Origin of the sequence: Plantibacter flavus (genome assembly GCF_900177615.1) — a bacterium.
Lineage (GTDB): Bacteria > Actinomycetota > Actinomycetes > Actinomycetales > Microbacteriaceae > Plantibacter > Plantibacter flavus.
In genome coordinates this window covers 68,825-183,206 of record NZ_FXAP01000001.1, presented here as the reverse complement: position 1 = coordinate 183,206, position 114,382 = coordinate 68,825, and the positions used below count along the sequence as shown (strand labels likewise).

The following is a 114,382-nucleotide window of genomic DNA, read 5'->3' as shown; positions in this document are numbered from 1 at the left end:
ATCGCCCTCGGGTCGCCGCCGACGGCCGCCCGGTCGATCTGCGGCCCGCCCGGGTACGGCAGGCCCAGGATGCGCGCGACCTTGTCGAAGGCCTCGCCCGCCGCGTCGTCGATGGTCTCGCCGAGCAGTTCGACGTCGGACACGAGGTCCCGCACGAGGAGCAGCGAGGTGTGCCCGCCGGACACGAGCAGGGCGATCGTCGGGTACTCGATCGTCCCGTCTTCGGAGTCGAGGACGTCCGCGCCGACGTGACCGACGAGGTGGTTCACGGCGTACAGCGGTTTGCCGAGGGACACGGCGAGCGCCTTCGCTGCGCCGACCCCGACCATGAGCGCACCGGACAGGCCGGGGCCACTCGTCACCGCGACGGCGTCGAGGTCGGCCAGGGCGATGCCGGCCTCGGCGAGCGCCGCCGTGAGTGTCGGCTCGAGGGCCTCGAGGTGGGCACGTGCGGCGACCTCCGGGACGACGCCGCCGTACCGTGCGTGTTCGTCCATGCTCGAGGCGATGGTGTTCGCCAGCAGGTGGTGTCCGCGGACGATGCCGATCCCGGTCTCGTCGCAGCTCGTCTCGATGCCGAGGACGAGCGGTTCTGCACGGTTCACGCGATGCTCCCGGGGTGCTGGTCGGTCTGGTCGAGCGGGGACTGGCCGTGGGCGGGCATGGGCGGCCTCGGCTGGACCGTGAGTCGCATGACGATGGCGTCGACGTCGTCCGGCTGGTAGTACCCGGGGCGGACGCCGAGTTCCTCGAAGCCGAGGCTCCGGTACAGCGCGATCGCCACGGGGTTGTCGGCCCTGACCTCGAGGAAGACCTGGGCGACGTCCTGCTGCCGGGCCTGCTCGATGAGCGCCTGCATGAGGAGTCGTCCGAGCCCTCGTCCTCTGGCGTGCCCGGCGACGGCGATGGTCTGGATGTCGGCGTCGTCGGACCGGGAAGGCGCGAAGAGACCGCCGTAGCCCGCGAGTGTCGCGTCGTCGGCGTCGACCTCCGTCGCGACGAGGTAGTACCCGTGCGGCGACGACAGTTCGGCGCGCATCATGTCCGCCGACCAGGCGTCGTTCACGAAGACGGTGTGCTCGAGCTCCATGATCGCGTCGAGGTCGGCGACACCGGCGCGGCGCAGCGACCAGCTCACGCCGTCACCCGCTTGGCGCCCGCTGACATCGTGACGTCGGGCGAGCGGAGGTACAACGGCTCCTCCCCCGCGAACGCGCCATCGGTGGCGAGGAGTGCGGCGGCGACCTGTCCCAATGCCCCGGCGGGGACGACCAGCGCGTCGAGGCGCACGGATTCGGAGGTCGGCAGCTCGTCGGGTTTCGCGAGGGCCGGCCCCAGCACGCGGACCGGGAGGCCGGCTGCGTCGAGTCCGGCGTAGCTCGTCCAGTAGCGTTCGCGACGGCGGGCGTCGGTGACCACGAGGAGCGTGACGTCGGGTGCGGCGGAACCGGAACGGTAGGCGTCGAGCGCGATCGCGTCGTGGCTCACCACGGGGTGCACCGGGAGGCCTACACCGATCCCGAAGCTGCGGGCCGCGGCGATCCCGATCCGGAGTCCGGTGAACGGCCCTGGTCCCATACCCGCGACCAGCCCAGTGAGCGCGGCGACCTCGATCCCGGCGTCGTCGAGGGATCCGGCGATGAGTGTGCCGATGACCTCGGCGTGCCGCATCGGGTCGTCGGAGGACCGTTCGGCCAACACCTCGCCACCCAGGGTGACGACGGCGACGCTCGAACCCGCGGATGTATCGATCGCCAACAGCACGTCGTCCAGCCTACCCGGCGTCGATGGCGGGGTGCCGCGAGAGCGTGAGGGTCCGGCGCTCGATCGGCTCCTCGCCGGCATCGTCGGTCGCGGGCTCGTCGCCGGCTCCGGTCGGACGTTCGATGACGAGCTCGAACCAGGTGGGGACCACGCCGTCGAGTAATCCGGCTCCCCACTCCACGACGACGACGGATCGGGCGAAGTCGATGTCGAGGTCGTCGAGTTCGAGCGCCGAGCCGAGCCGGTAGGCGTCCACGTGGACGAGCGGCGGACCGCCGACGAGGCTCGGGTGCGTCCTGGCGAGCACGAACGTGGGGCTGGTGACGGGGCCTCGGACGCCGAGTCCCTCGCCGATCCCTCGCGTGAGGGTCGTCTTGCCCGCTCCGAGTGGCCCGGTCAGGACCAGGAGCTGCCCCGCACGAAGTTCCGTGCCGAGTCGGACGCCGTACGCGTGCATCTCCTCGGGCGTCGCCACCTCGACGGTGCCCGGGGTGAGGACGGGATCGGTCATGACCGCTCCCTGGTCGTCCGGACCACACGCGGCCCGATGCGGGTGACGAGTTCGTAGTTGATGGTGCCGGCAGCCTCCGCCCACTCCTCGACGCGCGGCGCACCGGACGCCGGATCGCCGAAGAGCACGGCGTCGTCGCCCACGGCGACCGCGTCGTCGCCGACGTCGACGACGAACTGGTCCATCGCGATCCGCCCGCACACCCGGTAGCGGCGTCCGTTGATCACGACCGGACCGGCGTTCGAGGCGCTCCGCGGCACACCGTCGGCGTATCCGAGCGGGATGAGGGCGAGCGTCGTCGCCGTACTGGTCCGGTAGCTGTAGTCGTAGGACACCCCGACTCCCGGTTCGACCCGACGCACGGCGGCGACCGTCGCCCGGAGGGTCATGACGGGCCGGAGGCCGAAGGCGTCGGCCGAGCGGCCGGCGTCCTCGGTGGGCTCGAAGGGCGAGAGGCCGTACACGGCGAGTCCGAGGCGGACGGCATCGTAGCGGAGGGTCGGCTCGCCGAGCGCCGCCGCCGAAGCGGCGAGGTGCAGACTCCGCGGGGCGAGACCGGCTTCCGTGGCGAGGGCGACACCGCGCTCGAAGCGGACGGCAGCGGCCCGGTCGTCGCCGGTCGAGGTGTTCGAGACGTGCGAGAACAGCCCGTCGACCCGGACGAGCCCCGCGGCCTCGGCGGCTGCGGCGGCCTGGAAGAGCTCCGGCCAGTCGGCTTCGGCCGCACCGTTCCGGCTGAGGCCGGTCTCGAGTTTGAACTGGACGACCGGCACGACGGACGGCCGATCCCGAGCGGCCTCGATCACGCGGTCGAGCTGCGCCACCGACGACAGGCCAAGGTCGAGCCCGGCGTCGAGCGCCGAGCCGAACGCCGCCTGCGGGCCGTGCAGCCAGGCGAGGATCGGTGCCGTGACCCCGGCAGCGCGCAGCGCGACACCCTCCGCGATGTCGGCGACACCCAGTCGATCGGCCCCGGCTTCGACCGCCGCGCGGGCGATCGCCTCGGCACCATGCCCGTAGGCGTCGGCCTTGACGACGACGATGAGTTCACCGACGCCGGTCAGCTCGCGCAGACGACGGACGTTGTGGCGCAGGGCGTCGAGGTCGATGATCGCCTCGCGGGTCGGTCGCTCGTCGTGCTCGGACACGGGCGTCATCCCTCCCGCTCCGCGACGACGAACGCGACGGCGACCCCGGCGTCGTGCGTCATGGTCAGGTGCATGCTCGTGATCCCCCGCTCGGCCACGACACCCGCCGTGACGCCGGACAGCGCGAAGTCGGGCTTCCCCTCCGGGCCGTTCACGATCGCCATCTCCTGCCACCGGATGCCGTCTGAGGAACCCAGCGCTTTGATGAGCGCCTCCTTGGCAGCGAACCGTCCGGCGAGGGACCGCAGCGGGAGGTCGCGTTCCGACGGGACGAAGAGCCTGGCCAGCAGGTTCGGGGTGCGCGTGATCGCCCGTTCGAACCGTGCGAGGTCGACCAGGTCCACCCCGATGCCGATGATCATCCCCCTACTCTACGGCCGTCGTGTGCGACCCGGAGGCCCGCTCGACGGGCCACCTCGGACCCCGCGGACCGCCCTACTCGACCGTGACGGACTTCGCGAGATTGCGCGGCTGGTCGACGTCGAGGCCCTTCGCCGTCGCGAGCTCCATCGCGAAGATGTGCAGCGGGATGACGGCGAGCAGGGGCTCGAACAGCGGACCGGCGAGCGGGATCGGGATGACCTCGTCGGCCGAGGGCAGGACGGCAGCGTCGCCCTGCTCCGCGATCGCGATGACCCGGGCACCACGTGCGCGGATCTCCTCGATGGTCGAGATGACCTTCGGGTGCAGGATCGCCGAACCACGTGGGCTCGGGACGACGACGAAGACGGGCTGGCCCGGCTCGATCAGGGCGATCGGGCCGTGCTTGAGCTCACCGCCGGCGAAGCCTTCGGCGTGGATGTACGCGAGCTCCTTGAGCTTCAGCGCGCCCTCGAGCGCGATCGGGTAGCCGACGTGGCGACCGAGGAAGAGCACCGCGCGGGAGTCGGCCATCCAGTGGGCGAGCTGCGCGATCTTCTCGGAGGCCCCGAGGATGCTGGCGATCTTGTCGGGCACGGCCTGCAGCTCCTCCACCTGCGACGCCAGGAACTCCGGAGTCTGGGTGCCGCGGACCCGCGCGAGGTGCAGCCCGAACAGGTACAGCGCCGTGATCTGAGCGGTGAACGCCTTCGTGGAGGCGACCGCGACCTCGGGCCCCGCGTGGGTGTACACCACGGCGTCCGACTCGCGCGCGATCGTGGCGCCCTGGGTGTTGCAGATCGACAGCGTCTTCGCGCCGGACTCGCTCGCGAAACGCACCGCCATGAGCGTGTCCATGGTCTCGCCCGACTGGCTCACCGAGATGACGAGCGTGCGCGCGTCGATAACCGGGTCGCGGTAGCGGAACTCGTGGCTCAGCTCGACGGTGACCGGGATCCCGGCCCAGCGCTCGATCGCGTAGGTGCCGACCGTGCCGGCATAGGCGGCGGTGCCGCAGGCGATGATCACGATGCGGTTGATGTCGACGAAGAGCTCGTCGAGACCGGCGAGTTCGGGGATGACGACCTGGCCGCCCTCGACCCGCCCGCGGATCGTGTTCGCGACCGCGTCGGGCTCCTCGCTGATCTCCTTCGCCATGAAGCTCGACCAGCCGCCCTTGTCGGCCGCTGAAGCGTCCCACTGGATCTCGAACGGCTCGGTCACGACGTGGTTGCCGGAGAAGTCGGTGACCGTCACGTCGTCGGGCGTGATGACGACCATCTGGTCCTGACCGATCGCGACCGCGCGCTGGGTGTACTGCACGAACGCGGCGACGTCCGACCCGAGGAAGTTCTCGCCGTCGCCGAGCCCGATGACGAGCGGCGAGTTCCGACGCGCACCGATGACGACGCCGGGCAGGTCCTGGTGCATGGCGAGCAGGGTGAAGGCACCGTCCAAGCGGGCGACGACGCGACGGAAGGCTTCGGTGAGGTCGCCGGTGGAACGGTACTCGCGGCCGATGAGCACGGCGGCGATCTCGGTGTCGGTGTCGCTCTCGAAGGTGAAGCCGTCAGCGATGAGCTCCGCACGCAGTTCGGCGAAGTTCTCGATGATGCCGTTGTGGATGAGCGCGAGGCGTCCTTCGTCACCGAGGTGCGGGTGCGCGTTGCGGTCCGTCGGTCCGCCGTGGGTCGCCCAACGGGTGTGACCGATACCGGTCGAGCCCGGAGCGATGGGGTTCGCGGCGAGGTCCTCGGTGAGGACGGCCAGCTTCCCGGCACGCTTCCGGGTGTTCAGCGAACCCGTCGCGTCGAGCACGGCGATCCCTGCGGAGTCGTACCCCCGGTACTCGAGCCGCTTGAGTCCGCCCATGAGGACGTCCACCGTCTTGTCGTTTCCGACGTACCCTACGATTCCACACATGTAGAGCAGCATAATCGCGCGATTTTGCGAGGATCCTGCACCAACCTCGAGGCACCGGAACTCAGCCTGGGAGCAGGACGGTCCTGCCGAGATCCACCGGTTCCCGGGCCCTTCCCCTGCCGCTGCTCAGAGCTTGCGGAGCAGCACCGAGGACACCGTGTGATCGGAGTCCTTCCGCAGCACGAGCTTGGCGCGTGAGCGGGTCGGGCGGATGTTGTCGATGAGGTTCGGTTCGTTGATCGAGCGCCAGAACCCGCGCGCCTGATCGGCCGCCTCCTCGTCGGAGAGCTCGGCGAACACGTTGAAGAAGGAGTTCGGGTTCGAGAACGCGCCCCGCTTGAGCGCCATGAAGCGGTCGACGTACCAGGACTCGATGTCGCGCGTCCGTGCGTCGACGTAGATGCTGAAGTCGAACAGGTCGCTGATCGCGAGTCCGCTGGCCGTCGCAGCCGGTTGCAGCACGTTCAAGCCCTCGACGATCAGGACGTCGGGGCGCCGGACGACGACCTGCGCCGTCGGGATGATGTCGTAGCGCAGGTGCGAGTAGAACGGTGCCCGCACCTCGGCGGCACCGCTCTTCACCGCGGTGATGAACCGCAGGAGCGCCCGGCGGTCGTACGACTCGGGGAAGCCCTTGCGATCCATGATGCCGCGCCGCTGGAGTTCCTCGTTCGGGTAGAGGAAGCCGTCGGTCGTCACGAGCTCGACGTGCGGGGTGTCCGGCCAGCGCGACAGCAGTTCGCGCAGCAGCCGCGCGATCGTCGACTTGCCGACGGCCACGGAACCCGCCACGCCGATCACGAACGGCGTCCGGAGCGCCTGGTCGCCGAGGAACCGGCTCGTCGCGCGCCCGAGGTCCTGGGTGCCCTTCGCGTAGAGGCTCAGCAGCCGGCTGAGCGGCACGTAGACCTCCTCGACCTCCCGCATGTCGAGACGGTCGCCGAGGCCACGGATCTGCACGACCTCGGTCTCGCTGAGCGGTGTGGCCGTCTCCGGAGCGAGTCGCGCCCATTCGGCACGGTCGATCTCCACGTATGGCGTCGGCTGCCCGGAGGCACCGCCCGTCGTCGTCGAAGTCATGCGATCACTCTTCCACAGCTGAGGTGCCGACCCGCCGCCGGACGACTCAGATGGCGAGTCGCTCGCGGACGACGTCGGCGAGGCGGTGCGCCAGGCGATCGGCGGTCGGCTGGTCGGCCGCCTCGACCATGACGCGGACGAGCTGCTCGGTGCCGGACGGCCGCAACAGCACGCGTCCGTCGTCTCCGAGCTCGACTTCGGCAGCCCGTACGGCAGCGTCGACGACCTCGTCGCCGACGAGGCGCGTGCGGTCGACACCCGTGACGTTGACGAGGATCTGCGGGTACACCTGCATCACGGCAGCGAGCTCCGCGAGCGTCTTCCCGGTGCGCGCCATCTCGGCCACGATGTGCAGACCGGTGAGGATGCCGTCGCCGGTGGTCGCGTAATCGGCCATGATGACGTGGCCCGACTGCTCACCACCGAGCGAATAGGCGTTCGCGTTCATCGCCTCGAGGACGTATCGGTCGCCGACCCCGGTCTGGACGACGTTGATGCCGTGCTCGCGCATCGCGACGTGCAGGCCGAGGTTGCTCATCACCGTGGCGACGAGCGTGTCGTCCTTGAGCTTGCCGCGCTCCTGCATCGAGACCGCGAGGATGGCCATGATCTGATCGCCGTCGACGACCTTGCCCGCAGCGTCGACCGCGAGGCAACGATCGGCGTCGCCGTCGTGTGCAATGCCGAGGTCGGCACCGTGTTCGAGTACCGCCTTGGACAGGAGGTCGAGGTGCGTGGAGCCGACGCCGTCGTTGATGTTCATGCCGTCGGGGTCGTTGCCGATGATCGTGACCTTGGCCCCGGCGTCGCGGAAGGTCTCCGGCGACACACCCGCTGCCGCGCCGTGCGCGCAGTCGAGGACGACATGGATGCCGTCCAGGCGGTTCGGGAGGCTGCCGAGCAGGTGGAGGACGTAGCGGTCCTCGGCGTCGGCGAAGCGGATGATCCGGCCGACGTCTGCGCCGGTCGGGCTGAGCTTGGGGCGGTCGAGGTATTCCTCGATCCGGCGTTCCACCGCGTCGGGCAGTTTCGTGCCGCCGCGGGCGAAGATCTTGATGCCGTTGTCGGGCGCGGGGTTGTGCGAGGCGGAGATCATCACACCGAAGTCGGCGTCGATGTCGGCGATGAGGAACGCCGTCGCGGGCGTGGGCAGCACGCCCGCCTCGAGCACGTCGACGCCCGAGGACGCCAGGCCCGCCGCGACGGCGGCGGACAGGAACTCGCCGGAGATACGTGGGTCGCGTGCAAGCACGGCGACCGGGCGCTTCCCGGCGGCACGGCGGGCCTCAGCACTACGGCCTTGCCCAAGCACCACTGCGGTGGCTTGGGCAAGGCCGAGAGCGAGGTCTGCCGTCAGGTCGGCGTTCGCGAGTCCGCGTACGCCGTCGGTACCAAACAGCTGAGGCATCGAGCTTCGCTTGTCTTGAGAGCGCTTAGCGCTTCGAGAACTGCGGAGCCTTACGGGCCTTCTTGAGTCCGGCCTTCTTGCGCTCCTTGACGCGAGCGTCGCGGGAGAGGAAGCCGGCCTTCTTCAGGGTGGCGCGGTTGTTCTCCTCGTCGATCTGGTTCAGCGAGCGAGCGATGCCGAGGCGCAGCGCGCCGGCCTGGCCCGAGGGGCCACCACCGGAGATGCGTGCGATGACGTCGTAGCCGCCGGCCAGGTCGAGGACGGTGAACGGGTCGTTGATGAGCTGCTGGTGCAGCTTGTTCGGGAAGTAGTCCTCGAGCGTGCGGCCGTTGACCGTGATGGTGCCGCTGCCGGGGACGAGACGCACGCGGGCGATGGCCTGCTTGCGACGGCCGACGGCTGCGCCGGGGACGCTCAGCACGGCGCGAGGCGCGGTGACTGCTGCTTCAGGAGCCGACTCGGTGGAGTAGCTCTGCGGGGTCTCTTCGATGGAATCTGCGATGTTCGCCACTGTGTAATCCTTTTTTCTTGTCCGGTGCTTACTGGGCGACCTGGTCGAGCGTGAACGGCTTGGGCTGCTGAGCGGCGTGCGGGTGCTCGCTGCCCGTGTAGACCTTGAGCTTCTTCAGCTGGTCGCGGCCGAGCGTGTTCTTCGGCAGCATGCCGCGGATCGCCTTCTCGACGGCGCGGATCGGGTTCTTCTCGAGGAGCTCGGCGTAGGTGACGGCCGAGAGCCCGCCCGGGTAACCGGAGTGGCGGTAGGCCTTCTTCTGCAGGAGCTTGGCGCCGGTGAGGGCCACCTTGTCGGCGTTGATGATGATGACGAAGTCGCCACCGTCCATGTGGGGGGAGAAGGTCGCCTTGTGCTTGCCGCGCAGGAGCGCTGCAGCGTGGCTGGCCAGGCGGCCGAGGACCACGTCGGTGGCGTCGATGACGACCCAGTCGTGCGTGATCTCACTGGCCTTCGGGGAATACGTGCGCGTCACAATAGTGCTGCTTTCTGGTCGGAGTTGGTCGTTCGTGAATCCCGCTCCTGTTGGGTGTTCCGAACGGAACGCCCGAGGTGGAGGGCTCAACTTCGGGTACCGCGCCGCAGAAGGCGCAGGCACCAACGGGAGAGTCTACGCGACGACGTCCCGGCGGTCAATTCCCACCGGGAACCTCACTCGGCGCTCGCTTCCACGTGCTCGTGGCTCCGCCGCTGTCGGGTCTCGGCGGCCCGCGCGTGCAGCAGCCCCGGCTCGGGGTACCCGACCTCGACGAGGGTGAGCCCGCGCGCCGGCATCACCCGGAAGTCGATCTCACGCCGCCCGCCGTCGCGGAGCCGGACGACCTCGTCGAGCGACATGCGCCCCTCCCCCACGGCGACGCAGGCGCCGACGAGCGCCCGCACCATGCTGTGGCAGAACGCGTCGGCGGTGAGGCTCGCCACGAGCACGCCCGCTTCGTCTCGCTCCCAGCTGAAGGACTGCAGGGTTCGGATGGTCGTCGCGCGTGGTCTCGGTTTGCAGTACGCCTGGAAGTCGTGGAGCCCGACGAGCGAGGTGGCCGCCCGGTGGAGCAGCTCGACGTCGAGCGACGCCGTCGTCCAGCTCGTCGTCCGCCGGAGGATCGGGTCCTTGCGGACGTCGGCGTCCGCGAGGCGGTAGCGGTAGTGACGCCAGACAGCCGAGAAGCGCGCGTCGAAGCCCTCCGACGCCGGTTCCGCCGTGTGGATCACGACGTCGCGGTCCATCCCGAGCACGCCGTTCAGTCGACGCACGAGGAGGGAACTCGCGGTCTCGTTCCGCGGCGTCCCGTCGTGGAACTCGGCGTGGCGCCCCTGTAATCGCGTGATCTTCGCGAGCTGCGGCTCGGTGAGGTCGAGGTGCGCCACCTGACCGGCCGCGTGCACCCCGGCATCCGTCCGTCCGGCCACCACGAACCGCGGCACCGGCGGGACGGCCTTGCCGAGCACGCGATACAGCGCCTCCTCCAGGACCCCCTCGACTGTCCGGAGCCCCGGCTGCTTCGCCCATCCGGCGAAGTCCGTGCCGTCGTACGCGATGGCGAGCCGGAACCGCTGGGTCGGGAGGACGTCCGCTGCCGCGACCTGCTCAGCGCTCACGGACGTACGCCAGATCACGCGTCGTCGCGACGAAGCCCTGTCGTTCGTACAGCCCGAGTGCACCCGTGGGACTGGCCGTGTCGACCTCCAGGGTCGCCCGCTCGAGGCCGGCTGCCTGGATCCGACGAAGCGCGGTGGCAAGCAGAGCCGGTGCGAGTCGTCGGCCACGCCAGTCGCGCACGGTCCCGACGAGGGCGATGTACGCGCTGGTGAACCCCTGCGCGGACCAGCTGTCCTCGTCCACCTCGGCCAGTGTGAAGCCGACGACCCGTCCGTCGTCGTCGATCGCGACCACCGAGAGGTCGTCGCGGAAGTGGGATCCGCCGACGAACTGCGCCCACATCGCCGGGACCGTCTCCAGGCTGCCCCAGTGATCCCGGAACGAGTCGTTCCGAGCCTCCCTCGTGCGTTCGGCCATGTCCGGGTGGTACGCCTCGAGTCGGACACCGTCGGGCTCGTCGATCTCGTCGACGGGCGCGGAGAGCTCGCGTTCCATGATCGTGAAGTACCGCGCCACGGCGAAGCCGAACCGCTCCAACAGGCGCGCCGCGCCCGGGTTCCGTTCGTCGACGTAGGCACGGGAGGAAGCTGGAGCACCCGTCTCGACGGAGGCCAGCTGCTGCTCGGACCGTTCCAGCGACCACGTGAGCAGCGCGCGGCCGATCCCCCGTTCGCGCCATGCGGGATGCACGCCGCCGAAGACGTACGAGTACACGGACACGTCTCGTGAGGGCGACAGGATCACCATCGCGTAGGCGACCGGCGTGCCGTCGGCGGCGATCGCCAGCAGGCTGTCCGCAGCCATGTCGATCCACGCGTGGTCGAACTGGTCCGCGATCTCGTCGCGGCTCGTCACCCGGTGGGGGTTGTCGAACGGATCCATGGCGCGGCACAGCGCCACGATGTCATCGATGTCCGCGCGGACCGCCGGACGCCACTGGTCGACGTCGGGGTGCTGCGGCAGGGCCGGCTGGCCGACCGGAACGGCGGGAGTGGTACTCATGTCTCCAGCCTAGGACACCGTCGCAGCGCCGCCAGGAACGACGGAACCCCGCCCTCCAGGTGGAGAGCGGGGTTGCGTTCGTATGTCGCTGAACCTACTTGGCGTCCTTGGCGGGAGCCTCGTCGGTGGTCTCGCCGGCGTCGACGGACTCGCCGTCGGTCTCGGTCGCCTCGACGGCTTCCGTCGCCTCGGCGTCGGCCGAGGTCTCGGCGGGGGTCTCCTCGGCCGGAGCCTCGTCGACCGGCGCTGCGGCGTGCTTCGCGGACTGCTTGGCCGGCTTCGCCTTCGGCGTGACGGGCTCGAGGACGAGCTCGATCACGGCCATCGGAGCGTTGTCGCCCTTGCGGTAACCGGTCTTGATGATGCGCGTGTAGCCACCCTGACGGTCGGCGACGAGGGGCGCGATCTCCGTGAAGAGCTCGTGGACGACGCTCTTGTCGGTGATGGTCGCGAGCACCCGACGGCGGGCGTGCAGGTCGCCGCGCTTCGCGAAGGTGATCAGGCGCTCAGCGAGCGGACGCAGGCGCTTCGCCTTGGTCTCGGTGGTCTGGATGCGCTTGTGGGTGAACAGCGCAGCAGCGAGGTTGGCGAGCAGGAGACGCTCGTGGGCAGGTCCGCCTCCGAGGCGGGGTCCCTTGGTGGGAGTAGGCATTCTTGTCTCTCTTCAGGTTGGAAAGTCGTCAGGTGGATCGCGTGCTAGGAGACGGTCTCGTCGTCGTAGCCGCTGTAGAAGTGGGCGCCGTCGAACCCGGGAACCGAGTCCTTCAGGGAGAGGCCCATTTCGGTGAGCTTGTCGCGAACTTCATCCACCGACTTCTGTCCGAAGTTGCGGATGTTCATGAGCTGCGTCTCCGACAGCGCGACGAGCTCGCTGACGTTGTTGATGCCCTCGCGCTTGAGGCAGTTGTACGAGCGCACGGAGAGGTCGAGGTCCTCGATCGGGATCGAGAGCTCGCCCGGCAGCACGGCGTCGACCGGCGCGGGGCCGATCTCGATGCCCTCTGCGGCGGTGTTGAGCTCGCGAGCCAGGCCGAACAGCTCGGTCAGCGTGCGACCGGCCGACGCGATGGCGTCGCGCGGCGTGATCGCCGGCTTCGACTCGACGTCGACGACCAGGCGGTCGAAGTCGGTGCGCTCACCGGCACGAGTCGCCTCGACGCGGTAGGTCACCTTGAGGACGGGCGAGTAGATCGAGTCGACGGGGATCTGACCGGCTTCGCTGAACTCGTTGCGGTTCTGCGTGGCCGACACGTAGCCGCGGCCACGCTCGATCGTGAGCTCGAGCTCGAACTTCGCCTTGTCGTTGAGGGTCGCGATGACGAGGTCCGGGTTGTGGACCTCGACGCCGGCCGGAGCCGAGATGTCGGCTGCGGTGACCTGGCCTGCGCCGGTCTTGCGGAGGTACGCCGTGATCGGCTCGTCGTGCTCGCTGGAGACGACGAGACCCTTGATGTTCAGGATGATCTCGGTGACGTCTTCCTTGACACCGGGGATCGTGCTGAACTCGTGCAGCACGCCGTCGATGCGGATGCTGGTGACGGCTGCACCCGGGATGGACGACAGCAGGGTGCGACGGAGCGAGTTCCCGAGGGTGTACCCGAAGCCTGGCTCGAGCGGCTCGATGATGAACCGGCTGCGGAACTCCGAGATGGATTCTTCGGTGAGCGTAGGGCGCTGTGCGATGAGCACTATGGATTCCTTTCGGCTAAGTGTCCGCTATATGACACTTGCGTTGGCGAGGTAGTGAATGGTGTTCGCTGGCCCTGGTCACCAGGACCATGCCGTGATCCGTCCGCGGCGATCAGACGATCGCTGCGGACGGATCACGGCCGGTGAACCGAAGGAATTAGACGCGGCGACGCTTCGGGGGGCGGCAGCCGTTGTGTGCCTGAGGCGTGACGTCGTTGATCGAGCCGACCTCGAGGCCTGCGGCCTGGAGGGAACGGATCGCGGTCTCGCGGCCGGAGCCGGGTCCCTTGACGAAGACGTCGACCTTCTTCATGCCGTGCTCCTGCGCCTGACGCGCAGCCGACTCGGCGGCGAGCTGTGCGGCGAACGGGGTCGACTTACGCGAACCCTTGAAGCCGACGCCGCCGGACGAAGCCCAGCTGATGACCGCGCCCGAGGGGTCGGTGATCGAGACGATCGTGTTGTTGAACGTCGACTTGATGTGGGCCTGGCCCACGGCGATGTTCTTCTTTTCCTTCTTACGCGGCTTCCGAACGGCCGACTTTGGTGCTGCCATGAATATCTCCTGAGTCCTATGACGAGGCGACTAGGCGGGGCCTAGCGAGCCTTCTTCTTGCCGGCGACGGTGCGCTTCGGGCCCTTGCGGGTGCGCGCGTTGGTCTTGGTGCGCTGGCCGCGGACCGGAAGTCCACGACGGTGACGGATGCCCTGGTAGGACCCGATCTCCACCTTGCGGCGGATGTCGGCGGCGACCTCACGGCGGAGGTCACCCTCGACCTTGAAGGTGCCCTCGATGTAATCGCGCAGGGCGATCAGCTGGTCATCGGTGAGATCCTTCACGCGGATGTCTCCGCTGATGCCGGTGTCGGCGAGGGTCTTGAGTGACCGCGTGCGGCCAACACCGTAGATGTACGTCAGTGCAACTTCCACGCGCTTGTCGCGTGGGATGTCTACGCCGGCGAGACGTGCCATGGTGGCTTCTCCTAGGAGTTGTGGAGGTGTGGAGCAGTTCCGGTGCTCGGGCCTCCGACCCGAGGTGTCACCCGCGGCGCATGATGTGCTGCGGGATCTGGAACTGCCGTTAGAGGGGTGGTGCTGTGGTGCTCAGGGCTGCGTGCTGCAGATCCTCTGAGATCAACCCTGGCGCTGCTTGTGGCGCGGGTTCTCGCAGATGACCATGACGCGGCCGTTGCGACGGATGACCTTGCACTTGTCGCAGATCTTCTTGACGCTGGGCTTGACCTTCATAGTTCTCTCTTTTCGCTGTCATCGTGCCGGGCCCACCACCGGATGGTGGCGGCGCGTCCGGCCGTTACTTACAGCGCGACCTACTTGTAGCGGTAGACGATCCGACCACGGGTCAGGTCGTAGGGGGTCAGTTCCACGATCACGCGGTCCTCTGGGAGGATGCGGATGTAGTGCTGACGCATTTTGCCCGAAATGTGGGCAAGTACCTTGTGTCCGTTGGTCAGCTCAACGCGGAACATCGCGTTGGGCAGAGCCTCGACCACTTGGCCCTCGATCTCGATGACGCCGTCTTTTTTGGCCATAGCCTCACTGTCGCTCAGGTTGAGTCGCACTGGTCGTGCGGATGGATTGCGGTGCGGATGTCGGCTCGCCGAAGGCATGCAGAAAGCACCAAAGATCGATTCTATGCTATGTTTCCGGGTTTCGCCAACTCAACGCCGGCCAGGGCCCGTCAGTCTGTGCGGGAGAGCAGCGCGTCGTTGATCCGCGCCGTGAGACCGGCGTCCATCGGCAGCGGACGTCCGTCCACGGCACGCACCGGCGCGGCCAGTCGGACGCTGGAGAGCAACCACGCCGCTTCCGCGTCGAGCACGTCCTCCGGCGTCAGCATCCGGTACTCGTGTGGGAGCCCCTGCTCCTCGAGATGGGCCCAGAGCGCGAGCTGGGTGGTGCCGGGCAGGATGCCACTCGACGGAGGCGGTGTCACGAAGGTCCCGTCGATCCGTACGACCACGGTGGAGGTGGGGCCCTCGAGGACGAAGCCGTCGCTGCTGACGAAGAGCACGTCGTCCGCTCCACGTCGGTGCGCCTCACGGAGCGCGGCCATGTTGACCGCGTACGACAGCGTCTTGGCGCCGGCGAGCAGCCACGGCGAACGCTCCTGCACATCACTCGGGAGGCCTCGGTCGAGCAGGACGACCTCGATGCCGTTCTCGCGCTCGGGGAAGCCGTCAGCCGGCGTCGCCGAGATCCACGCGGTCGGGCGTCCGCCACTCCCCCGCGTCACGACGAGTCGGACGGCGCTCTGATCGACGTCGGGGAGTTCCGCGATCGCGCGCGCGATGGCGAGCCGCCACTGTGCGTGGTTCGGCGCGGGCAGATCGAGGATCGCCGCCGACTCGGTCAGCCGATCGAGGTGCGCCTCGACCGACTGCGGGTGCCGGCCGACGACACCGATCGTCTCGAAGATCCCGTCCCCCCGCGCTGGGCCGAGGTCGAAGACGCTCAAGACGCCGGACCCGTCGCCGGCCGGCGTGATCCTGGCCGCGAGGTCGACGTCGTCGATGACGGCGTCTGCGGGGAGGACATCGAGAAGGAACACGATCGGCACGCTCATGCCGAGCAACTCTACCGGGACGGACGAGGTCCGGACGGCGACCGGGCGGCCGCTCGGTCAGGCGGGACGGACGGGGGTGACGCCGAACGCGGCGAGGGCCTCGGCGCCGCCGTCGTGAGCGGTCAGGACCCAGATGCCGTCGCGGTGCACGGCGACGCTGTGCTCCCAGTGCGCAGCCGAACCACCGTCGAGCGTGGCGACGGTCCATTCGTCATCGCGGACGAAGGTGTCAGGGCTCCCGGCGACCACCATCGGTTCGATGGCCACCACGAGTCCGGGCTTCACTTCGGGGCCACGCTGGCGGACCCGGTAGTTGAACACCGGTGGCGCCTCGTGCATCGTGCGTCCGATACCGTGCCCGACGTAGTCGGTGAGGATCCCGTAGGGCTTCCCCTCGGGTGAGTGGTCCTCGACGTACTCCTCGATCGCGGCACCGACCTGGTTGAGGTGTCGGGCGGTCGCGAGCTCGGCGATCCCGGCCCACAGCGAACCCTCCGTCACCGCCGAGAGGCGCTCGCGCTCGGTGACAAGCTCCGGGCGCGTGAGATCGGTCAGCACGATGGTCATCGCGGAGTCGCCGTTCCAGCCGTCGATCTCGGCGCCGCTGTCGATCGACACGATGTCGCCGGCCTGCAGCACGCGAGACCCGGGGATGCCGTGGACCACGTCCTCGTTGACCGAGGTGCAGACCGTGTGGCGATAGCCGGGGACGAGCTTGAAGTTGGAGTGCCCGCCGGCCGCGACGATGGCCGCCTCGGCAGCCGCGTCGAGCTGCAGCGTCGTCACGCCAGGCGCGACGAGCGCGCGAACCGCATCGAGCGAGGCCGCTGTGGCCAGCCCCGGCGCGATCATGGCGCGGATCTGGTCAGGGGTCTTGTAGATCGACTTCCGGAACACCGTGGCGGACGTGTCGGTGCGTCAGACGGCCGGGACGATGATGCCGCGGGCGGCGAGGGCCGCGTCGATCCTGGCGGTGACCTCGGCGACCTCACCGAGACCGTCGACGGCCACGACGAGTCCACGAGCGGTGAAGACCTCGATCAGCGGGGCGGTCTCCTGCGCGTAGAGCTCCAGCCGGTGACGGATGACCTCTTCCGTGTCGTCGGGACGACCTTCGGCTTCAGCACGCTTCAGCAGCCGCACCACGACCTCTTCGGTGTCGGCCTCCAACAGCACGACGGCGTCCAGACTCGCTCCGCTCTCGGCGAGCAGCGCGTCCAGCGCGACGACCTGGTCGGTCGTCCGCGGGTACCCGTCGAGGAGGAATCCGTCGATCGCATCAGGCTCGTGCAGACGGCCCCGGACGATCTCGTTCGTGACCGAGTCGGGAACGTACCCGCCCCCACGCACGAGCTCCTGGACCTGCTTGCCGAGCGGCGTGCCGCCCTTGATGTGGGCGCGGAAGATGTCACCCGTCGAGATCGCGGGGATGCCGAAGCGCTCCGAGAGGAAGGCCGCCTGCGTGCCCTTGCCGGATCCCGGAGGACCGACGATGAGCAGACGGGGCTTGCCGGCCGCCGCGCTCAACGCAGGAGCCCTTCGTAGTGGCGCTGCTGGAGCTGCGAGTCGATCTGCTTGACCGTCTCGAGTCCGACACCCACGATGATGAGGATCGACGCCCCACCGAACGGGAAGTTCGCGTTCGCACCCACGAGCGCCAGCGCGATGAGCGGCAGGAGGGCGATCAACCCCAGGTAGATCGATCCGGGCAGGGTCACGCGGGTCAGGACGTAGTCGAGGTATTCGGCCGTCGGGCGTCCGGCACGGATGCCGGGGATGAACCCGCCGTACTTCTTCATGTTGTCGGCGACCTCTTCGGGGTTGAAGGTGATCGCGACGTAGAAGTAGGTGAAGCCGACGATGAGCAGGAAGTACATGAGCATGTACAGCGGGTGGTCACCCTTGGTGAGGTACTGCTGGATCCACAGGACCCAGGGCGCCGGGGTGCCGGTCGTCGGCTGGTTGAACTGCGCGATGAGGGCCGGCAGGTACAGGATCGACGACGCGAAGATGACGGGCACCACACCGGCCATGTTGACCTTGATGGGGATGTAGGTGTTGTTGCCGCCGTACGTCCGGCGTCCGACCATCCGCTTCGCGTACTGCACCGGGATGCGACGTTGCGACTGCTCGACGAAGACGACCAGTCCGACGATCACTAGGCCGACGGCGAGCACGAGGAGGAAGACCTCCGGGCCCTTCGCGGTCCAGATGGCGGCCAGCGAGCCCGGGAACGTGGCTGCGATCGAGGTGAAGATGAGGAGCGACATGCCGTTGCCGACGCCGCGCTCGGTGACGAGCTCGGCCATCCACATGACGAGGCCGGTGCCGGCGGTCATGGTGACGACCATGAGGAGCATGCCGTACCAGGTGCCGCCCTGGGCGGTGATGAGGTCGGCGCAGACGCCGCCCTGGTTGCCGAACAGTGCACCGCTCTTGGCGACCGTGATGAGCGTCGTCGACTGGAGGATGCCGAGGAAGATCGTGAGGTACCGCGTGTACTGCGTCAGCTTGCCCTGGCCGGACTGGCCTTCCTTGTGCAGGGTCTCGAAGTGCGGGATGACCACGCGGAGGAGCTGGACGATGATCGACGCGGTGATGTAGGGCATGATGCCCAGCGCGAAGATGGAGAGTTGGAGGAGCGCGCCACCACTGAAGAGGTTGACGAGCTCGTAGAGGCCTGATGCGCCGGCGGCCTGCTGGTTCGCGAGGCACTGCTGCACGTTCGGGAAGTTCACGAACGGAGCGGGGATGAAGGACCCCAGCCGGTAGATGGCGATGATCCCGAGCGTGAACCCGATCTTGCGACGAAGATCCGGGGTCCGGAAGATCCGGCCGATGGCGCTGAACAAAAGGGGCCTCCTGTGAGATGTTGCGGGGTCGGCCCGGGTGACCGGCATGATGCCGGCCACCCGAGTGAGCTCCTGTGCGGAGCCGGCCGAGGGCTACTTGACGCTGCCCCCGGCTGCCACGATCTTCTGCTCAGCTGAGCCGGAGACCTTGTCAACCGCGACATTCAGCTTAACCGAGATGTCACCGTTTCCGAGAACCTTGACCTTCTCGTTCTTCCGGACGGCACCCTTGGCCACGAGGTCCACCGTGGTGACGTCGCCACCCTTCGGGTACAGCTCGGCGAGCTTCTCCAGGTTCACGACCTGGTACTCGACGCGGAAGGGGTTTTTGAAGCCACGGAGCTTCGGGGTGCGCATGTGCAGCGGCATCTGCCCACCCTCGAAGCCGACCTTGACGTTGTAACGCGCCTTCGTACCCTTGGTACCGCGACCCGCGGTCTTACCCTTGGACGCCTCACCACGGCCGACGCGCATCCGGGACTTCTTGGCCCCGGCGGCCGGACGCAGGTGGTGCACCTTCAGGACCTGCTCGCGCTTCTCAGCGGGCTCGTCCTTCGCGGGCTTCTTGGCTGCGGCGGCCTTGGGGGCCGCCTTCGCCTTGGGCTCGGCCTTCGCGGCAGCCGTCTTCGGAGCTGCCTTCGCAGCGGCCTTGGGGGCCTTCTCCTCAGTGGTTTCGTTCTTCTCAGCCATTAGTCGATCTCCTCAACCTGTACGAGGTGAGCAACAGTGTTCACGTAGCCGCGGTTCTGCGCGTTGTCCGGGCGGACGACGACAGCACCGATGCGACGGAGACCCAGGCTGCGAAGCGTGTCGCGCTGGTTCTGCTTCTCACTAATTCTGCCCTTGATCTGGGTGATCCTCAGCTGGGCCATCAGGCACCTACCTTCGCAGCAGCGGCCGCCTGAACGGCCTCTGCCTCTGCACGGAGCAGGCGGGCCGGAGCGACCTGGTCGAACTCGAGACCACGACGGGCTGCGACGGCACGAGGTTCCTCGAGCTGCTTCAGCGCCGTGACGGTCGCGTGGACGATGTTGATCGTGTTGGACGAACCGAGCGACTTGCTCAGCACGTCGTGGATGCCGGCGCACTCGAGGACGGCGCGGACGGGACCACCGGCGATGACACCGGTACCAGCTGCGGCGGGGCGCAGGAGCACCACACCGGCTGCTGCCTCACCCTGGGTGGGGTGCGGGATGGTCGAGCCGACGCGCGGGACGCGGAAGAAGTTCTTCTTCGCCTCTTCGACGCCCTTCGCGATCGCGAGCGGGACTTCGCGAGCCTTGCCGTAGCCGACGCCGACCATGCCGTTGCCGTCACCGACGACCACGAGGGCGGTGAAGCTGAAGCGACGACCACCCTTCACGACCTTCGAGACACGGTTGATGGTCACGACGCGCTCCAGGAACTGGCTCTTGTCGCTGTCGCGGCTACCGCGGTCGCGGTTGGGGTTGCGCTCGCGGCCTCCGCGGCGCGCCTCGCGCGGCTCACGGTCACCGGTGGGCGCCGTCGATGCCGCGGTCTCGACCGGGGCCTCGGCCACGGTCGCCACAGGCTCTTGCTGCTGCTTGTTGTCTTCGCTCACAGGTTCAATCCGCCCTCTCGAGCACCATCGGCAATTGCTGCCACGCGACCTGCGTAGCGGTTGCCTCCACGGTCAAATACGACATCGTCGATGCCGGCTGCCTTGGCACGCTCGGCGATGAGTTCGCCGACCTTGCGCGACTTGGCGGTCTTGTCGCCGTCGAACGTCCGGAGGGTGTCCTCCATGGTCGAGGCGGAGACGAGGGTGTGACCCTTCGTGTCATCGACAACCTGCACGAACACGTGACGGGCTGAACGGTTGACGACGAGGCGCGGACGGACCGCGGTACCCTCGACCTTCTTGCGCAGACGCGTGTGGCGACGGCCACGTGCGGCAGTCTTCGTTGGACGAGCCATGGTTACTTACCAGCCTTTCCGGCCTTGCGACGCACGATCTCGCCGGCGTAGCGCACACCCTTGCCCTTGTACGGCTCGGGCTTGCGGATCTTACGGATGTTGGCGGCGACCTCGCCGACGGCCTGCTTGTCGATACCGGCGACCGTGAGCTTGTTGTTGCCCTCGACGGTCAGCGTGATGCCGACCGGCGGCTCGACGGTGACGGGGTGCGAGAAGCCGAGCGCGAACTCGACGGCGCTGCCCTTCTGAGCGACGCGGTAACCGGTACCGACGACCTCGAGGCCCTTGGTGTAGCCCTGGGTGACGCCGATGATCTGGTTCGCGATGAGCGTGCGGGTCAGGCCGTGGAGCGAGCGCGAGTTGCGCTCGTCGTCGGGACGCGTGACGAGCAGCTGTGCGTCTTCGAGCTTGACCTCGATGGGACTCGCGACGGTGAGCTGGAGCTCACCCTTCGGGCCCTTGACGGTGACGTTCTGACCGGCGACGTCGATGGTGACGCCTGCCGGGATGTCGATGGGGAGTCTTCCAATACGAGACATGACTGGCTACCACACGTAGGCGAGGACTTCCCCACCCACGCCCTTCTTCTCGGCCTGGCGGTCCGTGAGGAGGCCGCTGGAGGTGGACAGGATGACGACGCCGAGGCCGCCGAGGACCTTGGGGATCTCGTTCGACTTCGCGTAGACGCGGAGGCCGGGCTTCGAGACGCGCTTGATGCCGGCGATGGAGCGCTCGCGGTTCGGGCCGAACTTGAGGCTCAGCGAGAGCGTCTGTCCGACGGCCGCGTCAGCGACCTCCCAGCCGGAGATGTAGCCCTCGGACTTGAGGATCTCGGCGATGTTCACCTTGAGCTTGGAGTGCGGCATCGACACGGTGTCGTGGTGCGCCGAGTTCGCATTGCGCAGTCTGGTCAGCATGTCTGCGACCGGATCTGTCATGGTCATATCGAGTGTTTCCTTTGTTCACCAGGTTTCGACATCCTGTGCAAGGGTGCCGACCTGTGGTGGTTGAACCGTTCTGGGCAGGAGTGCCCCGAACGGGCGGAAGCCCGGTCCTCGACATACACCGAGGACCGGGCAGAAGCTCAGCCTACTTGGACTCAGCCGCCTTGAACGGGAAGCCGAGCGCCTTGAGCAGCGCGCGACCCTCGTCGTCGTTCTTGGCCGTGGTCACGACGGTGATGTCGAAGCCGCGGACACGATCGATCTTGTCCTGGTCGATCTCGTGGAACATGGACTGCTCCTGGAGACCGAAGGTGTAGTTGCCGTTGCCGTCGAACTGCTTGTCCGAGAGACCGCGGAAGTCGCGGATACGCGGAAGAGCGAGGCTCAGCAGGCGGTCGAGGAACTCCCAAGCGCGGTCGCCACGAAGCGTGACGTGGGCGCCGATGGGCTGGCCCTCGCGCAGCTTGAACTGCGCGATGGACTTGCGTGCCTTGGTGACCTGCGGCTTCTGGCCGGTGATCTTGGTGAGGTCCGAAACAGCGCCGTCGATGACCTTGCTGTCGCGAGCGGCCTCGCCCACACCGGTGTTGACGACGACCTTCACGAGTCCGGGCACCTGGTGCACGTTCGTGAAGCCGAAGTCCTTCTGCAGCTGCGGAAGGATCTCAGCGCGGTACTTCTGCTTGAGACGGGGCTGGATTTTGCCAGTCGCCACTTCTGTGTCGGTCATTACAGGTCCTTACCTGACTTCTTGGCGTAACGAACGCGGACCGTCTTGGTGACGCCGTCCTTCGTGACTTCCTCGTTGCGGTGGCCGACCTTGGTCGGGCCCTTGGTCTCCGGGTCGACGAGCGCGACGTTGGAGATGTGGATCGAAGCCTCGACGGTCTCGATGCCGCCGGTCTTCGTTCCACGCTGGGTCTGGCCGACACGGGAGTGCTTCGTGACGTAGTTGACGCCCTCCACGATCACCCGGTTCTTGTCCGCCAGGACCTCGATGACGCGACCCTGCTTGCCGCGGTAACCACCGCGGTCCTGCTTCGGGCCGGAGACGACCTGAACCAGGTCGCCCTTCTTGATCTTTGCCATGACTTAGATAACCTCCGGCGCCAACGAGACGATCTTCATGAACTTCTTGTCACGAAGCTCGCGACCGACCGGTCCGAAGATGCGGGTACCACGGGGGTCCCCGTCAGCCTTCAGGATGACAGCGGCGTTCTCGTCGAACTTGATGTACGAACCGTCGGAACGACGGGTCTGCTTGCGGGTGCGGACGATGACCGCCTTGACGACGTCGCCCTTCTTGACGTTGCCACCGGGGATCGCGTCCTTGACGGTCGCGACGATGGTGTCACCGAGGCCCGCGTAGCGGCGGCCGGAGCCACCGAGCACGCGAATGGTCAGGAGCTCCTTGGCGCCGGTGTTGTCGGCGACCTTGACTCGTGATTCTTGCTGAAGCATTGTTCGCTTTCCTCTCAGTAAGCCGCGAGGCCTACTTGGCCTTCTCGAGAATCTCGACCAGACGCCAGCGCTTGGTGGCGCTGGTGGGGCGGGTCTCGCTGATCAGGACGAGGTCGCCGATGCCGGCGGAGTTCGCCTCGTCGTGAGCCTTGACCTTGGAGGTGCGGCGGATGACCTTGCCGTAGAGCGGGTGCTTCACGCGGTCCTCGACCTCGACGACGATGGTCTTCTCCATCTTGTCGCTGGTCACCAGACCACGGCGGGTCTTGCGGTAGCCACGAGCAGCGGCGTCCTTGACGTCGTGCTCGGCCGACTCGTGACCCTCGGGGGCCTTGTCAGTAGCGGTAGCCATGTCTAGGCCTCCTTCGTGGTCTCGGCGTCGGCTGCAGCGGTGTCCTCAGACTTCGGTGCGGCCTTGGCCTTCTTGGTCTTCTTCTCAGCCTTGGCCTCGACGACCTCGACGGTCGGCGTGGCCCGGATGCCGAGCTCGCGCTCACGGATGACCGTGTAGATGCGAGCGATGTCGCGCTTCACGGCGCGCAGGCGGCCGTGGTTCTCGAGCTGCCCCGTGGCCGACTGGAAGCGCAGGTTGAACAGCTCTTCCTTGGCCTTGCGGAGCTCCTCGAGGAGGCGCTGGTCTTCAAAGGTGTCGAGCTCGACGGGGGTGAGCTCCTTGGATCCGATCGCCATTATGCGTCGCCCTCCTCGCGCTTGATGATGCGTGCCTTGAGGGGCAGCTTGTGGATTGCACGGGTCAGCGCCTCGCGGGCCAGGGTCTCATCGACTCCGGCGACCTCGAACAGCACACGACCCGGCTTGACGTTCGCGACCCACCACTCGGGCGAACCCTTACCGGAACCCATGCGGGTTTCGGCGGGCTTCTTGGTCAGCGGACGGTCGGGGTAGATGTTGATCCACACCTTTCCGCCGCGCTTGATGTGACGCGTCATGGCGATACGAGCGGACTCGATCTGACGGTTGGTCACGTAAGCGGGCGTCAGGGCCTGGATACCGTACTCACCGAACGACACCTTGGTGCCACCGGTCGCCTGGCCGGAACGGCCGGGGTGGTGCTGCTTCCGGTGCTTGACTTTGCGTGGGATCAACATGGTTATGCCTCAACTCCTGCGGCGGCGGGCGCCTCAGCAGCTGCCTTGGGGGCGCTGCTCGGACCGGCGTTCCGACGGGGGCGGTCGCCACCGTCGCGACGTTCCGGACGCGTCGACTTCTGGTTGGCCTGCTCGCGAGCAAGCTCCTTGTTGGTGATGTCGCCCTTGTAGATCCAGACCTTCACGCCGATGCGGCCGAACGTGGTCTTCGCCTCGTAGAAGCCGTAGTCGATGTTCGCGCGGAGCGTGTGCAGCGGCACACGGCCTTCGCGGTAGAACTCGGAACGGCTCATCTCGGCGCCGCCGAGGCGGCCGGACACCTGGATGCGGACACCCTTGACGGTGGACGTGCGCTGAGCGCCCTGCAGGCCCTTACGCATCGCGCGGCGGAAGGCCACACGTGCGGAGAGCTGCTCGGCGATGCCCTGCGCGACGAGCTGAGCGTCGGCCTCGGGGTTCTTGACCTCGAGGATGTTCAGCTGGATCTGCTTCTTCGTGAGCTTCTCGAGGTCGGCGCGGATGCGCTCGGCCTCGGCGCCACGGCGACCGATCACGATGCCCGGACGGGCGGTGTGGATGTCGACGCGGACGCGGTCACGGGTGCGCTCGATCTCGATGCGGCTGACACCAGCGCGGTCGAGCGAGGTCGCCAGCAGACGGCGGATCTTGACGTCTTCCGCGACGAAGTCGCTGTAACGCTGACCCTTCTTCGTGCTGTCGGAGAACCAACGCGACACGTGGTCGGTCGTGATTCCCAGACGGAAGCCGTATGGATTGACTTTCTGACCCATTACTTGCTCACCTTCTTGGCCTTGGCAGCGCCGGCAGTCTCATCAGGCGTCGAGAGCTCGACGGTGATGTGGCTGGTGCGCTTGAGGATGCGGAACGCGCGGCCCTGTGCGCGGGGACGGAAACGCTTGAGGGTTGCACCCTCATCGACGTACGCCTTCGCGATGTACAGGTCCTGCTCGTCAAGGAACACGTTGTCCTTGTCGGCCGTGACGCGAGCGTTCGCGATGGCCGAGGCAACGAGCTTGTAGATGGGCTCGCTGGCGCTCTGTGGTGCGAACTTCAGGATGGCCAAGGCCTCCTGAGCCTGCTTGCCACGGATGAGCGCGACGACACGACGGGCCTTCTGGGGGGTGACGCGGATGTGTCGCACGCGGGCGATCGACTCCACCATTTCTCTTCCTCCTTCACGTCACCGCGTTAGCGGCGACGGCCCTTCTTGTCGTCCTTCACGTGTCCACGGAAGGTGCGGGTGGGCGCGAACTCGCCGAGCTTGTGCCCGACCATCGTCTCGGTGACGAACACCGGGATGTGCTTGCGACCGTCGTGGACGGCGATGGTGTGACCCAGCATCGCCGGGATGATCATCGATCGACGCGACCAGGTCTTGATCACGTTCTTGTTGTTGGCCTCGTTCGCCGTGACGACCTTGCGGAGCAGGTGGTCGTCGACGAAGGGGCCCTTCTTGAGACTGCGTGGCATCTTCTCTTACTCCTACTTACGCTTCTTGCCGGCGGTACGACGACGAACGATGAGCTTGTCGCTTTCCTTGTTGGGGTGGCGCGTGCGGCCTTCCTTCTGGCCCCACGGGCTGACCGGGTGACGTCCACCGGAGGTCTTGCCCTCACCACCACCGTGCGGGTGGTCGATCGGGTTCATCGCGACACCACGGACGGTCGGGCGGACGCCCAGCCAGCGCTTACGGCCGGCCTTACCCCAGTTGATGTTCGACTGCTCGGCGTTGCCGACCTCACCGATGGTGGCGCGGCAGCGCAGGTCGACGTTGCGGATCTCGCCGGACGGCAGACGGAGCTGCGCGTACGGGCCGTCCTTCGCGACGAGACGCACCGATGCACCCGCGGAGCGGGCCATCTTCGCGCCGCCGCCGGGACGGAGCTCGATCGCGTGGATGACCGTACCGGTGGGGATGTTCTTCAGCGGCAGGTTGTTACCGGGCTTGATGTCCGCGCCGGCACCCGACTCGACCACGTCGCCCTGGCTGAGCTTGTTCGGAGCGAGAATGTAGCGCTTGGTGCCGTCCACGAAGTGGAGCAGCGCGATACGCGCGGTGCGGTTGGGGTCGTACTCGATGTGAGCGACCTTGGCGTTGACGCCGTCCTTGTCGTTGCGACGGAAGTCGATCAGACGGTACTGGCGCTTGTGGCCACCACCGATGTGACGCGTCGTGATGCGGCCCTGGTTGTTGCGACCACCGGTCTTCGACAACGGACGAAGCAGCGACTTCTCCGGCGTGGTGCGGGTGATCTCCGCGAAGTCCGCGACAGACGAACCGCGACGACCAGGAGTCGTGGGCTTGTACTTACGAATAGCCATTTCTTATTCCTCTTCGTTCCCGGCCGTCTTAGCCAACAGCCGTGAAGATGTCGATGGAACCCGACTTGAGCGACACGATGGCGCGCTTGGTGTCCTTGCGCTTGCCGGTGCCGAACTTGGTGCGACGGGTCTTGCCCTGACGGGTGAGGGTGTTGATCGAAGCGACCTCGACACCGAAGATCTTCTCGATGGCGAGCTTGATCTCGGTCTTGTTCGAGCGCGGGTCGACGAGGAAGGTGTACTTGCCCTCGTCGATCAGGCTGTAGCTCTTCTCGGAGACGACCGGCGCGAAGATGACGTCGCGGGGGTCCTTGTTGATCGCGGTCATGCCGAGACCTCCTCGGTTGCGGCCGTGTTGCCGGTCTTGCTGGCGACGAATGCCTCGAAGGCGGCCTTGGTGAAGACGATGTCGTCGGAGACGAGCACGTCGTATGCGTTCAGCTGGTCGTACGACAGCACGTGCACGTTCTGCAGGTTGCGGACGCTGCGGAGGCTGACCTCGTCGTCGCGCTGGAGGACGATCAGGACGTGCTTCGAGGAAGCGACGTTCGTCAGGTACTCGGACACGGCCTTCGTCGACGGCTTCTCACCGATCGAGAGGGAGTCGACGACGTGCAGGCGGCTGCCGCGTGCGCGGTCGGAGATGGCGCCGAGGAGAGCCGCGGCGATCATCTTCTTGGGGGTGCGCTGTGCGTAGTTGCGGGGCACTGGACCGTGGACGATGCCACCGCCGGTCATCTGAGGTGCACGGATGGAGCCCTGACGAGCGTTACCCGTACCCTTCTGCTTGAACGGCTTGCGGCCGGCACCGGACACTTCGCCGCGGCGCTTGGTCTTGTGCGTCCCCTGGCGGGCGGCAGCGAGCTGCGCGACGACCACCTGGTGGATGAGCGGGATGTTGGTCTGAACGTCGAACACCTCGGCAGGAAGGTCGACGGTGCCGGCCTTCTTGAGCTTGGTGTCGAGCACGTCGAGAGTAGCGATAGCCATGGAACTACGCTCCCTTCACTGCGGTGCGGACGAATACGATGCGGCCACGAGCGCCGGGAACGGCACCCTTGACGAGCAGCAGGCCCTTCTCGGCGTCGATGGCGTGAACCCGGAGGTTCAGCACGGTGACGCGCTCGCCACCCATACGACCGGCCATGCGCATGCCCTTGAAGACACGGCTCGGGGTCGAGGAGGCGCCGATGGAGCCCGGCTTGCGGTGGTTGCGGTGAGCACCGTGAGATGCGCCCGTTCCCTTGAAGTTGTGACGCTTCATGACACCGGCGAAACCCTTACCCTTCGAAGTGCCGACGACGTCGACCTTCTGGCCGGCCTCGAAGACACCGTCGACGGTGAGCTCCTGGCCGAGCGAGTACTCGGATGCGTCGGCGGTGCGGACCTCGGTGAGGTGACGACGCGGCGTCACGCCGGCCTTGTCGAAGTGACCCGCGTCAGGCTTGCTGACCTTGCGGGGATCGATCTGGCCGTACGCGATCTGCACGGCGTCGTAGCCGTCGACCTCGGGGGTGCGAACCTGCGTGACCACGTTGGGCGTGATCTCGATGACGGTGACGGGAACGAGCTTGTTGTTCTCGTCCCACACCTGGGTCATGCCGAGCTTGGTGCCGAGCAGACCCTTGCTGGTCTTCGTGTTAGACATGTCTTCCTTCCGTCTCTACCGAGCTCAGAGCTTGATCTCGATGTTGACGTCCGCCGGCAGGTCGAGACGCATGAGCGAGTCGACGGCCTTCGGGGTCGGGTCGATGATGTCGATCAGACGCTTGTGGGTGCGCATTTCGAAGTGCTCCCGGCTGTCCTTGTACTTGTGCGGCGAACGGATCACGCAGACCACGTTCTTCTCCGTCGGAAGCGGCACGGGGCCGACGACGGTTGCGCCTGCACGGGTGACCGTGTCGACGATCTTGCGCGCCGAAGTATCGATGACCTCGTGGTCATACGACTTCAGTCGGATGCGGATCTTCTGTCCCGCCATGTGTGACTCACTCTCTGTCTCGCGTCGTGCGGATCGCTCCGTATTGGACGCATATCGTGCGCTTTGCAACGTTCGGTTGCTCCGCGCCATTGGCACTACTGGTGTCGCACCACTGTTCTGCTGTCAACGACCACTCGTGTCTTGCGACCCTCGTGGTCATCCACCGGCTTCCACCCCGACTCGTGGTCGGCGCTGGGCGCAGCACTGCTACGACCTGGATTGCGATGAAGTGATTGGTGTTCTGCTACCCGCGGCCTAGGCTCGATCCCTGTCGCGTTGCCGCGTCTGGGAGCTCCTATGCACTACCTGGCAGTGATCCGCCGGAGCGCGCACAGGCACGCTCGTCCGAAATACTGAACTGGACTAGTTTGCCACGGATCCACCATGCGTGCAACCCGGGCGTGTCGCGGGCGGCGGATGGTCAGGATCCGCCCAGTCTCGGGCGTCGCGAGCACCGCTGCGCCGCCGCTCAGCAGGACTCGACGACGTCGTCGACCTCGACGGGACGCACCCCCGGGGTGCCCGCGAACCGCACCGCGTCGACCGTCGCACCGGACACGTCCGCGTCGACGTCGAGCGTCACCGTCGCCCCCGGCGCGATCGTCACCACCATGTAGGCCACGGGGCGTCCGTCGTCCGATCCGGCCGTGTACGGGACCTCGGCGCCGTCCACACGGACCGAGCGGATGTCGGCACCGTCGGGCGCGTAGGCCATGACCCGCAGGCGCATCCAACCACGTGGGAGCCCCTCACGCTCGTGGAACCCCGCGATGTAGTCGAACGCCTCCGTGTCGAGCTCCGACTCCGTGTCGATCGTGTTGGAGAGTTCCGACGTGACCATCACCGTGCGGGTCCCGTCGACGTCGCACGACCCTGCACGGACACGGACCTGCTGTCGGAGGTAGTACTCGAGCTTGGAACCGACGGCGTCGGAGAGGTACAGCCCGAACGGGACCGACCGAGGCGAACGCTCGGGCAGCGCGCCGCCGACCCCGGCGAGCACCAGCGCTCGCTCCTCGACGCGGTCGGGGCTCCACGCGAGGAGACGCCGCTCGTCGACCGCCTGGACCCAGCCGTCGATCGCCCGGGGCACCACCAGGGACCCCGCCTGCAGCTGCGAGGTGAGCGCCTGCACGACGGCGGTGAAGGTCGCGTCCTGCGCCCGGTTCGCCTCGTCGCTCAGCCCGGGATGGTCTCGGTACACGCCGTTCAGCAGCGTGTCGACGACCGTGTCGCTCGACACCTCCGTACCGTCGGCGAGCACGACCGGACCGGTCGCTCGAAGCAGGTAGGACAAGGCGACGGGGTCCACGGCGAGCACCAGGTCCGGGGTGACGCCCTGACTCTCCTGCCACAGCAGCGAGGCTGCCCGCGCTCCATAGGGGAAGTCCGGCCGCGCGGTCACCTCGTGGATCGAGGTGCCCGCGGAGGCGTAGCCCTCGGTCCGGTACAGCGCGTCGGCATCGGCCGGCAGGGGCACCACCGGATCGGTGTGCGACACGAAGTCCGCGCCGCCGAGGGTCCTGGTCACGCTGAGCCCGCCCTCCTCGACGTGCACGAGCACCGAAGCTCCTGCGATGCCACCGAGGGCTCGGCTCTCCGCCGAATTCTGGAACAGGACGACCACGTCTCGCGACCCCTCCTCCCCCAGGAACCCCGGCAGCGCCCGAAGCACCGGTGCGAGCCGCGCGGCGAGCGATGAGGCCTCGCGCATCGGTCCGTCGAGTCCGCCCAGCGCCGACGCCACCTGCGGCAGAAGCACCGAACGGTCGAGGCGGTCGAGGCGTGCCACCTGCTCCTCGAGTCGCTCGAGCGCACGCGCCGAGGTCCGGGCGAGCCTCCCCACCCGCTCCGTGTCCAGTCGCCCGTCGACCGCCAATCCATCGACGGACAGGGCGAGGACCGGCTCGACGACCTCGTCGACGACCACGTGGGCCGCCTCGACGGCCGCGCGCACCGCCTCGAAGTTCGCCCCGGAGACGGGCACGCGTTCCGCGAGCCACCAGTCGGGCCGCCGCGTCGACGCCAGGGCCCGCTCGACCGCATCTCCTGCACGCTCCACGGCGGCAGGGTCGATCGCGTCGGTGTCGACGCCGTCGACGCCCGCCCGGATCGTCTCGAGCTCCGGCAGGACCGATGCGAGCTCGTCCCGGACGGACATGGCCTCCACCGCCGCCGACACGGTGGCGCCAGCGATGCCGAGCACGGCGGACAGGGCGACGACGCTCGGGATCAGGACACGTGGGCACGACAGACGACGCGGACGGATGGACGAACGGGACACGGTCACCTCGGGCGGCTCGATGCAGAGTGGGTCGCCCGATATCTTACATATGTGCCGCCAGGGTGCCGACCGGCTCACGGCGCGCACGACGAAGGGCCCGGAGCGAAATGCTCCGGGCCCTTCGTGTGGAACCGTGTCGACCTTGAGGTCGATCAGGGGTTCGCGTCAGCGGATGCTTACGCGAGCACCTTGGTGACGGTGCCGGCGCCGACGGTGCGGCCACCCTCGCGGATGGCGTAGCCGAGGCCGACCTCCATGGCGATGGGCTGGATCAGCTCAACGGTCATGTCGGTGGTGTCGCCGGGCATGACCATCTCGGTGCCCTCGGGCAGCGTGATGACGCCGGTGACGTCGGTGGTGCGGAAGTAGAACTGCGGACGGTAGTTCGCGTAGAACGGGTTGTGACGCCCACCCTCATCCTTGGACAGGATGTACGCGGTGCCCTCGAAGTTCGTGTGCGGCGTGACCGAACCCGGCTTCACGACGACCTGGCCGCGCTCGACGTCTTCACGCTTCGTGCCACGGAGCAGGAGACCACAGTTCTCGCCGGCCCACGCCTCGTCGAGCTGCTTGTGGAACATCTCGATACCCGTGACGATCGTCTTCTGCGTCGGGCGGATGCCGACGATCTCGACCTCGGAGTTGATCGCGAGCGTGCCACGCTCGGCGCGGCCCGTGACGACGGTTCCACGACCGGTGATCGTGAAGACGTCCTCGATCGGCATGAGGAAGGGCTTGTCCTTGTCGCGCACGGGGTCGGGGACGTTGGCGTCCACGGCGTCCATGAGGTCGAGGATGCTCTGCACCCACTTCTCGTCGCCCTCGAGCGCCTTGAGGCCCGAGACGCGGACGACCGGTGCGTCCTCAGCGAAGCCCTGCGAGGCGAGGAGCTCGGAGACCTCGAGCTCGACGAGCTCCAGGATCTCCTCGTCGTCGACCATGTCGGACTTGTTCAGCGCGACGAGCAGGTAGGGGACGCCGACCTGCTTGGCGAGCAGCACGTGCTCACGCGTCTGAGCCATCGGGCCGTCAGTGGCGGCGACGACCAGGATCGCGCCGTCCATCTGCGCAGCACCGGTGATCATGTTCTTGATGTAGTCGGCGTGACCGGGGGCGTCGACGTGCGCGTAGTGGCGCTTCGGGGTCTCGTACTCGACGTGCGAGATGTTGATCGTGATACCACGCTGACGCTCTTCCGGCGCGGAGTCGATCGACGCGAAGTCGCGCTGCACGTTGGTCGCGGACGGGAACTTGTCCGCCAGGACCTTCGAGATCGCCGCGGTGAGCGTGGTCTTGCCGTGGTCGACGTGACCGATCGTACCGATGTTGACGTGCGGCTTGGTCCGCTCGAACTTGGCCTTTGCCACTGTGAGTCCTCCTCAGGACGTTGTGCGGGACGCCGGGCACCATTCGATGCCCGACGCACTGCAGGGATGTGTATTCATGTTACGCGATCCGCCCGGGTGTTCGCACACCCGGCCGGACCGCGGTGAAGAGAGAGTGAGTGACTACTCGCCCTTGTTCTTCTGGATGATCTCGTCGGCGACAGCCTTCGGGACCTCCGCGTAGCTCTCGAACGTCATCGAGTACACGGCACGACCAGAGGTCTTCGACCGGAGGTCGCCGATGTAACCGAACATCTCGGAGAGCGGCACGTTGGCACGGATGACCTTGACGCCGGTGGCGTCGTCCATGGACTGGATCTGTCCACGGCGCGAGTTGAGGTCTCCGATGACGTCGCCCATGTACTCCTCAGGAGTACGCACCTCGACCGCCATGAGCGGCTCGAGGAGGACGGGGTTGGCACGCGAGTAGGCCTCCTTGAGACCCATCGAGCCAGCGATCTTGAACGCCATCTCCGAGGAGTCGACGTCGTGCGCCGCACCATCGGTGATGATCGCCTTGACACCCACGACCGGGTAGCCGGCGAGGCCACCGACCTGCAGGGCGTCCTGGAAACCGGCGTCGATCGACGGGATGTACTCGCGCGGGATGCGACCACCGGTCACGGCGTTCACGAACTCGTAGGTCGTCTCCGGAGTGACGTCCATCGGCTCCAGATCGAACTGGATCTTCGCGAACTGACCCGAACCACCGGTCTGCTTCTTGTGCGTGTAGCCGTACTTCTCGACCTTGCGCTTGATGGTCTCGCGGTACGCGACCTGCGGCTTGCCGACGTTTGCCTCGACGTTGAACTCGCGCTTCATGCGGTCGACGAGGATGTCGAGGTGGAGCTCGCCCATGCCCTTGATGACCGTCTGGCCGGTCTCGGTGTTCTGCTCGGTGCGGAACGTCGGGTCCTCTTCGGCCAGCTTCTGGATCGCGGTGCCCAGCTTCTCCTGGTCGGCCTTGGTCTTCGGCTCGATCGCGACCTCGATGACGGGCTCCGGGAAGCTCATCGACTCGAGGACGACCTGGTTCTGCGGGTCGGAGAGGGTGTCACCGGTGGTGGTGTCCTTCAGGCCGATGACCGCGTAGATGTGACCGGCGGTGACGAAGTCGACCGGGTTCTCCTTGTTGGCGTGCATCTGGAAGATCTTCCCGATGCGCTCCTTCTTGCCCTTGGTCGAGTTGATGATCTGCGCACCGGAGTCGAGACGACCCGAGTAGACGCGGACGTACGTGAGGCGACCGAAGAACGGGTGCACCGCGACCTTGAACGCGAGCGCGGTGAAGGGCTCGGTCGAGTCGGGGTGACGCTCCACGACCTTCTCCTCGTCGCGCGCGTCGTGGGCCTCGATGGCCGGGACGTCGAGCGGGGAGGGGAGGTAGTCGATGACGGCGTCGAGCATCGGCTGGACGCCGCGGTTCTTGAACGCGGAGCCACAGAGGACCGGGTACATGGTGCTCGTGATGGTGAGGTGACGGATCGCGGCCTTGATCTCCGCGACGGTCAGCTCTTCGCCACCGAAGTACTTCTCCATGAGTGCGTCGTCGGTCTCGGCGACGGCCTCGAGGAGCGCGGTGCGGTACTCGGCCGCCTTCTCCTTGAGGTCTTCCGGGATCTCCTCGATGGCGTACTTGGCGCCCATCTCGACGTCACCCTTGGCGTCTCCGCGCCAGGTGAGTGCACGCATCTCGACGAGGTCGACGACGCCCTCGAAGTTGGACTCGGCACCGATCGGCAGCTGGATGACCAGTGGCTTCGCGCCGAGGCGGCTGATGATCGTGTCGACGGTGAAGTAGAAGTCGGCGCCGAGCTTGTCCATCTTGTTGACGAAGCAGATGCGCGGGACGTCGTACTTGTCGGCCTGACGCCAGACGGTCTCGGACTGGGGCTCGACGCCCTCCTTGCCGTCGAACACCGCGACCGCGCCGTCGAGGACGCGGAGCGAACGCTCGACCTCGACCGTGAAGTCGACGTGGCCGGGGGTGTCGATGATGTTGATCTGGTTCTTGTTCCAGAAACAGGTCGTCGCGGCGGACGTGATGGTGATGCCGCGCTCCTGCTCCTGCGCCATCCAGTCCATCGTCGACGCACCGTCGTGGGTCTCGCCGATCTTGTGGTTGACGCCCGTGTAGAACAGGATGCGCTCGGTGGTGGTGGTCTTGCCGGCATCGATGTGGGCCATGATGCCGATGTTGCGGACCTTGTTCAGGTCGGTGAGCACGTCTTGTGCCACGGGGTCCTCCGGGGATAGGTAGGGGTGAGCTGATTCACTCGGTGACGCGAGGGCGGGCGGATCGCCCGCCCTCGCATCGGGCGGCGACTACCAGCGGTAGTGCGCGAACGCCTTGTTCGACTCGGCCATCTTGTGCGTGTCTTCACGACGCTTGACGGCTGCACCGAGACCGTTCGATGCGTCGAGGATCTCGTTCTGGAGACGCTCGGTCATCGTCTTCTCGCGGCGGCCCTTCGCGTAGCTCACGAGCCAGCGCAGGGCGAGGGTGTTGGCGCGGTGAGGCTTGACCTCGACCGGCACCTGGTAGGTGGAACCACCGACGCGGCGCGAACGCACCTCGAGGGTCGGGCGGACGTTGTCGAGCGCCTTCTTGAGCGTGACGACGGCATCGCCCTGGTTCTTGGCGGTGACGCCTTCGAGTGCGTCGTAGACGATGCGCTCAGCGAGGCCCTTCTTGCCGTCCAGCAGGATCTTGTTGACGAGCTGGCTGACGATGGGGGCGCCGTAGACGGGATCGGCGACGACGGGACGCTTCGGAGCTGGACCCTTGCGAGGCATTACTTCTTCTCCATCTTCGCGCCGTAGCGGCTGCGAGCCTGCTTGCGGTTCTTGACGGCCTGCGTGTCGAGGGCGCCACGGACGATCTTGTAACGGACACCCGGGAGGTCCTTCACACGACCACCACGGACCAGGACCAGCGAGTGCTCCTGGAGGTTGTGGCCCTCACCGGGGATGTACGCGGTGACCTCGGTGCCGTTGCGCAGCTTCACGCGGGCGACCTTGCGCATCGCCGAGTTCGGCTTCTTCGGGGTGGTGGTGTACACGCGGGTGCACACGCCGGCCTGCTGGGGGTTGCTCTTCAGGGCGGGCGCCTTGGTCTTGACGACCTTGGGGCTGCGGCCCTTCCGAACCAACTGCTGAATGGTTGGCACTACTTGCTCCTTGATGATGACTGCACGGTGACAGTGGTACTGCAGCATTCGTGGACCGGTCTCCCGGATCACGAGGTCGTATGGACCCACCGGCGCCGCGCGAGTGCGCGTCGCTTTCATGGTGGGTATGCCGTGGGGGCGATCTTGCAACCGGGACCAGCCCGGCGGGGATCAACCCGATGGTGCAAGACTGCTGTCCACTCCCCCGAGCCAGGCTCCGGAGAACGTGGACAGCACGAGAGCGCACGACAGCGCGCACACCCAACCAACACTAGCCCGCCGACAGCCTGTGGTCAAACGATGACGGCCCCTGGGAGCATCGCTCCCAGAGGCCGTTCAGCTCGGCGTCTAAGGCGACGGGACGAAGGTCGCGCCCTCGTCGGTGAAGCCCTCGATCGTGCCGCCGACGACGAAGTCGACGGGGTTGATGCTGTAGCCCGGGCCGGTCTGGCCGGTGGCCGGGTCGGTCAGCGTGCAGGTCATCGACATGCGTCCGACGGTCTCGGAGTCGACGGTCCAGCCACCGCCCGAGAAGTCGCCGACCGTGAAGGTCGGGCGCGTGTCGAACTTCCAGGTCACGCCGGAGGGGGTGAAGCCGGTGTCGTTGCGGATCTCGAAGGGGCACCCCTCAGGGGCGAGCTCCGTCGCCGCACCGCAGCCGTCGATGTACGCGTTGACGGCCTCCTCGACGGCGGTCGTCCCGGCGTCGGTGAGGGCGACGGCGAGCGTCGCCGGTTCCGCAGCCTGACCGAAGCCCACGGCCGTCGTGGTCGTCGCCTCGGCGGTGTACCAGTCGCTCTCGCTGAGGGCGACGTCGTAGGTACCCGGCAGGGCGCGCAGCTGGTACGACCCCTCGGCGATCGGTTCGACGTCGGTGAGGTCGACGCCCCCGACCGTCGCGACCGCGTCCTCAGGGGCGACCACGTCGACCTGGACCGTGCTGAGTTCGGGAGCCTCGAGCTTCCACTTGTCGAAGAGCACGGCGTCCTTGCCGACCTTGGTGAGCGTGAACTCCTGGTCGACGCTCTCGCCACCCTGGGTGAGACGGGCCTGGACGGTCGCGGTGTTCCCGCTGGTCGTCGTCTTCCCGATCGTGTAACCGGAGACCTTGCCGGACGCCGCCTTGTACGCGTCGTCGGTGAGCAGCACGTCGGCCGCCGACACCTCGGTGCCGGAGAGCTTGAGCGCCTGCTCGGCGTCGCCCGACTTGAGGGCGTCGAGATAGCTCTTGACCGTCACCTCCGGGGCGTGGAGGGCGTTGCCGACGCTGACGCCGACGATGCCACCCACGATGATGAGGAGGAGGGCGCTGCCACCGGCGATGATGCCGGTGAGCCCCTTCTTCGAGAGCTTCTTCTTGGGCGGCTGCTGCCCTCCGCCGGACCCGCCCGCGCCCTGCGCGTACGGCGCCTGGCCGTACTGCTCGGTGGGCTGCTGGCCGTACTGCCCCGTGGGCTGCTGGCCGTACTGACCGGTGCCCTGCTGACCGAACTGCTCGGTCGGCTGCTGGCCGTACTGCGCGGTCTGACCGTATTGACCGGTCTGCTGACTGAACTGACCCGTCTGCTGGCTGTCCTGCCCGGGCGACTGCTCACCGTACTGGCCGGACTGCTGCCCGTACTGCCCTGACGGTTGGGTCGGCGACTGCCCGTATGGCGACTGCTGTCCGTACTGCCCCGTCTGCTGCTGGCCTGAGCCCGACTGCTGCGGACCGTTTCCCTGCCATCCCTGCTGCGGGTCGGGTTGAGCGGGCGGTCGCTGCCACTGGGGCTGCTGCGGGTTCTGATCTCCGGGATCGGTCATGGTGTTGCGCCCCCAATGAGCATGGATCGTGCTGATGACAAGTGCTCGAAAGTATAGTGACGGGTGTCGGACAGCACGATGGGGAGATCTCCCCTCCTGCGTTCGGGTGAGCCCCGACGGCTACCAGGGCGAGCTGGGCGAATCCAGCTCGAGCGCGAGGTCGTCGAGGAGCGCGGTGACCTGCGGTTCGACGTACCGCTCGACGGCGTCGTGGATGGCGAGGCGATGCCCGACCAGGAGTTCGCAGATGCGGCGCCCGGTCTCGTTCGCGCACTGGTCGGCGAGGGCGATCTCGGTACGCAGCGCCTCCTTCGCGTCGTCCGACAACGGCGGCGGTGGCGGGACGGTCCTCGCCTGGGATTCGCCGAGCTCCGCGAGGGTGAAGAGGTAGGGCTGCTCGGGATCCGGGTCGGGGTCGAGCTGCAGCCCGTCGAACTCCGGGTCGAGTCCCTCCCCCGGGCGGTAGGAGCGCTGCGCCTCGCGCAGGTCCGCCGCGCGCAGTTCGGCGCGGAGGACGGGGAGGTTCCGCTCGGTGTACTCGGCCACGGCATGGTCGACGAGGGCCTTCATCCGGGTGGCGAGGCCGTGCTGCACCTGGTGCGGGACGTCGTCGACGAGGCCGGCCGCTCGCAGGATCGGCGACCCGATGCACCGGCGGCAGATCCGGGTGCGTCCGCGGTGGGCGGCGGGGTGCCAGCGCGGCAACCACCGGAGCCAGGCGTCGACGGCCTGGCTCACGCTGGTCTCGAGCGAGCGCTCCATACTCACCGAGGGTAGTGCCTCGGCGGCCGCATCGGCCTCAGCGACCTCCGGCGGCGCGCTGGTCGCGTGCTGCTCGACGCGCGAGCGCACCGGACGGCTGCAGCCGGCTCACGAGACTGCGCTTCGCGCGGTAGCGGAACCGGCTCCGCTGGCGGGCGAACCAGCCGAGCGCTCCCTGTGCCCGTGACGCCTCGGCCTCCGACCGCTGCCACAGCTCGTCGGCCGTCGTGTAATCCACGTCACGACCGGAGAAGACGACATCGTCGGTCGTCCCCGCGAGCGCGGTGAGCGTGGTCGCGCCCTCCGGTTCCTGGGCACCGAGCATGGACGCCGTGGTCGACCGCGTGGCGGCCGGAGGCACCGTGTACCCGAGCTCGGCGTAGCGGTCGATCAGCTCGTCCCACGCACCGGCGGCGCTGCGGTCACCACTGCCCGCGCGGCGACGCCTCGTCCGCCGACGCTTCGCGCCGGAGATGGCGAGGAGCGGGATGACGTACAACGACACCGGGACACCCACGATCAGCGCGAGCCACCACACCCACTCCGGGATCACGAGTCCGTCGTTCTTGTCCTTGTCGTCGCCGTCGTCGATCGAGGCCTCGGTCAGGAGGCTGTCGTCGAGGTTGTCACTGCGCGGAGGCTGACGCACCTGCGGCTGCGGCTCGGTCTTGGGCTTCGGATCCTGGTCCTGCGGGATCTCGGTCTCATCGGGGGTCGGCGAGAACGCGACCCAGCCATAGCCCTCGAAGGGCACCTCGACCCACGCCGTCACGTCGTCCCCGACGACCTGCACGGAAGTCTGACCCTCGGTCACCTCGGGCGCGAAGCCCATGACGACCCGCGCGGGGTAGCCGAGCGAGCGGGCCATGAGGGCGAACGCCGAGGCGTACTGCTCCTCGTCGCCGACCATCGGTGTGCGGGTGAACAGCTCCGACATCCGGTCGGCGCCGTGGCCTGCCCGCGACGGAGAGCTGTCCGAGGCGAGCCCGTGGCTGAGGAACCCGGTCGTGCGGAGCGTCTGCTCGATCGCGCGCAGCTGCCCCATCGGCGTCGTCTCGGTGCCGACGAACTCCGAGGCCTTCGCGACGACGATGTCGGGGATGTTCGTGACGGGCGGCAGCTCGACCGCGGCCGTCGGGGTCGTGGCGAGGGTCGTCTCGCTCGGGACCGCTTGCGTCGTGGTCTGCTCCTCGTACCCGTCGCCCGCCCCGAGGCCGGAGGTGATCACGGCCGCCCCGCTCTCGGCGTTGTAGCGGATGTCCTCGGATCGATCCGCGGCCTTGCCGTCGAGGGTGAGCGCGCTCGGGTACCCGACACCGGGCACCCAGATGTCGTCGTAACCGGTGATGTCGATCGACACCCTTCGGTCGGTACCAGGCGTCATGAGCTGCGGTCCGGGAAGGTGGTCGCCGACGAGCTCGAAGGCACCCGAGCCGTCGGTCGCCGTGGACGGCCCTGAGACGGTCCACAGCCGCCCGTCGTAGCTGTCCATGGCCGCGAGGCGGATCCGATCCCCCGGCTTGAGCCCGGTGGCGGTGAAGAGCTTCGTCTCGGCGAGGTCCTTCGTGTACTCGCGGAACCCGGCGAGCGGGCTGGGGTACTTCAGCGGGTCGAACGGCGGCGTGACGACCTCGCGGAGGACGAACCGGGAGTCCGTGGGCGGCGAGGCGACCACGGCCGCGCCGCCACCGACGACGACCGCGACGGCGGCGAGCACGACCGTGCCGATGATCTTCTTGCGACGGAGGACGGCGGTGGTCGACGCTGCAGCGTTCTCACCACGGCCGGCACCCGGCCGCCACCCGAGCCACAGGAGGGCGATCAGCGCGAACGCGATCCCGCGGACGGCCGCCAGGAAGGGCGTCTGCGTGCCGAGCAGGACACCGAGCGCGTACAGCACGGTCGGGCCGACGAGCAGGATGGCGCAGCGCACGGCGACCTGCGGACGGCGCGGCAGCCATCGGACGGCGAGCACGGCGGAGACGACCCCGACGAGCATCCCCGCGACGTAGGGCAGGGTCATGATGTAGGCGGGCGCGCTCAGCGGGGTCTGCAGGGTGACGAAGTCCTTCCACCCGAACACCGCCCCGATACTGATGCCACCGAGAGTCCGCAGGTTCGGGAGGACCGCGAACGTCGCGACCGACGGCATCGCCAGGGCACTGCCGAAGACGGAGAAGACGAGGACGGTCGAGAGGCCGGTCAGGAGGGCGTTCAGCCGGAGGGCGTGGGAGGCGACACCGACCGCCATGCCGAGCGCGAGACCGCCGAGGCCGGCGAGGAGGAACCCGGTGCCACTGAGCGCCGCACCGAAGCCGAGCAGGCCGAGGGCCGCGAGGACGAAGACGACCGCGAGGTCGATCCAGGAGCGGCCGGGCAACGGCCACGGCGCGACGAAGGTCGGGACGATGCCCTGGACGTCGACGTCCGCGGCCGAGCCGGCGGGAACGCGTCCAGGACGCACGGTCGTGCGCTCGTCGACCCCGCTCACAGGGCCCTCGACATGACCTTGGCGAGGTCGCTCAGGGCCCCGACCGTCATGACGTTCATCCCGGCGACGTCCTTGATGCCGGCCCGTGCACCGCGTTCGACGCGGATGCCGAACACGTTGACGTCGGGACCGAAGAGGCGCTGGATGCCCCGGTACTCCTGCGCCTCGAGTCGCGAACCGGCGACGATGATGACGACGCTCGGCGCGGGAAGACGCTTCGTGGTCTCCCGGGCGAAGGTGCGCGGGGTGTCGAAGGTGCCCTCGGCGAGCTGCAGCCGGCAGCTGTCGTCGAGGAAGGAGGTCACGGTGTGGGTCCGCAATGCGAGCCGATCGGTCACGACGCTGATCGGGACCTGGTCGAGGATCACCTGGGTCGCGATCGACGCGGTGAGCGACACCGCCAACTCGAACTCGTCCTCGTCGTCGGCGTAGTAGCGGGAGTCGGTCGTCATCACCATGGTGAGCTGCGACCGCCGCGTCTCCTCGAACTGCCGCACCATGAGCTGGCCCGTCTTCGCGGAGGACTTCCAGTGGATGTAGCGGCGGTCGTCGCCGGGGACGTACCCGCGGAGCGCGTGGAAGGAGATGTCGTTGTTCGTGATGGTCTTCGTGACGAGGCCCTCCAGGTCGCGGATGAGACCGGCGGCCGTCGGGTGGAGGCGCGTGGTCTCGGGATGCACGAAGAGCTCGACCGGTTCCGTCCAGCGCACCTCGCGGCGCAACAGACCGAGCTGGTCGCCACGGACCGACACGGCGGGACCGGCCGGGATGACGGCTCGCCGGTTCGTCGGGACGGCGAACAGTTCCTCGTGCTCGCCGTCCTTCGGGATCGCCGGGATCGCGAACTCCGCGAGGCCGTAGCCCACGGGCACCTCGAGGCGCGTGGGCGTCGTGGCGCGGTTACCCGGGTTGGCGATGAGGACCTGCCCGATCGCGCGCTCCCCGACGGTGACCCGGCTGGGGTTCAAGTGGATGGAGATGCGGAAGGTCGACCGCCCGAAGAGGTAGGCGACGGAGGCCAGCAACGCGGCCAACGGCACGAAGCCGAGGAAGACGAGCTCCGCCCACCCCAGGATGAAGCCGGCGACCGTCGCGATGACGCCGATCGTCAGGACGACCCACCCGAGGCCGCTGACCACGGCGAGCACGGGCTGCGCTGCCGTCCAGGCGACCCGGGCCCACGGCACGACGACGGCACCGATGCCGTCGACGAGACCGCGGACTGCGTTCGGCCGTCGAGCCGGGATCGGTGCACCGTCGGTGTGCGCATCGGGGCCGTCGGTGCCCGCCTCGACAGGCGCGCCGACCGACGCCGTGCGGACCGGGTCGGTTCCGTCCGGCGCGGTGGCGGCGCGCTGCTCGAGGGTCTCGCTCATGCGGCGCGGTAGGCCGGCGGAGCGATACTGACGAGGACCCGGGCGACGACGTCCTGCGCGGTCACGCCGGCGAAGTCGGACTCGGGGTCGATGATGATGCGGTGCGCGAGGACGGCCTGCGCGAGGTCGTTGACGTCGTCGGGGGTGACGTAGGTGCGGCCCTGCGAGATCGCCCAGGTCTTGACGGCACGCACGAGCGCCAAGGCACCACGCATGCTCACGCCGAGCGCGACGTCCTGGTCGTCCCGCGTCGCCGCGACGACGTCGGCGACGTACTCGAGGATGCTGCCGTCGACGTGCACCTCGGTCGCGAGCTGCGCCATGGTGATGACCGCACTGGACGCGATGATCGGCTGCACCTTCGTCGCACGCGCTCGGTTGGACGCGTCGAGGAGCAGGTTCACCGAGGTCTGGCGGTCCGGGTAGCCGAGCGTCGTCTTGATGAGGAAGCGGTCGAGCTGCGCCTCGGGCAGCTTGTACGTGCCGGCCTGCTCGATCGGGTTCTGCGTCGCGATGACCATGAAGGGCTGGCCGGCCTCGTAGCTCGTGCCGTCGATCGTGACGATGCCCTCCTCCATGACCTCGAGGAGTGCCGACTGCGTCTTCGGCGAAGCACGGTTGATCTCGTCCGCGAGCACGATGGAGGCGAAGATCGGTCCCTTGTGGAACTCGAAGATCCCCTTGCCCTGGTCGTAGATCGTCACACCGGTGACGTCGGACGGCAGGAGGTCGGGCGTGAACTGGATCCGCGAGCTCGTGCCGTCGAGCGTGTTCGCGAGGGCCTTGGCGAGCACGGTCTTGCCGGTGCCCGGGTAGTCCTCGAGGAGCACGTGGCCCTCCGAGAGCATGGCCGTGACGACGAGCTTGATGACGTGCTCCTTGCCGAGGATGGCCTGCTCGACGTTGCCGACGAGCTTGCCGAACGCGTCGGCGAACCAGGTGGCCTGTTCCTGCGTGACAGTCATAGGGGTGTTGGGTGCTTTCTCATGGGGTGGATTTCGGAACGGTGGTCACCAGTCGGTGCCGTTGGTCTGCGCGACGTCCCAGCTCTTGCCATCGGACAGACGCGTGAACTTCACGTACAGGGAGAAGTTGGTCTTGCCGTAGAGGCGAGTGAACTGCGCGCTCCCGCTCGCACCGATGTTCTGGCCGTCGAGCGTGCTGACGACGGATCCGTTCTCGTAGAGGTCGAGACGGTAGCTACCTGGTTCGAAGTCGTTCCAGTTCACGACGACCCGGTAACACCCGGGACGTCCATCGCTCGGGCAGGTGACCGGACCGGCACCGCGGCTGATGGAGCCGGTCGGATTCTTCGGCGGCGGGTCGTTCACCGTGACCTGGACCGGCCCGGCCTCGGGACCGGTACCGCCCGGCCCAGTCGCGGAGACGTAGAGCTGGTAGGTGCCGGACGGGACCTGGCCCTGCATCACCTTGGTGCCCGTGGATTCGCCGGAGTACACCGCACTCGAGCCCTTCATCACCCGCCATGTGTACGAATCGACGCGGCCGCCGGTGTCCGCCGGGGCCGACCACCGCATCGTCAGCGTCGACGGAGCATCACCGGACGAGTCGATCGAGGGGTTCTGCGGCGCGCTCGGCACGCCGTAGGCGGTCGCGGTCTTCGTCTCGGAGTTCGCACTGTTGCCGACCGAGTTGGTGGCATAGGCGCTGAACGTGTAGGACTGACCGTTCGTGACGTCGAAGGAGCAGTCGTTGCCCGGAACGCATTGCCGGTCGGTGCCTCCGCTCCAACTCACCGAGTGCGACTGGATCGGCGCGCCATTGCTCGCCGGTGAACCGCCGACCACGACGACGATCTTGCCGCTCTTCGCGCTCTTGACCGCGATGGTCGGCGGATCGGGGACGTCCTTCACGACGACCGTGATGCGGCCCTGGACCTTCCGGTTCGGGTCGTTCGTCGCGTCCTGGACCGTGTAGATGACGCTCACGGTCCCGCTCTTCGACGAACCGGGGGTGACCGTCACCGTGCCACCGGAGAAGGTCGCCGTCGCTCCACCGGCCGGCGCGCTCTCCACGGTGGCGTCGACGATCTTGAGCGGGGTGTCGGGGAACGGGTTGTAGTCGTTGGTGAGCACACTGATCGACTCGGCCTTGTTCTTCCGGCCCTCTTCGACGCGGTCGTCGATCGCCCGTGGGAGTGGGCGGGTCGAGGACACGACCTGCACCTGCACCGATCCGGGGATCGAGTACTCCTTGTAGGTCACCGTGAAGTTCAACGTCGCCGACGTCCCCGGCTGCGTGCCCTGCGGCGCGGAGACCGACAACTGCGAGCCGGACAAGGAGCCCTGGATACCGGCTGTGGTTCCGGTGAGCCCCTGGTACGACAACGCAGCCAGGATCTTCGGGTTCGGATGGTCGCTCGAGGCGCGGAGGTCGACGACGATCGCCGCTTCACCCGCCTCGACAGGGATCGTCACCGGCGTGAACGTCGGTGGCACGTCCTCGAGGTCCGGATCGCCCACCGTGATCGGCAGCGTGAGCAGCTTGCTCTCACGGCCGTCCGTCGCCTCGAAGCTCACCGAGGCCGGGCCGCGGTAGTCCTTCGCCGGAGTGAAGGTGATCGTGGCGTCGTCGACGTAGCTCGAGGTGCCGTTGCCACGGAAGTTGACGACGCTGCCCTCGGAGGCGATCGTGACGGGCTTGCCTGACGGCGCCTCGGTGATGTCCGAGAGCTTCCAGGTGCGGGTCTCGTTGACCTTCACGATCTGCTCGGGCAGCGGACTCTTCATCCGCGGTGGCTCGCCGTCGGTCGCCGCCGGCACGATGATGAACGCGGCACCACTCAGCGTCGTGACCGGGTCCGTCAGCCGGTAGGCGATCGCCTGGCGCCGGTCGGTGAGGGTCACCCGGATGGTGCCACCGTCGCGGACCTCACCGGAGGCGGCGTTCACACCTTCGAGGCTCGGCTGGAGATCGTCGATCAGACCGCCGGGGTTCTGCGCGCCGTCGAGCACGTCGATGTCGATCGTCTTCTTGCCGACGATGTCGGCGTCCTCCAGCACGTGGTCGTCGGCCTCGGGGAACTGCGGCTTCGCGTCCTTCGTGACTTTGACCTGGATGTAGGCGCTGTCGATACCGCCCTTGCCGTTGGTGATCTGGTATCGGACGGTGAAGAACGCCTCCTCCTCCGGCACTTCGATGACGACGCGGCTCTTGCTGACTTCGGCGGTGAGGCCGTCGTCCACCGAGAGCAGCTTCGGTGCGAGCTTGAGCGTGTACCCGTTCGGGTCGGAGTCGTTCGAGAGCACCGGGACGGAAGCGACCTTGCCCGGCAGGACCTCGATGTAGTCGTCGACCGCGTTCGGTTGGCCGTCGACCTCGGGGCGCCCGATGACCCCGATCTTGATGGTGCCGACCGCGACCGCCCCGTAGGTGTCCTTGACCCGGTACTGGAAGGTGTCGGTGCCGGAGGAGTCCGGAGCCGCCTCGTAGACGAACCAGGTACTCCCCTGCTCGATGACGCGACCGAGCAGCGGTGCCGAGGCGATGTCGTCGACGACGACGGAGTCGCCGTTCGGGTCCAGGCCGTCGAGCGGGACGTCCACGCGGACCGTCGCGCCGGCGAACACGCGCGACGTCAGCAGCTGCGGTACGGGCGGCTGGTTGTTCTTCTTGTCCTCACCGACCACGTTGAAGGTGACCGTCGCGGTGTCCGCCTCGCCGAAGGTGTCGTACACGCGGTACGTGGTCGTATAGGTGCCGGGTTCTGACGGAGCCTGGAAACGGACCTCGTCGTCGTCGACGAAGGCGAGTCCAGCAGTCGGCACGTCGACCAGCTCACGGTCGACGAGCATGACGGCGGCGTCGGGGTGGTAGTCGTTCTCGAGCACCGCGACGTTCGCGATGTCGCCCGCACGGACGACGACCGCGTCGTCGGTCGCAACCGGCGCCTGATGCTTCGGGAGCGGTGGCACGGGGACGACCGTCACGGCCGCCGTCGCCGACGAAGTGCCGTCGGACACGACGTAGGTGAACTGCAACTGCCGTTCGATCGGCGCCGAGGATGAGACGCGGATGACCGCACTGTCGAGGACCTCGACCGACAACGAGGTCGACTCGTCGGGGATGGAGACGGACTGCACGGCGAGCACCTGCCCGCCCGGCGACTCGTCGTTGGCGAGCACCGGGATGGTGATCGTCTCGTTCGGACGCAGGTAGCCCTCGTCCTTGACGGCGACCGGTGGCAGCACGTCGGTGGGCTTCTCGAGGACGTCGACGCGGATGAGTCCGATGCTCGAGGCGATGCCGGCACCGAGCGTGTACTTCAGGTAGTAGGTACCCGGCTCGTTCGAGGACACGGTGACGGACTGCTTCTCAAGGCTCGGCGAGGAGACGAGCCCGCCCTGCAACGCCTCGACACCGATGAGGCCGAGGGGCGCACCGCTCGGCGACTGGTCGTTCGCGAGCGGGAGGACCTGCGCGGACTCGCCGACGAAGGTCGAGACGAAGTCCGGGGTACCGATCGGGCTCAAGGCACCGGCGGGCTGCACGTCGACCTTGAGTGTCCCCTCAGCCGATGTGACCCCGTCGGACACGACGAACTTGACGTCGCGGGGGCCCATCTCAGGCGACGCGTGCGTGAACGTGACGAAGCCGTCCGGGGTGAACCGGACGAGGTCGCCGGACGCCGGCGACGCCGACTGCAGGAAGATGTCGTCGCCGTCGGGATCACGCCAGTCGGCGAGCACGTTGTACGTGACCGTCTGGCCGGCTTCGACCGACACGGCGGCCTCGCGATGGGACGTCGGCGGCTCGTTGACCTCGGGCGGCTTGATGGCGATGCTCACGACCGCATCGGCCACACCGCCCGGGCGGCCGTCGCTGACCGAGTAGCGGAACGACGTCGTCCCGGCGACGAAGCCTTCCGCCGGGGTGAACTGGAGCGCCCGGCCGCCGTCGATGTACTCCAGCTTGCCCGTCTCGGCCGCGACGTCGGTCGTGTTCTGGATCGTCAGGACATCGCCGTCAGGGTCGGAATCGTTGTCGAGCAGCGGCAGGACCGTCGCGCGGCCGGGACGGACACCGAACGCGTCGTCGCGGGCGATGGGCGGACGGTTCTGCTCGGTGCGCTCTGCCAGCGTGTCCTCGAAGGACTGCTCCGATGCCTTCTCATCGCCGTCCTCACCGTCCTCCTCCTGCGGAGGCGTCACCTCGTCCCAGTTGTCGACGAGGCGCATGTTCGCCTGCACGAGCCAGGAGTTGCCGGTCTGGATGTTGTTCAGGGCGATCACCGAGCGGTTCACCCGGAAGACGAGCTGCTGCCCGATGGTCTCCGGGTTGATGTCCTCGATGACGGGCTTCTTGTCGGCGCACTCCGCGGCGTACCGACTGGAGGAGGCCCAGGCTCCGTGCATGCAACCGTCGAGGTTGACCGGGGCAGTGACCTCCGCCGCACTCGTCGCAGCGGTGACGACGTCGGCGTCGAGCACCTCCGGGTCGCCGCCGCCGAGTGGGACGCGGACGAGCGAGTCACCGGTCGCGATGACGGCGGCGTCGTCCGATGCCGACGGCTCCTGGATCTTCAGCGGCTTGCCCGGCAGCTCGACGACGGAGCCGTCCTGCTTCACGAGGTCGCCGGACTTCACATCGAGGATGACCGCCTGCTCACCGGCCGCACTCAACTGGTAGTCGTCGAGCTTCGGGAGCTTCGACTCGGTCTTCGTGCCGTCGGGCAGGATGCGGTAGAGGATCCCCTTGGCAGGCGCGACCGCGAGGATGGTGCCGGTCGAGGTGACGACTGCCTGGCCGGCCTTGCCGATGGAGACGATCGGCTTGGTCTCCGTGGGGTCGAAGCGGAGCTCCCCCGCAGCATCGACGGACCAGAGCTTGCCGGTCTCCCCCGCGACGACCGAGAGTCGGTCGCCGCCGTAGTGCACCGTCGCGCCGGTCGGCAACGAGACGCGCTGGATGAGGCTCGTGAAGGCCGGGTCGATGCGTTCGAGCGAGGACAGCGCCTTGTCCTGGAGGAAGACGTCGTCGCCGTCCTGCAGCACGTCGGCGTTGTTGGAGGCTGTGGACACCGCTCCGTCGAGTTCGGAGATCTGATCGTTGAGCCGCCCCGCGAGGAGCGACTCGCCGTTGGTCACCCAGACGTCGCGGGACTCGAGGTCCACCTCAGTGACCGGGAAGCCCTGGTGGATGAGCGCGGCGGTCACCGGTACGGCGACGAGGACCGACAGGGCCGTGATGGACGCCGCGGTCTTGCGCTTGCGCAGCCAGGCGCTCCAGTTGCTCACGATCCCCCAGGTGATGTTCGGTCAAGCCGCGGTCGACTTCCCGCGCTGCAAACGCGGAGTCACTCTAACAAACAAGTGCCGTGTGGAAAACGGTTGCGGGGGTCAACCGTGAGTCGGCTGTCCCCCGCCGACATCCGCCTGATCGGCATGGTCGAGGAGCGGGAGGTCGCTGGTGTCCACGAGCCGGGTCGAGACCGCGTACTCGACCAGCCGCGCACGACGGCCGGTCGCGAGTTTCCCCGGCCCGCCGCGCAGCCCCTGGACGCCGAACTTGTCGAGCTTGTCGCAGACGTTGTCGAGCTTGCGGTTGAAGGTGGTCTGGCTCCAGCCGAGGCGGGCGGCAGCGGCGGCGGACGCCGGGATCTCGCCGCGGCCGGGCGACGCCTGGCGCAGGACGTCCTCGGCCAGCGCGACGATGAGGAGGCGCTGGCTGCTCGTCAGGTGGATCGGCCCGACCGTCGTGGTCCCGGCGGTGGTCGTCGAGAGCTGCGACGGACTGAAGTACTCGAGGTCCGAGGTGATCGTGAAGTCGTAGGTCGTCGTCCCGGCACTGAACAGCACCTGCAGCTCGGGGAACACGATCGGAAGCCGCGCACCGGGCGCGAGCCAGGCCTGCACGTTGCCGGTCGTGTCCGTCACCGTCGCGGAGAGGGTGTTCCCGATGTTCGTGAGCCACCACAGTCCGGCGTCGAAGGTCACGCTGAGGAAGGTGCGGTGCAGGAAAGGGTTCTCGTCGACGACGAGGTCGCCCTCGCGCCCGATCAGGAACGGCTTGCGTGCGTCGACGGCGTACTCCTCGCCGCAGAACTCGACGCGCACCGCCGCCTTCGTCGTCGTCGCCGTGTCCGTCGCCTCGTCCGTGGTCATCGTCTGGTCCCCCTGTGGTCGGTCATCGTCCCGCTCCCGCTACTGCTGCGAGCACATCTCGAGTGGATCGGGTGAGGTGACGCCGCCTCGGACGATCACCACCTCGATGCACAGCTGCGCGCCCGGAGCGCTCGGCTTCAGGTCGACCGCGTAGGTCGAGGTCGGAACCTTCGGCGAGTTCTTGCCACTGCTCGTCACCTGGTAGATGTACGTGTCGCCGTCCTGCGGGTCCGGGTTGTCCCAGATGAACGTGACGACGCTGCCGTCCTCGCTGATGTTCACCCCGAACGCCTTCGGTGAAGGTACGTCGCTCAGTTGGATCGGCGCCCCGGTCGCGGCGGCCGTCGGCTTCGGGTCGGCGGCCGCTCCCTGCCAGATGATCCCGGCCGCGATCCCGCCGACCGCGAGGACCGCGACGCCACCCGCGACGAGGAGGCGGGTCAGTCGGCGACGTCCGGCTCGTCCGGCCTCATCGGCATCGGGGTCCTCCGTGGGAACCGCAGCCGCGGTCTCGAGGCGGTCGCGCCGGATCGTCTCGGAGGGCACTGCTGCAGCTCCGACGGCGATCGGGGCCGACGGCTGGATCGGTTGGACGAGCGGACCGGCCGAGCGCACGACCGTCTCGTCTCCGATCGACGGCTGCACACTCGGCACGCCGGGTCGTGGCTGGGCTTCGACCGTCGGGACCTGCCGGACCCGCGTCTCGTCCGACGCGCTGCTGGACGTGTCCGGTCGGGGAGCATGCGACTGCGGCTGTACGAGGTTCGGGATGTCGATGGGCGTCGGCGCGTAGGCGAGCTCCATCTCGACCCGCTGCAGCGCCCGCGCGAAGTCGACGGCGCTCTCGAAGCGGTTTGCACGGTCCTTCGCGAGGCCCTTCTGCAGCGTCGCGACGAGGGACGCCGGTGCGTCGTCGCGCCCGAGCGGGGTGACGGTCCCGCGCTCGATCCGGCTGATGAGATCGGCCGCGCCGTTCGACTGCCCGGGGATCTCGAACGGCGTCCGCCCGGCGAGCAGGGTGTAGACCGTCGCGGCCAGGGAGAACACGTCGGACCGGACGTCGGGGTGCGGCTCGTCCTCGAACATCTCGGGCGGCGACCAGGGGATGGAGAGACCCACCGTCTGGGTACCCGAGGCGCCCGTCGAGCCGACGTCGCCCGGCCGCCCGGGGCCGGCCGTCGACGGCACCTCGAGTTCGACGGCCTGCGAGATGCCGAAGTCGGTCAGCGCCGGCCAGCCGTACGCGTTCGTGAGCACGTTGGCCGGCTTGATGTCGCGGTGGAGGATGCCGGCCGCGTGGGCGGTCGCCACCGCACTGGCCAGGCGGACGCCCGTCCGTAGCGCGTCGGCGACGGCGAACCGCCGCAGCTTCGCCTGCTCGGCGAGGCTCGGCCCCGCGCAGTACTCCATCGCGAGGTACGGCCGGCCGTCCGGGGCGACGTCCGCCGTGTAGATCGTGACGATGTACGGGTGCGCGGACAGCTGCGCCATGAGGTTCGCCTCGGCGACGAAGGCCTCGCGGGTCTGCTCGCTGAGGTGCTCGGCGAGGAGGACCTTGACGGCGACCTGACGCCTCGGCAACTGCTGCTCGTACAGGAAGACGTCGGAGAACCCGCCGGCTCCGAGCTGTCGTTCGAACCGCAGCCCGGGGATGGCCGGCGGTTGCGAGGGTGAACGGCGCACGTCAGCCCTCTCGGACGCGCAGCGCGACGCCGCCGCCGAGGTCGATGACGGTCCCGACGATCACCGGTGTCGGCTCCCCCGGTCGGAGGGACTGCGGCGCCTGACCGGGCAGGACGACCTGCGTGCCGTTCCGCGAGTGGAGGTCGGTGACGACGACCGTGCCGCCCTCGACCGCGACGCGCACGTGGCTCCGCGAGATGTCGTCTCCCGTGAGCGTGACGAGCGTCGGGACGACTGACGCCGGGACCTGCGAGACGCTCGGCGCCCGGCCGAGCACGACGGGCGAGGCGAGCGACTGGCGAGTGCCGCCGGGGAGTTCGAGGTACGTGAGCGGCGTGGCCGACGGGGTGCTCGACCGAGCAGGCGGGGTCTCGGCCGCGCGACGCGCACGCAGTGCGGCGAGATCCTCGGCGAGGATCGTGTGGCCGTCGTGGTCGCCGAGGTCCGATGGTCCGGCTGCTGCGGGTTCCGGCGCGGCGGCTGCGGTGGCGGCCGCCTGCTGGTGGGCCGACGCCTCGGCCGCCGCGCGTTCGGCGTCGCCGGCCTCGTCGACCGCCGCTGCACCGACCGGACGGAGCACGGTCTGGCCGAACAGGAAGTCGTAGCCCTCGTCGACGGGCTCCTCCGGGGTCGACGGGGTCTCGTCCGGGTCGTCCTCGTCGTGGAAGAACTGGGTGTCGGAGACGGACGGCACGACGTGGAGTGGCTGAACGGGCTCGACGTGCGCCACCGGGGTCGCCTCATCGCCGGCCGTCCCGTCGTCCGCGTCGTCCGAGGTCGCCGCGGATGCAGCGGGCTCGGCGGGGGCCGGGACGGGCGGGGCCGCGAGCTGCTCCGCCGCGGTCGGCGCGCTCGTGGACTCGGACGGCCGGCGCTCGTCGCTGGTCGGAGTGGCGAGGGAAGCCGTGGCCTCCTCGTCGAGGGTCGCCGTGATGGAGGTCGTCCAGACGGCTCCCGACCCGAGCGGGAGGCGCACGCCGGACGGGTTCGGCTGGTCGCTCCGGAGCGTGACGCTCACCGCGTCCGCGTGGTGTTCCTCGACCCAGGTGGTCGCGCGGGCGCCCAGGACCGTCTCGGTCCCGGCGGCGCTCGTCACGACGGCGGCCGCGAGCCCGCGAACGATGACCGTCGCGCCCGATTCGTCCCAGACGGCCGCGGCGAACGCGGGCGTGTTCGAGAGACCGCCGGCCGCGAGGCGGTCGACGATCAGCGACAGCGACGCGTCGCCCGGGAGGTCTGCGGCGAATGCGGCAGCGGCGGTGTCGTCGCCCTGGGCGTCGACCAGCACCAGTCTGCCGGGCCCCGCCACAGCGAGCCAACGGCGGACCTCGGCCGGTTCCATTTCGTACGAGTACACGGCCACTCCTCTAGCCTCGCGGCATCGTCTCTTCAAGATACCCGAGACCACCCGCGTCATCGTAGCCGGGGCCGCTGGACATCAGCGAGGTCGACACGACGTCGACGACGAGCGCGGTCACGTTGTCCCGTCCACCGGCGGCCAGCGCGAGCTCCACGAGGCGGTCTGCGGCTCCTTCGAAGCCCTGCGACAGGACTTCGGCGATCCGCTCGTCGGACAGCTCGCCGGTGAGCCCGTCCGAACACAGCAGGAAGCGCTGCCGCCCGGCGACGGGGAGGAGCCAGACGTCCGGGTCGATGCCGGCCTCGACGCCGATCGCCTTCGTCACGATGTTGCGGTCGGGGTGTTCGCGCGCCTCCGCCTCCGTGATGGAACCGGCGTCGACGAGTTCCTGGACGGCCGAGTGGTCGACGGTGATCCGACGGAGTGCGCCGTCGGCCCAGGTGTAGACGCGGGAGTCCCCCACGTTGAACACCATCCAGTGGAGGTCGGTCTGCGGCGACAGCGCCACGAGCGCGAGGCCCGCGACGGTCGTGCCGATGACCCCGTTCGGTGTGGGGATGCTGCGGATGACCGCGTTGGCGGCGACGATCGTGGTCACGACCGCCTCGGTCGTCGTCGGCATGCCGATCGGGATGCCGCGTTCGAGCGCCGCCGCGACCTCACGGCTCGCGACCTCGCCGCGTTCATGCCCGCCCATGCCGTCCGCGACCACGAAGGCGGGCGCGCCGGCGTAGAACGCGTCCTCGTTCAGGCGTCGGACCAGCCCGGTGTCGGTCCGGCCCTCGCTGCGCAGGATGTGCGTCGACCGCGCGGTCTCGATCGTCGTCATCCCGTGCCTCCGAACGTCGCGGGCAGTTCGGGGACTGCTCCCGGCCAGCTACCGTAGCGCGACTCGAGGTCGGCGAGCTTCAGCGAGACCGACTGTCCCGAGTACGGGATGGCCGAGACACCGATCTGTGCGAGAGCCGCTGTGACGGCGGCCTGGTCACGACCCGCACCGGTGACGCCCAACGTCACGTAGCGTTCCGGAGACTCCTCACCCTGAGACCAGACCTGTCCGAGAACGAAGTCGAGGAGGGCCGCGTCTCGTGTCTCGCCGTCTCCCGCCGCGATCTCCGCGGTGAACGCCTCGTCGAGTTCCACGTTGACCGAGAGGTACCCCCCTGGATCCGTCGTTCGCTCGCGCGATGCGAGCAGCCACACCGTCGATGGCTTGGATCGCCTCCACCGACTCGTCTACGGACCGGACCGGACCGGACGGGGACGGATCGCCGGCCGGTGGGCGCTGAGCGCTCGGGATGAACGTGCACCCGGCGAGGAGTCCGCTCAGGAGCACCGATGCGATGAGCGACGCCATCGTCCTGCGTCTCACTGGCGAGTCCCCCGGTAGTCGACGACGGTCTGATCGCCGCTGAAGAACGGGTCCGCTGAATCGACGAAGGCGTCGACACTCGGGTCGCCAGCGCTCGCGACATGATCGGCGAACTCCTCGTACCGATGCGAATTGTGCGAGAACGCGATTCCCGGACCGTCCTCCTCGAGCTCCTGCGTCGCCGGGTCGATCAGCCGTGGTGCGTCGCCCTGCACCGTCGTCCAATTGGCCCTGTCCGGATTCTCCCGTCCGTCCAACCGTGCCACGGGGTCCTCTTCGAACTCGAGTGACAGCACCTGGACGTCATCGGGGATGTCGTATCGCGCGACCGGCGAGCCGGCGGTGGCGACATGGGTGATGTTGAAGGGTACCGACGGGTCCGAGGCGATCAGCCCGGCCGTGATCCCGCCCAGACTGAACCCTTCCAGCATGACCGGATCGGTCGATGAGATGCCGGCGGCGCGCATGGCGTCGAGCACCGCGGAGGCCAAGGCGGTCTGCTCCCCCTGCATGGCGACGACGTCGGAGGTGGAGTCGTTCGCGGCGGGCCCCGCGTCGGGATTCCACACCTGGGTACTGGGGATCTGCACGATGTACGACTTCGGCGGGCCAGCGCTCTCCACGATCCGGATGTCGCTGAAGTCGTCGCCGCCGATCCGATCGATTTCGCTCGAACCGTTCATGAGATCGCCGAGCCCCCGCACATCCGTGTCCGGGACGGCATGAGGCTTCGGCTTCCCGTCCGCACCGAGCTCGAGAGCGGCGGTGCCGTCCTCGAAGAGGCCGAACCGGCCGCCACCGGTGGCGATGGCGTCGATCGCCTGCTCATAGGTGAGCGGCGGCCAGCCCTGGCCGGTGACGACCGACATGAGTCCGTTGAAGCCGGGCAACAGCCCGGGGAGGAAGGTGAGGCCGGCCAGCAGGCCTGGGGCGCCATCCGTGAGGATGTCCTCGATCCACGCGTTGTCGCCCAACCATTCGTTGGCGGCCTGAGCCGCGACCGGCGCGAGTTCCTGCAGCCTCGACAGTGCGTCGGCGTAGGTCGCCGCCGTCCGGTCCACGACCTCTTGCGGCGAGTAGGCGGAGACCGAGTTCGTCGCGAACAGCCCCGCGACGCCGGCCGGCGAAAGCAGCAGCCACGGGTTGTCGCCGATCTGGTCCAGCGTCTGCTGGGTGCCCTCGACCAGCGAGTCGACACCCTCGACCACGATGTTGACGCCAGCCACGGTGAGCATCCACGCCCCTCCCACCACGGCGACGCCCGCCGCTGCGACGAGGCCGACCGGCACCGCGAGGACGCCGATGACGAAGGCGACCCCGTTGTGGAGGGCGACGGTCGCGGCGGCGATCAGCTGGTCGGCGGTCTCGTACGCGACGACGGCGCCCTCGAGGAAGACGGCGGAGACGCCGGTCTCGGTCGCGACGAGGAGGAGGGAACCGGAGGCGAGGACGATGGCGCCTTCCGCGGCCGCCCCCGTCACCGGCGACAGGATCATGGATTCGAGCAGGTCGCCGTCGACCGCCTTCGCAGCGGCCGAGCCCGAGCGTCCGATCAACTCGGTCGACAGCGTGGACAGCTGTTGCGCCTGCAGCCGCATGTCGTCGAGCTTCGCGCCGACGCCGCCAGCACCGCCGGAGACCGTGATCCCGCTCACGCTCGTGCTCCCTGGATCGTCGCGGCGATCGCCAACACCTCGGCGACGATGTCCGCGCGACGGACGGCCCGGAGCGAGACCCGGGTCCCCTCGGCGACGGTGGACGGGTCCATACCCGCCGCTTCGAGGTCCGGGGTGTCGACCGACACCGCGACCCAGCCGTCGGCACCACGGAGCCAGGTGTCCGTCCAACGTCGCACGGGCTCCCTGCTCCGTGAGAGTGCGTCGAGCCGGAAGCCGCCGTCGATCCGCTGGGCGACGCCGCCGAGGAGCACTGCGGCCTGTGGGCTGTGGAGCTGTTCGACGACCGCGCCGACGACGTCCGGTCGGTCCTGGCGGAGCGCGAGGACGAGCGCCTCGGCGTCCGCGAGCGGAAGGACGACCACGTCGGTAGAACGACCCCGCGTGTCGGGGACGTCGTGGAGCGCGGAGAGGGGTCGTAGGAGTTGCTGCGCCAGGCCGGCGGTGTCGAAGGCGCGGATCTCGACCGCGTCCTCGTCGCGCGCGGCCGTGCCGTGCTCGGCGACGGACGCGTCCGAGTGGTCGACCCGCTGCGTCCGCAACAGCGCCAGGGCGTGCGCGCCGATCACGGAGACGGACTGGATCGCCGTGCGATCGAGGGACCAGCAGGAGGCGTCGACGGCCGCCGTCGCGAACTGTGGCATCGACAGGAATGCGGCGAAATCGGGATCGACGTCAGCGGTGAGGTCGTCCGGGAGGCTGTCGTCCCCGCGGGCGAGGAGTCGCCGCTCCCGGAGCCGCGCGACGGCTCGCTGCTCGCGCTCTCGGGATTCGGCGGGCGACACGTCCGAACCCCATTCGGTGTGGAAGGCGGGTGGCAGCACGATGTGCGGGGTGCGGTGCTCCAGGACGTGGAGTTCGTCCGCGGTCAGCAGGAAGGCTGCGGCGGCCGGAGCCGGGCGGGTACGGGTCATGGGCATCAGTGGGTCCATCCTCGGCTGCGGTACAGGTCTGCCAGGTCCAGCCAGCTGCGGTCACCGGGTGTCGGAAGCGATGGCGTGGAGGCGACGATGTCCTTGGCCTGGTGCACGAGGAAGTCCGGGACCTCCTGGCCGAAGAACTCGAACACCTTCGCGGCGCCGTCCTTGACGGTCTCGACCGCGCCGGAGACGAGGTTCACCGCGTCGTTCCAGCGGTCCCCCACCCAGCGCGCGGCGTCCTCGATGAGCTGCTTGACGTGTTCGACGGCGGTCGCGTGCGCGTCGAGGTTGTCGGCCGCGTCGTCGAGCTGCGTCGCCGAGTTCTCGAGCGAGACCGCCCGGGTGCCGAGCTGCTCGACGAAGGTCTCCGCCGCGGTTGAGGTCCACGCGAGCTCGGCCGCCGAGCGGAGGTCTCCGGCGCGGCTACGGACCTCGGTCGCGAGGGTTCGTAGCTCCGTCGCGCGGAGGCGGATCTGTCGGGTGTCGCCGTACACTGCTCGCTCCTCGTCGGGTGGTGCTGCGTCGCTGTCGCCGTGGGTCACCTTCGCCGGAAAACCCGCGCGCCCTCACCGACACGTGGTCGGGAGGGCGCGCAGAGCGAAGCCGACGGTGGTGACTACTGGCCGGCGCCGGCAGCGAGCGCTGCGTCGGTCTGCTCGAGCGTGGTCACGGCGTTGTTGAGGTAGCCCGACAGCTTGTCGAGGTGCTGGATCGTGACCGTCGCGCTCTGCGTGAAGGCCGTGTAGGTCTCGTTGAACGTGCCGGACGCGGTGTCGGTCTGGAACCCGGAGGAAACGAGGTTGTTGATGAGGGTCTGGAGGCGGTTGAGCGTGGTCTCGACCTCGCCCTTACCCGTCGTCAGGTTGACGGCGGCCTGCTTGATCTCGCTGTAGTTGACGTTGATGTTGGCCATGAGTCTTGCTCCTTCGTTGTGGTCACCGGCACCGTCGGTGCCTTCATCATGTAACCACAACGCCTCGCGGGAGCACATGGGGAGCACTCCCCATGTGGTGGTCCCCGCTCAGGGACGTCACCACTCAGGCGACGGGGGACTCGGGCGCGATCGGCAGCTGCACGCGCGACAGCGCACCGCGGTTCGCGTAGATCCCGCGCCCCTGCGGGAAGTCCTTGCGCGCGAGCCTGGGGAAGGTCGTCCGGAGGACGAGGTCGCCCTCCATCTGCTCCGGCTGCAACAGGATGCCCCGCCTGGCGCTCTTGATCTCGCCCATGAGCGGCCAGGACGACGACCAGCCCGACACCTCGTTCTCGGCGATCACGAGATGGTCGCTGCGCTTGATGGCCTTGATGAGCTCCACCAGCGGCGGGTCGGCGATGCCGTTGAGGTAGTCCGACAGCGTCTCGATGACGACGACCGTCCGGCCGGTGACCGTCTCCGCCGCGATCGCCGCGGACAGCGCCTTCGCCTGCTCGGCGATCGTCTCGGGGGTGACGGCAGACTCGTCGAAGCGCAGCTCCCGCAGCAGCTCCGAGCGCTTGGAGCCGAAGTAGACGAAGCGTGTCGCCGGATCGAAGCGACGCATGGCGCCGACGAGGGACGCGACGGCGTTCGTCCGACCGCTGCCGGGCGGGCCTCCGACGAGGAACGCGCCACTGGGATCGAACCCGATCGGTGCGAGGTCGGCGTCGCCGATGCCGAGCACAGGGCGGTCGCCGACGCGCTCGGGCAGCTCGCGGGCCTCGATCTCCTTCGGCAGCGCGCCGATCGGCGGGGCCGTGATCGTGGCTCCCGCGCGCGACATCGCCTCCGCGAGCCGGACCGTCGCGACCGACTGGTCCGAGAGCACCGGCGAACCACCGAGGATCGCGACCTGGACCTCGAGGCCGTCGACGATCGCCCGGCCGGCGGGCGACTCGGGGCCGAGGATGTCCTTCGGCACGCCGAGGAGCTGGTAGCCGGTCTCGTCCGCGAGGCGCAGCACCACGCGCCGCTGCACACCGGAACTGATGTTCGTCGGGACGGAGCCCGGGCGGTCGGCCGAGAACGCGATGTTCACGCCGAGCTGCCGGCCGTCGGTGATGAGCTGCTGGAACAGCGTGTACCAGGAGGACAGGCCGAGCGTCGTCTCGTACTCCTGCCGGAAGGACTGGAAGCCGTCGACGAGCAACAGGATGCGGCGCTCGTCGTTGCGACCCGAGACGCGGCGGTAGTCGGTGATGGAGGACGCGTTCGCCTCGGCGTACCGGACGCTGCGCTCGTCGATGATCTCCTTGATCCGGCGGAGCAGTCGGATGACCCGCTCCTGGTCGTCGCCGGGGATGATCGAGCCGACGTGGGGCAAGGCCTCCAGCATGCGGAGGCTGCCCGCGCCGAAGTCGAGGCCGTACACCTCGACCGGACCGCCGCGCGGCGTGATGCCCGCCGCCGTGGCGAGGGTCCGGAGGACGGTGCTCTTGCCCGAGCCGCCGGTGCCGAACACGGCGATGTGGCCGTCGACGTCCGGCCGGAAGTAGACCGGGCGCTGCTCCTGCGAGTCCGGGAGGTCGGCGACGCCGATGAGCAGCTCGGCGTCGGACCGCTGACGGAGCTTGCTGAGGTCGTAGACCGGTGCGAGCTCGTCGAGCCAGGGCCGTCGCGGCGCCGGGATGGATGCGCGGTCGGCTGCGGCGATGATGCTCGCGACGAGCCGCTGCTGGTCGGTGGGGCCGAGGTCGCGCTCCTCCTCGGCGTCGGCCGCGCGGGGCTCCTCCCAGCGCGTCTCACCGCCGAACCGCAACTCGCGGACCTCGATGTCCGAGCGCTTGGGCTCGTCGCTCGTCCAGCCGCCCGCATAGCCGGACTGGAAGATGCTCAGGCGGCCCGGGCCGGTCTTCGCGATGCCGCGCCCGGGCACACCCGGGTCGAAGTGCGCCGCATCCTTCACGCCGACCACGTCCTGGCTGTCGGACTCGTCTGCCATACGCAGCGCGACGCGGAGGTTGGTGTTGGCACGCAGGTTGTCCTTGATGACGCCGGCGGGTCGTTGGGTCGCCATGATGAGGTGGATCCCGAGGGAACGACCGCGCTGGGCGATGTCGACGACGCCGTCGACGAACTCCGGGACCTCGCCGACGAGCGCCGCGAACTCGTCGATGACGAGGACGAGGGCGGGCGGCGAGTCGGGGTCGCCGCGCTTCTCGAGCTCGAGGAGGTCTTTGGCCTTCTTCCGGTTGAGCAGGTGCTCGCGGAAGTGCAGCTCGGCCCGGAGGCTCGTGAGCGCCCGGCGGACGAGGTGCGGGCTGAGGTCGGTGACGAGTCCGACGCAGTGCGGGAGCGTCACGCAGTCCGCGAAGGCCGAGCCACCCTTGTAGTCGACGAAGAGGAACGAGACGCGGTCGGGGCTGTACTCCGCCGCCATGCCGAGCACCCAGGCCTGCAGGAACTCGCTCTTACCGGCACCCGTCGTCCCGCCGACGAGGGCGTGCGGACCCTGGGCGCGGAGATCGAGGTGCATGGCGTCGACACCACCCGACCCGACGGTCGCGCGCAGCTGGCCCGCCCGGCGGGGCTTCGGCGGGAGCCCTGGCGTGCGGTCGTGGATCGAGGAGTTCTGCCGCCACCGGTCGACCACCGCGTCGCTCGAGGTCGTGAGCTCCGGGCCGAGCAGCGTCACCATGGACACCGAGCGCGGGAGGTCGCTCGAGTCCTCGACGAGGGCACCGGCGTCGATCACGGACGCCATGCGTCGCGCGTAGTCGAGGGCCGTCACCGGGTCGACGAACTCCGGGCGGGCGTCGTCGACGGAGTAACCGAGGCGGACCATGCCGACCGTCGCCGGTGCGTCGACGCCCGCCCCGGCCTCCGGCACCTGCAGGAAGGTGCGGCAGGCGGCGGGGAGGGAGACGACGTCGTCGGCGATCCAGATCGGGAAGACCCCCGCGTCCGCCGCGATCTCGGCGAGCTGGACGAGGCGTGCACGGTCGACGCCGACGTCGTCGGAGATGAGCAGGACGATCGCGGGGATCGGAGACTTCGTGCCGGTGTCGTTGGAGCTCTTCGTCCCGATGTCGGCGCCGCGCTCCTGCGCCGCCTGCTTCTCGGAGATGGCGCCGCGTCGGGCATCGCCGGCCCGCGCCGCTTTCAGGCGGGTCTGGACGAGTTCCTCGATCGCGGCAAGCAGCAGGTTGCCGCTCGACACGCTGTCGGCGAGGTGGCCGACGTCGAGCGGACTGTTCGGGGAGGACGCGTGCGGGAGCCACTTGACCCACGAGAGAGCGTTCGACCACGCGGGCGAGACGATCGCCGAGACGACGACCTCGGCCGGCGAGTGGAGGGCGGTGAGCTGGACGAGGATGCCGTTCACCGCGCCCCCGGCGGTCTGCGGCGAACCGGCGATGCCGAGCGCGCCGGCGTCGTAGAGGTTGTCGATGATGGGGACGTCGGCGACCGTCGCGTACTGGTCTTTCAGCTTCTCGAGCCGCTCCTGGAACTCCGGCAGGAAGCTGTCGCGCGCCTTCGCCGAGACCTCGTTCCGCGACGGCATCGTGCCGACCCCGAGTCGGAGGTTCAGGAAGGACCAGTGTTCGGGTCGCCTCGTCCACAGCAGCGGACCTCTCGTGAGCGCGTGCTTGAGCGCCTCCGAGGTGGACGGTGCCTCGCGCATGCGGACGTCGTGCTCGATCTCCCGCTCGGCCGCGAGCTGCTTCCCGAGGGACTCGAGCCGCTCGTCGAAGATCTTGATCTGCTGCTTGAGCTTGCGCTTGTTGCGCCCGCGACCGGTGAAGTAGTTGCCGATGAGCATGAGCGGCGTCATGGCGATGAAGATCAGCGACAGCGGATTCCGAGTGAAGAAGTACATCGCCCCGCCGAGGAGCATCGGCGTGAGCATGCCGAGGAGCGGGAAGGGCTGGTTCTCACGCTCCGTCGGCGGCTCGGGGGCGGGGAAGGTCTCCCCCGCGTAGCGCTGCTCGACACGCGGCGAGCGGTTGAAGTACACCGGGCCGGCCTTCGGGACGACGCCCGCGCGGCCGACGGTCCCGGCGAAGCCGATCTCGACCTCGGTGTCACCGATGAGGACCCGCTCCGGTTCGACGACCTTGAGTCGCGGCACGATGCCGCCGTCGACGACGATGCCGTTGGCCGCGCCGAGGTCGACGAGTTCGATCTCGCCACCGACCTCGAGGCGTGCGTGCCGCTTCGAGACGAGCGGGTCGTCGAGGACGATGTCGCAGCTCGCCTCGCGACCGATGGTCCAGCTTCCTGCGGGAAGGGTGAACTCGCGTCCGGCGTCGTCGCCGGAGAGGACCCGCACGACGGCGACGGCAGGTGCCTGGCCGGTGCGCGCCGCGGAGTAGTAGACGCCCGCGTCGGCGAGCTCGATGACGGCTCCCGAACCGACCCACGCCTCGCCGATGGGGGCCTCCGGCGGGAGCGGGAGGGTCTCGGTCGAGCCCGGCAGGCGAGCGTGCAGCGTGAAGTCGGCGTTCGCGGAATCGGGCCCCTGCGGGTCGACGCGCGCGATCGTCGACGCGACCTCGGCGATGCTCGCCGCCGCGTCCGTCGTCACGACGATGTCGGCGGACGACCCCGACGGCCTGGTCAACGTCAGCTTGATGCGCATGCAGGATCCCCTTGGAAGTGCGGGCCGCTCGACGCGACCTCGATCAGCCTAGCGACGGCTGTCGACTATCCAGCGGAGGGTGCGGCCGTACTCTGCTCATCGGTCAACGGCTTCTGCAGGTCGGCAGGATCCGTGACAGCCGAAACGACCGGCTCAGGACTGAAGAAGCCTCGAGCGGGCGAGGCCGACGAGCAGTCGTCCTGCGGCGCGACGATGACCGCATCGACCTTCAACCGCCCGTCGACGTCGACCACCCGGAACTCCCTGCCGCTCATGGATCCCGTCACCGGCGTCGTCGAAGGATGCGCTCCGTCGGCCGAGGTCCAGTCGTCGAAAGCGCACCCACGTACCCTCGATCCGTCGCCGTCAGCGGTCACGGACGTCACCTCGAACGGCAGCGGGCCGGGAGACAACTCGGTCGCCTCGCCGTCCTGCAGGCGCTGCTCTGCAGCGCTCCACAGCTCGGTCCGCACCTCGTAACCGACGGTGTCGACGAGTTCGGGCAGACGGAAGTCGTTGCGGTTCGCGGCGACGGCCATGGCGACAAGGGCGTCCCGGGTGGCCTTGACCGCCGCGTCCGCTTCATACGGCCCTGACGGCTCGCCATCCGGCCAGGAGACCTCCGGGTACGGCTGTTCTGCTGGAGCCGGATTCGGCGTGCAACCGGCGAGCGCCACAACGGACACGACGACGGGAACGATGATCGCGAGACGTCCGATCCGGGCGCGACCATGAGCTCGTGCGGTCATCAGTGCTCCGAATCGTTGTCGCTCTGGGCGTTGGCCGAGCCGTCGCGATACGCTCTCGCCAACGAGTCGAAGGTGGATCCACCGCGATCCTCGTCGAGGGCGTCGAGCAGTTCGTCGTTCCAGTCGTCGAACCAGGTCTGCAGGTCGGTGGCGTTCAGCCCGCTCGGATCCGGCACTGCTGCCAGCGGACCGCCCGGGGTGTCGTGCTCGAGCTCCCAGACGAGTTGAGCCGTCTGCAGGCGGACTGCGTCCAGGCTCGCGTCCTGCTGGCCCTCGAGGTCTTCCAGCAGCGCCGCGTGGTTCGTCGCGAACCCGCCGTCGAGCGTGTCGCCACCCCATCCGATCAGCTCGCCGAGCGCGTAGCTCTGCCCGGCATCGATCACCGCGCCGGCGGCGCCCCCGACCACCCCTCCGAGGCCGGGGATCGGGATGAGCCCGACGGCCGTCTCGAGACTGTCGATCGCATCCATGATCGCCTGATCCTCGCGTCCCGCTTCGCCCAGTTGTTCGCCGGAACCCGCGCCGTCGACCATACCCTGGAGAACGGCGATCCGCTCAGCCAGACCGTGGACCGAGGTGTCCTCGACATTCGCCGCCGCGCCGACCAGGGCATCCTGATACTGCGATACGACGGATTCCAGGGCCGAATGGCCATAGGGATCTGAGGCGGCGGCTCCCAGGACCTTGGCCAGGACGTCCTGCGACACGTTCGCGTAGACACCCTCCTGGTCGCTGATGCCGAAGAAGCTCACGGTCTGCGTCGGACCGTCTTGGCTGGTCTCCGAATAGAGCGGTGCCTCGACGAGGCCGGGCATCTGCGGAGCGAGCGCCCGGACGATCTCGACCGAAGCGTAGCTGCTGACGTTCTCCCCCTCGAAGGACTCGTTGCCGGCGAGCTCTTCCATGATCTTCGTCGAAAGGGTCGCGGCATCGACCCATGCGGGGCCGGTGGTGTCGACCGGCTGACCCGTCGTCGCGCCCGGGCCGCCCGTGGCGTACTGCGTCCCCGCCCACAGGCCCGCTGGTCCGGCGAACTCGTCGTACTGCGACCAGTCCCGGTCTCCGTACCAGTATTCGACCCGGTTCTGTCCGAGAGAGCCCTCGCCGGTGACGTCGTCTCCGGAAGCGTCGGTCAACCAGTCGAGCGCCTCGTCCGGGTACTGTCCGAGGGTCTCGAGTACACGACCGGCCAAGTCGATGACACGAAGCCCGGGGACACCGGTCTGCTCCTCCTCGAGCAGCGCCAGCGTCGTGCCTCCCGGGAGCGGGGAGCCGTCCTGCCAGATGTGGTAGTTCCCGCGCTCCTCCTGGTCGATCATGTCGGCGAGCGCGAGCGTGGTGGTGACGCCGATCGGGGCGTTCGCCGGATCACCGAACAGGAAGCCGATCGCCGCGGGGTCGCCGCCGACCGTCGTGCTGGCATTCGCCATCATCTCTTCGGCGAAGCTCTGCCCCGTCAGCGGGGACCATCGCTCCGAGCCGACCGACAGGCCGCCACGCACGCTCTGCGCCAATGCGAGTGCCGCGGCGGCAGGGATGCTTCCGTCCACCACGCCACGGCCGAGCTCGTCGATGAGGCTGACGACGTTCTCGCCGCCCATGGCGAGGTTCATCTGGGCCATGACCTGCGGGTTCTTGCCGTACAGGTCGTAGAGCGTCTGCAGGTTCGAGACGTCGGCCTCGGAGTAGTCGCCGGAGGCGATCTGGTTCCCGAGCTCCGCCATGGCCTGCGCGACGGCCGTCGGCGTCAGCGAGCCGGAGTCGGTGATGCCGATGGCGGCGAGCGCCTGGCGCTGCGCCTCCCACGCGGTCGCGTTCGGAGGGGTCAACGCGAGGACCAGGGTGCTGTCGGCCAGGGTGCGCTCGTCGGCCAACCCTTCGAGCGCATTGCGGGCCAGCGTGAGGTCTCCCATCGCCGCCTGCTCCTGCAGCTGTCGGTGCTGCGCCTGCTCCGGAGTCGGGCCACCTGCGGGGTCCGCGTATTGGCGGTTGATGACCTGGTTCGACTCGAACATGGTCTGCTTCACCGACGTCGCGCGTGTGGCGATTCCGGACACGGTCTCGGAGTACGCGCCGATGGCCGTCCGAGCTGCGCTCAGGGCGGTGGTGACCGCGTCGATCGTGGCGACCGGAGTGTCGAGCGAGGCCGTCCAGGTGACCGGTGCGTCTCCGCTCCAGACCTCCGCGGTCATGCCCGCCTGCGAATTGGTCGTGACCGTGCGAGCCTCGCCGAGCGTCGTCTCCACCGTCTGCAGGCCGGTCGCGGCCGTTCCGAGCGATCCGGCGTCGAACAGTCCCGGGTCTTCCCTCGTCCAGTTACCCATCAGTTGGCCCCTTCATCGAGCAATGCCTCGGTCTCCTGCCACGTGGCAGCGGCGTCCCTGGCGATCTGCGCAGCGTTCGTGATCTGACCCGACGCAAGCATCGTCTGCACCGTCGCCCACATGGCGAAGCTCTCGGCGGCGCCGGAGACGCTCGAGCTGGAGCTGCCGCTCAGGTCGACGGCCACCTCGGTCGGAAGGCTGTATCCGCTCGTCTCCAGTCCGGATGCGATCGTCCGAATGGCTTCGACGTCGACGAAGAGCTGATCCCCGGCCATAGTTCCCCTTGGGTCGTCACTGAATCGGCGACCGTCTGACAGTCACCGACAGCGGGTTTCGCCCCGCCGGCCACCAGCGTATCCGAGAGCCCGGACCGCGACGATGGGGAGCACTCCCCATGCCGCGCAGCCCCGTCAGCCGACGACGACCCGGATCGGGAACTCGCCGATCCCGATCGTCGATCCGGCTTCCGCGACGTAGGCCTCGCCCGGCTGACAGACGGTGACCGCGCCGGACGCGTCCGTGATCGTCGTGCCGTTCGTGGAGTGCAGGTCGGTCACGCGGAGCGACCGCCGACCGGGCACGACGACCGTGTGCGTCTTCGAGACGGACATGCGCGGGTCGACGAGCGAGCGCAACTCGGCGTCGGGCTGTTCCGGCCGTGCCGAGGGGTTGCGTCCGAGCAGGAGCGGCCCGCGGAGCGGGATGCGCTCGCCGTCGGGGAGCTCCAGGGCGAAGTCCCCCGCCCGCAGCGACGCCGAGACGACGGTGGCACCGAGATCCGCTCCAGGGGTCGGGACCACCGTGTCCGCTGCCGGCCGGACCGGCCCCGACACGTTCGGCTCCGGCGCCCACTGGGACACCTGCGCACCGGCGAACAGTCCCGGTGGAACGGTGATCTGCAGCTCCGGCGGGACCGAGGACGTCGATGCGGCCGGAGCGCGCGTCTGAGCGGGTGCGACCGGCGGCTCGCGGAACTGCGGCTCGGGAGCGGGTGGCTCGACGACGACCGGCGTCGGTTCAGGCGCGGAGCCCGCGGGAGCCCACGTCGGTCCGGGAGCCGGAGCTGCGGGAGCCGGGGCCCCAGGGACCGGAGTCTCGGGAACGGCACGCTCGGGCGCCGGCACCTGGGCAGCCGGAGCCTCGAAGACCGGAACCGGCTCGGCGGACGTCGGGGCCGAGACGTCTGGGGCCGGTGTCGGTGTCGGCGCATCGGACGTCGCCGGAGCCCAGCCCGGGGCCACCGGTCCGTCCGCGACGGGGACGTCGGTGGGCGCACCTGCAGGCGACGGTTCCGCGCTGCCCGGCGCCGCTGCCGGACGCGGAGCGAGGACGGTCCGAGCACCGTGCACCCGCAGGGTGGCCGAGGCGTCGGGGTCGGACTCGGTCACCAGCTCGACGAGCGCGCGCAGGAAGGCCAGGAACGGCTCCTGCCCGAGCAAGGAGCGCTGACGCCGCCGCTTCTGCACGCCGTGTTGCATGATGAACGTCGCCGCGGCCGTTCCCCGTGCGGACGGGGCGGTCGTGATCGCGAATGCGAGCAGCGGAGCCGGATCGTCGACCGAGACGACCCGCAGGCGGATGTCCGCGCTCGTCCCACCGTCGATCGCGACGTAGTGCCTGGTCTGCTGCGCATCCTCACCGGAGGCGGCGACCGCACGTTGGACGAGCGTGACGACGTCGTCGGCGGTGCCCGCGAGGTCGAGATCCAGACCGGTGTCGGTCAGGTCGGGTGATCTCATCGGTGGTTCCTCCCCAAGCGCCGTCGGCCGACGACGGCAACGGATCGATTATCGCCTACGCCGTCGCCCTCGTGGGGAGGGACGGGCAGTGCACCTCGCAGGCGGACCTGGGTGGACGTCGCATCGGCTCACCGCGCGTCGTGCTCCCAGGGCCAGCGCGGGGTCGGACGCCGCCCGGTCGACGACGTGGCGACGGCGGCGGCCGCGAGGACGATGACGAGCGCCAGCACACCGACGGTGACCGAGAACGGCCCGGTCAGTGTCGTCACGGCGAAGGCGGCGGCGTCCGCTCCGTCCCGGCTGGCGATCGCGTCGAACACGCCGCCACTCACGCCGTACGCGAGCCAGGCGAGGAGGCCCGCGAGGACCGCCGAGCCGACCGAGACGCGCAGCGGGGTGCGGCGCGTCTCACGGATGATCGCCCAGAGGACCACGATCGTGGCGACCACGACCATGAGCGGACCGGTCAGGGGGCCGGCGTCCGGGTCGGTCACGACGTCCAGGTCCGCCAGCAAGCTGATGAACCCGAAGGCGCAGACGACGAGCGCCACGTAGGTGACCGCCGCGAACGGGGCGATCCACCAGGGACCGCGTGCTCCGTCCGCGTCACCGGTCATGCTAAGCGGGCGGTCGTCGGTCCGGCTTCGAGGACGCGCTCGTACTCGGCACGGGCCTCGAGGTTCGCCTCGCGCACCTTGCGGCCGCGGGCGGCGATCCAGCCACCGAACCAGACGGGGATCTCGCGGGCGACGACGAAGGCGAGGACCGGCCCGAAGGTGAAGGCGACCCCGGTGACCTCGGCGAGGATCTCGTCGACGCTGAGCGTCCAAGCGCGCTCCTGGATCAGGAACCCGCCGACCCACGCGAGGAACACGACGAGGCCGATGATGAAGCCGCCGAGCACCCAGTGCACCCAGCCCGATCGGTTCACGATGGTCGCCGTGACGACCCAGGACAGGAAGAAGCCTGCTGCGGCCATGAGGAACGGCCAGCTGGTGGCGATCTGGATGAGGTTCTCGACGAACGTGCCGTCGCCTTCCAGCACCAGCTGGAGGCCCGCGACGGCTGCCGCGTAGAGGCCGGCGAAGATGATGGTGCCGAGGAGACCGATGAGGATGCCGAAGCCGCGGTTGCCGCGGACCTCGGGCTCGGACGGCGCCTGGACGTACAGCGGGAAGGCCTGCTGCTGCTCGGTCTCCGCGGCGGTGGCGGTGGCCGTCGCGCCGGAGCGGGCGACCGGCTCGTACGCGGCGGCCGGGTACGGGTGCGCACCGGTGTCGGCCTGCGAAGCGGTCGACGTGGGTGTTGAAGCGGTGTCGTCATCGTCGAGATCGATGTTCGAGTACGCACGCTGCGGGGTGTGTGGCTGGTAGGGGCGCGTCTCGTGCACCCCGGCGTCCGAGGCCGTGTCGGCGCGGTCGGCGACCCGGCGGTCGTCGACGACCGGGTCCGCCCCGACGCCGTCCGCCGTGGTGATGGTGTCCTGCTGCACAGTGTCCTCGGAGAGGATGTCCCGCTCGGCCGCGGGCCGCTCGGGCGCAGGCTGCTCGGCCGCGGGCCGCTCGGATGCGTTCATGGGACGCGCGGAGCCAGACGCGGTCTGGGCAGCCGCCGGAGTGCTCGGGTCGGTCGGCGATCCGGGCTCGGGGTTCTGGGTGCTCATCGCGTACTCCTTCGGCGGAAGCCAGTTCAGGAGCGCCCTCACGGCACTCCGTTCGCCACGGTAGCAAGCCGGGGCACGGATGCCCGGCAACCTCGCCGGGACTCGCTCACTCCCGTCGACCCGATTCAGGTCTGATTCATATCCGGAGGAAACGGTCTCCTCAGCTCCGCGCAGTTGAGTGGAGGTCCTAACAGACATATGTCGGATCACTGCCGATCCCGCGACGCCGATCCCCCACGGCGCATCCCCCGGAAAGGCCCCATGCCCGAGCAACTCCCCCACGCCCGTCACGCCGACGCCCGTTCCCCGTTCGGTCGGCTCTCCGCTCGCTACCGCGCCCTCCCCCTCCGCGGGCGACGCGTGGTCGCCGGTACCGCTGCCGGAGCCGCCCTCCTGCTCGCCACCGCGGTCATCACCCCGATCGTGCTGCAGCAGTCCGACACGACGGCCTCCGCACCGGCCGCGCAGGTGGCGGACGAGACGACGTCCACGGTCCCGGCCTCCACGGTCAACGCCACGGCGGTCACCGCGATCTCCGCCACGACCGGTTCCGTCGCGGGTGGCAGCACCCTCACCGTGAGCGGTGTCGACGTGGACGGCGTGACCCGCGTCGTGTTCGGTGAGCAGGAGGCCCGGATCCTGTCGGCGACGAGCACCGAGGTGACCGTCGCCGTACCGGCAGCCACCGGCTTCTCCCCCGCCGACGTCGGTATCGCCGTCTACGCGGACGAGCTCCGGGTCGACGGTGACGCGCTGAGCTACAGCTACGACATCACGAGCCCCGTCGACGCGCAGATGGCCTACGTGTTCACCCACTGGAACGACTACAACCTGGCTGAATACGGCTCGCTGGTCGACACCGACTGCGCGAACTTCGCCAGCCAGAGTCTGCTGGAACGCGGGTGGACGATGGACGAGGACTGGTGGGCCGAAGGGACCGGCGACGACTTCGACTTCTCGAAGGCCTGGGTCAGCTCGACGTTCTTCATGAACTACGTCGAGGAGCACCCCGAGCTCGCCACCGCCTTGGACGACACCCAGCGCGATCAGGTGAAGGTCGGCGACATCGTGCAGTTCGACTGGGACAACAGCGGCGACCGCGACCACACGGGCATCGTGTCCAAGGTCGAGACCACGGACGCCGGCACCCAGGTGTACTACGCGGGGCACACCGACGACACCGACTACCGAACCGTCGACGAGGCGATCACCGTCATCCACCCCGGCGCCTCCGTGTACTACTGGAGCATCGCCTAGCCGCCACCCTCGGACCCGTTCTCAGGAGGTCTGCAGTGTGTCGAGTGGCTGGGAGCACGACACACCGCAGACGTCCTGCGAGCGGTCGCCCGGCCGTCAGGCGGGGAAGAGTGTGGCGACGATGGTCTGCGTCCAACCAGTGATGGCGACGTTCGCCCAGCGGGTCGCCACCCAGGTGCCGTCACGCAGGAAGTGACGCTCACCGACGGTGTTCCCTGAGGGGTCGGCACGTTCCGTGAAGCACATCGTCCCGCCGGTCTCCTCGGAGCAGGTGAAACCGGCCTCGTTCATCCGCGCGATCGCCGCCGCTTGGACAGCTGCCTCCACCGAGGCCACGTTCGTCAGGATGAAGACCTCGCCGGCGCCGCTCGCTTTGTTGAGATCACAGGTGAGTCGGTCGGTCGGCTCGAGCAACGCCAGCAGCGCATCGTCGTTCGACCCGAAGCTCTCAGACAGCATCGGCTGCGCCCACGCCGGATTCAACTCGAGGAAGCCGTCCGCGGTGAGTGACTCGATGTAGCCGGCGGGGAAGAGCTGCGTGCACTCGGTCGGGCGCACCGGCGCAGCAGGAGTCTCAGCGGCGTCCGTCAGGGTCGGAGCAGGAGTGGAGCCAGCGGTCGCCGTCGCACTCGGTGTGCGGGTCGAGTCGGCGGCGGGGGTGCCGCCCGGGCCGACGACCAGGAGCCCGATGACCACGACGAGTGCTATCGCCAGCACACCGGCGAGCACACTCAAGCCGATGACGACGGGATTGCGCTTCCGCTTGGGTGCCGGAGCACCGTAGCGGACGTCCGGCTGCCCCGGGGTCGCGTCCGGCTCCAGCGGCTGGAACTGACCGGTGGGCTGCTCGGGCTGATCACTCATCGGACCAGCATGTCGTGCGGAGATCCGCCACACAACTCACCGGTGCTCGATTCGTTCGCCCATTCCTGGGCGAATCGGCGTTCGCTCGCCCAAGAATGGGCGAACGGACGACGGAGGGCCCGTCCCGATCGAGAAACGATCGGGACGGGCCCTCCGGGTGAGTCGTTCAGCCCTAGTTGTAGTTACCGGGGGTGAAGTCGTCGGAGCTGAAGCTGTCGAAGTCGACGAAGCTCAGGTCGGACTCGTTGAACGCGCCGTCCTCACCGAAGATGCGGTTCGGGTAACGCTCCGCCTTCGCCTCCTCGGTGGCCTCGACCGTCACGTTGCGGTAGCGCGCCAGGCCGGTACCGGCCGGGATGAGCTTACCGATGATGACGTTCTCCTTGAGGCCGACCAGCGGGTCGCTCTTGCCTTCCATGGCGGCCTGCGTGAGCACACGCGTGGTCTCCTGGAAGGAAGCGGCCGACAGCCACGACTCGGTCGCGAGGGACGCCTTGGTGATACCCATGACCTCCTGGCGAGCCGATGCGGTGCGACGACCCTCCGACACGGCCGAGCGGTTGAGCTCGGCGTAGCGCAGGCGGTCGACGAGCTCGCCGGGCAGCAGGTCGGTGTCGCCGTGGTCGACGACGGTCACCTTCCGCAGCATCTGGCGCACGATGACTTCGATGTGCTTGTCGTGGATCGGGACACCCTGCGAGCGGTACACGCCCTGGACGCCACCGACGAGGTGCTTCTGGACCTCGCGGACGCCCTGCACGCGGAGGACCTCCTTGGGGTCGACCGCACCGACGTGGATCTTCTGACCGAGCTCGACGTGCTGTCCGTCCTCGACGAGGAGGACCGCACGCTTCAGCACCGGGTAGACGACCGGCTCGTCGCCGTTGTCGGGCGTCAGGATGACCTTACGAGCCTTGTCGTTCTCGTCGATCGTGATGCGACCGGCGGCCTCGGCGATCGGGGTCGCGCCCTTGGGGGTACGAGCCTCGAACAGCTCCTGCACGCGGGGCAGACCCTGCGTGATGTCGTCCGCCGATGCCGAACCACCCGTGTGGAAGGTACGCATCGTCAGCTGGGTACCGGGCTCACCGATCGACTGGGCCGCGATGATGCCGACGGCCTCGCCGATGTCGACGAGCTTGCCCGTGGCGAGCGAGCGGCCGTAGCAGGCTGCACACACACCGACGGTCGACTCGCAGGTCAGGACCGAGCGCACCTTGATGTTCTCGACACCCGCGGAGACGAGCTTGTCGATGAGCACGTCACCGACGTCCTCGCCGGCCTCGGCGACGACCTCACCCTTCGGGCCCACCGCAGCAGCGGCCAGCGAACGGGCGAACACGGAGTTCTCCACGTTCGGGTCGCGCACGAGCTCACCGGAGCTGTCGACGTTCGCGATCGCGAGCTCGAGACCCTTGGTCGTGCCGCAGTCGTCTTCGCGGATGATGACATCCTGCGAGACGTCGACGAGACGACGCGTGAGGTATCCCGAGTCGGCGGTACGGAGCGCCGTGTCGGCCAGACCCTTACGAGCACCGTGGGTCGCGATGAAGTACTCCGCGACCGACAGGCCCTCACGGTAGGAGGAGATGATCGGGCGAGGGATGATCTCACCCTTCGGGTTGTTCACCAGGCCTCGCATACCCGCGATGTTGCGGATCTGCAGCCAGTTACCACGAGCACCCGACGACACCATGCGGTTGATGGTGTTGTCCGCCGGGAAGTTCGCGCGCATGGCCTCGGCGACCTTCTCGGTGGCCTCCGTCCAGATCTTGATGAGCTCCTGACGACGCTCGGCATCCGTGGTCAGACCCTTGTCGAACTGGCTCTGGACCTTGGCGGCCTGCTTCTCGTAGCCCTGCACGATCTCGCGCTTGTTCGGCGGGGTCAGGACGTCGCTGAGCGCAACGGTCACACCGGAACGCGTCGCCCAGTGGAAACCGGCGTCCTTGATGTTGTCGAGCGTTGCGGCGACGACCGTCTTCGGGTACCGCTCCGCGAGGTCGTTGACGATCGAGGACAGCTTGCCCTTGTCCGCCACGTCTTCCACGTAGGGGTAGTCCGCCGGCAGCGCCTCGTTGAAGAGTGCGCGACCAAGGGTCGTCTCGACGAGTGCGACGCCCGAGCCCTCGTAACCCTCAGGACCCGTGCCCTCGGCGAACGTCACGTCGGTCAGACGGATGCGCACCTTGGCGTTGAGGTCGAGCGAGCCCTGGTCCTTCGCGAGGATGGCCTCGGCGACGGACGAGAAGGCACGGCCCTCACCCTCGACACCCTCCTTGAGGGTGGTCAGGTGGTGGAGACCGATGATCATGTCCTGCGTGGGCAGGGTGACCGGGCGGCCGTCGGACGGCTTCAGGATGTTGTTCGACGCGAGCATCAGGATCCGCGCCTCGGCCTGGGCCTCGACCGACAGCGGGAGGTGGACAGCCATCTGGTCGCCGTCGAAGTCCGCGTTGAACGCGGCGCAGACGAGCGGGTGCAGCTGGATGGCCTTGCCCTCGACGAGCTGAGGCTCGAACGCCTGGATGCCGAGACGGTGCAGCGTTGGCGCACGGTTCAGCAGCACGGGACGCTCGCGGATGATCTCCTCCAGCACGTCCCAGACCTCGGGACGGCTGCGCTCGACCATGCGCTTCGCGGCCTTGATGTTCTGAGCGTGGCTCAGGTCGATCAGGCGCTTGATGACGAACGGCTTGAAGAGCTCCAGCGCCATCTGCTTGGGCAGACCACACTGGTGCAGCTTGAGCTGCGGGCCGACGATGATGACCGAACGGCCCGAGTAGTCGACGCGCTTGCCGAGCAGGTTCTGGCGGAATCGACCCTGCTTCCCCTTCAGCATGTCGCTGAGGGACTTCAGGGCACGGTTGCCGGTACCGGTGACGGGGCGACCACGACGACCGTTGTCGAACAGTGCATCGACGGCCTCCTGCAGCATCCGCTTTTCGTTGTTGACGATGATCTCGGGAGCCCCGAGGTCGAGCAGACGACGCAGACGGTTGTTGCGGTTGATCACACGACGGTAGAGGTCGTTGAGGTCGGAGGTCGCGAAGCGGCCACCGTCGAGCTGCACCATCGGGCGGAGCTCCGGCGGGATGACCGGGACCACGTCGAGCACCATCGCGGCCGGCGAGTTGCCGGTGATGAGGAACGAGTTGACCACGCGCAGACGCTTGATGGCACGGATCTTCTTCTGACCCTTGCCCTCCGCGATCTGGTGGTGGAGCAGCTCGGACTCGGCCGCGAGGTCGAAGGACAGCAGGCGCTTCTTGACCGCCTCGGCACCCATGTAGGCCTCGAAGTACAGGCCGAAGCGGTCCTGCAGCTCGTGGAACACGGAGTCCTCGGGCTTGAGGTCGCCGACCTTGAGGTTGCGGAAGTCCTCCCAGACGCGCTCGAGGTGAGCGATCTGCTCGTCGTAGGACTTGCGGGTCTGGCTCATCTCCTTCTCGGCGGCGTCCTTGGTGCGACGCTTCTGCTCGCTCTTGGCGCCTTCCTCCTCGAGGGCGACGAGGTCGTCCTCGAGCTTCTTCAGGCGGTCTGCGATGCGCGAGTCGCGCTGGTCGCCGAGCGTCTTGATCTCGAGACGGAGCTCGTTCTCAAGGCCGGGCATGTCCTGGTGACGTGCGTCCTCGTCCACATCGATGACCATGTAGGCCGCGAAGTAGATGACCTTCTCGAGGTCCTTGGGCGCCATGTCCAGCAGGTAGCCGAGGCGCGAGGGGACACCCTTGAAGTACCAGATGTGCGTGACCGGGGCGGCGAGTTCGATGTGGCCCATGCGCTCACGGCGCACCGACGACTTCGTGACCTCGACACCGCAGCGCTCGCACACGATGCCCTTGAAGCGGACCCGCTTGTACTTGCCGCAGGCGCACTCCCAGTCGCGGGAAGGACCGAAGATCTGCTCACCGAACAGACCGTCCTTCTCGGGCTTGAGGGTGCGGTAGTTGATGGTCTCGGGCTTCTTGACCTCTCCGTGCGACCAGGCACGGATGTCGTCTGCGGTGGCCAGACCAATGCGAAGCTCGTCAAAAGTTGTGACGTCGAGCAATGTATCTCCTATGAAAGGTTTCGTCAGTCTCTACAGTGGTCAGGCTTAGATCTCGTCGATGGACGACGACTCGAACCTGGAGGAAATGTTGATCCCGAGCTCCTCGGCGGCGCGGAACGCGTCGTCGTCGGTGTCGCGCAGGCTCACCGCGGTGCCGTCGGCCGAGAGGACCTCGACGTTCAAGCACAGCGACTGCATCTCCTTGATGAGCACCTTGAAGCTCTCGGGGATACCCGGCTCCTGGATGTTCTCGCCCTTGACGATGGCCTCGTACACCTTGACGCGGCCGAGGATGTCGTCGGACTTGATGGTCAGGAGCTCCTGGAGCGCGTACGCGGCTCCATAGGCCTCGAGGGCCCAGACCTCCATCTCACCGAAGCGCTGTCCACCGAACTGAGCCTTACCACCGAGCGGCTGCTGCGTGATCATCGAGTACGGACCCGTCGAACGCGCGTGGATCTTGTCGTCCACGAGGTGGTGCAGCTTGAGGATGTACATGTAGCCGACCGAGACCGGTGCCGGGAACGGCTCGCCGGAGCGGCCGTCGAACAGACGGGCCTTTCCGGAGGAACCGATGAGGCGGTCGCCGTCGCGGGTGACGTTGGTCGAATCGAGCAGACCGGCGATCTCCTCCTCGGAAGCGCCGTCGAACACCGGGGTCGCGACCTTGGTGTTCGGCTCGGCCGAGTGCGCGGCAGCCGGGAGCTTCTTGGCCCAGCTGGGCTTGCCCTCGACGTTCCAGCCCTGCTTCGCGATCCACCCCAGGTGGATCTCGAGGACCTGACCGAAGTTCATTCGACCGGGGATACCGAGCGGGTTGAGGATGACGTCGACCGGCGTTCCGTCCTCGAGGAACGGCATGTCCTCGACGGGCAGGATCTTCGCGATGACACCCTTGTTGCCGTGACGGCCGGCGAGCTTGTCGCCCTCGGTGATCTTGCGCTTCTGGGCGATGTAGACGACCACACGCTGGTTGACGCCCGAGCCGAGCTCGTCGTCGCCGTCCTGTGCGTCGAACACCTTGACGGCGATGATCGTGCCGGCTTCACCGTGGGGGACCTTCAGCGAGGTGTCGCGGACTTCGCGGCTCTTCTCGTTGAAGATGGCGCGGAGCAGGCGCTCCTCGGCGGAGAGCTCGGTCTCACCCTTCGGCGTGACCTTGCCGACGAGGATGTCGCCGGGGCGGACCTCGGCACCGATGCGGATGATGCCGCGCTCGTCGAGGTCCTTGAGCAGCTCCGGGCTGACGTTCGGGAGATCACGGGTGATCTCCTCCTTGCCGAGCTTGGTGTCGCGGGCGTCGACCTCGTACTCCTCGATGTGGATCGAGGAGAGGACGTCGTCCTTCACCAGGTTCTGGCTGAGGATGATCGCGTCCTCGAAGTTGTGACCCTCCCACGTCATGAAGGCGACGAGGAGGTTCTTGCCGAGCGCGAGCTCGCCGTTCTCCGTGGCGGGGCCGTCTGCGATGACCTCGCCGGCCTCGATGCGTGCACCCTCGGAGACGATGACGCGGTTGTTGTAGCTCGTGCCCTGGTTGGAGCGGTCGAACTTGCGCAGGTAGTAGGTCTGCGTGCCACCCTCGTCGAGCTGGATGGTGACGGACTCGGCCGACACCTCCTGGACGACGCCGGCCTTGTCGGCGGTGACGACGTCACCCGCGTCGATGGCTGCGTAGCCCTCCATACCGGTACCGACGAGCGGCGAGTCCGACATGAGGAGCGGGACGGCCTGACGCTGCATGTTGGCACCCATGAGTGCGCGGTTCGCGTCGTCGTGCTCGAGGAACGGGATGAGGGAGGTCGCGACCGACACCATCTGGCGCGGGGAGACGTCCATGTAGCCGATCTCCTCGGACGGGATGAGGTCGACCTCGCCGCCCTTCTTCCGGGCGAGGACGCGGTCCTCCTGGAAGTGGCCGTCGCTCTTCAGCGGAGCGTTGGCCTGCGCGACGATGTAGTTGTCCTCTTCCATCGCGGTCAGGTAGTCGATGTCCTCGGTGACCCGGCCGTCGACGACGCGACGGTACGGGGTCTCGATGAAACCGAACGAGTTGATCCGCGCGAACGATGCGAGCGAACCGATCAGGCCGATGTTCGGGCCTTCCGGGGTCTCGATCGGGCACATGCGGCCGTAGTGCGACGGGTGGACGTCTCGCACCTCGACGCCTGCACGCTCACGCGACAGACCACCGGGGCCGAGCGCCGAGAGGCGACGCTTGTGGGTCAGGCCCGCGAGCGGGTTGTTCTGGTCCATGAACTGCGACAGCTGCGAGGTCCCGAAGAACTCCTTGATCGCGGCGACGACGGGGCGCACGTTGATCAGGGTCTGCGGCGTGATGGCCTCGATGTCCTGCGTGGTCATGCGCTCGCGGACGACGCGCTCCATGCGGGACAGACCGGTGCGGACCTGGTTCTGGATGAGCTCGCCGACGGCGCGGATGCGACGGTTGCCGAAGTTGTCGATGTCGTCCGTGTCGAGACGGAGGTCGACGGGCTTGCCGTTGCGGACACCCGGGAGGGTGGCCGTGCCGCGGTGGAGGGCGACGAGGTACTTGATCGTGGCGACGATGTCGTCGGTCGTCAGGACGGAGTCACTGAGCGGCTTGTCGAGACCGAGCTTGTTGTTGATCTTGTACCGGCCGACCTTCGCGAGGTCGTAGCGCTTCGAGTTGAAGTAGAAGTTGTCGAGGAGCGCACGCGCGGCCTCGGCTGCGACCTGCTCGCCCGGACGGAGCTTGCGGTAGATGTCGCGGAGCGCGTCCTCCTTGGTGAGGATCGTGTCCTTCTCGAGGGTGAGCTCGATCGACTCGTAGCCCTTGAACTCCTCGAGGATCTCCTCGCTCGTCATGCCGAGCGCCTTGAGGAACACGGTGACGGACTGCTTGCGCTTGCGGTCGATGCGGACGCCGACCTGGTCGCGCTTGTCGATCTCGAACTCGAGCCAGGCACCGCGGCTCGGGATGACGCGAGCGGAGAAGATGTCCTTGTCGGAGGTCTTCTCCTGAGCCGACTCGAAGTACACGCCCGGGCTGCGGACGAGCTGCGAGACGACGACACGCTCGGTGCCGTTGATGATGAAGGTACCGCGCTCGGTCATGAGCGGGAAGTCGCCCATGAAGACCGTCTGCGTCTTGATCTCACCGGTGAGGTGGTTCATGAACTCGGCCTCGACGTAGAGCGGGGCCGCGTACGTCTTGCCGCGTTCCTTGCACTCGTCGATGGAGTACTTCTCGGGCTCGAGGTACGGGTTGGCGAAGGAGAGCTGCATCGTCTCGCCGAGGTCCTCGATGGGCGAGATCTCCTCGAAGATCTCGTCGAGGCCGCTCTTCGTGGGCAGGTCCTGTCGGCCGGCCTGGGTGGCTTCTTCGACGCGTGCCTTCCACACGTCGTTGCCGACCAGCCAGTCGAAGCTCTCGGTCTGCAGAGCCAGGAGGTCTGGAACCGTGAGCGTGTCGGTGATCTTCGCGAACGAGAGGCGGGATGCTCCGCGGCCGTTCTTGGGTGAGTTGGTGGTTGCGTTGCGCGCAGCAGCCAAGGGGATAACCTCCGGAGGCCTGTTGGGGGCCGAGTTACTGGTCGTCAGTGGAGTTACTCACCAGAAAGAGAACATGTGGCGGGTTGGACCCGCACACCAGCCGACCGCAATATGAAGGCATAGAGATTCTGGGAGCGCAAAGAACAACTATAGGCCGGAATCCTCGGCGTGTCTACTCTTTCCTTGACGAGTTTTCGACTTTCCGGTATAACCGCCGCGCCGCCCCCGGTGTTCCCGTCAACCCGTGCTGAACCGCAGGCGCTGACCGGGCCGGAGTTGCGCCAGGAGGTCGCGGTCCGCGGCACGCACGACCGCGATGACCGGATACCCGCCGGTGACGGGGTGGTCCGCCGCCAGGATCGTCGGCAGACCGCTCGGCGGCACCTGGACCGCCCCGGCGACCATGCCCTCACTCGGCAGTTCACGACCGGGATCGAGACGCTCGAGCGGCGTCCCGTCGAGGCGCATCCCGATGCGATCGGCGTCGGCCGTCACGCTCCACGACTGCTCGACGAGACGCTGCAGGGAGCCGGCGTCGAACCAGTTCCGGCGAGGTCCCGGCGAGACCCGTATGAGCCGCTCCCCGGCTTCCGGCCTCGTCCACGGGGCGATGTCGAGCGGAGGGACGCGGCGGCGCGGGGTGGGCAGGACGACGAGTCGATCGCCGCCGACGACCGGTGCCGGGCCGAGGCCGGCCAGGGTGTCGGTCGACCGCGAGCCGAGGAGCTGCGGGCCGTCGAAGCCGCCGCGGACGGCGAGGACGTACCGGAGCCCGTGGGTCGCCGCGCCGAGTTCGAGCCGGGAACCGGCCGCCACGCGGACGGCGCGGTGTCCGTCGACCGGTCGACCGTCGACCGTGATCGCACCCCACGCGCCGGTCACGGCGATCCAGAGGTCGACGTCGGGGACGGCCGCGAACGGGCCCAGGACGACCTCGAGCGCCGCACGGCCCTCCGGGTTGCCGACGAGGCGGTTGGCGAGTCGCAGGGCACCGCGGTCGAGAGCGCCGGACGGGCCGACCCCGAGGGCAGCCGCACCCGGTCGCCCCAGGTCCTGCACGGTGGTCGCCGGTCCAGCCGTCTCCACGAGCAGCGTCCCGCCCATCACGCGGGGACCTGCACGAACCGGACCCGATCGCCGGGGACGAGGAGGGCTGGTGGATCCGCTGCGTCGTCCCACAGGACGGCGTCCGTCGTCCCGATGATGCGCCACCCACCCGGGGAGGCTCGCGGGTAGACGCCGCTGAACGTTCCGGCGAGCGCCACCGAACCGGCGGGGACGGTCGTCCGCGGCACGCTCAGGCGCGGGACCTCGAGCGGCCGGCCGATCGTCTCGTCCTCCCGCTCCGGCACGAGGTAGGCGAACCCCGGCGCGAAGCCGCTGAAGGCGACGGTCCACAGGCGACCGGTGTGCCAGGCGATGAGGCCGTCGGCGTCCCTGCCGAGCAGCGCCGCGGTCTCGGCGAGGTCCTGGCCGTCGTAGCGGACGTGGATGAGGGTGTCCGAGCGTCTCCCCGCCTCGTCGACAGGGCCGGTCGACCGTCCCGCGCCGGGTGCGAGCGCCCGTTCCGCGGTCGCGAGCAACCAGGCCCCCACCGCGGCGAGCGCCGGCCCCCGCGCGTCCGTCACGGCGAGCACGGTCCGGGCGGCCGGGACGAGGTCGACCAGCCCCGCCGGGCGTGAGGCGGCGAGCGCCCGGTGCACGAGCAGGACGTCCTCGAGCGATGCCAGTTCGAGGAGTACGGCCTCCTCCCCCATCGCTCGGAGCACGGGTCCGGTGGGAATGTCCGCGTTCACCACGGCGCGACCAGTTCGACGCCGGCGTCCAGCAGGGCGGCCCTGACCGCCGTGGCGAGCGACACGGCTCCCGGGGTGTCGCCATGCACGCAGAGCGAGACCGCGTCGAGTTCGACGTCGGCACCGTCGACGCTGCTGATGCGTCGGTCGAGGACGAGGGAGACGGCCCGGCGGACGGCCGCCGTCTCGTCGGTGACCAACGCCCCAGGGGCGTCGCGCGGGACGAGCGAACCGTCGGAGCGGTAGCCGCGGTCGACGAAGGCCTCCGCGACGAAGTGGAGTCCGGCGGCGAGGGTCTCGCGTTCGATCGAGGAGCCGGACATCCCGAGGACGGGAAGTGGTCGCCCGAGCTCCTCGGAGGCCGTGACCACCGCGCGGACGACCGCGCATGCCTGGACCCGGTCGTGCGCGATCCGGTTGTAGAGGGCGCCGTGCGGCTTCACGTAGACGAGCCGTGCGCCGACCCCGTCGGCCTCGCCGACCTCGTCGACCGCTCGCTGCAGGGCGCGGAGCTGCTCCAGGACCTCGGCCTCGAGCACCTCGGCGGGTACGTCCTGGTCGCGGCGCCCGAAGCCCGCCTCGTCCCGGTAAGAGGGGTGGGCTCCCAGCGACACCCCGTGGGCCGTCGAGCGGCGGACGGCGTCGCGCATGGAGGCATCGTCCCCGGCGTGGAAGCCGCAAGCGATGTTCGCGCTCGTGATCAGGGCGAACATCGCCTCGTCGTCGGCGGTCGGCACACCGCGCCAGACCTCACCGAGGTCGCTGTTGAGGTCCACCTGCGCCACGGCCGCACCCCTTCCGCTCCGCCTCCCGCCACTGCGGGAAAGTCTAGGGTGGGGGTATGGACGAGGCACAGGTACGACTCGGCGTCAGCGGATACCTGGCCAGGATCGAGGCCGACCGCTTCGTGCCGGGCACCTATCAGCTGGTGGTCGACGGCACGCCGCAGTCGCACGTCAACCTCGATCAGCCCGAGGAACTCTTCTTCGAGTACATCCAGCGGATCGGTCACATCATCGACGAGATCGCGGACCCCGGCCAGCCGATCACGGCGGTGCACCTCGGTGCCGGCGCGCTCACCCTCCCCCGTTACGTGGAGGCGACGAGGCCGGGCTCGCGGCAGCAGGTCGTCGAGCTCGAGCGCGAACTCATCGATCTCGTGCGCGAGCACCTCCCCTGGTCGAAGCGCGCCCAGATCCGCGTCCGATACGGCGACGCCCGCGAGATCGTCGCGAAGCTGCCGCCAGGCCTGCGGGGCACCGTCGACCTCGTCGTCGTCGACATCTTCAGCGGCGCCAACACGCCGGCCCATGTCACGAGCACGGAGTTCTACGCCTCGGCGGTCGAGCTGCTGTCGCCGACCGGCGTCATCGTCGTGAACGTCGCCGACGGCCGCGGACTCGCGTTCGCCCGCGGACAGGCCGCGACGCTCGCCGACTCCGTGTCGCACGTCGCCGCCCTCGCGGAGACGCAGATCCTCAAAGGCCGCCGCTTCGGCAACGTCGTCCTCGTCGGCTCGAACACCGCCCTCCCGCTCGACTTCCTGCCGAGGCTCCTCGCGGCCGGCCCCCACCCCGCCAAGGCGGTGGCGGGCGCCGAGCTGCGCGCCTTCATCGCGGGGGCACAGGTCGTGACGGACACGACCGCCGTCCCCTCCCCGAACCCCGCCCAGGGCATCTTCCAGACGAAGGGCTGACCATGGCCACCACGCAGACGCCGCGACGACGGGGCCTGCGTGCGCCCGCCTCGCTCACCACCCTGCTCGCCGCCACCGCCCTGGCGCTCGTGGCCTGCACCGACGGGGAGCCACGATCACCGGGTACGGCCTCCCTCTCGCCCTTCCCCGCGCCGAGCGCCTCCGCGTCGATTCCCGCATCCGCGGTTCCCACCGTGCCGGTCGCCCCGACCGGTGAGGCCACCACGGTCGTCGGCGGCCTCGACGCGCCTTGGTCGATGGTCCGACTCACCTCGGGCAGCACGCTGGTGAGCCAGCGCGACGCGGGCGACGTCCTCGAGGTCGTCAGCGGCGGCGCGGTGCGGCAGGTCGGCGTGGTCCCCGGGGTGTCCGCGGGAGGCGAGGGCGGGCTGCTCGGGCTCGCCGTCCTCACGCCGACGGGATCGGAGACCGCGGGAACCTGGCTCTACGCCTACCTGACGACGTCGTCCGACAACCGCATCGTGCGGTTCCCGCTCACGGGAGCGGCCGGGTCGTACGCGCTCGGCGGCGTCGAGGAGGTCCTCGTCGGCATCCCCCGGGCCGGGAACCACAACGGCGGACGCATCGCGTTCGGACCGGACGGCATGCTCTACGCGACCGCGGGTGACGCCGGTGACCGGAGCCTGGCTCAGGACGTGGACAGCCTCGGTGGGAAGATCCTGCGGCTCGCACCCGACGGCGCGGTGCCGGGCGACAACCCCTTCCCAGGATCGCCCGTCTACTCCCTCGGCCATCGCAACCCGCAGGGCATCGCGTGGGATCGCGACGGCGGCCTGTGGGCGAGCGAGTTCGGCCAGAACACCTGGGACGAGCTCAACCGGATCACCCCCGGTGGCGACTACGGCTGGCCGGTCGCCGAGGGCATCGCCGGAGCACCGGGCATGATCGACCCGGTCGCGCAGTGGGCCACGGAGGACGCGAGCCCGAGCGGCCTCGCGATCATCGACGACACGATCTTCATGGCCTCGCTCCGCGGCGAGCGCCTGTACGGCATCACCGACGGCGTACACGTCCCGGCGGGGAGCAGCGCGCTCGTGGGCGTGGTCGACGCGGTGCCCTACCTCGTCGGCGAGTTCGGACGGATCCGCGACGTCGTGGCCGGCCCGCCGGGGACCGCCTGGATCCTCACGAACAACACCGACGGCCGCGGTTCGCCCGGGTCCGGGGACGACCGGATCGTCGAACTCCCCCTCACCCCGCTCGCGGCCCACTGAGGACTCACCGCCACACCTGTGGGTCATCCCGCACCTGCGGTCCGGTGTCGGTCGCCGGGAGTACCATCCAGGCATGGCAGAACTCAGTCGGGTCACGGCGTGGGCACAGGCGCTCATCGTGCTGCACCTCGACCCGACGGTCTGGACCTTCGGCTTCGACAACGCCAAGCGACGCGCCGGCCTGTGCAACTTCACGACGAAGCGGATCACCGTCTCGCGCTATCTCGCGGCGCGCTACGACGACGACGAGATCCACCAGATCCTCCTCCACGAGGTCGCGCACGCCCTCGCCGGGGCGCGCGCCGGGCACGGACCCAAGTGGCGCAAGGTCGCCGAGGAGATCGGCTACGAGGGCTCGCGGCTCCACGAGGGCCAGACGGCCGACGAGCTCGCCCCGTGGGTCGGCACCTGCCCGTCGGGCCATGTCCTCTACCGGCACCGGCGCCCGAGCCGGGCGACCTCCTGCGGCAAGTGCTCGCGCTCCTGGGACGAACGGTTCCTCCTCAGCTGGGTGCACCGCGAGGTGACGCCGGCCATGCGGCGTCGGGCGGCCGCGTTCGACGGCTCCACCCCGCCCGAGCCGGGTCCCGGGTCATGACCGGTGGCGCGGTTCCCACCGACAGCTGGATCGCGCTCCTCCGCGGGGTCAACGTCGGCGGCGTCACGATCCGCTCCGCCGACCTCGCCGAGGTGTTCCGATCGGCCGGGTTCACGGGAGTCCGCACGGTCCTCGCGAGCGGCAACGTCGTCTTCGACGACCCCGGGCACCAGCCCGACGAGACCGCGGACGATGCACGCGGTGTGCTGAAACGGCGCATCGAGCGGTCGCTCGCGGCGGCCTTCGGCTACGAGGCGTGGATCGTGCTCACACATCAGCTCGCACTCGCCGACGTCGTCGAGGCCTATCCCTGGCCGGAGGCCGAGCAGGTCCAGCCGTACGTCATGTTCTCCTCCGAGCAGACCTCCCTCGACGCCCTGCTCGCGTTCTCGGCGGCAGCCGGGGAGCAGCCCGACCGCGTCGCACCCGGCGACGGCGTCCTCTACTGGGAGGTCCCGAAGGGGTCGAGCACCGACACCGCCTTCGCGAAGGAGTCCTCGAAGGCCCGGTTCAAGCCGCACGTCACCACGCGCAACCTGCGGACGCTGCGCAAGCTCCTCTGAGCAGGCTGTTCCGCGGCACCGGCGCAAGCCCCTGCGAGGTGCTCCACGGTGGCGTACGCTGAATTGATCAGCTAGCTGCACAATTCTGGAGGCATGCGTCATGACCGGCACCGATTCACCCACCACCGCGGACCGCGTCCGGCAGATCGCCGTCGCCGTCAGCGCGGTCCTCGCGATCATCGGCTCCTACATCGGGTCGGGAGCCGCCGGGGGCACCCAGGTCCAGAACGCGGCGAACGGCGCGTTGAGCGCCTCGTCGACGCCGATCGCACCGGACGGGCCCGCGTTCTCCATCTGGAGCGTCATCTACCTCGGGCTCGTCGCCTACGCGGTCTGGCAGTTCCTGCCCTCGCAGACCACCCGCGAGCACCACCGTCGTCTCGGCTACTGGGTCGTGGCGAGCCTCCTGCTGAACGCGGCGTGGATCCTCGTGGTGCAGGCGGGCTTCCTGATCCTGAGCGTGTTCGTGATCATCGCCCTCCTGGGTGTCCTGGCCCGCATCTTCGTGATCGTGCTCCGGACCACGCCGTCCGGCGTGGTCGACACGATCATCACGGACGGCACGATGGGGCTCTACCTCGGGTGGGTGTGCGTCGCGACGGCGGCGAACATCACCGCAGCGCTCGTCGGATCCGGGATCGGGAGCGCGGACGGCCCGGCCGCCGGTGTCTGGTCGATCATCGTCCTCGCGGTCGCCGGTGCGGTCGGGATCCTGCTCGCGATCGTCGGCCGCGGACGGATCGCCCCCATGCTGTCGCTCTGCTGGGGGCTCGCGTGGGTGGCCGTGGGCCGCTTCACCGGCGAACTGCTGTCGACCGAAGCCGGGGTCACGGCACTGGTCGTCGCGGTCGTGGTGGCCGTCGTCACCGTGGTCGTCCGCGTCTCGCGGGGACGCGACCGAGCAGCGCTCGTGAGCGCCTGACGCTCCGCACGCTCGACGGCCGCGGCGCTACTCGCCTGTTCGGCCGTCGAGCTGTTCGCGGAGGACGTCGATGTGCCCGAGATGCCGGGCCGTCTCCTCGATCATGTGGAGCTCGATCCACCGCAGCGTGAACCGCTGGTCGTTGCCGAGGCAGACATCGTCGAGCTGATACCGCGACGCCACCTCGCGGGACTCCGCACAGGCCGCCTCGTAGTCGGCGATGATCTCGGTCAGGCTGTCGTCGGCCGTGACGCGCCATTCGCCGTCGGGGTCGTCGTCCGTCCACCGTGCTGGGACGTCCGACTGCCCGTCCATGTCCTCGCGGAACCAGCTGCGCTCGACATCGGCGAGGTGTCGGATGACACCCGAGACGGTCGTGATGCTCGGCAGCAACCGCTTGGCCGCGAGCTCGTCGGTGAGTCCGCGCGCCTTCCAGGCGATGCTCGCGCGCTGCAGGTCGAGGAAACCCTCGATCGTCTCGCGCTCGCCACCGCGCTCAGGCGGCTGCGGGCGGTCGCCCCAGTCGGCCATCAGTCGACGACCTCGACCTCGTTCCCGAAGGCGACGTAGCCTGAGAAGTCCTTGCCGACGCGGTCGAACGCGGTCGGATACGGGGTCGGGTACGACCAGGCCACATCGGGCTTGACCTCGCCGCCGTCGGTGACGCCCCAGTACTGGGCGTCGCCCTTCCATGGGCAGTGGTACTGGGTGTCGGTCTCGACGAAGCGCTCGCGGTTGAGGCTCGACGGCGGGAAGTACCAGTTGCCCTCGATCTTGATGAGCTCCGATTCGGGGGCTTCGGCGAGGACGGTGGTTCCGAGGAGTGCGCGCATGCGCCGAGACTACGCCCGGAACACGGCTCCGTCCAGGACCGGGACGACGCTTGACACGTCGACCTCGCGTGCCGCCTGGACGTGCTGCGTCGCACCCGCCTGCGCGAGCTGCTGGGCGGTGGCGGAGGCGGACAGCAGATGCCCGACGCCGTTGCGCAGGCCCTCGTACGCGGCGGCAGCGGCGGCGGCCTCCGGTGAGGTGAAGTCGATGCCGCGGAGCCCCAGCGCCTCGATCACGGCACCGGCCCCGAAGAGGTCCTCGACGGCGAACCGGGTCTCGGCCGTGTCGTCGAGTTCGCCGACCGCGATGACGACGATGCTCGTGCGCCGACCGAGCTCGGCCTGCTTCGCGATGATCCAGTCCGCGACCGCCGACCGGTTGCGCAGGCACCCGGCGACGACCGTCGCCCCCGCGTCGGCGAGCAGTGTCGCGATCTGAGCCGTCTCCCCGCGGTCGTCCAGCTCGGCGACGGCGACGGCCTCCCCGCCGCTCACGCGCTGCTCGACGGAGGTCGTCGCGTGGAGCACGTCCACGACGACCGCGACGTCCGCCGTATCGATCCGCCCGGCTCCTGCGACGCCCCAGTCGAACCTGACCTGGTACTTGGTCTGGGCGAACGGCGGGTGGACGGGCGGCGGTGTGGCGGCTGCGGTACTCACCCGTTCATCGTATCCAGGCGCACCCACCCACCCCACGAGTGTTGCGTCCGAAGACCTCCGTGGGGGTGGTCGCCAGCGCGGTGCGCTGACGCGAGCGCGGGTCATCGGACGTGAGCGCGGGCCTCCGGAGGGGCGCGCTCACGCGCCAGACCCGCGGTGACGTCAGCGCACCGCGCTGGCGCACGGGCAGGGGGTCAGCGGGAGGCGGTGGGGAAACGACGGTCGTCGGGGTGAGGCGGGCGCATCTCGTTGCGGATGAGCTCGAAGTCGTGACGACTGAGCTCGAGGAACCCCCGGCGGAGCTGGACACCCCAGTTCCGGGTGAAGCTCGTGAAGTCGAGGAGCGCGAGCATCGGACGGATGGGCGCCTCGACCGCGTCCGGGTACCAGTCGACACTCCGCCGCCAGGGTCGCCAATCGGCACCGTCCGGTCGCGGCACAGCCGCCTGGTAGACGGTGTCGTCGGAGACCCGCCCGATCGCGGTGAACGCCTTGAGCGGCTCGCCGTCAGGGGTGCTGACCCGCGGTGAGTAGTACACGAAGCCGTCGGACTCGCGCATCTGGTCGAGCCCGCCGCGCTGCCCGTGGTTGATCTGCACGAAACCCTGCCGGACGCCGAGGACGACGTGATCCCGCTGGATCACGCCCAGCCAGTACCGGATCGCCATAGGCACAGTCTTCCCTACCGGCGCACCCCCTGCAGCCGCCGAGCCGCACATGCGACACTGAGGCATGCGCGTGATGCTGAAACTCGTCCTGGACTGTGATGTCGACGTCGCCTGGCGGGCACTCCGCTCCCCGGCCGTCCTGCGGGAGCTCTACAGCCCCGTCATGGGACTCGAGGCGCTCGACGCCGACGGGTTCCCGACCATCTGGGAGCCGGGAGCGCACCGCGTCCGCGTGAAGGCCGCCGGCGCGATCCCGGTCGGCGACCAGATCATCGACCTCGAGTTCATCGAGCGCCGCGACGGCACCCGCATCCTCCACGACCAGGGCGACCCGGTCAGCGGGCCGCTCAGCAAGCTCGCCGGGTGGGACCACCAGATGGCGGTCGCCCGCGACAAGCACGACCCGACGAAGACCCTGTACCGCGACCGACTCGTGATCACCGGCGCGATCGCCCCGCTCTACTGGTACCCGCTGTGGGCGACGTGGCAGTGGCGCGGTGCCCGCATCAAGGCGCTCGCGCCGAGCTGGGCCTACGACCCGCCACTTCCTGGCGACGAGGAGGACGACGAGGTCGGCGCGACGGTCGAAGGCGCGATCTGACGCCTCGACCGCCGGCGACGTCCCGCCCAGCCGTGCGTCAGCGCTCCGCCGCCTCGCCCCAGTGCGTCGATTCACCCGCGGGCGCGACCGTACGCGGGACACCGGTGGCCGACGACCGCAGCACCTCGGGCAGGAACCGGTCCGGCATGTTCTGGAACGCGACCGGCCGCAGGAAACGGGTGATCGCGGCCGTCCCCACCGAGGTGCTGGAGTCGTTCGTCGTCGCCGGCCACGGTCCGCCGTGCTGCATGGCGGGCGTGACGGCGACGCCGGTGGGCCAACCGCCGAACAGCACCCGGCCGGCGTGCGCCGAGAGCTGCTGGACGAGCTCCACGAGGTCGTCGCTCGTCTCGTCGGCGCCGGCGTGCAGGGTGGCCGTCAGGTTGCCCTCGCAGAACTCCGGCACGAGCGGCGCGAACGCCGTACCGGCCGGGACCTCGACGAGGATCGACAACGGACCGAAGGCCTCGTCGAGCAGGGCGTGCCGACCGGCCCGCAGCGCGTCGAGTGAGACCGCGACGATCGTGGGGGTCGCCCAGCCGTCGCCGTCCTCGTCGATCCGCAGCGAACCCTCGGCGATGACCCGCACGCCGTCGGTGCCGAGGATGGTGTCTCGCCTCGCCTCGTACCCGGCCGAGATGCGGTCGTTCAGGAGTCGGTGCTCGGGAACCGCGGCAGCGGCCTCACGGATCGACCCGTCGAGCCCCGCGCCGTCCGGCAAATAGACGAAGCCGGGCTTCGTGCACAGCTGACCCGCCGAGCCCGCGACACTCGTGACGAATCCCGTCGCGATGGCCGTCGCGGACTCGTCGAGGGCGGTCTGCGTCACGAACACGGGGTTGACGCTGCCGAGCTCGCCGAAGAACGGGATCGGGACGGGGCGCGCCGCCGCGAGGTCCGCGAGGATCCGGCCGGCCCGCAGGGAGCCCGTGAAGGAACCGGCCCGGACGCGCTCGTCCTGCAGGGCGACGACCCCGGCCTCCTGGCCGATGATCGTCTGGAACACGCCGTCAGGAGCCCCGGACGCCCGGAGCGCGGCCGCGACGACGGCCGCCGTCGCGAGCGAGAGCCGCGGGTGGCCGTCGTGCACCTTGAGGATCACCGGGCATCCGGCCGCGAGGATCGACGCGGTGTCACCACCGGCGACGGAGAAGGCGAAGGGGAAGTTGCTCGCCGCGAAGTTCACGACCGGGCCGAGCGGCACGAGGACGCGGCGGAGTTCCGGGCGCGCGCCGAGTGCGAAGTCCGGGTCCGCTTCGTCGATCCGGACATCGAGGTAGGAGCCGTCGACGATCGTCTCCGCGAAGAGCCGCAGCTGCACGGCGGTGCGGAGGAGCTCGCCGCGGAGCCGGGCCTCGGCGAGCCCTGTCTCCACCATGCCGACGGGGACGAGCTCGTCCGCGTGGGCCTGCAGGGCGTCGGCGACGGCGACGAGCGCTCGCGCACGGGCGTCCGCCTGCGTCGCGGCCCACGCGGGTGCCGCAACGGCGGCCCGACGGAGGACCTGCTCGAGCTCCTCGGGGGTGGTCTCAGCGATGGTGGCGTCGGGGGCTGGCGTGGTCGTCATGTGATCCTCCGGGATCGTGGTGTGGTTCAGAATTGGAAGCCGGTCGGGAACGGATCGGCGGGGTCGAGGAGGTAGGAGCCGATTCCGGTGACCCAGGCCCGACCGGAGATGGTCGGGATGACGGCCGGCCTGCCCGCCACCGTCGTCTCGGCGATCAGCCGGCCGGTGAACCGGCTGCCGATGAAGGACTCGTTGACGAAGTCCTGGTCGAGCGGCAGCTCACCGCGGGCCCAGAGCTCGGCCATGCGCGCCGAAGTGCCGGTGCCACAGGGCGAGCGGTCGAACCACCCCGGGAAGATGGCCATCGCATGCCGGGACAGCACGGCGTCGGATCCCGGCGCGATGAACTCGACGTGGTGGCAGTGGTCGAGGCCCGCGATCTCGGGGTGCACGGGCGGCACCTGCTCGTTGATCGCCGCCATGATCCGCAGACCCGCGTCGAGGATGTCCTGCTGACGGTCGCGGTCGAAGGGCAGGCCCACGTCGTCGAGGTCGACCATCGCGTAGAAGTTGCCGCCGAACGCGAGGCTGTAGGGCACGGTGCCGAGGCCGGGCACCTCGATCGTGGCGTCGAGGCGGTCGACGTAGCTCGGGACGTTCTCGATGGTCACGCGGTCGGCGTGCCCGTCGCTGACGTCGACCCGCGCGATCACGAGTCCGGCGGGGGTGTCGAGCCGGATCGTCGTGACCGGCTCGACCACCTCCACCATGCCGGTCTCCACGAGGACCGTCGCGACCCCGATGGTGCCGTGCCCGCACATCGGCAGGCAGCCGGACACCTCGATGTACACGACGCCCCAGTCGCAGTCCGCACGCGTGGACGGCTGCAGGATCGCCCCGCTCATCGCCGCATGACCGCGGGGCTCGTTCATGAGGAAGAGCCGCAGGTCGTCGAGGTGCTCCATGAAGTGCAGGCGCTTCTCGTTCATGGTCGCGCCGGGGATCACGCCGACCCCGCCGGTGACGACGCGGGTCGGCATGCCCTCGGTGTGCGAGTCGACCGCACTGATCATGCGGGAGGACTTCATGGTGTGCCTCTCAGGACTGGTGGTCGTGGTCGGGGTGTCGCGTCGGCCGTCAGGCTCAGCGCGCGGCGAGGTAGTCGAGCGCGCGACGCGTCTGCGTCGTGACCTGCTCCCTCTGGAGCGCGTTCAGCGGACCGCGCGGCGGACGCGTCGGACCACCGTAGCTCTCGCCGGCGATGTCGATCGACAGCTTGATGGCCTGGACGAACTCCGTCTTCGAGTCCCATCCGAAGACGGGCACGAGCTCACGGTAGAGGGTGCGGGCCTCGTCGACGCGACCCGAGGTGACGAGCGTGTACAGCTCGACGGCCTCGCGCGGGAAGGCGTTCGGGTAACCGGCGAACCAGCCGACCGCGCCGGCGACGAGGGACTCGAAGAGGAGGTCGTCCGCCCCCGCGATGACGTCGAGGTCGGTCTTGTCCTGGATCTCAAGCACCCGACGGATGTCGGCCGAGAACTCCTTCACGGCGACGACGTGCTCGAGCTTGGCGAGTTCGACGAGCAGGTCGGGCGTGAGGTCGACCTTGGTGTCGATCGGGTTGTTGTAGGCCATGATCGGCAGGCCGACTTCGTCCACGCGGCTGTAGTGCTCGATGACCTCGTCGTCGTTCGCCCGGTAGATGGTGGGCGGCAGGAGCAGGACGCCGTCCGCGCCGTCCTCCTTCGCGTACTCGGCCCACTGCTGGGCTTGGTGCCAGCCGACGCCGTGCACCCCGGCGACGACGAGGCCGCGGTCGCCGACGGTGTCGACCGCGACCTGGATGACCTTGCGACGCTCGGCGTCCGTCAGCGACGAGTACTCGCCGAGCGAGCCGTTCGGGCCGACGCCGCGGCAACCGTTCTCGATGAGCCAGTTGCAGTGCTCGGCGAAGCGGTCGTAGTCGACGGCGAGGCCTGCGGGCGCCGAGGCGTCCTCCTTGAACGCGAGGGTGGTCGCGACGATGACGCCGCCGAGGTCGAACTGCTTGGCCATGGGTGGTTCCTTTCCGAGGGAGTGGTGCGGAGACCGGTCGGTCATCCTGGGTGTTCGGCCGTCGGGGTCGACGGCGGTTCGTGGGGAGGGTGTCCCGGTGCCTGCGCGGCGAGTTCGCCGATGCGCAGCGGGGAGGCGATGGGCCGGCGGTCGCTCGAGACGCCGTCGATGAGGCCGCTGCCGCCGGATTCGGAGGCGACGCGGTGGAGGAGCTCCTCGACGGTGCGTCCGCACATGCGGCCCTGGCAGATCCCGAGCCCGGCGCGCGTGCTGAGTTTGAGGGAGCGCAGGCCGGTCGCGCAGGTGGCGGTCGCCGTCGTGCGCAACGAGCCGTAGTCGACCTCCTCGCAGCGGCAGATGGTGGTGTCGTCGTCGAGCCAATCGCTCCAGCCGGCGCGGATGCCGTGGGCGCGTTCGAGCCGGTCGGCGAAGGCGAGGAACGTGTCGCGTCGGCTCACGGCGGCACGGATCCCGGAGGCACCGGGGAGGCCGCCGGCCGCAGCGTGTCCCGCGATCGCGCCCTCGGCGAGCGCGGCGTCGACGCCCCCGATCCCGGTGATCTCCCCCGCCGCGAAGACGGTCGGGACGCTCGTGCGCTGCTCGGCGTCGACCTGGACGAACCGGGCTTCGGTGAGCGCGCAGCCGACCGCGACGGGCAGTTCGAGCCGCGGGGTGAACCCGTGACTGACGCACACGGCGTCCGCTTCGACCGTGCGCTCGGTCCCGGGGATCGGCGACCAGTCGGCGTCGACGGCGGCGATGGTCACGCGCTCGACCCGGTCGGTGCCGTGCGCAGCGACCACCGCGTGGCCGACGCGGTACGGGATCCGGTGGCGGAGGTGGCCGCCGACGTAGCCGAGCAGCTCACCGGCCTTCCCGGTCACACCGAGCAGTTGCCAGGGCTTGGGGAGCCAGCCCCTGGCGAGTCCGCCGACGGTCGTGGCCTCGTAGACCCCGAGTACGCGCGATCCGGTCGCGGTCAAGGACGCGGCCACCGGCAACAGGAACGGTCCGGCGCCGGCCACGACCACCCGCTGACCGACGGTGACCCGCTCGCCCTTCGCGAGGGCCTGGGCGGCACCGGCCGAGAAGACGCCGGGGAGGTCCCAGCCGGGGAACGGCAGCGTGCGGTCGTGCGCGCCGGTCGCGAGGACGAGCGCGTCGGGCCGGAGGGTGAGCGGCGTGCGGTCGGCGCCGTCCGGCGGTCCGATGAGGACGTGCAGACGCAGGCCGGTCGCCCCGGAGGTGCCGTCGGAGCCGTGGTCGGCGGCGGCGCGGTCGACGTCGATCGCCCACACCTGCGCCTCGGTGATCACCGTGCAGCCGTCGTCGGCGTCGAGCGCCGCGCGCATGGCGACGAAGCGCTCGAACCCGTGGTGCAGCGAGGCCTCGGCTTCCGACGGCCGACTGGCCGGCAGGTGCCGCCAGTACTGACCGCCGAGCTCGTCCGAGGCGTCGAGCAGCGTGACTGCGGCGCCGAGGGCCCGGGCGGCGAGCGCGGCCTGGAGGCCGGCGGGACCTGCTCCGATGACGACGACCTCGCGCTGCCGGGCGCTCATGTCCGGTCCCCGAACGGGTCGTTCTCCGTCGTGGGTTCCGGGAGGGCGTCATGTTGCGTCTCGATGCGGTCGCCGTCCGCGGCGCGACGCTGGCAGGCGCGGACGTCCCGCTGGCCGTTCACCGTGACGATGCAGTCGAAGCAGACCCCGATGCCGCAGAAGACGCCGCGTGGCTTCCCGGACCCGCTGGTGCGGCGCCAGGCGAGGACGCCGGAGCCCAACAGGACGCCGGCGATCGTCTGTCCTCGGAGTCCGTCGACGGGCGTCCCGTCGAGGTCGATGCTCAGCGCGTCCTCCGTGCCGGGCACGATCCGGTCGTCCGTCGCGGGCAGTCGTCTCGAGACCATCAGGCAACCTCCGCCGGCCGGTCGACGCGCAGGTGCGGGGCGAGCCCCGGGCGGTCGAGTTGGAACGGGGCGTCGTCGAGGTCGGCCGATCCGCCGAGCAGGCGGGCGGCGATGAGCTCGGCCGTCGCGAGGGCCAGTCCGATGCCGGCGCCCTCGTGGCCCGTCGCATGCCAGAGGCCGTCGACGCGGTGGTCGGGGCCGATGACCGGGAGGTGGTCGGGCATGTACGGCCGGAAGCCGCCGTAGCTGCGCATGACCGAGGCGTCGCGGAGGAACGGGAAGAGGCGCAGCGACTTCGCCGCGACCTCGCGGAGCACGTCGACGTCGAGGCGCGCGTCGAAGCCGATCTGCTGCCGGCTCGACCCGATGAGGACGGTGCCCGCGGCGGTCGACTCGACGACGCTCGAGGTCTGGAGCGAGGCGTCGCTCGACTGCGTGGCCCCGAAGTAGTCGCCGTCGTAGACCTTGTGGTGCACGCGGTGCGGCATGCGGGTGGTGACGAGCACCATGCCACGACGGGGACGGACCGGGACGGGTGCGCCGAGCACCTCGCCGAGCTCGGCCGACCACGGTCCGGCGCAGACGAGGACCGCATCGCCCGAGACGTCGCCCACGGAGGTCCGGACACCCGTGAGGCGACCGGTCGCGCTCCGGACGCCGCCCGTCACGGTGACGCCGGTGCGCACGACCGCGCCCGCCCGCCGGGCCGAGGCGAGCAGGGCCTCCGTGGCGATGACGGGCTGGACCTGTGCGTCCTCTGGGTAGTGGACGGCCGCCGTGGACGAGCGGGTGATCGACGGCTCCGCCGCGAGCAGCTCGTCCTCGGTGAGGGGTCTGGCGTCGACCCCGGCGGAGCGCTGGGCGGCGGCGAAGTCGAGCAGGGGCTGCGCGCCGGCCTCGGTGGTGGCGACCACGATGCCGCCCTTGCGCTCGAACTCGATGCTCGGGAAGGTCGGTCCCAGTTCGGCGCTGAGTTCGGCGGTGACGACGGGCCAGAGGCGTGAGGCGTACCGGGCGAGGTCGAGTTCGGGGCCGGGCCCCTTGTCGGAGACGAGGATGTTCCCCTCCCCCGAGCCGCTCGTGCCGCCGGCGGCCGCAGAACGGTCGAGGACGACGACCTCGGCACCGCGACGGGCGAGGATGCGCGCGCAGGCCGCTCCGACGATGCCGGCGCCGACGATGACGATGCGGGTCACGGGCGGTCCTCTCGGTCGGTACGGGGAAGGGCTTTCAGTAATGTGTCACACATTCACTGATCAGGCAAGCGTGAACGATCGCGGATCCTGGTCGAGGTCCGCGCACGCACGCCACGGGCTACTCGGCGTCGGATTCGGGCTTGCCGGCCCACCAGCCGGTGGTGTGCCCGATGTGTCGATGCATGAGCTCGCGAGCGACCACCCCGTCACCCCGCTCGAGGGCGTCGAGGAGCTCGTGGTGCTCCACGGCCGAGCGGTCGAGCTGCTGCGAATCGAGCATGGCCGCCAGCCCCACGAGCCGGGTGCGTCCGCGGAGGTCGGCGACGAGCTCGACGAGCAGCGGGTTGCCGAGCTTCGCGGTGAGCGCGAGGTGGAACGCCTGGTCGGCTTCGAGGTACCGGGTCAGGTCGCCGTCGCGGGCACCGGCCACGATGTCGTCAGCCTGTTGCCGGAGCTCGGGCAGCGACTCGTGGTCGAAGACCTCCGCCAGGTCCGCCATCGCGGGCGGCTCGAGGAGCTGGCGGATCTGCGCCGTGTTGCGGAGCGAGGCCTCGCTGACGACCGTGACGCGGAAGCCCTTGTTCCGGACCGCCTCCACGAAGTCGCGTTTCTCGAGATCGAGCATCGCTTCGCGGACGGGGGTCGCCGAGACGTTGAACTGCACCGCCAGCGTCGGTACCGAGATCATCGTCCCCGGAGCGAGCTCGCCCGAGATGATCGCCGCGGACACCGCCCGCTCCACCTGCGCCCGCAGGCTCAGCCGTTCCTCGGCCGGTCGGATCGCCGACATGCTCATCGCGACTCCCATCCTTCGTCTCCCACCACGGTCCGCTCAGGTTACTGGGCGCGCATCCACGCTTCGATGCCCGACGCGTCGATGGGTAGCGCATCCGACAGCACCTCGGCGCCGTCGGCCGTCACGAGGAGGTCGTCCTCGAGCCGGACGCCGATACCGCGCAGTTCCGGCGGCACCGTCTCGTCGAAGGCGTGGAAGTACAGCCCCGGCTCGACCGTGAGCACCATGCCGGAGGCCATCGAGCCACCCTGGTAGGCCTCGTAGGAGGACTTGGCGCAGTCGTGGACGTCGAGGCCGAGATGGTGACCGATGCCGCACACGAGGTACCGCCGGTGCTGTTGCCCGACCGGGCTGAGCGCCTCGTCGACGGACACCGGCAGGAGGTCCCAGTCGTGGAGTCCCTGCGCGATGACCTCCATGGCCGCGTGGTGGAAGTCGGTGAAGTCACGGCCCGGTCGCACGGCGGCCATCCCGGCGCGGTGGGACGCCTCGACGAGGTCGTGGACGCGACGCTGCTCCGGGCTGAAGGTGCCCGAGACGGGGAAGGTGCGGGTGACGTCCGCCGTGTAGAACGCACGCGTCTCCACGCCCATGTCGAGCAGGATCGCGTCCTCGGGGCGGACCGGGCCGTCGCAGCGCACCCAGTGGAGCGTGGGTGCGTGCGCGCCGCTCCCGACGATGGTCGAGTAGCCGGGGCCGTTCCCAGTGGTGCGCGCGTGCCGGTCGAAGGTCCCCTGCAACCAGCGCTCACCGCCGCCGGCGACGGCCGTCGGCAGCTCCCGGATCACGGCGGAGAACCCACCGACGGTCGCGTCGACCGCTCGCCGCAGCTCCGCGATCTCCCAGTCGTCCTTGATCATGCGCAGTTCCGAGAGCACGCGGCCGAGTTCCGGCGCGACCGTCAGCGGCTCGAGCGCGCGGTGCCCCGAGGTCAGGGTCCCCGCGAGGAGCGGTCGTTCGACGCCTCGGAGCGCGTCGGGCAGCGCGGCGAGCACCTCGACCCGGAGGTCGAGCACCGCCGACCAGTCGGCCGGCCCCGGCGCAGAGCCGACCCAGAGCTCACCGTGGTTGGCGTCGGCGAAGAACCCGGTCTCGCCCGGGTGCGCCGGTGCCGGGATGTACAACGTCGCGTCGTGACCGGCACCGCTCGGACGCAGCACGAGGACCGCGTCCTCGGCGGAGCATCCGGTGAGCCAGAAGAAGTCGCTGTCGGGGCGGAAGTCGTAGTTCGAGTCGTTGGCCCGGACGGGCGCGCGACCGGCGGCGACGACGAGCGTCCGCCCGACGAAGGCCTCGCTCAGCCGACGACGGTGCTCGGCTGCGGCCGCAGCGATCCCGGGCTCGACCGGCGGCGTGCGGTCGGGAGTGCCCCAGCCCGTGCCGAGGAACTCGCGGAACGCCGGCACCTCGGCCAGGCGGGGCAGCTTCGGGTCGGGGTTCGCCGGGCGCGGCATGGACGTCGCTGGTGCCTCCGTGGTGGCCGGCGCGAGGCCCGCCGTCTGCTCGGGTGCCTGCTGCTGCGTGTCGGTCATGCCTGCTCCTCATCCGCGCGACGGCCGCCGCGCTCGTCCACCATCGAGAACAGGCGGCGCACCACGGCGGCGTCCTGGATCCCGTCGTGCTCGTACTCGTTCGTGACCCAGGCGGTCGCCCCGCCGACGGCGTCGACCGTCTCCAACTGCAGCTGCGCATCCACGTACATGTCGTCGAAGTACACGGCCGCGGCGAGCGGCACCGTGCTCGCCTGCAGGACCGCGGGGTCGTACAGCGGGTCCCAGTCCGTCTTGGCCGCCAGGCGCTCCACCGCACCCTGGAAGGGCCGGAGCGAGCGGATCTCCTCGAACATCCAGGGGTACACCATCTCGCCGGTGAACAGCAGCGGCCTGGCCGTCTCGGCGAACGCCGGCCGTGCATCGCGCTCGGCCTGCGCCGCCCACGCGGTCGCCCCCGCGCCGGCGGCTCCGTAGATGCTCTCCTGCAGGGCGATGAAGAGGGGGTTGTCGACGTAGGACGTCCTCCCCCAGACCTGCGCGAGGAAGGTGTCGCTCAGGCGGTCGCCACTGTCGAACGCCTCGTCGAGCAGCCAGTGGACGCGCTCGTAGCCGGGCTTCATCCCGAAGTCGATCCCGAGGTTCTGGAAGCGCCGCACGGTGAGTCGGTCGCCGTCCGGCAGGAGCACCTCCTCGGCGGCGAGTCGGTCGGCGATCCGCGCGACGGTGTCGACGTCCTGGGGGTACCGCTCGGCGAAGGCCCGGTTCTTGCGCTCGGTGCGCGGATAGGTGCGGCGGTAGACCTCGGCCGCCGACGGGTGGATGCCTGCCAGACCACCGGTGACGTAGCAGGCGGCCAGTCCCTCCGGGGCTCGCGAGAGGTAGGTCAGGGTGAGGAACCCGCCGTAGCTCTGACCGAGCGTCGACCAGCGACGGCCTCCGAAGACGGTGCGGCGCAGGTACTCGGCGTCGTCGACGATCGAGTCGGCCCGGAAGCGTTCCAGGTACTCGGCCTGTGCGGCGGCGTCACCGACGGCCGCGATGGACCGGCCGTCGATCCTGGTGCTCCGGCCGGTGCCGCGCTGGTCGAGCAGCACGAGGCGGAAGGTGCGGAGGGCCTCGGCGATCCAGCCGTCCCTGGACACCGGGCGTGGGCCCTTGCCGCCCGGTCCGCCCTGGAGGAACACGAGGACCGGGAGCTGCTCGTCGCGACGCAGCGGGTCGACGAGTTCGCGGGCGAACAGGCTGATCGTGCGGCCGTCGTCGGGCCGCCGCCAGTCGAGCGGGACGTCGACCGTGTGGTCGGTGACGTGGATCCCCGGCAGCAGGGAGGTGGTGGTGCGGTGGGTCATGCCTCTGTCCTTCCGGCGGCCGATCCGTGCGTCCGCTCCTGTTCGAGCATGGTGGCACGCGCGGCCTCCCAGCTCGGGTCGATCGTGGGCACGGCGGCGAGCAGGGTCTTCGTGTACTCGTCCTGCGGGTGGTCGAAGATCGCCTCGCGGTCACCCTGCTCGACCACCTTGCCCCGGTGCATGACGGCGACGTCGTGGGCGATCTGCCGCACGACGGCGAGGTCGTGCGCGATGAACAGGTAGCTCAGCCCGCGCTCGGCCTGCAGGTCGCGCAGCAGGTCGATGATGCGTGCCTGCACCGACACGTCGAGCGCCGACACCGCCTCGTCGCAGATCACGAGCTTCGGGGAGACGGCGAGCGCCCGGGCGATCCCGATGCGCTGAGCCTGGCCGCCGGAGAACTGCCGCGGGTAGCGCTGCAGGTGGTCGGGGTTCAGGCCGACGCGGTCGAGCAGGTCGCGCACGAGGGCGCGCTTGCCCTGCTTCGGGGTGATGCCCTGGTAGTCGAGCGGTGCCGACACGATGCGCTCGACGGTGTGCCTCGGGTTGAGGGAGGAGAACGGGTCTTGGAAGACCACCTGCACCTTCGTCCGGAACGCGGCGAGCGCCGGCCCACGCGCAGTGGTGACGTCCTCGCCGTCGAAGGTGATCGTGCCGGCGGTCGGTTCGATGAGCTTCGCGATCATCCGCGCGGTCGTCGACTTGCCGCTGCCCGACTCGCCGACGATGCCGAGGGTCTGGCCGGCGCGGACGGCGAACCCGACGTCGTCGACGGCGCGGAACCGGGTGGTGCTTGCGCGGAACGCGCCGTCGCCCCTCGTGGTGAAGTCCTTCGTCAGCCCGGTGGCCTGCAGGAGCACTGGTGCGTCGTTCATGCCTGTCCCTCTCCGGTCGTGGCGGGTGCCGTCGGCCGCTCGGTGAACGGGTCGTCGATCCGCGGGAGGGCGTCGAGGAGCGCCCGGGTGTACGCCGCCTGCGGCCGGGAGAAGATCTGCTCGGCCGTGCCCATCTCGACGGGGTCGCCGCCGCGCATGACGAGCACGTCGTCGGCGACTTGACTGACGACGGCGAGGTCGTGGGTGATGAAGATCATGCCGGCACCGGTCTCCCGTTGCAGTTCGGAGAGGAGGTCGAGGATCTGCGCCTGGACGGTGACGTCGAGCGCCGTCGTCGGTTCGTCCGCGATGAGCAGGTCGGGTTCCAGGCAGAGCGCCATGGCGATCATGATGCGCTGCCGCATGCCGCCCGAGAACTGGTGCGGGTAGTGGTCGACGCGCCGGGAGGCGTCGGCGATGCGGACCCGTTCGAGGGCTTCGATCGTGACGGCCCTGGCGGCCTTCCGGGAACCGCCGCGATGGGCGCGGTACGCCTCCTCGATCTGCAGCCCGACGGTGTAGTACGGGTTGAGCGAGGAGAGCGGGTCCTGGAAGACCATCGCGATCCGGTCGCCGCGTACGCGGCGCATCTCGCGGTCGCTGCGACCGACGAGCTCGTGTCCGCTCAGTCGGACGCTGCCGGTCGTGCGCCCGCCGTTCGGGAGCAGCCCCATGATCGCGAGCGAGGTCATCGACTTGCCGGAGCCGGACTCACCCACGATGCCGAGGGTCTGGCCGTGCTGGACCGCGAACGACGCCTTCCGCACCACGTCGATGTCGCCGGCGGTGGTCGGGAAGGTGACCGTGAGGTCGTCGACCTCGAGCAGCGCCGCCCCGGGGACGGGCAGGGAGATGGTCCTGGTGACGGTGGGGCTCATGCGCTCTTCACTCTCACTCTCGGGTCGAGGAACGTGTACACGACGTCGACCACGACGTTGCCGATGACCACGAAGAACGCGGCCAGGAGGGTGACGCCCATGATGACGGGCTGGTCGTTCTTCGCGATCGAGTCGGCGGCGAGCTTGCCGACGCCGTTCAGTCCGAACACCGTCTCCGTGATGAGGGCGCCACCGAGGAGGCCCGCGAAGTCCATGCCGAAGAGCGTGACGACGGGCGTGAGCGCCGGGCGCAACGCGTGGCGGCGCAGGATGAGCGGCGCGGGCAGGCCCTTCGCCCGGGCGGTCCGCATGAAGTTCTCACCGAGGGTGTCGATGACGTTCGCCCTGACGAGCCTCGCGTACATCGACGCGTAGCCGAGGGCGAGCACGATCCACGGCATGAGGTAGTTCTGGAACCACCGGACCGGGTCCTCGGCGAAGGGCACGGCCTGCGGGAACGGCAGGATCTGCAGTTGCACGACGAGGACGTACTGCAGGAGGAGCGCGAGGAAGTAGTTCGGCAGGCTGATGCCGGCGAGCGCGACCATCATCGCCCCACGGTCCCAGCCGGTCCCCTGCTTGACGGCGCTGAGCAGGCCACCGCTGACGCCGACGAGCAGCCAGAGGACCGCCGCACCGATCGCGACCGTCGCGGTCACGGGGAAGCGCGCGGTGATCATGTCCATGACGGACTCGTTGGTCTGGAAGCTGAAGCCGAGGCACGGCGCCGCGCAGGAGACCGCCGAGGCGCCCTCCCCGTAGCTCCGGCCCATGACGATCCCCCGGATGAACTCGAGGTACTGCTGCCAGAACGGCTGGTCGAGCCCGAGCTGCGCCCGGATCTGGTCGATGCGGTCGGGGGTGCAGGTCTTGCCGCAGATCTGCACCGCCGGGTCGGGCGACAGCAGGAAGAAGATGACGTAGGTGAACAGGCTGATGAGCAGCAGGATGCCGATCGCCGACGCGATCCGGCGCAGCAGGTAGAGGGTCATGAGGCGGCGTCTCCCGAGTCGAGGGCCTTGCGCAGGCGGTCTCCGAGCACGGTGAAGGACAGCACCGTGAGGAACAGGAAGGTGCCGGGGATCAGGAAGTACATCGGGTCGACCGCGTACCAACCGACCGCGGTCGCGATCATCTGACCCCAGCTCGGTGTGGGCGGGGTGACGCCGACGCCGAGGAAGGAGAGGCCCGCCTCCGTGCCGATGTACCCGGGAACGGCGAGGGTGGCCAGGACGATGATGGTGCCGCGGAGGTTCGGCAGGATCTCGCGGAAGACGATGCGGATGCCCCCGGCGCCCGACGCGCGCGCCGACTCGACGAACTCGCTCGTCCGCAGCGACATCGCCTGGCCGCGCACCACCCGGGCGGTGTACGGCCAACCGAAGAGGCTCAGCACCACGACGAGCAGGACCGGTCGGTTGCCGGCGGGCAGGGCCGACAGGAGCGCGATCATGAAGATGAGCGACGGGAACGCCATGAGGAAGTCCATGACGCGGGAGACGACCTGGTCGACCCACCCGCCGTAGAAGCCGGCGAGCATGCCGAGCACGACGCCGAGCACGGTCGTGACGATCGTCGCCGAGACGGCGATCGACAGCGACACCTGCGCACCGAAGGCGATCCGCGCGAAGATGTCGCGTCCGTTCCCGGGTTCGACCCCGAACCAGTGCTCGGAGGAGATCCCGCCGAGGTTGCCGATCGGCACGCCGCCGAGGTCGGAGTCCACCGCCGACTTGTCGAAGGTGTACGGACCCCAGCCGCTGATCGCGGTGATCAGCGGGGCGAGGATCGCGAGCAGCACGACGAGCACGATGAACGCGACGCTGAGCAGCACCGGTGGGCTGGAACGGAGGGTGGCGATCACCCGCCGCGCGGGGGTGGGCGCACCGACCGGCGCACCCACCTCCTCGGCGACGGTGGTCAGCTCACTGGGAACGGACGACGACATCTGCGGTTACCGGTCTTCCGACTACTTGCCGGCCGAGGACAGGCCGACGGACACGTAGTCGATGCCACCGGAGTACCCGGCGTGCGAGTACGCACCGGCGACGTTGGCTCCGACGACCATGACCGTCTTCTCGAACAGCAGCGGCACCGTCGGCACGAGCTTCTGGATCTGCTCGTCGAGCGCGCCCCAAGCGGCGTTGGCCTCGTCGGTGTCGGTCATCGCGCGGATCTCGGCGATGCGCTCGTTGACGGCGGGGTCGTTCAGCTGCGCGATGTTCGAGTTGCCCTTCGGGAAGATCTGCGAGCCGTCGAAGAGCGGCGGCAGGAAGGTCGACCCGGAGGCCCAGTCCGGGCACCAGCCGGTAATGGCGGCATCGTTCTGCTGCGACGTCGTGCCGATGACCTCGTAGTAGGTCGAGGTGTCGATGAGGTTGAAGTTCACCGTGATGCCGGCCTTCGCGAGCGCCTGCTGCACCGCCTCGGCCTGCGCCTGCATCTTGGGCTGGCTGCGGATGTCGAGCGTGAACGAGAAGCCGTCGGGGAGACCCGCCTCGGCGAGGAGTTCCTTGGCCTTCTCCGGGTCTCCTGCGTTGTCCTTGCTCGGGTAGAGGTCGAACTCGGTGTGGCCGGCGACGGTGGGCGGCAGCATGGTGGTCGCGATGTCCGCGAGCTGCGATCCGCCCGAGGCGTCCTTCACCGACTCGCGGTCGATGGCGTAGGCGATGGCCTGGCGGACCAGCGGGTTGTCCATGTTCGGCTTGGTCGTGTTCAGACCCATGTACGTGGTGCAGCCCTGGAGACCGGCGATGGTGCGTGCCTTGAGGGCCGGCGTCTGGATCCGGGAGATGGACGCCGCCTGGACCGACCCGGCGATCGCGTTCGCGTCGTCACCCTGGCCGGCGATCATGCGCTCGTCGATGGTCGAGGCGTCGAGGCCGAAGGTGAAGTCGAAGCCGTCCGGGTAGGCCTTGCGGACGTCGTCTGTCTTCGGGTCCCACGAGTCGTTGCGGACGAGCTTCAGCTGCGAGCCGCGCTCGTAGCTGTCGACCTTGTAGGGGCCGGAGGCGATCGGCATCTTGTCGAGGCTCGTCGTCGTCACCCGCTCGGTGTCGGCTGGGAAGGGCGTGAAGCTGTTCTGCCCGACGACGCTCGCGAAGTCGGCGAACGGCTCCTTGAGCGTGAAGACGATGGTCTGGTCGTCCGGCGTCTGGATGGACGGCAGGTCACCCGTGATGTACGGGCCCTCGTACGAGTCCGTGCCGGCGATCGTGAGGCGGGCGTAGGGCGATCCGACGGCGATGGCCGGGTCGAAGGAGCGCTCGACGCCGAACTTCACGTCCTTGCTCGTGATCGGCGTGCCGTCCTCGAACTTCAGGTCGTCCTTGAGCGTGAACGTCCACTGGAGGCCGTCGTCACTCACCGTGCCGAGGTCGGTCGCGAGATCGGGGACCATCTCGGTGCCCTTGGCGCCCTCGCCCGTGGACTGCGTCGTCAACGTGCGGTAGATGAGGCGGTAGAAGTTGTTCACGCCGCCGTCGAAGCCCTGGACCGGGTCGAGGTGCGAGAAGTCCGCGTTCAGGAGGACGTCGACGGTGCCGCCCTTCACCGGGGTGCTGGACGGTCCGTCACCTCCCGAGCCCGAACCCGCGGAGGTACACCCCGCGAGGAGGAGGACGGCCGCCGCCGCGAGGGCGGGGATGGAGAATCGTTGCTTCATGACGCTCTGCTTTCGTGTCGATCGGGCGGGTCGCCCGCGGGTGGAGAGGGTGGAGCGGGGTCGGGGGACGGGAGGAGGTCAGTGGGCGCGGAACCAGACGCGCATGGCGCCCGGTTCGCGGTTGCCCCAGAGGGCGTAGGGGATGAGGGTCGCGGTGGTCTGCGTCAGCGAGGCCGTCGTCGCGGTGTCGGCGAGTGGTGCCGTGGCGGACTCGGCGTCGGGCGCACCGGACAGGACCGGGTAGAGCACGGCCGGAGCGGGGGCGTCGACGGTCGCCGGGACGAGGAGCGCGACGGCGTCGATACCTTCCCGGTCCAGGATCCGACGGTGTTCGACGACCGCGCGATCCGCGTCGGCTCCGGAGAACCGCAGGAGGTCGAGGTCGGTCGTCGTGTCCTGCTGCTCGGCGCAGGAGACGATCGGTCCGCGGACGAAGGCGATCGAGCCGCGGAGGGCGTCGACGGAGGGGTGCGCGCCGTGCGCCCGGACGGGCATCGGGAGGTCGAGCTCCACGGTGTCGCCCGCACGCCACCAGCGCCGGACACGGATCCACCCGTCGACGGGTTCGAGCGGCGCGGTCGATCCGCCCATACGGATGGAGCCACCGACGACCCACGCGGGGATGCGGATCGCGAGCTCGACCTCGTCGTCGGCGGCGGTGTCCACCGTCACGGTGACCGCTCCGTCCCACGGGTACGCGGTGTCGACGGTGACGGAGAGCCGTTCGGTCGTGATCGACGCCGCGGTGAGGTGGGCCACTTCGACACCGGCGGGGGTCGACGTCGCGAGGTGATCCTGCAGCTCCGCGGTCCAGCGCACGATGTTCGGCGGGCAGCACGGGCAGCCGAACCAGCTCCGCCTGAGGAGTTCGCCGTCCGCCTCCGCCCCCGACCGCTGGAGGTGGTCAGGACGACGCTGCAGTGGGTTGTCGTAGAAGAAGGCCGTGCCGTCCGCGGAGAGCCCGGCGGCGTACCCGTTGTAGAGGACGGTCTCGACGGTGTCGAGGACGGCCGCCGACCCGGTCGCGAGGTACATACGCCAGCCCCACTGCATCACGGCGATCGCGGCGCACGTCTCGCTGTACGAGCGTTCGGACGGCAGCTCGTACCGGTCGCCGATCGCCTCGTCGGAGTGCCGACTGCCGAGGCCGCCCGTGAGGTAGAGCTTCGTCTCCACCATGTCGTCCCAGAGCCGCTGCAGCGACGCGAGCAGCTCCTGGTCGCCGCGTTCGAGGGCGACGTCGGTCGCTCCGGCGGCCAGGTACGCCATGCGGACGGCGTGTCCGGTCACGGAGTCGAGCTCGCGGAGGGGCGCCGAGTCCTGGAAGTACTCCGCCGGGAAGACCCGGAGCTCGACCGTGCCGTGGCCACGTCGGTCGACGAACGCGGTCGCGAGCTCGAGGTAGGACCGCACGCCGGTCTCGCGGAAGAGCTCCACCAGGGCCATCTCGACCTCGGGGTGCCCGCACACCTGCGGGTCGCCGTCCGGTCCGAACCGTCCGACGGTGAGGTCGGCGAAGGCCCGGGCGACGTTCAGCAGACGGTCGTCGCCGAGACGGCGCTTCGCGGCGATCGCCGCCTGGATGAGGTGTCCGAGGTTGTACAGCTCGTGGCCCCAGGCGAGGTCCTCCCAGAGTTCCTTCTCGATCTCCGGAGCCTGGAAGTAGGAGTTGAGGTATCCGTCCTCGCGCTGCGCGGCTTCGATGACGCCGACGGCCTCCTCGTAGAAGTCGCGGACAGCGCCGGGCGCCGCTCCGACGGCCTCGTCCTCGGCGAGCAGGTAGGCGAGGCCTTCGAGGGTCTTGAAGACGTCGGTGTCGAGGAACGGGTAGCGCCCGCGGAAGCGTGACGTGCCGTCGCCGGGGTCGGCGATCCGGGCGAGGTTGTCGAGGTTGCCGGCGAGGCGGAGCTGCTCGATCGAGTGCGGGACGGTGGCGCCCCGGTTCCGACGCTGCCACGCACCGAGTTCGCCGTCTCCCAGCGCGACCTGTCCGGCGCCCAGCGGGAGGCGGACTCCGGCGATCGGTGCGACGGCGGCGTACCGGCCTCCCGCGTGCACCGCGGTGCTCGCTGCTCGGGCGTCTTCGTCGAAGCTCATGGGCGACAGGCCTTTCTGTACCGTGTGACACAGTACACGGATCCGGGTTTGTGGTGGGTGACACATTACTCACCTGCTCCAGCGGACTGTCAAGCGCCGACGACCGATTCCAGGAGATGGAAACACAGCCGTAACGCGCCACTCCCAGCAGACTCCTCGCCTGATGCGCTACGCTGGAGGAACTTGCTTGCGATCGCGCCATCCGGTGCGGTACTCGCTTGCGTCGTAGAACGCTCCCTCTCTCCCCTGCACGGCACCCAGCGGTGCATGCCAGGGTCGATGACACTTCATACGGCGAACGGATGCGCGACCTGCGCCTTCGCCACCTCCCACCAGCGACGACGCCGACGGAAGCACGCCGTACCATCCACGTGAGTCATCACGTGCGTGGTCCCGGCAGTGCCCGCTACCGCACACGAGTGCGCCGGCAGCCGTCATCGAAGCTCGTGGCCGTGCCTGAAAGAGACACACACCCATGACCGAAGCAACCATCACCTTCGACGCCCTCGGCGTCCCGGCACCGCTCGTCGCCTCCCTCGCGAAGGACGGCAAGACGAGCGCGTTCCCCATCCAGATCGACACGCTCCCCGACACCCTCGGCGGACGCGACGTCCTCGGCCGCGGCAAGACCGGCTCCGGCAAGACCCTGGCCTTCAGCATCCCGATGGTCGCCCGTCTCGGCGGCGCCCTCGCCGGTGGCAAGCGCCGCCCGGGTCGCCCGCTCGGACTGGTCCTCGCACCGACGCGCGAGCTCGCCACCCAGATCGCCGCGGTCATGCAGCCGCTGGCCGACGCCTACTCACTGAAGACCACCACGATCTTCGGCGGCGTCTCGCAGAAGCGTCAGGAAGAGGCGCTCCGCGCCGGCGTCGACATCGTCATCGCCTGCCCCGGCCGCCTCGAGGACCTCATGAAGCAGGGCTTCGTGAACCTCGACGCCGTGGAGATCACCGTCCTCGACGAGGCCGACCACATGGCCGACCTCGGCTTCCTGCCGGTCGTCACGCGCATCCTCGACAAGACGCCTCGCGGCGGCCAGCGTCTGCTGTTCTCCGCGACGCTCGACAACGGCGTGGACAAGCTCGTCCGCAAGTTCCTGCAGAACGAGGTGCTCCACTCCGTCGACGAGGCGAACTCGCCCGTCGCCGCGATGACCCACCACGTCTTCACGACCCCCTCGGTCGAGTCGAAGAAGGACCTCATCCAGGCTCTCGCCTCCGGCAGCGGCCGTCGCATCCTCTTCATGCGCACGAAGCACCACGCCAAGAAGCTCGCGAAGCAGCTCACCGACTCCGGCATCCCCGCGGTCGACCTGCACGGCAACCTCTCGCAGGTGGCCCGCGACCGCAACCTCGCGGCCTTCAGCGCCGGGACCGCCAAGGTCCTCGTCGCCACCGACGTCGCCGCCCGTGGTGTGCACGTCGACGACGTCGAGCTCGTCATCCACGTCGACCCGCCGACCGAGCACAAGGCGTACCTGCACCGCTCGGGCCGCACGGCTCGTGCTGGCAGCGCCGGTGACGTCGTCACCCTCGCGATCCCCGGCCAGATGGAGGACCTCAAGAAGCTCCTCCGCAAGGCCGAGATCAACGTCACCCCGCAGGCGGTCACCGCGACCTCCCCGGCGGTCCTCGAGCTCATCGGCGACGTCGCCGCCTACGTGAAGCCCGCGCCGCGTGCGGCCGTGCAGCAGCAGGGTGGTGGCGGTGGTGGTCGCTCGCAGGGTGCCAACGCGCAGCGCAAGCGTGCTGCCCGCGACGGCAACGGCCTCGGCAACGGCCACCGCGACCGCGACGGCGCCCGTGCCGGCGCGAGCCGCGACAGCGCTCCTCGCGAGGGCGGCCAGGGCGGCGGCGGTCGTCGTGGCGGTCGTCCCGCCGGCGGCAACGGTGGTCAGGGCGGACAGCGCTCCGGCGCCGGTCGCTCGGGCGGCGCCCGTGCCGGCGCCGGTGCCGCCACCGGTGGCAGCCGCACGCACTACAGCACCGGCTACGCCGCGAACTCGGGCGCTCCCGCCGAGTCCTCGCGGCCCCGGACCAACCGTCGCGCGTCCAGCGGCAACGAGTAGCGAACCGCTCGAACGAAGCGCCGTCCACCGCAGGGTGGGCGGCGCTTCGCCGTTCGCGGACCCGCTCGATTTCGCGAGACGGGGGCGCTCGGGATACGGTTCCACCATGAACGTCAACGCAGTCGTCCGCCCCGTACGCGACGTCGATGCCGAGTCCCTGGGGCGCGTCCACGCCACGTCCTGGCACGAGACCTACGACCACCTCATCAGCGCTGCGACGCTCGCGAAGCTGTCGCCGCGTCGCATGGCCGAGCTCTGGACCCACTGGGCCGCACAGGGCCCCGAGTACACGCACTTCGCGGCCCTCGTCGATGGAGAGATCGTCGGGTTCTCAGGTTCGGGTCCGGCCCGCGAGGAGGACGCACCCCGCGAGCGCGAGCTGTACTTCATCTACCTGCTGGACGCGTGGCACGGCACCGGGATCGGTCAGCAGCTGTTCGACGCCGCGATCCCCGACGGTCAGCCCTCGTTCCTGTGGGTCGCCGCGGACAACCCGCGTGCGCACCGCTTCTACCAGCGCAACGGGTTCGTCCTCGACGGTGGAGCCAAGACCGAGCCGTTCCTCGGCGAGATGATCGACGAGGTCCGCTACACCCGCTGACGCATCGGTCCCTGAGCCGTTCCGCGGTCCCCGAGCCGCTCCCCCGGTCCCTGAGCCTGTCGAAGGGCTAGCGCAGGCGGCCGACGGAGGCGAGTGCCGCGCGGAGGAGCGTGCCTCGGCCGCCCTCCATCTCGGCGGCGATGGCGTCGGAGGATGCCGCCTCGGGAGTCATCCACGTGAGTTCGAGCGCGTCCTGGCGGGGTTCGCAGGTGCCGGTCACCGGGACGACGTACGCCAGCGCGACGGCATGCTGCCGGTCGTCGGAGTACGGCGACAGGCCCGGCAACGGGAAGTACTCGGCCACCTGGAACGGCACGGGCGACGCGGGGAGCAACGGGAACGCCATCGGACCGAGGTCCTTCTCCAGGTGCCGGAAGAGCGCGTCGCGGATCGTCTCGCCGTACATGACGCGACCGGAGACGAGCGTGCGCGTCATCTCGCCGAGCGCCGTGGCGCGGAGCAGGACGCCAACCTCGGTGACGACGCCGAAGCCGTCGACGCGGACCGGCACGGCCTCCACGTACAGCAGCGGGAGCCGGCGGCGGATCTCCTCGAGTTCGACGTCCGACAGCCAGCCCGGATTGGAATTGCCGGGGAGATCGGGTTCCGGGTTGGGATCAGGGGTGCGAACGCTCATAGCTCCTTCATACCGTATGGAGCCGAGCGGCGATCCAGGCGGGCGGCGGTTCGACCGGACACCGCGCCCGACGCGCGGCGGGATCATACGGGGCCATGCGACCGCGCGCGACGCCGGTCGCGGTGTCGGTGGGGTGCAGGATGATGGAACCCATGACCGAGGTGCTCGAGCGCTTCTCCCCCGCGACGCGCGACTGGTTCGAGGGGGCGTTCGTCGCGCCCACGCCGGCGCAGGCGGGTGCCTGGGACGCGATCTCCCGCGGCGCCAACGCCCTCGTCGTCGCGCCGACCGGTTCGGGCAAGACCCTGTCCGCGTTCCTCTGGTCGATCGACCGCCTGCTCTCCGAGGCCATCGCCGAGCACGCCGTGCGGCCGCGCACCGGCGTCCCGCTCACCGGGCTCGAGGCCGACGAGGCGGAGGCCGCCGCCGCCCAGCGCGAGCGCTCCCGCGGCACCCGTGTCCTCTACATCTCGCCGCTGAAGGCCCTCGGCGTCGACGTCGAGCGCAACCTCCGCACCCCGCTCGTCGGTATCGCCCAGGCGGCGCGCCGTCTCGGCACCGAGCCACCCACCATCAGTGTCGGCGTCCGCTCGGGCGACACCCCGTCCGCCGACCGCCGGGCGATGGCCAAAGAACCACCGGACATCCTCATCACCACCCCCGAGTCGCTCTTCCTCATGCTCACGAGTGCGGCACGCGAGACCCTCCGCACGGTCGACACCGTCATCATCGACGAGATCCACGCCGTCGCCTCGACGAAGCGCGGCGCGCACCTCGCGGTGTCGCTCGAACGGCTCGACGCCATGCTCGAGAAGCCGGTGCAGCGCATCGGGCTCTCCGCCACGGTGCGCCCCGCCGAGGAGGTCGCGCGGTTCCTCGGGGGCCGCGCACCGGTCGAGATCGTGGCCCCGCCGGCCGCGAAGACCTTCGACCTCCACGTGGTCGTCCCGGTCGACGACATGACCGACCCCGACGCCGGCATGCGGACGCCCGGCGAGGCCGACGACGACGGCAGCGGTGGCGGGTTCACCGGGTACACCCCGAACAGCGACGGCGGCGGTGAAGACCGCGTCGGCAGCATCTGGCCGCACGTCGAGGAGGCGATCGTCGACCGCGTGCTCGCGCACCGTTCCACCATCGTGTTCGCCAACTCGCGTCGTCTGGCGGAGCGGCTCACGGCCCGGCTCAACGAGATCAACGAGGCCCGACTCAGCGACGCCACCCTCACGACCCCTGGTGCCGGGCGTCCACCGGCGCAGCTCATGGCCCAGAGCGGCCAGACCCGCGGATCGACGAGCGTCGCGGCCGCAGCGGCCCGGCCGGCCACCGAGGAGAGCGACGACGACATCCCCCTCCTCGCGCGCGCCCACCACGGATCCGTCTCCAAGGAGCAGCGCGCGGGCATCGAGGAGGACCTCAAGTCCGGACGCCTGCGCTGCGTGGTCGCGACCTCGAGCCTCGAGCTCGGCATCGACATGGGCGAGGTCGACCTCGTCATCCAGGTGGAGTCCCCGCCGAGCGTCGCGAGCGGCCTGCAGCGGGTCGGCCGTGCCGGCCACCAGGTGGGCGAGGTCTCCCGAGGTGTCCTGTTCCCGAAGCACCGCGCCGACCTCATCAGCACCACGGTCGCGACCGAGCGGATGGAGGCCGGGCTCATCGAGGCGATCGAGGTCCCCTCGAACCCGCTCGACATCCTCGCGCAGCAGACGGTCGCGGCGGTCGCGCTCGACGAACTCGGTGTGGAGGACTGGTTCGAGACGGTCAAGCGCAGTGCCCCGTTCGCCTCCCTGCCCCGCTCGGCCTTCGAGGCGACGCTCGACCTCCTGGCCGGACGCTACCCCTCCGACGCCTTCGCCGAGCTGCGTCCGCGCATCGTCTGGGATCGCGACGCCGGGGTCCTGACCGGGCGGCCGGGAGCCCAGCGCCTCGCGGTCACGAGCGGCGGAACGATCCCCGACCGCGGGCTCTTCGGCGTGTTCATGGTCGGCGAGTCGGGGGCCGGCGCGCGCGTCGGCGAGCTCGACGAGGAGATGGTCTACGAGTCCCGCGTCGGCGACGTCTTCGCCCTCGGCGCCACGAGCTGGCGCATCCAGGAGATCACCCACGACCGCGTGCTCGTGACCCCGGCGTTCGGCCAGCCGGGGCGACTGCCGTTCTGGAAGGGCGACGGCATCGGTCGCCCGGCCGAGCTCGGTCGCGCCATCGGCGCATTCGTGCGCGAGCTCGACACCACCGGCACGGGCTCCACCCCACGTCTGGAAGCAGCCGGCCTCGACGAGCGGGCCATCAGCAACCTCGTCGCCTACGTCCGCGAGCAGCGCGAGGCGACGGGCGTCGTCCCCAACGACACGACCCTCGTCGTCGAACGCTCGCGCGACGAACTCGGCGACTGGCGGGTCATCCTCCACTCCCCCTACGGACTCCGTGTGCACGCCCCCTGGGCGCTCGCGGTCGGCGCCCGGGTACAGGAGCGACTGGGGGTCGACGGCTCGGCGGTGGCGAGCGACGACGGCATCATCGTCCGCCTGCCCGACACCGAGAGCGAGCCACCGGGAGCGGAACTCTTCGTCTTCGAACCGGAGGAGCTCGACGCCCTCGTCACGCAGGAGGTCGGCGGCTCGGCGCTGTTCGCCTCACGGTTCCGCGAGTGCGCCGCCCGCGCCCTGCTGCTCCCGAACTACTCGCCGCAGAAACGCTCGCCGCTCTGGCAGCAACGCCAGCGCTCGGCGCAGCTCCTCGAGGTCGCGAAGCAGTACCCGACGTTCCCGATCATCCTCGAGACGCTCCGCGAGTGTCTCCAGGACGTCTACGACCTCCCGGCCCTCGACCACCTCGCGCGTGAGCTGCAGTCGCGCGCGATCCGCATCGTCGAGACCACGACCGATCAGCCCTCGCCCTACGCCCGTTCGCTCCTGTTCGGCTACGTCGGCGCGTTCATGTACGAGGGCGACAGCCCGTTGGCCGAGCGCCGGGCCGCCGCGCTCGCGGTCGACAGCACCATGCTCGGCGAGCTCCTCGGTCGGGTGGAACTCCGCGAGCTCCTCGACCCCGGCGTCATCGAGCAGACCGCGCTCGAGCTGCAGCGTCTCGACCCCGAGCGTCGGCTCAAGGGGGTCGAGGGCGTCGCCGACGCGCTGCGGATGCTCGGCCCGCTCACCATCGACGAGATCGCGGCCCGGACGACCTTCGACGGCGTCACCGTCTCCGCCGACGGCGAGGCGAGTCGTGGCGACGACCCGCAAGCCTGGGCCCCCGATCCGGCTCGCTCGGCGGCCGCCGTCGCCGAACTCGAACGCTCGAAGCGCGTCATCCGCGTTCCGATCGCCGGTGAGGAGCGCTTCGCCGCGATCGAGGACGCCGGTCGACTCCGCGATGCGTTGGGCACCCCGCTGCCCATCGGCGTCCCGGTCGCGTTCACCGAGCCGGTCGCCGATCCGCTGGGCGACCTCCTCGCCCGCCACGCGCGAACACACGGGCCGTTCACGACCGGGCAGACGGCCAGGCGCTTCGGTCTCGGGACCGCGGTGGTCCAGCACACGCTCGCCCGGTTGGCCGACGCCGGCCGCGTGGTCAAGGGCGAGTTCCTCCCCGCCGGCCGGCAACAGGTGGGCGAGGACGACGACGCCGACCGCAGCCCAACCGACGCGACCGAGTGGTGCGACGCCGGCGTGCTGCGCAAGCTCCGCATCCGTTCGCTCGCCGCGCTGCGGCACGAGGTCGAGCCGGTCGAGCAGCAGGCGTTCGCCCGGTTCCTGCCGGTGTGGCAGCACCTCGGCGGGACGCTCCGCGGCGTCGACGGCGTCGCGACGGTCATCGACCAGCTCGCCGGCGCGCCCATCCCGGCGTCGGCCTGGGAGTCGCTCATCCTGCCCTCGCGCGTCGCCGACTACAGTCCCGCGATGCTCGACGAGCTCACCGCGACGGGCGAGGTCGTGTGGTCGGGCAGCGGTTCGATCCCCGGCAACGACGGCTGGGTCGCGCTCCACCTCGCCGACACGGCACCGCTCACGCTGCCCCTCGCCCCGACGCCGCACACCCCCGACGCCCTGCAGACCGAACTGCTCGCGACGCTCGGCGGGGGCGGCGCGTACTTCTTCCGGCAGCTCGCGGAGTCGGTCGGCTCGACGGACGACAAGCTCCTCGTCGACGCCCTCTGGGAGCTCGTGTGGGCCGGGCTCGTCACCAACGACACGTTCTCACCGCTCCGCACCCTGGTGGGTTCCGGCTCGGGGAACTCGGCGCACCGGGTGCAACGGCAGACCCCGCGCTCGAAGCTGTACCGCGGACGCAACCTGCAGCGCCCCTCGATGTCGACGCGGGCGAGTCAGACCCTCGGCGGCCGGTGGTCGATCCTGCCGCTGGCCGAGCAGGATGCCACCATCCGCGCCGTCGCCACAGGCGAGACCCTGCTCGAACGGTACGGCGTCGTGACGCGCGGCTCCGTCGTCGCGGAGGGCGTGACGGGCGGCTTCGCGCTCGCCTACCGCGTGCTGAAACAGTTCGAGGAGAACGGTCGCTGCCGTCGCGGGTACTTCGTGGAGCGCCTCGGCGGGGCGCAGTTCGCGTCCTCCGGCACCGTCGACCGCCTGCGCGGGTTCATCCGGACCGACGACGAACCACCGCTCGACGCCGTCACCCTCGCCGCGACCGACCCGGCGAACCCCTACGGCGCCGCCCTCGGATGGCCCGGCCAGGAGGTCACCGGGGTGAAGCACCGGCCGGGGCGGAAGGCGGGTGCGCTCGTCGTCCTCGTCGACGGAGCACCGGTCTACTACCTGGAACGCGGTGGCAAGACGGCCCTCGTCTTCTCGGAGGACGACGACCAGCTCCGAGCCGGGGCGCGTTCCCTGGCGACGACGGTGCGGGCCGGTCGGATCGAGAAACTCGGTATCGAGCAGGTCAACGGCGCCTTCGTGCTCGGCACCCCGACGGGCTACGCCCTGCGCGACGCCGGATTCGTCGAGACGCCACGTGGATTGCGGCTCCGGCGTGGGTGAACCGGCTCGCGGCCGTCCCGCCACGGGTTGCGCCGGGCACCGTGCCGGTGGCACCGTAGCCGGAACGGACGGAGCGGTTCATGCCAGAGGGTGACACGGTCTTCCAAGCCGCGCACCGGTTGCGGCAGGCGCTCGCCGGCGAGGTCGTCACCGGCTTCGACCTGCGGGTGCCCGCCTTCGCGACCGTCGACCTGCGGGGCGACGTCGTCCACGACGTCATCCCGCGCGGCAAGCACCTCCTGCATCACATCGGCGACCACACGCTCCACACGCACCTCAAGATGGAGGGGCTGTGGCACGTCTACCAGCCGGGCGAGCACTGGCGGCGGCCGGCGTGGAAGGCCCGCGCGATCGTGTCGACGCAGCACTGGGTGACGGTCGGGTTCGAACTCGGCCTCGTCGAGGTGTTCCCCTCCCACGAGGACGAGGAGCGCTTCGGCTGGCTCGGTCCCGACCTCCTCGGCCCGGACTGGGACGAGGAGCGGGCCATCCACAACCTCGAGGCCGACGGCCGAGAGATCCACGTCGCGCTGCTCGACCAGCGCAACCTCGCGGGGCTCGGCAACGAGTACGTCAACGAGCTGTGCTTCATCCGTGGCGTCCTCCCGACGAGACCCACCGTCGAGGTCGATCTACCGGGTGCCGTGCGCCTCGGCTACCGGCTCATCAACGCCAATCGCGACCGCCGCAACCGGGTCACGACGGGCGACACACGGCCCGGCCGGAAGACCTGGGTGTACTCACGCGACGGCCAACGCTGCCTCCGCTGCGGCACCCGGATCCAGCGGGGCAAACTCGGCGCCGACCCCACCGCGCTCCGCGACACCTACTGGTGTCCCCACTGCCAGACCTGACCCGACGGCATGGGTCCGGTCCCTCGCCCACCCACGGTCGCTGAGCCCCACCACCGGTCACTGAGCCCCACCACCGGTCACTGAGCCACCACCCCCGGCCACTGAGCCCCACCCCCGGTCACTGAGCCTGTCGAAGTGCAGCCCCACCCGACTCACCCCGCCCTTCGACAAGCTCAGGGTCCGAAACACGATCACGAACCGAAGGGTCCCCGGTCACCGAGCCACCCCCACCCGCCGCTGAGAGCCACCATCCCCGGTCACCGAGCCACCACCCCCGGTCACTGAGCCTGTCGAAGTGCAGCCCCACCCGACTCACCCCGCCCTTCGACAAGCTCAGGGACCGAAACACGCTCACGAACCAGAACGTCACCGATCCCCAAGCCCCACCACCCCCGGTCACCGAGCCACCACCCCCGGTCACTGAGCCTGTCGAAGTGCAGCCCCACCCGACTCACCCCGCCCTTCGACAAGCTCAGGG

At 69.4% G+C, this 114,382-nt stretch carries 107 protein-coding genes (1 of these 107 only partly in view); 11 read left to right on the top strand and 96 right to left on the bottom strand.

From position 1 onward, the window contains the following. The 70 genes from tsaD to B9Y95_RS00515 all read right to left on the bottom strand — a co-directional run. A protein-coding gene (gene tsaD, locus B9Y95_RS00860; RefSeq protein WP_085510259.1) for a tRNA (adenosine(37)-N6)-threonylcarbamoyltransferase complex transferase subunit TsaD crosses the window boundary here: on the bottom strand, window positions 1–605 show its 5' portion. Its footprint begins 454 nt before the window's first position; 605 of the gene's 1,059 nt are visible here — the first part of the coding sequence; it begins with the start codon at window positions 603–605; its stop codon lies beyond the left edge, outside the window. After that, window positions 602–1,138 carry a ribosomal protein S18-alanine N-acetyltransferase gene (gene rimI, locus B9Y95_RS00855; RefSeq protein WP_234993925.1) on the bottom strand — a complete coding sequence of 179 codons (537 nt, stop codon included), beginning with the start codon at window positions 1,136–1,138 and terminating at the stop codon, window positions 602–604. The genes tsaD and rimI overlap by 4 nt, the downstream gene beginning before the upstream one ends. Continuing rightward, window positions 1,135–1,764, bottom strand: a complete 630-nt coding sequence (tsaB, locus tag B9Y95_RS00850) for a tRNA (adenosine(37)-N6)-threonylcarbamoyltransferase complex dimerization subunit type 1 TsaB (protein WP_085510258.1) — start codon at window positions 1,762–1,764, stop codon at window positions 1,135–1,137. Before tsaB ends, rimI begins: the two co-directional genes overlap by 4 nt. A 10-nt stretch (window positions 1,765–1,774) precedes the next feature. Further along, the gene (gene tsaE, locus B9Y95_RS00845; protein ID WP_085510257.1) at window positions 1,775–2,275 is read right to left on the bottom strand and encodes a tRNA (adenosine(37)-N6)-threonylcarbamoyltransferase complex ATPase subunit type 1 TsaE; all 501 of its coding nucleotides are present in this window, start codon (window positions 2,273–2,275) and stop codon (window positions 1,775–1,777) included. Then, entirely contained in the window at window positions 2,272–3,432 is a 1,161-nt protein-coding gene (alr, locus tag B9Y95_RS00840; protein ID WP_085510256.1) for an alanine racemase, read from the bottom strand. Before alr ends, tsaE begins: the two co-directional genes overlap by 4 nt. Further along, entirely contained in the window at window positions 3,429–3,785 is a 357-nt protein-coding gene (locus tag B9Y95_RS00835) for a holo-ACP synthase (RefSeq protein ID WP_064296680.1), read from the bottom strand. Before B9Y95_RS00835 ends, alr begins: the two co-directional genes overlap by 4 nt. A gap of 73 nt (window positions 3,786–3,858) precedes the next feature. Beyond that, a complete protein-coding gene (glmS, locus tag B9Y95_RS00830; protein WP_085511010.1) occupies window positions 3,859–5,706 on the bottom strand; it encodes a glutamine--fructose-6-phosphate transaminase (isomerizing) in 1,848 nt (615 codons plus the stop codon). Window positions 5,707–5,832: 126 nt separating this feature from the next. Next, window positions 5,833–6,786, bottom strand: coding sequence for a type I pantothenate kinase (gene coaA / locus B9Y95_RS00825; RefSeq protein WP_064296681.1), 954 nt, complete (start codon window positions 6,784–6,786; stop codon window positions 5,833–5,835). A gap of 46 nt (window positions 6,787–6,832) precedes the next feature. Beyond that, window positions 6,833–8,194, bottom strand: coding sequence for a phosphoglucosamine mutase (glmM, locus tag B9Y95_RS00820; RefSeq protein WP_085510255.1), 1,362 nt, complete (start codon window positions 8,192–8,194; stop codon window positions 6,833–6,835). 25 nt (window positions 8,195–8,219) lie between these two features. Continuing rightward, window positions 8,220–8,705 carry a 30S ribosomal protein S9 gene (rpsI, locus tag B9Y95_RS00815; RefSeq protein ID WP_064296683.1) on the bottom strand — a complete coding sequence of 162 codons (486 nt, stop codon included), beginning with the start codon at window positions 8,703–8,705 and terminating at the stop codon, window positions 8,220–8,222. Between the two features lie 28 nt (window positions 8,706–8,733). Then, window positions 8,734–9,180, bottom strand: a complete 447-nt coding sequence (rplM, locus tag B9Y95_RS00810) for a 50S ribosomal protein L13 (RefSeq protein WP_071259493.1) — start codon at window positions 9,178–9,180, stop codon at window positions 8,734–8,736. 176 nt (window positions 9,181–9,356) lie between these two features. Further along, a complete protein-coding gene (gene truA / locus B9Y95_RS00805) occupies window positions 9,357–10,301 on the bottom strand; it encodes a tRNA pseudouridine(38-40) synthase TruA (RefSeq protein WP_085511009.1) in 945 nt (314 codons plus the stop codon). Next, complete coding sequence (locus B9Y95_RS00800; protein WP_085510254.1) at window positions 10,291–11,304, bottom strand: GNAT family N-acetyltransferase; 1,014 nt, start codon at window positions 11,302–11,304, stop codon at window positions 10,291–10,293. The genes truA and B9Y95_RS00800 overlap by 11 nt, the downstream gene beginning before the upstream one ends. A 94-nt stretch (window positions 11,305–11,398) precedes the next feature. Next, on the bottom strand, window positions 11,399–11,956 hold the full coding sequence (rplQ, locus tag B9Y95_RS00795; protein ID WP_085510253.1) for a 50S ribosomal protein L17: 558 nt from the start codon (window positions 11,954–11,956) through the stop codon (window positions 11,399–11,401). A gap of 44 nt (window positions 11,957–12,000) precedes the next feature. After that, window positions 12,001–12,993, bottom strand: coding sequence for a DNA-directed RNA polymerase subunit alpha (locus tag B9Y95_RS00790; protein ID WP_056008091.1), 993 nt, complete (start codon window positions 12,991–12,993; stop codon window positions 12,001–12,003). Window positions 12,994–13,150: 157 nt separating this feature from the next. Continuing rightward, window positions 13,151–13,549 (bottom strand): 30S ribosomal protein S11, encoded by a 399-nt coding sequence (gene rpsK, locus B9Y95_RS00785; RefSeq protein WP_056008094.1) that lies wholly within the window; start codon window positions 13,547–13,549, stop codon window positions 13,151–13,153. A 41-nt stretch (window positions 13,550–13,590) separates the two neighbouring features. Beyond that, on the bottom strand, window positions 13,591–13,965 hold the full coding sequence (rpsM, locus tag B9Y95_RS00780; RefSeq protein WP_064296688.1) for a 30S ribosomal protein S13: 375 nt from the start codon (window positions 13,963–13,965) through the stop codon (window positions 13,591–13,593). A 162-nt stretch (window positions 13,966–14,127) separates the two neighbouring features. After that, the gene (gene rpmJ / locus B9Y95_RS00775) at window positions 14,128–14,241 is read right to left on the bottom strand and encodes a 50S ribosomal protein L36 (RefSeq protein WP_021759549.1); all 114 of its coding nucleotides are present in this window, start codon (window positions 14,239–14,241) and stop codon (window positions 14,128–14,130) included. An 80-nt stretch (window positions 14,242–14,321) separates the two neighbouring features. Next, complete coding sequence (gene infA / locus B9Y95_RS00770) at window positions 14,322–14,543, bottom strand: translation initiation factor IF-1 (RefSeq protein WP_017885304.1); 222 nt, start codon at window positions 14,541–14,543, stop codon at window positions 14,322–14,324. A 149-nt stretch (window positions 14,544–14,692) separates the two neighbouring features. After that, complete coding sequence (locus B9Y95_RS00765; RefSeq protein WP_085510252.1) at window positions 14,693–15,577, bottom strand: aminodeoxychorismate lyase; 885 nt, start codon at window positions 15,575–15,577, stop codon at window positions 14,693–14,695. A gap of 57 nt (window positions 15,578–15,634) precedes the next feature. Beyond that, window positions 15,635–16,474 (bottom strand): type I methionyl aminopeptidase, encoded by an 840-nt coding sequence (gene map, locus B9Y95_RS00760; protein ID WP_085510251.1) that lies wholly within the window; start codon window positions 16,472–16,474, stop codon window positions 15,635–15,637. A gap of 21 nt (window positions 16,475–16,495) precedes the next feature. Beyond that, window positions 16,496–17,104, bottom strand: coding sequence for an adenylate kinase (locus B9Y95_RS00755; RefSeq protein ID WP_085510250.1), 609 nt, complete (start codon window positions 17,102–17,104; stop codon window positions 16,496–16,498). Beyond that, complete coding sequence (gene secY / locus B9Y95_RS00750) at window positions 17,101–18,429, bottom strand: preprotein translocase subunit SecY (RefSeq protein WP_085510249.1); 1,329 nt, start codon at window positions 18,427–18,429, stop codon at window positions 17,101–17,103. Before secY ends, B9Y95_RS00755 begins: the two co-directional genes overlap by 4 nt. A gap of 93 nt (window positions 18,430–18,522) precedes the next feature. Beyond that, window positions 18,523–19,119 carry a 50S ribosomal protein L15 gene (gene rplO / locus B9Y95_RS00745; protein ID WP_079705265.1) on the bottom strand — a complete coding sequence of 199 codons (597 nt, stop codon included), beginning with the start codon at window positions 19,117–19,119 and terminating at the stop codon, window positions 18,523–18,525. Next, window positions 19,119–19,301, bottom strand: coding sequence for a 50S ribosomal protein L30 (gene rpmD / locus B9Y95_RS00740; protein ID WP_079001710.1), 183 nt, complete (start codon window positions 19,299–19,301; stop codon window positions 19,119–19,121). The genes rplO and rpmD overlap by 1 nt, the downstream gene beginning before the upstream one ends. Next, window positions 19,301–19,969, bottom strand: coding sequence for a 30S ribosomal protein S5 (gene rpsE, locus B9Y95_RS00735; protein WP_229939737.1), 669 nt, complete (start codon window positions 19,967–19,969; stop codon window positions 19,301–19,303). Before rpsE ends, rpmD begins: the two co-directional genes overlap by 1 nt. A 38-nt stretch (window positions 19,970–20,007) precedes the next feature. Further along, complete coding sequence (rplR, locus tag B9Y95_RS00730) at window positions 20,008–20,367, bottom strand: 50S ribosomal protein L18 (RefSeq protein ID WP_064296693.1); 360 nt, start codon at window positions 20,365–20,367, stop codon at window positions 20,008–20,010. A gap of 2 nt (window positions 20,368–20,369) precedes the next feature. After that, the gene (gene rplF, locus B9Y95_RS00725; protein WP_064296694.1) at window positions 20,370–20,906 is read right to left on the bottom strand and encodes a 50S ribosomal protein L6; all 537 of its coding nucleotides are present in this window, start codon (window positions 20,904–20,906) and stop codon (window positions 20,370–20,372) included. 6 nt (window positions 20,907–20,912) lie between these two features. Next, window positions 20,913–21,311: a 30S ribosomal protein S8 gene (gene rpsH, locus B9Y95_RS00720; RefSeq protein WP_064296695.1), complete on the bottom strand. Its 399-nt coding sequence runs from the start codon at window positions 21,309–21,311 to the stop codon at window positions 20,913–20,915. Window positions 21,312–21,456: 145 nt separating this feature from the next. Continuing rightward, entirely contained in the window at window positions 21,457–22,041 is a 585-nt protein-coding gene (gene rplE, locus B9Y95_RS00715) for a 50S ribosomal protein L5 (RefSeq protein WP_056008119.1), read from the bottom strand. Continuing rightward, window positions 22,041–22,400 (bottom strand): 50S ribosomal protein L24, encoded by a 360-nt coding sequence (gene rplX, locus B9Y95_RS00710; protein WP_056008121.1) that lies wholly within the window; start codon window positions 22,398–22,400, stop codon window positions 22,041–22,043. Before rplX ends, rplE begins: the two co-directional genes overlap by 1 nt. Window positions 22,401–22,403: 3 nt before the next feature. Continuing rightward, on the bottom strand, window positions 22,404–22,772 hold the full coding sequence (gene rplN / locus B9Y95_RS00705) for a 50S ribosomal protein L14 (protein WP_064296696.1): 369 nt from the start codon (window positions 22,770–22,772) through the stop codon (window positions 22,404–22,406). Between the two features lie 31 nt (window positions 22,773–22,803). Beyond that, the gene (rpsQ, locus tag B9Y95_RS00700; protein ID WP_056008125.1) at window positions 22,804–23,124 is read right to left on the bottom strand and encodes a 30S ribosomal protein S17; all 321 of its coding nucleotides are present in this window, start codon (window positions 23,122–23,124) and stop codon (window positions 22,804–22,806) included. A gap of 2 nt (window positions 23,125–23,126) precedes the next feature. Next, window positions 23,127–23,462 carry a 50S ribosomal protein L29 gene (rpmC, locus tag B9Y95_RS21135; protein ID WP_079705264.1) on the bottom strand — a complete coding sequence of 112 codons (336 nt, stop codon included), beginning with the start codon at window positions 23,460–23,462 and terminating at the stop codon, window positions 23,127–23,129. Next, window positions 23,462–23,881, bottom strand: a complete 420-nt coding sequence (gene rplP, locus B9Y95_RS00690; protein WP_056008131.1) for a 50S ribosomal protein L16 — start codon at window positions 23,879–23,881, stop codon at window positions 23,462–23,464. The genes rpmC and rplP overlap by 1 nt, the downstream gene beginning before the upstream one ends. A gap of 2 nt (window positions 23,882–23,883) precedes the next feature. After that, complete coding sequence (gene rpsC / locus B9Y95_RS00685; RefSeq protein ID WP_064296699.1) at window positions 23,884–24,672, bottom strand: 30S ribosomal protein S3; 789 nt, start codon at window positions 24,670–24,672, stop codon at window positions 23,884–23,886. Beyond that, window positions 24,672–25,064: a 50S ribosomal protein L22 gene (rplV, locus tag B9Y95_RS00680; RefSeq protein ID WP_056008137.1), complete on the bottom strand. Its 393-nt coding sequence runs from the start codon at window positions 25,062–25,064 to the stop codon at window positions 24,672–24,674. The genes rpsC and rplV overlap by 1 nt, the downstream gene beginning before the upstream one ends. A gap of 26 nt (window positions 25,065–25,090) precedes the next feature. Next, window positions 25,091–25,372: a 30S ribosomal protein S19 gene (gene rpsS / locus B9Y95_RS00675; protein WP_064296700.1), complete on the bottom strand. Its 282-nt coding sequence runs from the start codon at window positions 25,370–25,372 to the stop codon at window positions 25,091–25,093. A 12-nt stretch (window positions 25,373–25,384) separates the two neighbouring features. Then, the gene (rplB, locus tag B9Y95_RS00670) at window positions 25,385–26,224 is read right to left on the bottom strand and encodes a 50S ribosomal protein L2 (protein WP_064296701.1); all 840 of its coding nucleotides are present in this window, start codon (window positions 26,222–26,224) and stop codon (window positions 25,385–25,387) included. A 28-nt stretch (window positions 26,225–26,252) separates the two neighbouring features. Beyond that, window positions 26,253–26,552 (bottom strand): 50S ribosomal protein L23, encoded by a 300-nt coding sequence (rplW, locus tag B9Y95_RS00665; RefSeq protein ID WP_056008147.1) that lies wholly within the window; start codon window positions 26,550–26,552, stop codon window positions 26,253–26,255. Further along, window positions 26,549–27,214, bottom strand: coding sequence for a 50S ribosomal protein L4 (gene rplD, locus B9Y95_RS00660; RefSeq protein WP_079705263.1), 666 nt, complete (start codon window positions 27,212–27,214; stop codon window positions 26,549–26,551). Before rplD ends, rplW begins: the two co-directional genes overlap by 4 nt. 4 nt (window positions 27,215–27,218) lie before the next feature. After that, a complete protein-coding gene (gene rplC / locus B9Y95_RS00655; RefSeq protein ID WP_056008154.1) occupies window positions 27,219–27,872 on the bottom strand; it encodes a 50S ribosomal protein L3 in 654 nt (217 codons plus the stop codon). 24 nt (window positions 27,873–27,896) lie between these two features. Continuing rightward, window positions 27,897–28,205 (bottom strand): 30S ribosomal protein S10, encoded by a 309-nt coding sequence (gene rpsJ, locus B9Y95_RS00650; protein ID WP_005050520.1) that lies wholly within the window; start codon window positions 28,203–28,205, stop codon window positions 27,897–27,899. A gap of 469 nt (window positions 28,206–28,674) precedes the next feature. Then, the gene (locus tag B9Y95_RS00645) at window positions 28,675–30,489 is read right to left on the bottom strand and encodes a DUF4012 domain-containing protein (RefSeq protein WP_143736288.1); all 1,815 of its coding nucleotides are present in this window, start codon (window positions 30,487–30,489) and stop codon (window positions 28,675–28,677) included. A 176-nt stretch (window positions 30,490–30,665) separates the two neighbouring features. Continuing rightward, window positions 30,666–31,856, bottom strand: coding sequence for an elongation factor Tu (tuf, locus tag B9Y95_RS00640; RefSeq protein WP_064296705.1), 1,191 nt, complete (start codon window positions 31,854–31,856; stop codon window positions 30,666–30,668). A 141-nt stretch (window positions 31,857–31,997) separates the two neighbouring features. Continuing rightward, window positions 31,998–34,112 carry an elongation factor G gene (fusA, locus tag B9Y95_RS00635; RefSeq protein WP_079705261.1) on the bottom strand — a complete coding sequence of 705 codons (2,115 nt, stop codon included), beginning with the start codon at window positions 34,110–34,112 and terminating at the stop codon, window positions 31,998–32,000. Window positions 34,113–34,199: 87 nt separating this feature from the next. Then, window positions 34,200–34,670, bottom strand: coding sequence for a 30S ribosomal protein S7 (gene rpsG, locus B9Y95_RS00630; protein ID WP_064296707.1), 471 nt, complete (start codon window positions 34,668–34,670; stop codon window positions 34,200–34,202). After that, a complete protein-coding gene (gene rpsL / locus B9Y95_RS00625; RefSeq protein WP_056008169.1) occupies window positions 34,670–35,044 on the bottom strand; it encodes a 30S ribosomal protein S12 in 375 nt (124 codons plus the stop codon). The genes rpsG and rpsL overlap by 1 nt, the downstream gene beginning before the upstream one ends. A gap of 348 nt (window positions 35,045–35,392) precedes the next feature. Then, window positions 35,393–36,847: a hypothetical protein gene (locus B9Y95_RS00620; protein ID WP_085510247.1), complete on the bottom strand. Its 1,455-nt coding sequence runs from the start codon at window positions 36,845–36,847 to the stop codon at window positions 35,393–35,395. 120 nt (window positions 36,848–36,967) lie between these two features. Beyond that, the gene (locus B9Y95_RS00615) at window positions 36,968–37,609 is read right to left on the bottom strand and encodes a spermidine/putrescine ABC transporter substrate-binding protein (protein ID WP_085511008.1); all 642 of its coding nucleotides are present in this window, start codon (window positions 37,607–37,609) and stop codon (window positions 36,968–36,970) included. Between the two features lie 37 nt (window positions 37,610–37,646). Then, complete coding sequence (locus tag B9Y95_RS00610; RefSeq protein ID WP_085510246.1) at window positions 37,647–40,100, bottom strand: transglutaminase-like domain-containing protein; 2,454 nt, start codon at window positions 40,098–40,100, stop codon at window positions 37,647–37,649. Further along, window positions 40,097–41,476, bottom strand: a complete 1,380-nt coding sequence (locus tag B9Y95_RS00605) for a DUF58 domain-containing protein (RefSeq protein ID WP_085510245.1) — start codon at window positions 41,474–41,476, stop codon at window positions 40,097–40,099. The genes B9Y95_RS00610 and B9Y95_RS00605 overlap by 4 nt, the downstream gene beginning before the upstream one ends. Continuing rightward, window positions 41,473–42,441, bottom strand: a complete 969-nt coding sequence (locus tag B9Y95_RS00600) for an AAA family ATPase (RefSeq protein ID WP_085510244.1) — start codon at window positions 42,439–42,441, stop codon at window positions 41,473–41,475. The genes B9Y95_RS00605 and B9Y95_RS00600 overlap by 4 nt, the downstream gene beginning before the upstream one ends. Window positions 42,442–42,486: 45 nt before the next feature. Then, window positions 42,487–47,733, bottom strand: a complete 5,247-nt coding sequence (locus B9Y95_RS00595; RefSeq protein ID WP_085510243.1) for an Ig-like domain-containing protein — start codon at window positions 47,731–47,733, stop codon at window positions 42,487–42,489. Window positions 47,734–47,835: 102 nt separating this feature from the next. Then, complete coding sequence (locus B9Y95_RS00590; RefSeq protein ID WP_085510242.1) at window positions 47,836–48,600, bottom strand: hypothetical protein; 765 nt, start codon at window positions 48,598–48,600, stop codon at window positions 47,836–47,838. A gap of 39 nt (window positions 48,601–48,639) precedes the next feature. Beyond that, window positions 48,640–50,283: a serine/threonine-protein kinase gene (locus tag B9Y95_RS00585; protein ID WP_085510241.1), complete on the bottom strand. Its 1,644-nt coding sequence runs from the start codon at window positions 50,281–50,283 to the stop codon at window positions 48,640–48,642. Between the two features lies 1 nt (window position 50,284). Continuing rightward, window positions 50,285–51,640 (bottom strand): FHA domain-containing protein, encoded by a 1,356-nt coding sequence (locus B9Y95_RS00580; RefSeq protein ID WP_143736286.1) that lies wholly within the window; start codon window positions 51,638–51,640, stop codon window positions 50,285–50,287. A gap of 10 nt (window positions 51,641–51,650) precedes the next feature. Beyond that, window positions 51,651–52,472 carry a PP2C family protein-serine/threonine phosphatase gene (locus B9Y95_RS00575; RefSeq protein ID WP_085510239.1) on the bottom strand — a complete coding sequence of 274 codons (822 nt, stop codon included), beginning with the start codon at window positions 52,470–52,472 and terminating at the stop codon, window positions 51,651–51,653. Further along, window positions 52,469–52,846 (bottom strand): hypothetical protein, encoded by a 378-nt coding sequence (locus tag B9Y95_RS00570; protein WP_085510238.1) that lies wholly within the window; start codon window positions 52,844–52,846, stop codon window positions 52,469–52,471. The genes B9Y95_RS00575 and B9Y95_RS00570 overlap by 4 nt, the downstream gene beginning before the upstream one ends. Window positions 52,847–53,011: 165 nt before the next feature. Next, the gene (locus B9Y95_RS00565; RefSeq protein ID WP_085510237.1) at window positions 53,012–54,670 is read right to left on the bottom strand and encodes a hypothetical protein; all 1,659 of its coding nucleotides are present in this window, start codon (window positions 54,668–54,670) and stop codon (window positions 53,012–53,014) included. Then, window positions 54,667–55,611: a hypothetical protein gene (locus B9Y95_RS00560; RefSeq protein WP_085510236.1), complete on the bottom strand. Its 945-nt coding sequence runs from the start codon at window positions 55,609–55,611 to the stop codon at window positions 54,667–54,669. The genes B9Y95_RS00565 and B9Y95_RS00560 overlap by 4 nt, the downstream gene beginning before the upstream one ends. Next, a complete protein-coding gene (locus tag B9Y95_RS00555) occupies window positions 55,611–56,153 on the bottom strand; it encodes a putative T7SS-secreted protein (protein ID WP_327083078.1) in 543 nt (180 codons plus the stop codon). The genes B9Y95_RS00560 and B9Y95_RS00555 overlap by 1 nt, the downstream gene beginning before the upstream one ends. Before the next feature lie 74 nt (window positions 56,154–56,227). Beyond that, entirely contained in the window at window positions 56,228–56,524 is a 297-nt protein-coding gene (locus B9Y95_RS00550) for a WXG100 family type VII secretion target (RefSeq protein WP_056008215.1), read from the bottom strand. A gap of 124 nt (window positions 56,525–56,648) precedes the next feature. Continuing rightward, on the bottom strand, window positions 56,649–61,169 hold the full coding sequence (locus B9Y95_RS00545) for an FtsK/SpoIIIE domain-containing protein (RefSeq protein ID WP_085510234.1): 4,521 nt from the start codon (window positions 61,167–61,169) through the stop codon (window positions 56,649–56,651). Window positions 61,170–61,234: 65 nt separating this feature from the next. Beyond that, window positions 61,235–61,918 (bottom strand): hypothetical protein, encoded by a 684-nt coding sequence (locus B9Y95_RS00540; protein ID WP_085510233.1) that lies wholly within the window; start codon window positions 61,916–61,918, stop codon window positions 61,235–61,237. Beyond that, window positions 61,918–64,242 carry a hypothetical protein gene (locus B9Y95_RS00535; protein ID WP_085510232.1) on the bottom strand — a complete coding sequence of 775 codons (2,325 nt, stop codon included), beginning with the start codon at window positions 64,240–64,242 and terminating at the stop codon, window positions 61,918–61,920. The genes B9Y95_RS00540 and B9Y95_RS00535 overlap by 1 nt, the downstream gene beginning before the upstream one ends. Further along, window positions 64,242–64,517: a hypothetical protein gene (locus B9Y95_RS00530; protein ID WP_085510231.1), complete on the bottom strand. Its 276-nt coding sequence runs from the start codon at window positions 64,515–64,517 to the stop codon at window positions 64,242–64,244. The genes B9Y95_RS00535 and B9Y95_RS00530 overlap by 1 nt, the downstream gene beginning before the upstream one ends. A 135-nt stretch (window positions 64,518–64,652) precedes the next feature. Then, the gene (locus tag B9Y95_RS21065; RefSeq protein WP_085510230.1) at window positions 64,653–65,981 is read right to left on the bottom strand and encodes an FHA domain-containing protein; all 1,329 of its coding nucleotides are present in this window, start codon (window positions 65,979–65,981) and stop codon (window positions 64,653–64,655) included. A gap of 128 nt (window positions 65,982–66,109) precedes the next feature. Continuing rightward, on the bottom strand, window positions 66,110–66,598 hold the full coding sequence (locus B9Y95_RS00520) for a DUF6121 family protein (RefSeq protein WP_085510229.1): 489 nt from the start codon (window positions 66,596–66,598) through the stop codon (window positions 66,110–66,112). Then, entirely contained in the window at window positions 66,595–67,644 is a 1,050-nt protein-coding gene (locus tag B9Y95_RS00515; RefSeq protein ID WP_085510228.1) for a hypothetical protein, read from the bottom strand. Before B9Y95_RS00515 ends, B9Y95_RS00520 begins: the two co-directional genes overlap by 4 nt. Window positions 67,645–67,905: 261 nt before the next feature. Here B9Y95_RS00515 and B9Y95_RS00510 point away from each other — a divergent pair, with 261 nt between their 5' ends. Next, the gene (locus B9Y95_RS00510) at window positions 67,906–68,901 is read left to right on the top strand and encodes an amidase domain-containing protein (protein ID WP_159453307.1); all 996 of its coding nucleotides are present in this window, start codon (window positions 67,906–67,908) and stop codon (window positions 68,899–68,901) included. A 96-nt stretch (window positions 68,902–68,997) separates the two neighbouring features. Here B9Y95_RS00510 and B9Y95_RS00505 read toward each other — a convergent pair whose 3' ends face one another. From B9Y95_RS00505 to B9Y95_RS00480, 6 genes are all read right to left on the bottom strand, one after another. Continuing rightward, window positions 68,998–69,765 (bottom strand): hypothetical protein, encoded by a 768-nt coding sequence (locus B9Y95_RS00505; protein WP_085510226.1) that lies wholly within the window; start codon window positions 69,763–69,765, stop codon window positions 68,998–69,000. Between the two features lie 172 nt (window positions 69,766–69,937). After that, a complete protein-coding gene (locus tag B9Y95_RS00500; RefSeq protein WP_064296730.1) occupies window positions 69,938–73,819 on the bottom strand; it encodes a DNA-directed RNA polymerase subunit beta' in 3,882 nt (1,293 codons plus the stop codon). 45 nt (window positions 73,820–73,864) lie between these two features. Further along, window positions 73,865–77,356 carry a DNA-directed RNA polymerase subunit beta gene (gene rpoB / locus B9Y95_RS00495; protein WP_079705237.1) on the bottom strand — a complete coding sequence of 1,164 codons (3,492 nt, stop codon included), beginning with the start codon at window positions 77,354–77,356 and terminating at the stop codon, window positions 73,865–73,867. A 237-nt stretch (window positions 77,357–77,593) separates the two neighbouring features. Then, entirely contained in the window at window positions 77,594–78,460 is an 867-nt protein-coding gene (locus B9Y95_RS00490) for a 5-oxoprolinase subunit C family protein (protein ID WP_085510225.1), read from the bottom strand. Further along, a complete protein-coding gene (locus B9Y95_RS00485) occupies window positions 78,460–79,155 on the bottom strand; it encodes a 5-oxoprolinase subunit B family protein (protein ID WP_234993923.1) in 696 nt (231 codons plus the stop codon). Before B9Y95_RS00485 ends, B9Y95_RS00490 begins: the two co-directional genes overlap by 1 nt. Beyond that, window positions 79,149–79,937: a LamB/YcsF family protein gene (locus B9Y95_RS00480; protein ID WP_085510224.1), complete on the bottom strand. Its 789-nt coding sequence runs from the start codon at window positions 79,935–79,937 to the stop codon at window positions 79,149–79,151. Before B9Y95_RS00480 ends, B9Y95_RS00485 begins: the two co-directional genes overlap by 7 nt. 56 nt (window positions 79,938–79,993) lie before the next feature. Between B9Y95_RS00480 and B9Y95_RS00475 the strand changes: the two genes are divergently transcribed. From B9Y95_RS00475 to B9Y95_RS00455, 5 genes are all read left to right on the top strand, one after another. Beyond that, a complete protein-coding gene (locus tag B9Y95_RS00475; protein WP_071259566.1) occupies window positions 79,994–80,848 on the top strand; it encodes a spermidine synthase in 855 nt (284 codons plus the stop codon). 2 nt (window positions 80,849–80,850) lie between these two features. After that, on the top strand, window positions 80,851–82,083 hold the full coding sequence (locus B9Y95_RS00470; protein ID WP_085510223.1) for a PQQ-dependent sugar dehydrogenase: 1,233 nt from the start codon (window positions 80,851–80,853) through the stop codon (window positions 82,081–82,083). Window positions 82,084–82,156: 73 nt separating this feature from the next. Beyond that, the gene (locus tag B9Y95_RS00465) at window positions 82,157–82,681 is read left to right on the top strand and encodes a SprT-like domain-containing protein (protein ID WP_085510222.1); all 525 of its coding nucleotides are present in this window, start codon (window positions 82,157–82,159) and stop codon (window positions 82,679–82,681) included. Beyond that, window positions 82,678–83,244, top strand: a complete 567-nt coding sequence (locus tag B9Y95_RS00460; RefSeq protein ID WP_200811336.1) for a DUF1697 domain-containing protein — start codon at window positions 82,678–82,680, stop codon at window positions 83,242–83,244. The genes B9Y95_RS00465 and B9Y95_RS00460 overlap by 4 nt, the downstream gene beginning before the upstream one ends. 100 nt (window positions 83,245–83,344) lie before the next feature. Next, window positions 83,345–84,166: a TspO/MBR family protein gene (locus B9Y95_RS00455; RefSeq protein WP_085510221.1), complete on the top strand. Its 822-nt coding sequence runs from the start codon at window positions 83,345–83,347 to the stop codon at window positions 84,164–84,166. A 27-nt stretch (window positions 84,167–84,193) separates the two neighbouring features. Here the strand turns inward: B9Y95_RS00455 and B9Y95_RS00450 are convergent, their stop codons facing one another. From B9Y95_RS00450 to B9Y95_RS00435, 4 genes are all read right to left on the bottom strand, one after another. Then, the gene (locus B9Y95_RS00450; RefSeq protein ID WP_085510220.1) at window positions 84,194–84,697 is read right to left on the bottom strand and encodes a DinB family protein; all 504 of its coding nucleotides are present in this window, start codon (window positions 84,695–84,697) and stop codon (window positions 84,194–84,196) included. After that, entirely contained in the window at window positions 84,697–84,999 is a 303-nt protein-coding gene (locus B9Y95_RS00445) for a DUF427 domain-containing protein (protein ID WP_085510219.1), read from the bottom strand. The genes B9Y95_RS00450 and B9Y95_RS00445 overlap by 1 nt, the downstream gene beginning before the upstream one ends. Window positions 85,000–85,008: 9 nt before the next feature. Continuing rightward, window positions 85,009–85,659, bottom strand: coding sequence for a 2-phosphosulfolactate phosphatase (locus B9Y95_RS00440; RefSeq protein ID WP_234993922.1), 651 nt, complete (start codon window positions 85,657–85,659; stop codon window positions 85,009–85,011). Window positions 85,660–85,853: 194 nt separating this feature from the next. Next, complete coding sequence (locus B9Y95_RS00435; protein WP_085510217.1) at window positions 85,854–86,327, bottom strand: EVE domain-containing protein; 474 nt, start codon at window positions 86,325–86,327, stop codon at window positions 85,854–85,856. A gap of 64 nt (window positions 86,328–86,391) precedes the next feature. On the opposite strand from B9Y95_RS00435, the gene B9Y95_RS00430 reads away from it, so the two are divergent. Next, complete coding sequence (locus B9Y95_RS00430; protein ID WP_079705227.1) at window positions 86,392–86,928, top strand: hypothetical protein; 537 nt, start codon at window positions 86,392–86,394, stop codon at window positions 86,926–86,928. Window positions 86,929–86,965: 37 nt separating this feature from the next. On the opposite strand, the gene B9Y95_RS00425 is transcribed toward B9Y95_RS00430, so the two are convergent. From B9Y95_RS00425 to B9Y95_RS00355, 15 genes are all read right to left on the bottom strand, one after another. Beyond that, window positions 86,966–88,495, bottom strand: a complete 1,530-nt coding sequence (locus tag B9Y95_RS00425) for an aldehyde dehydrogenase (NADP(+)) (RefSeq protein WP_085510216.1) — start codon at window positions 88,493–88,495, stop codon at window positions 86,966–86,968. A 26-nt stretch (window positions 88,496–88,521) separates the two neighbouring features. Then, a complete protein-coding gene (locus B9Y95_RS00420; protein ID WP_085510215.1) occupies window positions 88,522–89,523 on the bottom strand; it encodes a proline racemase family protein in 1,002 nt (333 codons plus the stop codon). A 55-nt stretch (window positions 89,524–89,578) separates the two neighbouring features. Further along, entirely contained in the window at window positions 89,579–90,493 is a 915-nt protein-coding gene (locus tag B9Y95_RS00415; protein ID WP_085510214.1) for a dihydrodipicolinate synthase family protein, read from the bottom strand. 41 nt (window positions 90,494–90,534) lie between these two features. Beyond that, a complete protein-coding gene (locus B9Y95_RS00410) occupies window positions 90,535–92,052 on the bottom strand; it encodes an FAD-dependent oxidoreductase (RefSeq protein ID WP_085510213.1) in 1,518 nt (505 codons plus the stop codon). Continuing rightward, window positions 92,049–92,399: a (2Fe-2S)-binding protein gene (locus B9Y95_RS00405; protein ID WP_085510212.1), complete on the bottom strand. Its 351-nt coding sequence runs from the start codon at window positions 92,397–92,399 to the stop codon at window positions 92,049–92,051. The genes B9Y95_RS00410 and B9Y95_RS00405 overlap by 4 nt, the downstream gene beginning before the upstream one ends. Continuing rightward, on the bottom strand, window positions 92,399–93,595 hold the full coding sequence (locus B9Y95_RS00400; protein ID WP_085510211.1) for an NAD(P)/FAD-dependent oxidoreductase: 1,197 nt from the start codon (window positions 93,593–93,595) through the stop codon (window positions 92,399–92,401). Before B9Y95_RS00400 ends, B9Y95_RS00405 begins: the two co-directional genes overlap by 1 nt. Window positions 93,596–93,713: 118 nt before the next feature. Then, entirely contained in the window at window positions 93,714–94,391 is a 678-nt protein-coding gene (locus B9Y95_RS00395) for a GntR family transcriptional regulator (RefSeq protein ID WP_085510210.1), read from the bottom strand. A 41-nt stretch (window positions 94,392–94,432) separates the two neighbouring features. After that, window positions 94,433–95,923, bottom strand: a complete 1,491-nt coding sequence (locus B9Y95_RS00390; protein WP_327083077.1) for an aminopeptidase P family protein — start codon at window positions 95,921–95,923, stop codon at window positions 94,433–94,435. After that, window positions 95,920–97,233 carry an alpha/beta fold hydrolase gene (locus B9Y95_RS00385; RefSeq protein WP_085510209.1) on the bottom strand — a complete coding sequence of 438 codons (1,314 nt, stop codon included), beginning with the start codon at window positions 97,231–97,233 and terminating at the stop codon, window positions 95,920–95,922. The genes B9Y95_RS00390 and B9Y95_RS00385 overlap by 4 nt, the downstream gene beginning before the upstream one ends. Continuing rightward, window positions 97,230–98,108: an ABC transporter ATP-binding protein gene (locus B9Y95_RS00380; protein ID WP_085510208.1), complete on the bottom strand. Its 879-nt coding sequence runs from the start codon at window positions 98,106–98,108 to the stop codon at window positions 97,230–97,232. The genes B9Y95_RS00385 and B9Y95_RS00380 overlap by 4 nt, the downstream gene beginning before the upstream one ends. Then, a complete protein-coding gene (locus B9Y95_RS00375) occupies window positions 98,105–98,986 on the bottom strand; it encodes an ABC transporter ATP-binding protein (protein WP_085510207.1) in 882 nt (293 codons plus the stop codon). Before B9Y95_RS00375 ends, B9Y95_RS00380 begins: the two co-directional genes overlap by 4 nt. Beyond that, window positions 98,983–99,978 (bottom strand): ABC transporter permease, encoded by a 996-nt coding sequence (locus B9Y95_RS00370; RefSeq protein WP_079705218.1) that lies wholly within the window; start codon window positions 99,976–99,978, stop codon window positions 98,983–98,985. Before B9Y95_RS00370 ends, B9Y95_RS00375 begins: the two co-directional genes overlap by 4 nt. Next, on the bottom strand, window positions 99,975–100,934 hold the full coding sequence (locus tag B9Y95_RS00365; protein WP_085510206.1) for an ABC transporter permease: 960 nt from the start codon (window positions 100,932–100,934) through the stop codon (window positions 99,975–99,977). Before B9Y95_RS00365 ends, B9Y95_RS00370 begins: the two co-directional genes overlap by 4 nt. A 21-nt stretch (window positions 100,935–100,955) precedes the next feature. Beyond that, on the bottom strand, window positions 100,956–102,650 hold the full coding sequence (locus B9Y95_RS00360; RefSeq protein ID WP_079705216.1) for an ABC transporter substrate-binding protein: 1,695 nt from the start codon (window positions 102,648–102,650) through the stop codon (window positions 100,956–100,958). 78 nt (window positions 102,651–102,728) lie between these two features. After that, window positions 102,729–104,747 carry a glycoside hydrolase family 127 protein gene (locus B9Y95_RS00355; protein ID WP_085510205.1) on the bottom strand — a complete coding sequence of 673 codons (2,019 nt, stop codon included), beginning with the start codon at window positions 104,745–104,747 and terminating at the stop codon, window positions 102,729–102,731. 475 nt (window positions 104,748–105,222) lie between these two features. Here B9Y95_RS00355 and B9Y95_RS00350 point away from each other — a divergent pair, with 475 nt between their 5' ends. Both B9Y95_RS00350 and B9Y95_RS00345 read left to right on the top strand, forming a co-directional pair. Continuing rightward, the gene (locus B9Y95_RS00350) at window positions 105,223–106,815 is read left to right on the top strand and encodes a DEAD/DEAH box helicase (protein WP_085510204.1); all 1,593 of its coding nucleotides are present in this window, start codon (window positions 105,223–105,225) and stop codon (window positions 106,813–106,815) included. Window positions 106,816–106,921: 106 nt separating this feature from the next. Beyond that, entirely contained in the window at window positions 106,922–107,416 is a 495-nt protein-coding gene (locus B9Y95_RS00345) for a GNAT family N-acetyltransferase (protein ID WP_085511004.1), read from the top strand. 67 nt (window positions 107,417–107,483) lie between these two features. Here the strand turns inward: B9Y95_RS00345 and B9Y95_RS00340 are convergent, their stop codons facing one another. Further along, window positions 107,484–108,053 carry an NUDIX hydrolase family protein gene (locus tag B9Y95_RS00340; RefSeq protein WP_064294286.1) on the bottom strand — a complete coding sequence of 190 codons (570 nt, stop codon included), beginning with the start codon at window positions 108,051–108,053 and terminating at the stop codon, window positions 107,484–107,486. A gap of 152 nt (window positions 108,054–108,205) precedes the next feature. On the opposite strand from B9Y95_RS00340, the gene B9Y95_RS00335 reads away from it, so the two are divergent. Next, a complete protein-coding gene (locus B9Y95_RS00335) occupies window positions 108,206–113,050 on the top strand; it encodes an ATP-dependent helicase (protein WP_085510203.1) in 4,845 nt (1,614 codons plus the stop codon). An 80-nt stretch (window positions 113,051–113,130) separates the two neighbouring features. Continuing rightward, window positions 113,131–113,904, top strand: a complete 774-nt coding sequence (locus B9Y95_RS00330) for a DNA-formamidopyrimidine glycosylase family protein (RefSeq protein WP_085510202.1) — start codon at window positions 113,131–113,133, stop codon at window positions 113,902–113,904. The last annotated feature ends 478 nt before the right edge of the window (window positions 113,905–114,382 follow it).

Excerpts from the sequence above, each read along its gene's own strand:
- B9Y95_RS00615 (WP_085511008.1), bottom strand. The coding sequence starts at position 37,609 with ATGGAGCGCTCGCTCGAGACCAGCGTGAGCCAGGCCGTCGACGCCTGG.
- B9Y95_RS00350 (WP_085510204.1), top strand. The coding sequence starts at position 105,223 with ATGACCGAAGCAACCATCACCTTCGACGCCCTCGGCGTCCCGGCACCG.
- glmS (WP_085511010.1), bottom strand. The coding sequence starts at position 5,706 with ATGTGTGGAATCGTAGGGTACGTCGGAAACGACAAGACGGTGGACGTC.
- B9Y95_RS00605 (WP_085510245.1), bottom strand. The coding sequence starts at position 41,476 with ATGAGCGAGACCCTCGAGCAGCGCGCCGCCACCGCGCCGGACGGAACC.
- rpsG (WP_064296707.1), bottom strand. The coding sequence starts at position 34,670 with ATGCCTCGCAAGGGTCCAGCTCCGAAGCGTCCCGTCGTCGCCGATCCC.
- B9Y95_RS00475 (WP_071259566.1), top strand. The coding sequence starts at position 79,994 with ATGGACGAGGCACAGGTACGACTCGGCGTCAGCGGATACCTGGCCAGG.
- B9Y95_RS00545 (WP_085510234.1), bottom strand. The coding sequence starts at position 61,169 with ATGCGCATCAAGCTGACGTTGACCAGGCCGTCGGGGTCGTCCGCCGAC.
- rplP (WP_056008131.1), bottom strand. The coding sequence starts at position 23,881 with ATGTTGATCCCACGCAAAGTCAAGCACCGGAAGCAGCACCACCCCGGC.
- rplX (WP_056008121.1), bottom strand. The coding sequence starts at position 22,400 with ATGGCAAAGATCAAGAAGGGCGACCTGGTTCAGGTCGTCTCCGGCCCG.
- B9Y95_RS00560 (WP_085510236.1), bottom strand. The coding sequence starts at position 55,611 with ATGCCCATGACCCGTACCCGCCCGGCTCCGGCCGCCGCAGCCTTCCTG.
- rpsH (WP_064296695.1), bottom strand. The coding sequence starts at position 21,311 with ATGACCATGACAGATCCGGTCGCAGACATGCTGACCAGACTGCGCAAT.
- rpmD (WP_079001710.1), bottom strand. The coding sequence starts at position 19,301 with ATGGCCCAGCTGAGGATCACCCAGATCAAGGGCAGAATTAGTGAGAAG.
- B9Y95_RS00360 (WP_079705216.1), bottom strand. The coding sequence starts at position 102,650 with ATGAAGCAACGATTCTCCATCCCCGCCCTCGCGGCGGCGGCCGTCCTC.
- B9Y95_RS21065 (WP_085510230.1), bottom strand. The coding sequence starts at position 65,981 with ATGAGATCACCCGACCTGACCGACACCGGTCTGGATCTCGACCTCGCG.
- B9Y95_RS00415 (WP_085510214.1), bottom strand. The coding sequence starts at position 90,493 with ATGGCCAAGCAGTTCGACCTCGGCGGCGTCATCGTCGCGACCACCCTC.
- B9Y95_RS00380 (WP_085510208.1), bottom strand. The coding sequence starts at position 98,108 with ATGAACGACGCACCAGTGCTCCTGCAGGCCACCGGGCTGACGAAGGAC.
- rpmJ (WP_021759549.1), bottom strand. The coding sequence starts at position 14,241 with ATGAAGGTCAAGCCCAGCGTCAAGAAGATCTGCGACAAGTGCAAGGTC.
- B9Y95_RS00395 (WP_085510210.1), bottom strand. The coding sequence starts at position 94,391 with ATGAGCATGTCGGCGATCCGACCGGCCGAGGAACGGCTGAGCCTGCGG.
- B9Y95_RS00420 (WP_085510215.1), bottom strand. The coding sequence starts at position 89,523 with ATGAAGTCCTCCCGCATGATCAGTGCGGTCGACTCGCACACCGAGGGC.
- B9Y95_RS00405 (WP_085510212.1), bottom strand. The coding sequence starts at position 92,399 with ATGGTCTCGAGACGACTGCCCGCGACGGACGACCGGATCGTGCCCGGC.
- rplQ (WP_085510253.1), bottom strand. The coding sequence starts at position 11,956 with ATGCCTACTCCCACCAAGGGACCCCGCCTCGGAGGCGGACCTGCCCAC.
- B9Y95_RS00460 (WP_200811336.1), top strand. The coding sequence starts at position 82,678 with ATGACCGGTGGCGCGGTTCCCACCGACAGCTGGATCGCGCTCCTCCGC.
- rplF (WP_064296694.1), bottom strand. The coding sequence starts at position 20,906 with ATGTCTCGTATTGGAAGACTCCCCATCGACATCCCGGCAGGCGTCACC.
- B9Y95_RS00575 (WP_085510239.1), bottom strand. The coding sequence starts at position 52,472 with ATGACGACGATCGAGACCGCGCGGTCGACGCACATCCTGCGCAGCGAG.
- B9Y95_RS00835 (WP_064296680.1), bottom strand. The coding sequence starts at position 3,785 with ATGATCATCGGCATCGGGGTGGACCTGGTCGACCTCGCACGGTTCGAA.
- rpsK (WP_056008094.1), bottom strand. The coding sequence starts at position 13,549 with ATGGCAGCACCAAAGTCGGCCGTTCGGAAGCCGCGTAAGAAGGAAAAG.
- B9Y95_RS00450 (WP_085510220.1), bottom strand. The coding sequence starts at position 84,697 with ATGGCCGACTGGGGCGACCGCCCGCAGCCGCCTGAGCGCGGTGGCGAG.
- rplR (WP_064296693.1), bottom strand. The coding sequence starts at position 20,367 with ATGGCTCGTCCAACGAAGACTGCCGCACGTGGCCGTCGCCACACGCGT.
- B9Y95_RS00345 (WP_085511004.1), top strand. The coding sequence starts at position 106,922 with ATGAACGTCAACGCAGTCGTCCGCCCCGTACGCGACGTCGATGCCGAG.
- B9Y95_RS00430 (WP_079705227.1), top strand. The coding sequence starts at position 86,392 with ATGCGCGTGATGCTGAAACTCGTCCTGGACTGTGATGTCGACGTCGCC.
- B9Y95_RS00515 (WP_085510228.1), bottom strand. The coding sequence starts at position 67,644 with ATGAGCACCCAGAACCCCGAGCCCGGATCGCCGACCGACCCGAGCACT.
- B9Y95_RS00470 (WP_085510223.1), top strand. The coding sequence starts at position 80,851 with ATGGCCACCACGCAGACGCCGCGACGACGGGGCCTGCGTGCGCCCGCC.
- B9Y95_RS00425 (WP_085510216.1), bottom strand. The coding sequence starts at position 88,495 with ATGACGACCACGCCAGCCCCCGACGCCACCATCGCTGAGACCACCCCC.
- rpmC (WP_079705264.1), bottom strand. The coding sequence starts at position 23,462 with ATGGCGATCGGATCCAAGGAGCTCACCCCCGTCGAGCTCGACACCTTT.
- rpsC (WP_064296699.1), bottom strand. The coding sequence starts at position 24,672 with ATGGGTCAGAAAGTCAATCCATACGGCTTCCGTCTGGGAATCACGACC.
- rpsQ (WP_056008125.1), bottom strand. The coding sequence starts at position 23,124 with ATGGCTACCGCTACTGACAAGGCCCCCGAGGGTCACGAGTCGGCCGAG.
- B9Y95_RS00520 (WP_085510229.1), bottom strand. The coding sequence starts at position 66,598 with ATGACCGGTGACGCGGACGGAGCACGCGGTCCCTGGTGGATCGCCCCG.
- rpsJ (WP_005050520.1), bottom strand. The coding sequence starts at position 28,205 with ATGGCGGGACAGAAGATCCGCATCCGACTGAAGTCGTATGACCACGAG.
- coaA (WP_064296681.1), bottom strand. The coding sequence starts at position 6,786 with ATGACTTCGACGACGACGGGCGGTGCCTCCGGGCAGCCGACGCCATAC.
- B9Y95_RS00800 (WP_085510254.1), bottom strand. The coding sequence starts at position 11,304 with ATGAGTACCACTCCCGCCGTTCCGGTCGGCCAGCCGGCCCTGCCGCAG.
- B9Y95_RS00535 (WP_085510232.1), bottom strand. The coding sequence starts at position 64,242 with ATGGGTAACTGGACGAGGGAAGACCCGGGACTGTTCGACGCCGGATCG.
- B9Y95_RS00330 (WP_085510202.1), top strand. The coding sequence starts at position 113,131 with ATGCCAGAGGGTGACACGGTCTTCCAAGCCGCGCACCGGTTGCGGCAG.
- glmM (WP_085510255.1), bottom strand. The coding sequence starts at position 8,194 with ATGCCTCAGCTGTTTGGTACCGACGGCGTACGCGGACTCGCGAACGCC.
- tsaE (WP_085510257.1), bottom strand. The coding sequence starts at position 2,275 with ATGACCGATCCCGTCCTCACCCCGGGCACCGTCGAGGTGGCGACGCCC.
- B9Y95_RS00335 (WP_085510203.1), top strand. The coding sequence starts at position 108,206 with ATGACCGAGGTGCTCGAGCGCTTCTCCCCCGCGACGCGCGACTGGTTC.
- B9Y95_RS00365 (WP_085510206.1), bottom strand. The coding sequence starts at position 100,934 with ATGTCGTCGTCCGTTCCCAGTGAGCTGACCACCGTCGCCGAGGAGGTG.
- B9Y95_RS00455 (WP_085510221.1), top strand. The coding sequence starts at position 83,345 with ATGACCGGCACCGATTCACCCACCACCGCGGACCGCGTCCGGCAGATC.
- B9Y95_RS00340 (WP_064294286.1), bottom strand. The coding sequence starts at position 108,053 with ATGAGCGTTCGCACCCCTGATCCCAACCCGGAACCCGATCTCCCCGGC.
- rplO (WP_079705265.1), bottom strand. The coding sequence starts at position 19,119 with ATGGCTGAGAAGAACGAAACCACTGAGGAGAAGGCCCCCAAGGCCGCT.
- rplD (WP_079705263.1), bottom strand. The coding sequence starts at position 27,214 with ATGGCTATCGCTACTCTCGACGTGCTCGACACCAAGCTCAAGAAGGCC.
- alr (WP_085510256.1), bottom strand. The coding sequence starts at position 3,432 with ATGACGCCCGTGTCCGAGCACGACGAGCGACCGACCCGCGAGGCGATC.
- rplN (WP_064296696.1), bottom strand. The coding sequence starts at position 22,772 with ATGCTTCAGCAAGAATCACGAGTCAAGGTCGCCGACAACACCGGCGCC.
- B9Y95_RS00355 (WP_085510205.1), bottom strand. The coding sequence starts at position 104,747 with ATGAGCTTCGACGAAGACGCCCGAGCAGCGAGCACCGCGGTGCACGCG.
- infA (WP_017885304.1), bottom strand. The coding sequence starts at position 14,543 with ATGGCCAAAAAAGACGGCGTCATCGAGATCGAGGGCCAAGTGGTCGAG.
- rplE (WP_056008119.1), bottom strand. The coding sequence starts at position 22,041 with ATGACCGACACAGAAGTGGCGACTGGCAAAATCCAGCCCCGTCTCAAG.
- B9Y95_RS00410 (WP_085510213.1), bottom strand. The coding sequence starts at position 92,052 with ATGAGCGCCCGGCAGCGCGAGGTCGTCGTCATCGGAGCAGGTCCCGCC.
- B9Y95_RS00465 (WP_085510222.1), top strand. The coding sequence starts at position 82,157 with ATGGCAGAACTCAGTCGGGTCACGGCGTGGGCACAGGCGCTCATCGTG.
- B9Y95_RS00445 (WP_085510219.1), bottom strand. The coding sequence starts at position 84,999 with ATGCGCGCACTCCTCGGAACCACCGTCCTCGCCGAAGCCCCCGAATCG.
- B9Y95_RS00435 (WP_085510217.1), bottom strand. The coding sequence starts at position 86,327 with ATGGCGATCCGGTACTGGCTGGGCGTGATCCAGCGGGATCACGTCGTC.
- B9Y95_RS00385 (WP_085510209.1), bottom strand. The coding sequence starts at position 97,233 with ATGACCCACCGCACCACCACCTCCCTGCTGCCGGGGATCCACGTCACC.
- B9Y95_RS00490 (WP_085510225.1), bottom strand. The coding sequence starts at position 78,460 with ATGGGCGGGACGCTGCTCGTGGAGACGGCTGGACCGGCGACCACCGTG.
- B9Y95_RS00620 (WP_085510247.1), bottom strand. The coding sequence starts at position 36,847 with ATGACCGATCCCGGAGATCAGAACCCGCAGCAGCCCCAGTGGCAGCGA.
- rplB (WP_064296701.1), bottom strand. The coding sequence starts at position 26,224 with ATGGCTATTCGTAAGTACAAGCCCACGACTCCTGGTCGTCGCGGTTCG.
- rpsS (WP_064296700.1), bottom strand. The coding sequence starts at position 25,372 with ATGCCACGCAGTCTCAAGAAGGGCCCCTTCGTCGACGACCACCTGCTC.
- rplC (WP_056008154.1), bottom strand. The coding sequence starts at position 27,872 with ATGTCTAACACGAAGACCAGCAAGGGTCTGCTCGGCACCAAGCTCGGC.
- rplV (WP_056008137.1), bottom strand. The coding sequence starts at position 25,064 with ATGGTGGAGTCGATCGCCCGCGTGCGACACATCCGCGTCACCCCCCAG.
- B9Y95_RS00505 (WP_085510226.1), bottom strand. The coding sequence starts at position 69,765 with ATGAGTGATCAGCCCGAGCAGCCCACCGGTCAGTTCCAGCCGCTGGAG.
- B9Y95_RS00550 (WP_056008215.1), bottom strand. The coding sequence starts at position 56,524 with ATGGCCAACATCAACGTCAACTACAGCGAGATCAAGCAGGCCGCCGTC.
- B9Y95_RS00600 (WP_085510244.1), bottom strand. The coding sequence starts at position 42,441 with ATGACTGTCACGCAGGAACAGGCCACCTGGTTCGCCGACGCGTTCGGC.
- B9Y95_RS00370 (WP_079705218.1), bottom strand. The coding sequence starts at position 99,978 with ATGACCCTCTACCTGCTGCGCCGGATCGCGTCGGCGATCGGCATCCTG.
- B9Y95_RS00375 (WP_085510207.1), bottom strand. The coding sequence starts at position 98,986 with ATGAGCCCCACCGTCACCAGGACCATCTCCCTGCCCGTCCCCGGGGCG.
- B9Y95_RS00510 (WP_159453307.1), top strand. The coding sequence starts at position 67,906 with ATGCCCGAGCAACTCCCCCACGCCCGTCACGCCGACGCCCGTTCCCCG.
- B9Y95_RS00590 (WP_085510242.1), bottom strand. The coding sequence starts at position 48,600 with ATGACCACGGACGAGGCGACGGACACGGCGACGACGACGAAGGCGGCG.
- B9Y95_RS00390 (WP_327083077.1), bottom strand. The coding sequence starts at position 95,923 with ATGACCGACACGCAGCAGCAGGCACCCGAGCAGACGGCGGGCCTCGCG.
- B9Y95_RS00765 (WP_085510252.1), bottom strand. The coding sequence starts at position 15,577 with ATGAGCGTGCCGATCGTGTTCCTTCTCGATGTCCTCCCCGCAGACGCC.
- B9Y95_RS00540 (WP_085510233.1), bottom strand. The coding sequence starts at position 61,918 with ATGACCGCACGAGCTCATGGTCGCGCCCGGATCGGACGTCTCGCGATC.
- rplW (WP_056008147.1), bottom strand. The coding sequence starts at position 26,552 with ATGACCGCGATCAACAAGGACCCCCGCGACGTCATCTTCGCGCCGGTC.
- rpsM (WP_064296688.1), bottom strand. The coding sequence starts at position 13,965 with ATGGCACGTCTCGCCGGCGTAGACATCCCACGCGACAAGCGCGTGGAA.
- B9Y95_RS00530 (WP_085510231.1), bottom strand. The coding sequence starts at position 64,517 with ATGGCCGGGGATCAGCTCTTCGTCGACGTCGAAGCCATTCGGACGATC.